General features: G+C 54.6%; 116 protein-coding genes, 2 tRNA genes and 1 pseudogene (2 of these 119 cut by a window edge). 49 read left to right on the top strand and 70 right to left on the bottom strand.

What is annotated here, in order from left to right:
- Both bamC and dapA read right to left on the bottom strand, forming a co-directional pair.
- A protein-coding gene (gene bamC / locus ACJAXR_RS08680; protein ID WP_415057857.1) for an outer membrane protein assembly factor BamC crosses the window boundary here: on the bottom strand, window positions 1–383 show its beginning. The gene continues 721 nt to the left of window position 1, outside the view; the window shows 383 of its 1104 coding nt (coding positions 1–383); its start codon is at window positions 381–383; the stop codon falls past the left edge of the window.
- 35 nt (window positions 384–418) lie between these two features.
- The gene (gene dapA, locus ACJAXR_RS08675; protein WP_415057856.1) at window positions 419–1294 is read right to left on the bottom strand and encodes a 4-hydroxy-tetrahydrodipicolinate synthase; all 876 of its coding nucleotides are present in this window, start codon (window positions 1292–1294) and stop codon (window positions 419–421) included.
- A 248-nt stretch (window positions 1295–1542) separates the two neighbouring features.
- Here dapA and ACJAXR_RS08670 point away from each other — a divergent pair, with 248 nt between their 5' ends.
- Window positions 1543–2100, top strand: a complete 558-nt coding sequence (locus ACJAXR_RS08670) for a glycine cleavage system protein R (RefSeq protein WP_415057855.1) — start codon at window positions 1543–1545, stop codon at window positions 2098–2100.
- A 19-nt stretch (window positions 2101–2119) separates the two neighbouring features.
- Window positions 2120–2590 (top strand): peroxiredoxin, encoded by a 471-nt coding sequence (locus ACJAXR_RS08665; RefSeq protein ID WP_415057854.1) that lies wholly within the window; start codon window positions 2120–2122, stop codon window positions 2588–2590.
- 14 nt (window positions 2591–2604) lie between these two features.
- Here ACJAXR_RS08665 and ACJAXR_RS08660 read toward each other — a convergent pair whose 3' ends face one another.
- Together ACJAXR_RS08660 and ACJAXR_RS08655 are read right to left on the bottom strand one after the other, a co-directional pair.
- Entirely contained in the window at window positions 2605–3687 is a 1083-nt protein-coding gene (locus tag ACJAXR_RS08660) for an AI-2E family transporter (RefSeq protein WP_415057853.1), read from the bottom strand.
- Complete coding sequence (locus ACJAXR_RS08655; protein ID WP_415057852.1) at window positions 3684–3947, bottom strand: sulfurtransferase TusA family protein; 264 nt, start codon at window positions 3945–3947, stop codon at window positions 3684–3686. The genes ACJAXR_RS08660 and ACJAXR_RS08655 overlap by 4 nt, the downstream gene beginning before the upstream one ends.
- 88 nt (window positions 3948–4035) lie before the next feature.
- Here ACJAXR_RS08655 and ACJAXR_RS08650 point away from each other — a divergent pair, with 88 nt between their 5' ends.
- Window positions 4036–5511, top strand: a complete 1476-nt coding sequence (locus ACJAXR_RS08650; protein WP_415057851.1) for a M48 family metalloprotease — start codon at window positions 4036–4038, stop codon at window positions 5509–5511.
- On the opposite strand, the gene nadA is transcribed toward ACJAXR_RS08650, so the two are convergent.
- The 16 genes from nadA to aspS form a co-directional block, all read right to left on the bottom strand.
- Window positions 5512–6570: a quinolinate synthase NadA gene (nadA, locus tag ACJAXR_RS08645; RefSeq protein ID WP_415057850.1), complete on the bottom strand. Its 1059-nt coding sequence runs from the start codon at window positions 6568–6570 to the stop codon at window positions 5512–5514. It abuts the gene before it with no gap.
- A 219-nt stretch (window positions 6571–6789) separates the two neighbouring features.
- Window positions 6790–6865: transfer RNA gene (locus tag ACJAXR_RS08640), tRNA-Lys, on the bottom strand.
- A 52-nt stretch (window positions 6866–6917) separates the two neighbouring features.
- Entirely contained in the window at window positions 6918–7616 is a 699-nt protein-coding gene (queC, locus tag ACJAXR_RS08635) for a 7-cyano-7-deazaguanine synthase QueC (protein ID WP_415057849.1), read from the bottom strand.
- A complete protein-coding gene (gene queE, locus ACJAXR_RS08630; protein WP_415057894.1) occupies window positions 7597–8244 on the bottom strand; it encodes a 7-carboxy-7-deazaguanine synthase QueE in 648 nt (215 codons plus the stop codon). The genes queC and queE overlap by 20 nt, the downstream gene beginning before the upstream one ends.
- 197 nt (window positions 8245–8441) lie before the next feature.
- Complete coding sequence (ybgF, locus tag ACJAXR_RS08625) at window positions 8442–9254, bottom strand: tol-pal system protein YbgF (RefSeq protein ID WP_415057848.1); 813 nt, start codon at window positions 9252–9254, stop codon at window positions 8442–8444.
- A gap of 8 nt (window positions 9255–9262) precedes the next feature.
- A complete protein-coding gene (gene pal, locus ACJAXR_RS08620) occupies window positions 9263–9760 on the bottom strand; it encodes a peptidoglycan-associated lipoprotein Pal (protein ID WP_415057847.1) in 498 nt (165 codons plus the stop codon).
- 45 nt (window positions 9761–9805) lie between these two features.
- The gene (gene tolB / locus ACJAXR_RS08615; protein WP_415057893.1) at window positions 9806–11065 is read right to left on the bottom strand and encodes a Tol-Pal system beta propeller repeat protein TolB; all 1260 of its coding nucleotides are present in this window, start codon (window positions 11063–11065) and stop codon (window positions 9806–9808) included.
- A gap of 44 nt (window positions 11066–11109) precedes the next feature.
- Entirely contained in the window at window positions 11110–12186 is a 1077-nt protein-coding gene (tolA, locus tag ACJAXR_RS08610) for a cell envelope integrity protein TolA (protein WP_415057846.1), read from the bottom strand.
- Complete coding sequence (gene tolR / locus ACJAXR_RS08605; RefSeq protein ID WP_415057845.1) at window positions 12183–12629, bottom strand: protein TolR; 447 nt, start codon at window positions 12627–12629, stop codon at window positions 12183–12185. The genes tolA and tolR overlap by 4 nt, the downstream gene beginning before the upstream one ends.
- Before the next feature lie 12 nt (window positions 12630–12641).
- Entirely contained in the window at window positions 12642–13316 is a 675-nt protein-coding gene (gene tolQ / locus ACJAXR_RS08600; protein WP_415057892.1) for a protein TolQ, read from the bottom strand.
- A gap of 4 nt (window positions 13317–13320) precedes the next feature.
- On the bottom strand, window positions 13321–13788 hold the full coding sequence (ybgC, locus tag ACJAXR_RS08595) for a tol-pal system-associated acyl-CoA thioesterase (protein ID WP_415057844.1): 468 nt from the start codon (window positions 13786–13788) through the stop codon (window positions 13321–13323).
- Between the two features lie 60 nt (window positions 13789–13848).
- Window positions 13849–14913, bottom strand: coding sequence for a Holliday junction branch migration DNA helicase RuvB (gene ruvB / locus ACJAXR_RS08590; protein ID WP_415057843.1), 1065 nt, complete (start codon window positions 14911–14913; stop codon window positions 13849–13851).
- Window positions 14914–14942: 29 nt separating this feature from the next.
- Window positions 14943–15548, bottom strand: a complete 606-nt coding sequence (gene ruvA, locus ACJAXR_RS08585) for a Holliday junction branch migration protein RuvA (RefSeq protein WP_415057842.1) — start codon at window positions 15546–15548, stop codon at window positions 14943–14945.
- Window positions 15549–15572: 24 nt separating this feature from the next.
- Window positions 15573–16100 (bottom strand): crossover junction endodeoxyribonuclease RuvC, encoded by a 528-nt coding sequence (gene ruvC / locus ACJAXR_RS08580; RefSeq protein ID WP_415057841.1) that lies wholly within the window; start codon window positions 16098–16100, stop codon window positions 15573–15575.
- Between the two features lie 121 nt (window positions 16101–16221).
- A complete protein-coding gene (locus ACJAXR_RS08575; RefSeq protein ID WP_415057840.1) occupies window positions 16222–16968 on the bottom strand; it encodes a YebC/PmpR family DNA-binding transcriptional regulator in 747 nt (248 codons plus the stop codon).
- Window positions 16969–16973: 5 nt separating this feature from the next.
- Window positions 16974–18749 carry an aspartate--tRNA ligase gene (aspS, locus tag ACJAXR_RS08570; RefSeq protein ID WP_415057839.1) on the bottom strand — a complete coding sequence of 592 codons (1776 nt, stop codon included), beginning with the start codon at window positions 18747–18749 and terminating at the stop codon, window positions 16974–16976.
- A 274-nt stretch (window positions 18750–19023) separates the two neighbouring features.
- Here aspS and ACJAXR_RS08565 point away from each other — a divergent pair, with 274 nt between their 5' ends.
- Entirely contained in the window at window positions 19024–19494 is a 471-nt protein-coding gene (locus tag ACJAXR_RS08565) for a Dps family protein (RefSeq protein ID WP_415057838.1), read from the top strand.
- Window positions 19495–19714: 220 nt separating this feature from the next.
- Entirely contained in the window at window positions 19715–20305 is a 591-nt protein-coding gene (locus ACJAXR_RS08560) for a cold-shock protein (protein ID WP_415057837.1), read from the top strand.
- A gap of 28 nt (window positions 20306–20333) precedes the next feature.
- Here the strand turns inward: ACJAXR_RS08560 and ACJAXR_RS08555 are convergent, their stop codons facing one another.
- Together ACJAXR_RS08555 and ACJAXR_RS08550 are read right to left on the bottom strand one after the other, a co-directional pair.
- Window positions 20334–20546: a SlyX family protein gene (locus tag ACJAXR_RS08555; RefSeq protein ID WP_415057836.1), complete on the bottom strand. Its 213-nt coding sequence runs from the start codon at window positions 20544–20546 to the stop codon at window positions 20334–20336.
- Window positions 20543–20974 carry an HIT domain-containing protein gene (locus tag ACJAXR_RS08550; RefSeq protein ID WP_415057835.1) on the bottom strand — a complete coding sequence of 144 codons (432 nt, stop codon included), beginning with the start codon at window positions 20972–20974 and terminating at the stop codon, window positions 20543–20545. The genes ACJAXR_RS08555 and ACJAXR_RS08550 overlap by 4 nt, the downstream gene beginning before the upstream one ends.
- A 300-nt stretch (window positions 20975–21274) precedes the next feature.
- Between ACJAXR_RS08550 and ACJAXR_RS08545 the strand changes: the two genes are divergently transcribed.
- The 4 genes from ACJAXR_RS08545 to ACJAXR_RS08530 all read left to right on the top strand — a co-directional run bounded on the left by ACJAXR_RS08545 (window position 21275) and on the right by ACJAXR_RS08530 (window position 25747).
- Window positions 21275–22531 (top strand): OprD family outer membrane porin, encoded by a 1257-nt coding sequence (locus ACJAXR_RS08545; RefSeq protein WP_415057834.1) that lies wholly within the window; start codon window positions 21275–21277, stop codon window positions 22529–22531.
- A 151-nt stretch (window positions 22532–22682) separates the two neighbouring features.
- Window positions 22683–24416 carry a proline--tRNA ligase gene (locus tag ACJAXR_RS08540; protein ID WP_415057833.1) on the top strand — a complete coding sequence of 578 codons (1734 nt, stop codon included), beginning with the start codon at window positions 22683–22685 and terminating at the stop codon, window positions 24414–24416.
- A 13-nt stretch (window positions 24417–24429) separates the two neighbouring features.
- Window positions 24430–25161 carry a hypothetical protein gene (locus tag ACJAXR_RS08535; RefSeq protein ID WP_415057832.1) on the top strand — a complete coding sequence of 244 codons (732 nt, stop codon included), beginning with the start codon at window positions 24430–24432 and terminating at the stop codon, window positions 25159–25161.
- Window position 25162: 1 nt separating this feature from the next.
- A complete protein-coding gene (locus tag ACJAXR_RS08530) occupies window positions 25163–25747 on the top strand; it encodes a lytic transglycosylase domain-containing protein (RefSeq protein WP_415057831.1) in 585 nt (194 codons plus the stop codon).
- Window positions 25748–25757: 10 nt separating this feature from the next.
- On the opposite strand, the gene ACJAXR_RS08525 is transcribed toward ACJAXR_RS08530, so the two are convergent.
- From ACJAXR_RS08525 to ACJAXR_RS08515, 3 genes are read right to left on the bottom strand one after another with little or no spacing between them, the layout of a single operon-like run.
- Window positions 25758–26030, bottom strand: a complete 273-nt coding sequence (locus ACJAXR_RS08525; protein WP_415057830.1) for an acylphosphatase — start codon at window positions 26028–26030, stop codon at window positions 25758–25760.
- Entirely contained in the window at window positions 26023–26475 is a 453-nt protein-coding gene (locus ACJAXR_RS08520) for a TlpA disulfide reductase family protein (protein WP_415057829.1), read from the bottom strand. Before ACJAXR_RS08520 ends, ACJAXR_RS08525 begins: the two co-directional genes overlap by 8 nt.
- On the bottom strand, window positions 26472–27749 hold the full coding sequence (locus ACJAXR_RS08515; RefSeq protein WP_415057828.1) for a YihY family inner membrane protein: 1278 nt from the start codon (window positions 27747–27749) through the stop codon (window positions 26472–26474). The genes ACJAXR_RS08520 and ACJAXR_RS08515 overlap by 4 nt, the downstream gene beginning before the upstream one ends.
- A 95-nt stretch (window positions 27750–27844) precedes the next feature.
- On the opposite strand from ACJAXR_RS08515, the gene arsC reads away from it, so the two are divergent.
- The 3 genes from arsC to ACJAXR_RS08500 are packed head-to-tail and all read left to right on the top strand — an operon-like array spanning window position 27845 to window position 29212.
- Window positions 27845–28198, top strand: coding sequence for an arsenate reductase (glutaredoxin) (gene arsC, locus ACJAXR_RS08510; protein WP_415057827.1), 354 nt, complete (start codon window positions 27845–27847; stop codon window positions 28196–28198).
- Window positions 28195–28818 carry an NAD(P)H:quinone oxidoreductase gene (wrbA, locus tag ACJAXR_RS08505; protein WP_415057826.1) on the top strand — a complete coding sequence of 208 codons (624 nt, stop codon included), beginning with the start codon at window positions 28195–28197 and terminating at the stop codon, window positions 28816–28818. The genes arsC and wrbA overlap by 4 nt, the downstream gene beginning before the upstream one ends.
- The gene (locus tag ACJAXR_RS08500; RefSeq protein WP_415057825.1) at window positions 28805–29212 is read left to right on the top strand and encodes a DUF2069 domain-containing protein; all 408 of its coding nucleotides are present in this window, start codon (window positions 28805–28807) and stop codon (window positions 29210–29212) included. Before wrbA ends, ACJAXR_RS08500 begins: the two co-directional genes overlap by 14 nt.
- Before the next feature lie 4 nt (window positions 29213–29216).
- Here ACJAXR_RS08500 and hda read toward each other — a convergent pair whose 3' ends face one another.
- Genes hda through ACJAXR_RS08485 form a run of 3 tightly spaced genes read right to left on the bottom strand, consistent with a single transcriptional unit; the run spans window position 29217 to window position 32220 of the window.
- Window positions 29217–29930 (bottom strand): DnaA regulatory inactivator Hda, encoded by a 714-nt coding sequence (hda, locus tag ACJAXR_RS08495; RefSeq protein ID WP_415057824.1) that lies wholly within the window; start codon window positions 29928–29930, stop codon window positions 29217–29219.
- Window positions 29930–31048 carry an AI-2E family transporter gene (locus ACJAXR_RS08490; RefSeq protein WP_415057823.1) on the bottom strand — a complete coding sequence of 373 codons (1119 nt, stop codon included), beginning with the start codon at window positions 31046–31048 and terminating at the stop codon, window positions 29930–29932. Before ACJAXR_RS08490 ends, hda begins: the two co-directional genes overlap by 1 nt.
- Before the next feature lie 35 nt (window positions 31049–31083).
- On the bottom strand, window positions 31084–32220 hold the full coding sequence (locus ACJAXR_RS08485) for a DUF2066 domain-containing protein (RefSeq protein ID WP_415057822.1): 1137 nt from the start codon (window positions 32218–32220) through the stop codon (window positions 31084–31086).
- Between the two features lie 208 nt (window positions 32221–32428).
- On the opposite strand from ACJAXR_RS08485, the gene purM reads away from it, so the two are divergent.
- The 3 genes from purM to ACJAXR_RS08470 are packed head-to-tail and all read left to right on the top strand — an operon-like array spanning window position 32429 to window position 34938.
- Window positions 32429–33496, top strand: a complete 1068-nt coding sequence (gene purM / locus ACJAXR_RS08480; RefSeq protein WP_415057821.1) for a phosphoribosylformylglycinamidine cyclo-ligase — start codon at window positions 32429–32431, stop codon at window positions 33494–33496.
- 4 nt (window positions 33497–33500) lie between these two features.
- On the top strand, window positions 33501–34181 hold the full coding sequence (gene purN, locus ACJAXR_RS08475; RefSeq protein WP_415057820.1) for a phosphoribosylglycinamide formyltransferase: 681 nt from the start codon (window positions 33501–33503) through the stop codon (window positions 34179–34181).
- A gap of 19 nt (window positions 34182–34200) precedes the next feature.
- The gene (locus ACJAXR_RS08470; RefSeq protein ID WP_415057891.1) at window positions 34201–34938 is read left to right on the top strand and encodes a DUF3108 domain-containing protein; all 738 of its coding nucleotides are present in this window, start codon (window positions 34201–34203) and stop codon (window positions 34936–34938) included.
- Window positions 34939–35023: 85 nt separating this feature from the next.
- Here the strand turns inward: ACJAXR_RS08470 and ACJAXR_RS08465 are convergent, their stop codons facing one another.
- A complete protein-coding gene (locus tag ACJAXR_RS08465; RefSeq protein WP_415057819.1) occupies window positions 35024–36247 on the bottom strand; it encodes a 3-hydroxyacyl-CoA dehydrogenase NAD-binding domain-containing protein in 1224 nt (407 codons plus the stop codon).
- 298 nt (window positions 36248–36545) lie between these two features.
- Here ACJAXR_RS08465 and ACJAXR_RS08460 point away from each other — a divergent pair, with 298 nt between their 5' ends.
- Complete coding sequence (locus tag ACJAXR_RS08460; RefSeq protein WP_415057818.1) at window positions 36546–36947, top strand: uracil-DNA glycosylase family protein; 402 nt, start codon at window positions 36546–36548, stop codon at window positions 36945–36947.
- 16 nt (window positions 36948–36963) lie between these two features.
- Here ACJAXR_RS08460 and ACJAXR_RS08455 read toward each other — a convergent pair whose 3' ends face one another.
- Window positions 36964–37854 carry a bile acid:sodium symporter family protein gene (locus ACJAXR_RS08455; protein ID WP_415057817.1) on the bottom strand — a complete coding sequence of 297 codons (891 nt, stop codon included), beginning with the start codon at window positions 37852–37854 and terminating at the stop codon, window positions 36964–36966.
- 165 nt (window positions 37855–38019) lie between these two features.
- Here ACJAXR_RS08455 and ACJAXR_RS08450 point away from each other — a divergent pair, with 165 nt between their 5' ends.
- The gene (locus ACJAXR_RS08450) at window positions 38020–38187 is read left to right on the top strand and encodes a helix-turn-helix domain-containing protein (protein WP_415057816.1); all 168 of its coding nucleotides are present in this window, start codon (window positions 38020–38022) and stop codon (window positions 38185–38187) included.
- Window positions 38188–38414: 227 nt separating this feature from the next.
- Window positions 38415–38789 carry a LysR substrate-binding domain-containing protein gene (locus ACJAXR_RS08445; protein ID WP_415057815.1) on the top strand — a complete coding sequence of 125 codons (375 nt, stop codon included), beginning with the start codon at window positions 38415–38417 and terminating at the stop codon, window positions 38787–38789.
- Here ACJAXR_RS08445 and ACJAXR_RS08440 read toward each other — a convergent pair.
- Both ACJAXR_RS08440 and ilvD read right to left on the bottom strand, forming a co-directional pair.
- Window positions 38786–39100, bottom strand: a complete 315-nt coding sequence (locus ACJAXR_RS08440; RefSeq protein ID WP_415057814.1) for an antibiotic biosynthesis monooxygenase family protein — start codon at window positions 39098–39100, stop codon at window positions 38786–38788. The genes ACJAXR_RS08445 and ACJAXR_RS08440 overlap by 4 nt on opposite strands.
- 32 nt (window positions 39101–39132) lie before the next feature.
- Window positions 39133–40809: a dihydroxy-acid dehydratase gene (ilvD, locus tag ACJAXR_RS08435; RefSeq protein ID WP_415057813.1), complete on the bottom strand. Its 1677-nt coding sequence runs from the start codon at window positions 40807–40809 to the stop codon at window positions 39133–39135.
- A 189-nt stretch (window positions 40810–40998) separates the two neighbouring features.
- Here ilvD and ACJAXR_RS08430 point away from each other — a divergent pair, with 189 nt between their 5' ends.
- Together ACJAXR_RS08430 and ACJAXR_RS08425 are read left to right on the top strand one after the other, a co-directional pair.
- Complete coding sequence (locus tag ACJAXR_RS08430) at window positions 40999–41703, top strand: tellurite resistance TerB family protein (RefSeq protein ID WP_415057812.1); 705 nt, start codon at window positions 40999–41001, stop codon at window positions 41701–41703.
- A gap of 31 nt (window positions 41704–41734) precedes the next feature.
- Window positions 41735–42484, top strand: coding sequence for an MBL fold metallo-hydrolase (locus ACJAXR_RS08425; protein WP_415057811.1), 750 nt, complete (start codon window positions 41735–41737; stop codon window positions 42482–42484).
- A gap of 150 nt (window positions 42485–42634) precedes the next feature.
- On the opposite strand, the gene ACJAXR_RS08420 is transcribed toward ACJAXR_RS08425, so the two are convergent.
- On the bottom strand, window positions 42635–44485 hold the full coding sequence (locus tag ACJAXR_RS08420) for a hypothetical protein (protein WP_415057810.1): 1851 nt from the start codon (window positions 44483–44485) through the stop codon (window positions 42635–42637).
- 56 nt (window positions 44486–44541) lie between these two features.
- Window positions 44542–45198 carry a Fe2+-dependent dioxygenase gene (locus tag ACJAXR_RS08415; protein WP_415057809.1) on the bottom strand — a complete coding sequence of 219 codons (657 nt, stop codon included), beginning with the start codon at window positions 45196–45198 and terminating at the stop codon, window positions 44542–44544.
- Window positions 45199–45283: 85 nt separating this feature from the next.
- On the opposite strand from ACJAXR_RS08415, the gene ACJAXR_RS08410 reads away from it, so the two are divergent.
- Window positions 45284–45934 carry a hypothetical protein gene (locus ACJAXR_RS08410; protein ID WP_415057808.1) on the top strand — a complete coding sequence of 217 codons (651 nt, stop codon included), beginning with the start codon at window positions 45284–45286 and terminating at the stop codon, window positions 45932–45934.
- Here the strand turns inward: ACJAXR_RS08410 and ACJAXR_RS08405 are convergent.
- A complete protein-coding gene (locus ACJAXR_RS08405; protein WP_415057807.1) occupies window positions 45927–47309 on the bottom strand; it encodes a phenylacetate--CoA ligase family protein in 1383 nt (460 codons plus the stop codon). The two genes, ACJAXR_RS08410 and ACJAXR_RS08405, sit on opposite strands and share 8 nt — an antisense overlap.
- A 650-nt stretch (window positions 47310–47959) precedes the next feature.
- On the opposite strand from ACJAXR_RS08405, the gene ACJAXR_RS08400 reads away from it, so the two are divergent.
- Window positions 47960–50005: an autotransporter domain-containing protein gene (locus ACJAXR_RS08400; protein WP_415057806.1), complete on the top strand. Its 2046-nt coding sequence runs from the start codon at window positions 47960–47962 to the stop codon at window positions 50003–50005.
- Between the two features lie 151 nt (window positions 50006–50156).
- Here ACJAXR_RS08400 and ACJAXR_RS08395 read toward each other — a convergent pair whose 3' ends face one another.
- Window positions 50157–50990 (bottom strand): alpha/beta fold hydrolase, encoded by an 834-nt coding sequence (locus ACJAXR_RS08395; RefSeq protein WP_415057805.1) that lies wholly within the window; start codon window positions 50988–50990, stop codon window positions 50157–50159.
- Between the two features lie 387 nt (window positions 50991–51377).
- Between ACJAXR_RS08395 and ACJAXR_RS08390 the strand changes: the two genes are divergently transcribed.
- Window positions 51378–51596, top strand: coding sequence for a hypothetical protein (locus ACJAXR_RS08390; RefSeq protein ID WP_415057804.1), 219 nt, complete (start codon window positions 51378–51380; stop codon window positions 51594–51596).
- A gap of 181 nt (window positions 51597–51777) precedes the next feature.
- On the opposite strand, the pseudogene ACJAXR_RS08385 reads toward ACJAXR_RS08390, so the two are convergent.
- Window positions 51778–52940: pseudogene (locus tag ACJAXR_RS08385) on the bottom strand (IS3 family transposase).
- Window positions 52941–53287: 347 nt separating this feature from the next.
- On the opposite strand from ACJAXR_RS08385, the gene ACJAXR_RS08380 reads away from it, so the two are divergent.
- Entirely contained in the window at window positions 53288–54523 is a 1236-nt protein-coding gene (locus ACJAXR_RS08380) for an HD-GYP domain-containing protein (protein ID WP_415057803.1), read from the top strand.
- Window positions 54524–54563: 40 nt separating this feature from the next.
- On the top strand, window positions 54564–54842 hold the full coding sequence (locus ACJAXR_RS08375) for a hypothetical protein (protein ID WP_415057802.1): 279 nt from the start codon (window positions 54564–54566) through the stop codon (window positions 54840–54842).
- A gap of 583 nt (window positions 54843–55425) precedes the next feature.
- Here ACJAXR_RS08375 and ACJAXR_RS08370 read toward each other — a convergent pair.
- A tRNA-Ser gene (locus ACJAXR_RS08370) sits at window positions 55426–55516 on the bottom strand.
- A gap of 197 nt (window positions 55517–55713) precedes the next feature.
- Between ACJAXR_RS08370 and ACJAXR_RS08365 the strand changes: the two genes are divergently transcribed.
- The 3 genes from ACJAXR_RS08365 (at window position 55714) to ACJAXR_RS08355 (ending at window position 58885) form a co-directional block, all read left to right on the top strand.
- The gene (locus ACJAXR_RS08365) at window positions 55714–56403 is read left to right on the top strand and encodes a crotonase/enoyl-CoA hydratase family protein (protein ID WP_415057801.1); all 690 of its coding nucleotides are present in this window, start codon (window positions 55714–55716) and stop codon (window positions 56401–56403) included.
- Between the two features lie 94 nt (window positions 56404–56497).
- Window positions 56498–57556, top strand: coding sequence for a metal-dependent hydrolase (locus ACJAXR_RS08360; RefSeq protein WP_415057800.1), 1059 nt, complete (start codon window positions 56498–56500; stop codon window positions 57554–57556).
- A gap of 102 nt (window positions 57557–57658) precedes the next feature.
- Complete coding sequence (locus ACJAXR_RS08355; RefSeq protein WP_415057799.1) at window positions 57659–58885, top strand: MFS transporter; 1227 nt, start codon at window positions 57659–57661, stop codon at window positions 58883–58885.
- Here ACJAXR_RS08355 and ACJAXR_RS08350 read toward each other — a convergent pair whose 3' ends face one another.
- From ACJAXR_RS08350 to ACJAXR_RS08330, 5 genes are all read right to left on the bottom strand, one after another.
- The gene (locus ACJAXR_RS08350; RefSeq protein ID WP_415057798.1) at window positions 58886–59212 is read right to left on the bottom strand and encodes an AzlD domain-containing protein; all 327 of its coding nucleotides are present in this window, start codon (window positions 59210–59212) and stop codon (window positions 58886–58888) included.
- Window positions 59199–59933, bottom strand: a complete 735-nt coding sequence (locus ACJAXR_RS08345; RefSeq protein WP_415057797.1) for an AzlC family ABC transporter permease — start codon at window positions 59931–59933, stop codon at window positions 59199–59201. Before ACJAXR_RS08345 ends, ACJAXR_RS08350 begins: the two co-directional genes overlap by 14 nt.
- Window positions 59934–60016: 83 nt before the next feature.
- Window positions 60017–63505: a NahK/ErcS family hybrid sensor histidine kinase/response regulator gene (locus ACJAXR_RS08340; RefSeq protein WP_415057796.1), complete on the bottom strand. Its 3489-nt coding sequence runs from the start codon at window positions 63503–63505 to the stop codon at window positions 60017–60019.
- A gap of 106 nt (window positions 63506–63611) precedes the next feature.
- Entirely contained in the window at window positions 63612–63986 is a 375-nt protein-coding gene (locus ACJAXR_RS08335) for a diacylglycerol kinase (RefSeq protein WP_415057795.1), read from the bottom strand.
- Window positions 63983–64645 carry a response regulator transcription factor gene (locus tag ACJAXR_RS08330; protein WP_415057794.1) on the bottom strand — a complete coding sequence of 221 codons (663 nt, stop codon included), beginning with the start codon at window positions 64643–64645 and terminating at the stop codon, window positions 63983–63985. The genes ACJAXR_RS08335 and ACJAXR_RS08330 overlap by 4 nt, the downstream gene beginning before the upstream one ends.
- Window positions 64646–64835: 190 nt before the next feature.
- Here ACJAXR_RS08330 and ACJAXR_RS08325 point away from each other — a divergent pair, with 190 nt between their 5' ends.
- A complete protein-coding gene (locus ACJAXR_RS08325; protein ID WP_415057793.1) occupies window positions 64836–65765 on the top strand; it encodes a DMT family transporter in 930 nt (309 codons plus the stop codon).
- On the opposite strand, the gene ACJAXR_RS08320 is transcribed toward ACJAXR_RS08325, so the two are convergent.
- A complete protein-coding gene (locus tag ACJAXR_RS08320; protein WP_415057792.1) occupies window positions 65683–66525 on the bottom strand; it encodes a tRNA-uridine aminocarboxypropyltransferase in 843 nt (280 codons plus the stop codon). The two genes, ACJAXR_RS08325 and ACJAXR_RS08320, sit on opposite strands and share 83 nt — an antisense overlap.
- Window positions 66526–66670: 145 nt before the next feature.
- Between ACJAXR_RS08320 and ACJAXR_RS08315 the strand changes: the two genes are divergently transcribed.
- The 3 genes from ACJAXR_RS08315 (at window position 66671) to ACJAXR_RS08305 (ending at window position 69671) form a co-directional block, all read left to right on the top strand.
- Window positions 66671–67081: a PA3611 family quorum-sensing-regulated virulence factor gene (locus ACJAXR_RS08315; RefSeq protein ID WP_415057791.1), complete on the top strand. Its 411-nt coding sequence runs from the start codon at window positions 66671–66673 to the stop codon at window positions 67079–67081.
- Window positions 67082–67150: 69 nt separating this feature from the next.
- Window positions 67151–68554: an MBL fold metallo-hydrolase RNA specificity domain-containing protein gene (locus ACJAXR_RS08310; RefSeq protein WP_415057790.1), complete on the top strand. Its 1404-nt coding sequence runs from the start codon at window positions 67151–67153 to the stop codon at window positions 68552–68554.
- A gap of 28 nt (window positions 68555–68582) precedes the next feature.
- Window positions 68583–69671 carry a TIGR00730 family Rossman fold protein gene (locus ACJAXR_RS08305; RefSeq protein ID WP_415057789.1) on the top strand — a complete coding sequence of 363 codons (1089 nt, stop codon included), beginning with the start codon at window positions 68583–68585 and terminating at the stop codon, window positions 69669–69671.
- Here ACJAXR_RS08305 and ACJAXR_RS08300 read toward each other — a convergent pair.
- From ACJAXR_RS08300 to ACJAXR_RS08290, 3 genes are all read right to left on the bottom strand, one after another.
- On the bottom strand, window positions 69631–70074 hold the full coding sequence (locus ACJAXR_RS08300; protein WP_415057788.1) for a regulatory protein RecX: 444 nt from the start codon (window positions 70072–70074) through the stop codon (window positions 69631–69633). The two genes, ACJAXR_RS08305 and ACJAXR_RS08300, sit on opposite strands and share 41 nt — an antisense overlap.
- A 14-nt stretch (window positions 70075–70088) precedes the next feature.
- Window positions 70089–71129, bottom strand: a complete 1041-nt coding sequence (gene recA, locus ACJAXR_RS08295; RefSeq protein WP_415057787.1) for a recombinase RecA — start codon at window positions 71127–71129, stop codon at window positions 70089–70091.
- 110 nt (window positions 71130–71239) lie between these two features.
- Entirely contained in the window at window positions 71240–71761 is a 522-nt protein-coding gene (locus ACJAXR_RS08290) for a CinA family protein (protein WP_415057786.1), read from the bottom strand.
- Window positions 71762–71849: 88 nt separating this feature from the next.
- Between ACJAXR_RS08290 and mutS the strand changes: the two genes are divergently transcribed.
- Together mutS and fdxA are read left to right on the top strand one after the other, a co-directional pair.
- Window positions 71850–74438, top strand: coding sequence for a DNA mismatch repair protein MutS (gene mutS, locus ACJAXR_RS08285; RefSeq protein ID WP_415057785.1), 2589 nt, complete (start codon window positions 71850–71852; stop codon window positions 74436–74438).
- A gap of 133 nt (window positions 74439–74571) precedes the next feature.
- Window positions 74572–74895, top strand: a complete 324-nt coding sequence (fdxA, locus tag ACJAXR_RS08280) for a ferredoxin FdxA (RefSeq protein WP_415057784.1) — start codon at window positions 74572–74574, stop codon at window positions 74893–74895.
- A gap of 503 nt (window positions 74896–75398) precedes the next feature.
- Here the strand turns inward: fdxA and groL are convergent.
- The 3 genes from groL to ACJAXR_RS08265 all read right to left on the bottom strand — a co-directional run bounded on the left by groL (window position 75399) and on the right by ACJAXR_RS08265 (window position 78021).
- Window positions 75399–77036 (bottom strand): chaperonin GroEL, encoded by a 1638-nt coding sequence (gene groL, locus ACJAXR_RS08275; protein ID WP_415057783.1) that lies wholly within the window; start codon window positions 77034–77036, stop codon window positions 75399–75401.
- 49 nt (window positions 77037–77085) lie between these two features.
- Window positions 77086–77379 carry a co-chaperone GroES gene (locus tag ACJAXR_RS08270; protein ID WP_150277683.1) on the bottom strand — a complete coding sequence of 98 codons (294 nt, stop codon included), beginning with the start codon at window positions 77377–77379 and terminating at the stop codon, window positions 77086–77088.
- A 192-nt stretch (window positions 77380–77571) separates the two neighbouring features.
- Complete coding sequence (locus tag ACJAXR_RS08265; protein ID WP_415057782.1) at window positions 77572–78021, bottom strand: FxsA family protein; 450 nt, start codon at window positions 78019–78021, stop codon at window positions 77572–77574.
- Between the two features lie 200 nt (window positions 78022–78221).
- On the opposite strand from ACJAXR_RS08265, the gene ACJAXR_RS08260 reads away from it, so the two are divergent.
- Window positions 78222–78980, top strand: coding sequence for an SDR family oxidoreductase (locus ACJAXR_RS08260; protein ID WP_415057781.1), 759 nt, complete (start codon window positions 78222–78224; stop codon window positions 78978–78980).
- Window positions 78981–79020: 40 nt separating this feature from the next.
- Here the strand turns inward: ACJAXR_RS08260 and ACJAXR_RS08255 are convergent, their stop codons facing one another.
- Together ACJAXR_RS08255 and ACJAXR_RS08250 are read right to left on the bottom strand one after the other, a co-directional pair.
- On the bottom strand, window positions 79021–79638 hold the full coding sequence (locus ACJAXR_RS08255; RefSeq protein ID WP_415057780.1) for a DUF481 domain-containing protein: 618 nt from the start codon (window positions 79636–79638) through the stop codon (window positions 79021–79023).
- Window positions 79599–80042, bottom strand: a complete 444-nt coding sequence (locus tag ACJAXR_RS08250; protein WP_415057779.1) for a hypothetical protein — start codon at window positions 80040–80042, stop codon at window positions 79599–79601. The genes ACJAXR_RS08255 and ACJAXR_RS08250 overlap by 40 nt, the downstream gene beginning before the upstream one ends.
- A gap of 42 nt (window positions 80043–80084) precedes the next feature.
- Between ACJAXR_RS08250 and ACJAXR_RS08245 the strand changes: the two genes are divergently transcribed.
- Both ACJAXR_RS08245 and ACJAXR_RS08240 read left to right on the top strand, forming a co-directional pair.
- A complete protein-coding gene (locus ACJAXR_RS08245; protein ID WP_415057778.1) occupies window positions 80085–80441 on the top strand; it encodes an MGMT family protein in 357 nt (118 codons plus the stop codon).
- A gap of 14 nt (window positions 80442–80455) precedes the next feature.
- Window positions 80456–81838 (top strand): AmpG family muropeptide MFS transporter, encoded by a 1383-nt coding sequence (locus ACJAXR_RS08240; RefSeq protein WP_415057777.1) that lies wholly within the window; start codon window positions 80456–80458, stop codon window positions 81836–81838.
- A 60-nt stretch (window positions 81839–81898) separates the two neighbouring features.
- On the opposite strand, the gene ACJAXR_RS08235 is transcribed toward ACJAXR_RS08240, so the two are convergent.
- On the bottom strand, window positions 81899–82738 hold the full coding sequence (locus ACJAXR_RS08235; protein ID WP_415057776.1) for a mechanosensitive ion channel family protein: 840 nt from the start codon (window positions 82736–82738) through the stop codon (window positions 81899–81901).
- Window positions 82739–82763: 25 nt separating this feature from the next.
- Entirely contained in the window at window positions 82764–83249 is a 486-nt protein-coding gene (locus tag ACJAXR_RS08230; protein ID WP_415057775.1) for a YajQ family cyclic di-GMP-binding protein, read from the bottom strand.
- A gap of 105 nt (window positions 83250–83354) precedes the next feature.
- Here ACJAXR_RS08230 and ACJAXR_RS08225 point away from each other — a divergent pair, with 105 nt between their 5' ends.
- The 3 genes from ACJAXR_RS08225 (at window position 83355) to ACJAXR_RS08215 (ending at window position 85903) form a co-directional block, all read left to right on the top strand.
- Entirely contained in the window at window positions 83355–84320 is a 966-nt protein-coding gene (locus ACJAXR_RS08225; RefSeq protein WP_415057774.1) for a response regulator, read from the top strand.
- Between the two features lie 5 nt (window positions 84321–84325).
- Window positions 84326–85243 (top strand): 2-dehydropantoate 2-reductase, encoded by a 918-nt coding sequence (locus ACJAXR_RS08220; RefSeq protein ID WP_415057773.1) that lies wholly within the window; start codon window positions 84326–84328, stop codon window positions 85241–85243.
- Window positions 85244–85336: 93 nt separating this feature from the next.
- Window positions 85337–85903, top strand: a complete 567-nt coding sequence (locus ACJAXR_RS08215; RefSeq protein WP_415057772.1) for a cob(I)yrinic acid a,c-diamide adenosyltransferase — start codon at window positions 85337–85339, stop codon at window positions 85901–85903.
- 48 nt (window positions 85904–85951) lie between these two features.
- On the opposite strand, the gene ACJAXR_RS08210 is transcribed toward ACJAXR_RS08215, so the two are convergent.
- The 4 genes from ACJAXR_RS08210 to ACJAXR_RS08195 form a co-directional block, all read right to left on the bottom strand.
- Window positions 85952–87970: a methyl-accepting chemotaxis protein gene (locus ACJAXR_RS08210; protein ID WP_415057771.1), complete on the bottom strand. Its 2019-nt coding sequence runs from the start codon at window positions 87968–87970 to the stop codon at window positions 85952–85954.
- A gap of 195 nt (window positions 87971–88165) precedes the next feature.
- Complete coding sequence (ampE, locus tag ACJAXR_RS08205; protein ID WP_415057770.1) at window positions 88166–88990, bottom strand: regulatory signaling modulator protein AmpE; 825 nt, start codon at window positions 88988–88990, stop codon at window positions 88166–88168.
- Window positions 88991–89006: 16 nt separating this feature from the next.
- Window positions 89007–89558, bottom strand: coding sequence for a 1,6-anhydro-N-acetylmuramyl-L-alanine amidase AmpD (gene ampD / locus ACJAXR_RS08200; RefSeq protein WP_415057769.1), 552 nt, complete (start codon window positions 89556–89558; stop codon window positions 89007–89009).
- A 63-nt stretch (window positions 89559–89621) separates the two neighbouring features.
- Window positions 89622–91991, bottom strand: a complete 2370-nt coding sequence (locus tag ACJAXR_RS08195; RefSeq protein WP_415057768.1) for a DUF1631 domain-containing protein — start codon at window positions 91989–91991, stop codon at window positions 89622–89624.
- A gap of 322 nt (window positions 91992–92313) precedes the next feature.
- Between ACJAXR_RS08195 and ACJAXR_RS08190 the strand changes: the two genes are divergently transcribed.
- Entirely contained in the window at window positions 92314–93681 is a 1368-nt protein-coding gene (locus ACJAXR_RS08190; RefSeq protein ID WP_415057767.1) for an alanine/glycine:cation symporter family protein, read from the top strand.
- 93 nt (window positions 93682–93774) lie between these two features.
- Window positions 93775–94623 (top strand): carboxylating nicotinate-nucleotide diphosphorylase, encoded by an 849-nt coding sequence (gene nadC / locus ACJAXR_RS08185; RefSeq protein ID WP_415057766.1) that lies wholly within the window; start codon window positions 93775–93777, stop codon window positions 94621–94623.
- A gap of 40 nt (window positions 94624–94663) precedes the next feature.
- On the opposite strand, the gene ACJAXR_RS08180 is transcribed toward nadC, so the two are convergent.
- The 4 genes from ACJAXR_RS08180 to tesB form a co-directional block, all read right to left on the bottom strand.
- Complete coding sequence (locus ACJAXR_RS08180; protein ID WP_415057765.1) at window positions 94664–96700, bottom strand: LTA synthase family protein; 2037 nt, start codon at window positions 96698–96700, stop codon at window positions 94664–94666.
- Between the two features lie 45 nt (window positions 96701–96745).
- A complete protein-coding gene (locus ACJAXR_RS08175) occupies window positions 96746–97762 on the bottom strand; it encodes an HDOD domain-containing protein (RefSeq protein ID WP_415057764.1) in 1017 nt (338 codons plus the stop codon).
- Window positions 97763–97862: 100 nt separating this feature from the next.
- Window positions 97863–98462 (bottom strand): HAD family hydrolase, encoded by a 600-nt coding sequence (locus tag ACJAXR_RS08170; protein ID WP_415057763.1) that lies wholly within the window; start codon window positions 98460–98462, stop codon window positions 97863–97865.
- 3 nt (window positions 98463–98465) lie between these two features.
- Window positions 98466–99329, bottom strand: coding sequence for an acyl-CoA thioesterase II (gene tesB, locus ACJAXR_RS08165; protein ID WP_415057762.1), 864 nt, complete (start codon window positions 99327–99329; stop codon window positions 98466–98468).
- A 183-nt stretch (window positions 99330–99512) separates the two neighbouring features.
- On the opposite strand from tesB, the gene ACJAXR_RS08160 reads away from it, so the two are divergent.
- Window positions 99513–100433, top strand: a complete 921-nt coding sequence (locus ACJAXR_RS08160; protein WP_415057761.1) for a histone deacetylase — start codon at window positions 99513–99515, stop codon at window positions 100431–100433.
- Window positions 100434–100480: 47 nt separating this feature from the next.
- Window positions 100481–101728: a TIGR03862 family flavoprotein gene (locus tag ACJAXR_RS08155; RefSeq protein ID WP_415057760.1), complete on the top strand. Its 1248-nt coding sequence runs from the start codon at window positions 100481–100483 to the stop codon at window positions 101726–101728.
- On the opposite strand, the gene ACJAXR_RS08150 is transcribed toward ACJAXR_RS08155, so the two are convergent.
- The 4 genes from ACJAXR_RS08150 to dinG all read right to left on the bottom strand — a co-directional run bounded on the left by ACJAXR_RS08150 (window position 101712) and on the right by dinG (window position 106700).
- Window positions 101712–102530, bottom strand: coding sequence for an SDR family oxidoreductase (locus tag ACJAXR_RS08150; RefSeq protein ID WP_415057759.1), 819 nt, complete (start codon window positions 102528–102530; stop codon window positions 101712–101714). The genes ACJAXR_RS08155 and ACJAXR_RS08150 overlap by 17 nt on opposite strands.
- A 67-nt stretch (window positions 102531–102597) precedes the next feature.
- Complete coding sequence (gene pdxH / locus ACJAXR_RS08145; RefSeq protein WP_415057758.1) at window positions 102598–103239, bottom strand: pyridoxamine 5'-phosphate oxidase; 642 nt, start codon at window positions 103237–103239, stop codon at window positions 102598–102600.
- A gap of 77 nt (window positions 103240–103316) precedes the next feature.
- Window positions 103317–104489, bottom strand: a complete 1173-nt coding sequence (locus tag ACJAXR_RS08140; protein ID WP_415057757.1) for a serine hydrolase domain-containing protein — start codon at window positions 104487–104489, stop codon at window positions 103317–103319.
- A gap of 78 nt (window positions 104490–104567) precedes the next feature.
- Window positions 104568–106700, bottom strand: a complete 2133-nt coding sequence (dinG, locus tag ACJAXR_RS08135) for an ATP-dependent DNA helicase DinG (protein WP_415057756.1) — start codon at window positions 106698–106700, stop codon at window positions 104568–104570.
- Window positions 106701–106856: 156 nt separating this feature from the next.
- On the opposite strand from dinG, the gene ACJAXR_RS08130 reads away from it, so the two are divergent.
- The gene (locus ACJAXR_RS08130; RefSeq protein ID WP_415057755.1) at window positions 106857–107342 is read left to right on the top strand and encodes a DUF6231 family protein; all 486 of its coding nucleotides are present in this window, start codon (window positions 106857–106859) and stop codon (window positions 107340–107342) included.
- Window positions 107343–107353: 11 nt separating this feature from the next.
- Window positions 107354–107818: a YchJ family protein gene (locus ACJAXR_RS08125; protein WP_415057890.1), complete on the top strand. Its 465-nt coding sequence runs from the start codon at window positions 107354–107356 to the stop codon at window positions 107816–107818.
- A 37-nt stretch (window positions 107819–107855) separates the two neighbouring features.
- Here the strand turns inward: ACJAXR_RS08125 and ACJAXR_RS08120 are convergent, their stop codons facing one another.
- The gene (locus tag ACJAXR_RS08120; RefSeq protein ID WP_415057754.1) at window positions 107856–108410 is read right to left on the bottom strand and encodes a hypothetical protein; all 555 of its coding nucleotides are present in this window, start codon (window positions 108408–108410) and stop codon (window positions 107856–107858) included.
- Between the two features lie 119 nt (window positions 108411–108529).
- On the opposite strand from ACJAXR_RS08120, the gene ACJAXR_RS08115 reads away from it, so the two are divergent.
- Together ACJAXR_RS08115 and ACJAXR_RS08110 are read left to right on the top strand one after the other, a co-directional pair.
- Window positions 108530–109000, top strand: a complete 471-nt coding sequence (locus ACJAXR_RS08115; protein WP_415057753.1) for an LEA type 2 family protein — start codon at window positions 108530–108532, stop codon at window positions 108998–109000.
- A 3-nt stretch (window positions 109001–109003) separates the two neighbouring features.
- On the top strand, window positions 109004–109471 hold the full coding sequence (locus ACJAXR_RS08110) for a DUF2489 domain-containing protein (RefSeq protein WP_415057752.1): 468 nt from the start codon (window positions 109004–109006) through the stop codon (window positions 109469–109471).
- A gap of 58 nt (window positions 109472–109529) precedes the next feature.
- Here ACJAXR_RS08110 and ACJAXR_RS08105 read toward each other — a convergent pair whose 3' ends face one another.
- Complete coding sequence (locus tag ACJAXR_RS08105) at window positions 109530–110312, bottom strand: SDR family oxidoreductase (protein ID WP_415057751.1); 783 nt, start codon at window positions 110310–110312, stop codon at window positions 109530–109532.
- 146 nt (window positions 110313–110458) lie between these two features.
- Here ACJAXR_RS08105 and ACJAXR_RS08100 point away from each other — a divergent pair, with 146 nt between their 5' ends.
- Window positions 110459–110896, top strand: coding sequence for a hypothetical protein (locus ACJAXR_RS08100; protein WP_415057750.1), 438 nt, complete (start codon window positions 110459–110461; stop codon window positions 110894–110896).
- 6 nt (window positions 110897–110902) lie between these two features.
- Here ACJAXR_RS08100 and dinB read toward each other — a convergent pair whose 3' ends face one another.
- A complete protein-coding gene (gene dinB, locus ACJAXR_RS08095) occupies window positions 110903–111955 on the bottom strand; it encodes a DNA polymerase IV (protein WP_415057749.1) in 1053 nt (350 codons plus the stop codon).
- A gap of 104 nt (window positions 111956–112059) precedes the next feature.
- Window positions 112060–112999, bottom strand: the 3' portion of a protein-coding gene (locus tag ACJAXR_RS08090; protein ID WP_415057748.1) for a GGDEF domain-containing protein. 242 nt of this gene lie beyond the right edge of the window; 940 of the gene's 1182 nt are visible here — the last part of the coding sequence; its start codon lies off the right edge, out of view — the gene reads right to left on this strand; it ends in the stop codon at window positions 112060–112062.

Here is a 112999-nt window from a genome sequence, read left to right as displayed (position 1 = left end):
GCTATCGCAATATTGTAGTCATTCCAGAAATTGCGTACCAACGGCCATACTTCTGTTGGGCTGCGTTGGGCCTGAACCCAGCGTACGGAGCCATTCTGCTGCAGCGAATACTCCGCCGCATCGGCACTGACGATCATCGGTTGCGGACGCGGCAATTCGAACTTCTCATTGCTGGATCCTGTTTCAAATTGGCCAGGAACAGGCAACAGATCACCCATGGGCTTGCTCTCGATACCAGCGGGCACTGAAATTCGAGGATCAACCTGAACCTCCTGGTAATCCGATCCACGATCACGGAAATAGCCATCATTGCCTCCGAGATAACCACAGCCGCTCAGAACCGCGAGCAACACTACCGTTACAACACCCAGAACAGGCTTCATAAACATTTCCTTGGTATACATGGTTCGAGAGGGGCTCACAGAATGCCGCATTCGCGGAGCGCTGCGCGGACCGTCTCGTGGCATCGGGCGCTGAGTGGCGTCAAGGGCAAGCGTAATGCGTCGGCCATCATGCCCATCTCGTGCAGCGCCCACTTGACCGGGATCGGGTTAGATTCAATAAAGAGCGCTTTGTGCAACGGCATGAGCGCATCATTCATCTGTCTGGCAAGATCAGCGTCACCGGCCAAGGCCGCTGCGCAGAGCTCGTGCATGGCCTGCGGAGCGACGTTGGCGGTTACTGAGACATTCCCCTTGCCTCCCATCAAAATAAGTTCGACGGCGGTGGGGTCATCACCCGAGTAAACAGCCATACGATCAGCTACCCGGTCGATCAGCTCGCGGGCTCGCTGCAAATCGCCAGTCGCTTCCTTGATACCAATAATATTACTGATATCAGCCAGGCGCTCGACCGTTTCCGGTAGCATGTCGCAGGCTGTGCGGCCGGGAACGTTATACAAGATCTGCGGTATGGCGACCGCTTGCGCAATGAAGCGAAAATGCTGATACAAGCCTTCCTGGGTAGGCTTGTTGTAATAGGGCGTCACCAGCAAGCAAGCATCGGCGCCGACACTGCGTGCAGCCTCAGTCAGCTCTACCGCTTCACGCGTGGAGTTGGCGCCGGTGCCGGCAATGACTGGAATCCGGCCCGCTACCTGATCTACGACACGACGAATGGCTTGCTTGTGCTCAGACATGTCCAGTGTGGCTGATTCACCCGTAGTGCCCACCGCAACGATGCCGTCAGTGCCCTTTTCGAGATGAAAATCGATCAGGCGCTCCAAAGCTTGCCAGTCCAGCCCGCCCCGTGAGTCCATTGGTGTTGCCAGCGCCACCAGGCTGCCTGAAATCATGCAACTGCTCCAGTTGAAACATTGACCGGCAATGGTACTTTCGCCGTGCTGCCAGCACAAGGGAAGCCATGCACAAATCGCCGCTTAACCTTGCCGTGCAACGGCGCAATGCAGTGCGTATTGCGCAGCGAGACCGCACCCGACAAAGGGAAGTTGAACACTAAGCCCGACGGGGCGACAATACGGCCCCCTGTCGGTCTGCCGCTGCCCTGCGCGGCTGGTCGCGAACTTGCTCTCCGAGGAACATCATGTCGACCCCAGCTCCACAGAAAGAACAGTTTCTGGTTATCAGTGCCCTGGGCGGCCAGACCACAACGCTGGTCACCACATTTACCCGGCTGTGCATGGAGCAGCGCTGCCTGATCGTCAGCAGCAGAATGAGCCGGCACGGTACCTGCTCTGCGTTGCTACTACAGGTCAGCGGAAACTGGGATGCCCTGGCGCGTCTTGAGACACTGCTTCTTACTGTCGCCAGGCGCGAACATTTCACACTGTCAATGAGCCGCAGCTCCACACTGGACGAACGCCCACAGGCGCTGCCCTACAACGTCTTCGTAACAGCCGCACAGCGTCCAGAATTATGCGGAGAGCTTTGTGCTTTCTTTCAGCAGCTGGAAATAGACATTGAGGAGCTATTCAGCTTCACTTATCTTGCCCAGCATACTGGCACCGCTATGCTTAACATGACGTTGACTATTGCGATCCCGGCGAAAACCCAGCTGAGCTGGCTGCGCGAGCAGTTTTTGGATTTCTGTGACGAATTGAACCTGGACGCTGTCATCGAACCCTGGCGCCCAATACATTGACCGAAAAGGACCTCCCGGCATGAGTGCTCAATTGGATCACCCCATCCCCACCTTCACTGCCAAGGCCACGAGCGACTTGACCGTCGACTCCGAAGCGCTTCATGGCCAACAGTTTGTTGTGTATTTCTATCCCAAGGACAACACGCCCGGCTGTACCATCGAAGGTCAGGATTTCAGGGACCAGTACGATGGTTTTTCTGCCGCCAACACGCACATTTTTGGCGTTTCACGTGACAGTCTGCGAACCCATGAGAACTTTCGGAGCAAGCAGGGGTTTCCCTTCGAACTGATCAGCGATCAGGACGAGGCACTGTGCAAGCTATTCGATGTGATCAAACTGAAAAAGCTCTACGGCAAGGAATATGAAGGCATTGAGCGCAGTACATTCCTGGTGGATGCCCAGGGCGTACTGCGCGCAGAGTGGCGCAAAGTGAAGGTCAAGGGACATGTTGCAGAGGTACTGGACGCGGCCCGAAGTCTAGCTGGCTAACAATCGGACGGCGACTAGGGAGTGGCAACCGCCACTTCCGGCTCCGGCTCATGGCCACCCGGCCAGGCGTTTAATACCGCCTTGCACAGCGTTGCCAGAGGAATGGCGAAGAAAATCCCCCAGAACCCCCACAACCCACCAAAAATAACGACTGCCGCAATAATGGCTACCGGATGCAAGTTGACCGCTTCAGAAAACAGGATCGGCACCAGCACATTGCCATCGAGCGCCTGAATCACCGCGTACACGATCATTAACACCATGAACTCATTGCCTAAACCCCATTGGAACAGGCCAATCAACGCAATTGGTAGCGTGGCAATAGTTGCACCTATATAGGGTACCAACACTGACAGTCCCACCATGACCGCGAGCAACGCTGCGTAGTTGACGCCAAGAACCGCAAAGCATAGGTAGCTGATGCCGCCAACAATGAGAATCTCTACCGCCTTGCCGCGGATATAATTGGCAATCTGCTGATTCAGCTCAGTCCAGACTTCGTTCATCATGCGCCGCTCACGGGGCAGGCGACCAACCAGCCAGGCTATGATCTTGTCGCTGTCCATCAGAAAGAAAAAAACCAGAATTGGCACAAGCACCAGATAGACCAGAATCGTCAACAGCACAGGCAAGCCGGCCAGCGACTGAGACAGGAGCCATTGACCAAACTGGCCAAGCTCACCGTTGACTGAAGCAACAATACGGTCGATTTGCCCCGAAGAGACCAAAGCTGGGTACTGCTCGGGCAAATGAACCAGCTGAGCCTGCCATTGCACCAGCATACCCGGCAGCTCATTGAGCAGATTAGTCACCTGACGCCATACTAGCGGCACAACGATCCCAAACAAGGCTCCCAGCGCGCCAAGAAAAAGCAAAAAAACCATCCATACCGCGACTGCCTTGGGTACGCCCCACCTTTGCAGGCGGGTAACCATGCCTTGGAGCAAATAAGCGAATACAACGCCTGTGAGCAGGGGCGCCAGCTTGCCGCCAAAGCCGATAACGATGGCAAACCCCAGGGCAAGCAACACCGCCAAAACCACAGCCTGTTCATCGGAGAAATAGCGTTGTACCCAGCTACGGAATACCGTGATCATGCCTGTTGATCTCGCTTCTTACGCAGCCAATAATGAAATTCCGAATCTAGACAGGTCGATGCCATCAAAGCATGACCAGACAGCTCACTAAAACGTTCGAAATCCCGCTGCGAACCGGCATCAGTGGCCAACACATAGAGTATTTGCCCAGCCTCCATACTGTTCAGGGCCAGCTTGGCCTTGAGCAGCGGCAACGGACAACTCAAACCGCGGGCATCGAGCGTCTCGTCAGCGTTCAGCTCCGGTATATCAACAGACATGCATTGGCTCCTGAGTGGCAAGTGCTACAGTATAACCCCTGAGGGGTCGATGGCAGACAACCTTGTCCAACTGGATACACAGGCAATCATGCAATCTAATAAAACACTACCCGAAAAGCGTATCAAGGCCACGGTCAGACGTCTGACGTTATGCCTGGTTGTAAGCCTAGCCGTCCCACAACTAGCCAACGCAGAATACAACCTACCATCGCTGGGAGACACCAGTTCGTCGATCATGTCGCCGGAGCAGGAACATCAGCTAGGCCGGGCCTGGCTGTCCATGCTGCGGGGTGCAGTACCCACCCTGGATGACCCGCTTCTGAAGAATTTTGTTGAGAGCCACGTTTACAGCCTGGCCGAGACCAGTCAGCTGGACGACAGACGCCTCTCGTTTGTGCTGATCGATAGCCCTCAGCTCAATGCATTCGCGGCTCCCGGCGGTGTGATTGGCGTAAACGGCGGGCTCTTCCTAAACGCTTACACCGAAGCGGAATTCGCCTCAGTCATGGCCCATGAACTGGCACATCTGTCACAACGCCACTTCGCCCGCAACCTCCAGCAACAGGAACGCATGCGCATACCTATGATGACCGCCATGCTGGCCGGCGTTATTCTGGCGGCCGCAGGCGGCGGCGACGCTGGAATTGCGGCGCTGGCGTCCACTCAGGCGGCGGTCATTCAGGAGCAGCGGCGGTTTTCCCGACAAAATGAACAGGAGGCAGATCGCATAGGTCTGACCAACCTTGAACGTGCCGGATATGATCCTGAAGCCATGCCCGACATGTTCGAGCGCCTGGCGCAGAAAAGCCGTTTCAGTCGCAAACCGCCAGAGTTTTTGCTCACCCACCCGGTCACCCAGTCTCGTATCGCCGACTCCAGAAACCGGGCCGATCAGCTGAAAAGCGGAGGGCAAAAAGACAGCGTCGAATATCAGATGATGCGCGCGCGCGTGCAACTGCATCACGAACAGAGCCCGGGGCTGGCTGCACAGCGCTTTCGCATATTACTTGACGAGCATGACGGTGATCATGCAGCTGCCCGCTACGGACTCGTACTGGCGCTTACGCGCAGTGGTCAGTATGCCGAAGCGGCCGAGGTGCTTGAGCCACTCCTCGCATCACAGGGTAACAATGTCACAGTCAATCTGGCCGCAGTTGAACTGGATATATACCGCGGGGAGCTTGAACAGGCGCTTACTCGGGTTGATCGTCTACTGCAGATCAACCCCGATAATTACCCGCTGCAGGAAGCCAAGGCTGACATCCTGTTGCGCGCGCGTCACTATACCGAGGCGGAAAAAGTGATTAACCGTCTCGCCGCCCAGCGCGATAGCGATCCTGACGTTTGGTATCTGACGGCCGAAATACGCGGATTGGCCGGTAACATCATCGGCGTACATACTGCCAGGGCCGAATACTTCATGCTGGCCGGCGACCTTGATCAGGCATCCGAACAACTCGGACTTGCTGCCACTCGGGCCGCCGATGACTACGTGCAAAGCGCGCGCATTCAAGCAAGACAACAATACCTCGCCGAGCAACGCGCTATTATCGAAAATCTTTGATCAGGCGTTGCCGGGCGAGCTGAGGCGCGCCTGACGGGTGAACTTAAGCATGCGTTCAAGCGGCTGCACCGCACGAGGGACAAGTTGCGGATCCACGTGAATCTCGTTACTACCCTGCTCCAGACTCTGCAATAGCGCCGGCAGTGTATTCATGGCCATCCAAGGGCAATGGGCACAGCTGCGGCAGGTTGCCCCACTCCCGGCAGTAGGCGCCTCAATCAACAGTTTACCCGGCGCACCTTGCTGCATCTTGTAGAAAATGCCACGGTCAGTAGCTACGATGAACGTCTCATTGGGCAACGTTTGAGTCGCCTTGATCAACTGACTGGTCGAACCCACCACATCAGCAAGCTCGATAACAGGCATGGGCGATTCAGGATGAACGAGAATGGCCGCATCAGGATAAACCGCTTTAAGGTCCAGCAAGGCCTTGGCCTTGAATTCCTCATGGACAATGCACGACCCTTCCCACAGCAGCATGTCGGCGCCCGTCTCGCGCTGAATGTAGTTACCCAAGTGCTGATCAGGTGCCCACAGAATTTTCTCACCCTTGTCCATAAGATGACTGACAATCTCCAGAGCGCAGCTGGACGTCACTACCCAGTCCGCCCGCGCCTTGACCGCTGCGGATGTGTTGGCATAGACAACAACTGTGCGATCGGGATGCTGGTCGCAAAACGCAGAGAACTCATCAATCGGGCAACCGATGTCCAAAGAGCATGTCGCATCAAGCGTCGGCATAAGCACCCGCTTCTCGGGGCTGAGAATCTTGGAGGTTTCGCCCATGAAACGCACACCTGCAACGACCAACGTCTGGGCTGAATGCTCCTTACCGAACCGCGCCATCTCCAGCGAGTCCGACACGCAACCACCGGTTTCCTCGGCCAGGGCCTGGATAATCGGATCCGTGTAATAGTGTGCGACGAGAACCGCATCCCGCGCTTTGAGAGCGGCGCGGATGCGAGTTTGGAAGTCAGCCTCTTCGGCCGAAGTGAGCGGAGCGACCTGCTTAGCAGCTAAATGTGCCTGAACCAGCACTCGCTCGGGAATCTGTGACATGAGGAAAACCCTATGGCCGTATTGATGGGAGGCATCATACCACGATGGCTTTTACCTGATGCTTAGCCTCAACCTACAACCAGCTGCTTGATTTTAGATTGTGCCGGATGGGGAACTTCAGGGAATTTTTAATCATGACCGCGTGACTGATAATAAACAGAAAAAGGAATCGGGAGACTGAAGGGGAATACGATATAAAGAGAGGATATTAAGTAAAAATGGTGGGTCGTGTGGGATTCGAACCTACGACCAATTGGTTAAAAGCCAACTGCTCTACCAACTGAGCTAACGACCCGAGCGAGCGCTATAGTACTGATTTTTCAGACGAACTCAAGTTTTTTTTACGCTTAAGTGTAGCGAGTCGGGTCCTCGACGCCGGCGGCGGCAAAACCAGAGGCCCGAAGTCTGCAGCTATCACATCTGCCGCACGCCCGTCCTTGGACGTCCGCCTGATAGCACGAAACCGTCAAACTGTAATCGACTCCAAGCCGCAAACCCGCCTGGATAATCTGGGCCTTGGTCGAATTCTGCAACGGAGCACGGATTTGGAAACCGGCACCTTCCACACCCGCCCGGGTTGCCAGATTGGCTACGCGCTCGAATGCTTCAATAAAAGCAGGCCTGCAATCCGGATAACCCGAGTAATCAACCGCATTAACGCCGATAAAAATATCACCTGCCTCTAACACTTCCGCCCAGCCAAGGGCCAGAGACAGAAACACTGTATTGCGAGCTGGAACATAGGTCACCGGGATGCCCTGCTGAGGCGCCTCAGGCACCGCTATTGCGGTATCGGTTAATGCCGACCCGCCTATTCCATCCAGATCCAGTGTGATTGTCTTGTGTGCAGCTACGCAGGCGACCAGTGCCAGCCGATGTGCCGCGTCAAGTTCGGCACGGTGACGCTGGCCGTAATCAAAACTCAATGTATGACACTGATAGCCATCGGCTTGAGCCATCGCTAACACCGTAGCCGAATCCAGTCCTCCTGAAAGCAACACAACCGCTTTTTTTACATTGCTCATATCAGTGCCCCGGCTCATCATTCCAGAGGTATTTGTGCAGCTGCATTTGAAAGCGTACTGGCAGATTGTCCGCAATAATCCATTCTGCAAGTTCCCGCGGCTCAAGCTCGCCATGGCTTGGCGAAAACAAAACCTCGCAGGCTGACTTGCTAAATGTGTACTCATCAAGCTTGAAACGCGCCCAATCGTAATCTTCTCTGTTACAGAGAACGAACTTCACTTGGTCGCCCGCGCCAAGCATCTGCATATTGGAATATAGATTGCGGCTAACCTCACCCGATCCCGGCGTCTTTAAATCGATTACTTTACTGACGCGGGGGTCAACGCCACTCACGTCGAGCGCACCACTGGTTTCAAGCGAAACCTGATAGCCGGAGTTACATAACGCGTTGAGCAGTGGCAAGCAATTGGGCTGTGCTAGGGGTTCACCTCCAGTCACGCAGATGTAGCGCGCCGCGTACTGTGCAACATCAGCAAGTATGTGCTCCAGCGTATGCAGCTCACCACCCGTAAAAGCGTAGGCAGTATCACAGTACTGGCAGCGCAATGGACAACCCGTCAATCGCACAAAAACCGTTGGCAAACCCACAGTGCGGCTCTCGCCCTGGAGTGAGTAAAAGATTTCAGTTATTCGCAGCGTCGAACTCAGATCAATTGACATAGGATATCCAGGGCTCGACTGCTAGACAGGCAGAGACCCGCATGGGCGGCCTTCATTCCAGGGAATTCTGGATACGAGCATAACCGCCAATTGCAAAGCGCATAGTCTAAACCAACAAGAGAGGATTTTCAGGCGTTTGGCTAGAGCCGTTGGGCCGAAGCTACAAAGCGATGCCTGAGAGAAAACTAGTTCAGGTTGTCCATGTCACGCCGGGACAATTGGGCCGCAGAGGAATTAGGATGCCTGGACAGGACCTCCTGATAAAGCTGTACCGCCTTGTCACGATTACCCAGACGGCGCTCGACATCAGCGAGCTTGTACAGAGCATCCGCTTCCTTGCGGTGGCCTGGATAATCGCTGACGACCTTTGCAAAGGCACGTCCAGCAGAATCCAGATCAGATTCGACTAGGTGAATCTCACCCAGCCAATATTGAGCGTTCCCGGCATATTCGCTGTCCGGAAACCGCCTGACGAAGGCGCTAAACGCCAGTATCGCCTTTTCGAAATCTCGCGCTTTGACCAAATCAAAAGCCGCATCGTACATCAGTTTTTCACGCTCCGGATCGACCTCGGCCGTACCGGTACTGCTTTCTGGCATCGATGGAGCACTTGCTGTGGGTTCACTCGGCCTGCTGGCTGAGGGAACGCTCTGCGCATCGATTGGTGCCTGTTGATTGGCTGAAGCCTGCCCATCACCGCTAGACAATCTACGATCGATATCTTGATATCGATCCAGCTGGTCCTGCTCCATTTGCTTTACCAAATACTCCTGCTCTTCCAGCCTGCCGCGCAACATCGCGACTTCCTGCTGCAGCTGATAGAGCTGCTGCATAAGCTGGCCCTCGATAGAGGAACCAGCCTGGGTCTGTTGGGTAACAGGGGTAGACGACTGACTACCACGGACACCGCCCGCACTGCCGTCAATAACGGGAACCTGAGCCAGTACCGCGCACGGCACTAAAGCGAAGGCTGCTGCTAAACCCCTGAACCTTTTCATATGACCTCTTACTTACGCAGTTCTACGCGACGGTTCTGAGCGTAAGCTTCTTCGCTCGAACCCATGACTGCTGCCTTCTCTTCACCGTAGGAGACCAGCTCCAACTGCGAAGGAGAAACGCCCTGACCTGCCAGATAACGCTGAACAGCAGCGGCACGACGCTCACCCAGAGCCATGTTGTACTCACGCGAACCGCGCTCGTCAGTGTGGCCTTCCAGTACTACGCGGTTACCTGCAGCACGCAGGTCCTTGGCATGTACGTCCAAGGAGCGCGTTGCTTCGGGCTTCAGCTCGGCACTGTCGAGTTCGAAGTAGAAGGTAGTAACCGCGCGCAGGGCAGCTTCTTCGCTGGACATGCTGTCGTCGGTAGCAACCGGAGAGGTGTAACCGGCGTTCGGATCAACCGCGCCAGTACCGCCGGTGTCACCACCTTTGGAGGAACAACCAACGATAACGCCAAAAGCTACAACCAGCGCTGCGAACTTGCCAAATTTAATTGCTTGCATCATAAGACTCCTGGAAAACCCCATATGGTTTAGTGTTGTTACACCCTAGGGCAGGTATGGGGACCATGATGGCACGCGCAGGTCAGTGAATTGAGTCGGAATGACCGACCTAGCACGACCGTTGGTAGATACCAGCATGAGAACGCCCCGTCCCTGTTGACGGGTGGCATAAATTAACATGACTCCGTTGGGAGCGACAGTAGGCGACTCATCCAACGACGTTTCTGTTAAAACCCTCAAATTGCCGCGCTCCAGATCCTGGATGGCAATTTGAAAATTACGGTTACCCTCTTGGCGGTGCACCATAACCATGGTACGACCGTCCACCGAGAGCTTGGCATTGGCATTATAGTTGCCCACATAGGACAACCGCTCAGTATTTCCGTTATTAATATTCTGTTTGTATATCTGCGGACGCCCGCCACGATCGGAAGTAAAGACAAGGGTGTCATCATTCAACCAATCCGGCTCGGTATCAATCGCAAAATGATTGGTAATCCTGCGTAACTGTTTACTGGCCAACTCCATTACATAAATTTCTGGATTACCGTCCCGCGACAACACAAAAGCAAGGCGTTGGCCGTTAGGCGACCAAGATGGCGCTCCATTCAGCCCCTCGAAACTGGTAATACGCTCGCGCCGACCTGTCTGAATATAATGAACAAATATTTCAGGACGGCCAGATTCAAAAGAAACATACGCAATCCGCTGTCCATCTGGCGCGTAAGAAGGCGTCAGGATGGGTTCGCGCGACTGCAATAGCGTCATAGCGCGAGCACCGTCATAATCGGAACGTTGCAGCGTAAATCGGGTGTTATCCGCAGAGAATCGCTCAGCAGCAACATACAGAAGCTTAGTATTGAACGCGCCTTTGATGCCTGTAATTTCTTCGAAAACCAGATCACTCAAATGATGCGACATGTCCCGTAGCTGGCTGCTTGTTCCGCTGACAGTTCGAGTCATCAGCACTTCTTCGCGGATCACGCTGTAGAGGCTGAACTGCAAGCGATATTGATCCACCGCCGGGTCCACAATGACCTGGCCCGCGATCACATACTCGACACCCAATATTCGCCAATCACGTGGGAATATCTCACTGGCTTGGGTAGGGGTACTTAGCATGTTACGTCGATCAAAAGGCGTAAACATACCACTGCTGCGCAAATCGTTAGCGACCACCTCCGCCATATCCTCGGGAAGGGGTGTACTGCCCTGCCAGCCAAACGGAACGACGGCTATCGGCGCGGCCTTGTCAGACCCGCGGGTAATTTCGATTGCACCTTGTGCAAACAGGTTTTGCGCCATGATTAACAAGGCTATGGCGGTTAGCCAGATTTTCAACATTTTCATCAGAATGACAGGTCCTCTGGTTTGAAGCGCAATGTACGTTTGCGGTACAGGCTATCAAAAGTCGCCGGTTTTTCACGTGACAACTGCTGCATTTCGGGAATACGTCCTACATTTCGCACGGCCTGAACTGCAGACTGATCAAAGCCAGGGTCGCCACTCGTGCGAACGATAACGACATCCGTAATCTGCCCGGTAGGCAGCATGCTGATCACTACATCAACCACCATACCATTTCGCGCTGTGGGCGGACGTCTCCATTGCTCGCTGACATAGCGACGAATCAGATCATCGTAACTTGCTGCCACCTCATCACCGGACAAGTCAGCCTGGGCTTGCTGATACTGCGTTTCGTCCGCCAGCAAATCTGCAAGCGCCTTGGCCCGAGCTTCTTCCTGCGCGCTCTTTTGCTGCGCTACTTTTTCAGCTTCCGCTTTCTTGCGGGCTTCATCTGCGCGTGCGGCCTCAGCTTTACGCTTGGCCTCTTCCGCGGACTTGTTCTTTGCCTGCTCGGCTGCTTTCTGCTTGGCTGCTTCCTCAGCCGCTTTTTTCTTTGCTGCTTCTGCAGCCGCTTTCTTTGCATCTTCTGCTGCAGCCAGCTTGCGAGCCGCATCGGCCTTGCGCTGGGCTTCAGCCTCAGCTTGCTTGGCAGCTTCAACCTGCTTCGCGGCTGCCGCTTTTTGTTCAGATGTTGCTGCAGCCGCTTCCTTCTGTTGCTGTTCACGCTGCTGCTCTTCGCGCTTGGCAGCAGCTTGCTCACTCGCTTTTGCAGCCGCGGCAGCCGCTTCCTGCTGCTTTTGCTTCTGCTGATCACGCTTAAGCTCTTCGGCCTCATGGCGCTGGGCGGCGGTACGCGCAGCCTCACCCGCTATGCGCTGATCTGTCTGAGTCTGCGCCGGACTCTTGGAGTTCAATTGCACCAGGGTGGCCTGCACAATCGGTTTAGCCGGCTCAAATACAGGTGCACTACTAAAAGAGACGAAGAGCAGAAGCACCACAGCCAGATGAACCGCAAGCGCCTTGAGCACTGAGGGTGCATAACTGCCGGCTTCCGCCTCACGCGGTTCGCGAGTATTCACGGCGCCTCGGTGATCAGTCCGACATTAGGTACACCCGCTTGCTGCAACGCACCCATCGCAGCCACAACAAGACCATAATTGGCCTCGCGGTCACCGCGGATGTACACCAGCGTATCGGAACGTGCACTAATGATCTTGGTCACCCCTGCGGACATCTCTTCAAGAGAAATAGCGCTGTCCGTCTGATTTTCAGTATCGACAGTGTCGCCGAGATTCCAGTAATAGGTCCCGTCGGCCAACACCGACAACGTAAGCACTTGCTGATTGCTGTCCGAAGGCAGCACCTCACTCGATACCTGCGGCAAGTCGACCTTCACGCCCTGATTGAGCATGGGCGCGGTCACCATGAAAATCACCAGTAGTACGAGCATGACGTCGATATACGGCACAACGTTCATCTCTGCAACGGGTTTGCGTTTCCGGCGTCTACCTTGCACCTGCATGATGACTCCCGTTTACTCTTCGTTACTGGCGTGGACACGACGATGCAAAATGCTCGAAAACTCGTCGGCAAAAGTGTAGTACCGACTGATCAGTGTTTCTGATCGGGCCGAAAAGCGGTTATAGGCAATAACCGCTGGAATAGCTGCAAACAGACCAATGGCAGTTGCAATCAGCGCCTCTGCGATTCCCGGAGCTACAGTTGCCAATGTCGCCTGCTGTGCCGTGGCCAACCCGCGAAAAGAATTCATGATGCCCCATACAGTACCAAACAGGCCTATATAGGGACTAGTCGACCCTACCGTAGCGAGGAACGGGAGATGCTGGTCCAGCTTCTCTTCTTCTTTGGATATGGCAACACGCATCGAGCGCTGCACTGCGTCCATTACTGCGTCCGGATCGACACCCGGCTGCTGGCGCATACGGGAGAACTCCTTGAAGCCGGCGCGAAAGATCTGCTCCAGGCCGGAATTATTATCTGGATTACCGGTGACCTGCCGGTATAGCTTCGAGAGATCAATACCCGACCAGAAGCGATCTTCGAAATCATCCAATGCCGATTTCGCTGAGCGAATGAACGTGCTGCGCTGGAAAATCATGATCCATGACGCAATGGACGCAGCCACCAGGATCAGCATTACCAGCTGTACCAATACGCTGGCGGTAGAAATCAGGTGCCACATCGACATTTGATCAGCTTGCACGCGTTACCTCTCCTCGCTCGGTCTTGCTATCTGTTACCTGCCGAGCCTTGAACGCTTCTTTCAAGACCGACGGAATCCCTCTGGGCTTGTACTGGTCGGCACTGACACACGCGACCAACACTTCGCCTTCACACAACACTTTCCCGGAAACCAACCTGACCTGCTGACGGAAGCGAATGCTGGCTCGTTTCAACTCCAACACTTCAACACTGACTTCTAGCTCATCATCAAGACGCGCAGGCGCGTGATATCTGGCTGAAACCGAGTGCACAACAAAAATAATGTTTTCATCCTGCAGGACACTTTGGTCAAACCCCAGAGTACGGACCAGTTCAGTTCGCGAACGTTCCATAAACTTGAGGTAATTGACGTAATAAACGATGCCACCAGCATCGGTATCTTCAAAGTAGACTCGGACTCTTAGCACGAACGGCAGTCCGGAATAGTCAGCGCGCATAATGTAGAGCCAACCGTGAGTTTTGCATAGTCTTTCCCTGCCAATATCGATAATATTTTTCTATGGTGAGTCAGGATCATCGCCAGATACAAAAGAATCTCCGCTGGGTTGCATCATCCGTCCAGGCAGATCAAGACCAAAATGCTCGTAGGCGTGCCGAGTCACCATCCGACCACGGGGCGTTCGGGTAATAAAGCCCTGTTGAATCAAAAAGGGTTCCAGCACATCTTCTATGGTATGGCGCTCTTCACTGATCGCTGCTGCCAGACTATCGACGCCCACCGGTCCGCCGTCGAATTTGTCGATCATGGCCAATAGCAAGCGACGATCCATATGGTCAAAGCCCTTGGCATCAATATCCAGCAAGTTCAACGCCTGATCCGCCACATCCAGGGTGATATGACCGCTGCCACGCACTTCAGCAAAATCACGAACCCGCCGCAACAGTCGGTTGGCAATCCTCGGCGTACCGCGTGAGCGCCTGGCGATTTCATGGGCGCCACGGGGGTCGATTTCCAGCTTGAGGATACTTGCCGAGCGCTTAACGATGGTGGCTAGATCATCCACGCCATAGAACTCCAGCCGCTGGGTGATGCCGAAACGGTCGCGTAACGGATTTGTCAGCATGCCAGCACGGGTGGTTGCGCCCACCAGCGTAAAAGGCGGCAACTCGAGCTTGATCGAGCGGGCCGCTGGGCCTTCGCCGATCATAATGTCGAGCTGATAATCTTCCATCGCCGGGTAAAGAATCTCTTCGACCACCGGTGACAAGCGATGTATTTCGTCGACAAATAACACATCCCCGGCTTCCAGGCTGGTCAGCATCGCAGCCAGGTCGCCCGCTCGCTCGAGTACCGGGCCGGAGGTGCTCTTGATCTTCACGCCCATTTCCTGGGCGATGATATTAGCCAGCGTGGTCTTGCCCAAGCCCGGCGGACCAAAGATCAACACATGGTCGAGCGCTTCGCCGCGTCCCTTGGCTGCCTTTATGAACAGTTCCATTTGGGCGCGCACACTCGGCTGGCCGATGTAATCTGCCAACCGATAGGGGCGGATAGCCCGGTCGATAACATCTTCCTGCTGCTGCCGCGGCGCAGCAGCAATCAAGCGATCTTCTTCCAGCATGGATATCCTGTGCGTTATATGAAAAGCGGTTAAACGATGCCCTTGAGCGCGCGGCGAATCAACTCTTCGCTGCTCATGCCATCTTCTTCTACTGCAGCAACAGCGCGGCTCGCTTCCTGGGGCTTATATCCCAGAGACATAAGTGCACTGACAGCGTCACTGCTTTGCGAGGCTGGCGTCTGAGCACCTCCTTCTGAAGCCAACGGCTTGAATGTACCCGGCAAAGCCTCCCACGCCTTGAACCTATCACGCAGCTCTATCAGTAAGCGCTCGGCGGTTTTCTTGCCAACACCCGGCACGCGGACCAGCGCGCTTGTATCCTGCGCCTGCACAGCGCGAACTAATTCGTCGACGTCCAGACCTGACATCAAGGCCAGTGCCAGTTTCGGCCCCACGCCATTGAGCCTGATCAACTCACGAAAAATGTCACGCTCACGTTTTTCTGCAAAGGCATAAAGCAATTGGGCGTCTTCGCGCACGACCATGTGCGTATGCAAAGTGACCGATTGGCCCAGTGCAGGGAACTTGTAGAATGTACTCATGGGTGCATCGAGCTCGTAGCCTACGCCCTGTACGTCCAGCAATAGGTGCGGCGGCTGTTTTTCCAGCAGAATGCCTGTCAATCGTCCAATCATTGCAACTGCTCTCTCAAAATGCGTCTATCGATGGCGTACGCGCCCACTGCGCAAACCCAGCAAACCGCCCCCCAATTGCTGATTCAGTGCAACCGAATGAGCATGGCATAGCGCCGCCGCCAAGGCGTCAGCGGCGTCAGCCTGGGGTGTGCCAGAGAGTCCGAGCAGCTGAGTGACCATATGCTGAACTTGCGTCTTGTCCGCGGCGCCAGTACCTACCACCGACTGTTTTATCTGTCGCGCGGTGTACTCATGCACCTCCATTCCCGTATGCACTGCCGCGACTATCGCCGCGCCGCGGGCTTGGCCCAGCTTAAGTGCGGAGTCCGGGTTGCGAGCCAGAAACACCTGCTCGATGCTGAGTATGTGCGGTTCGAATCTGCCGATCAGTTCACTCAAACCCTCGAAGATGAGTTTGAGGCGACCCGGCAGTGGTCCGTCGCCAAGACGGATACATCCCGAGGTGATGTACTCGCACTTGCCGGCGTGCTCACGGACGATACCGTAGCCGGTGGTGCGCGAACCTGGGTCTATCCCCAATATCAGGGCCATGCGTTGTTATTTCCGCTGAGTGTATGAAGTCTAGTGTGCCATATCTGCTGCGCCTTTCGACAAAAGATCACAGATGTAAAAAAGGGAGGCCTGGGCCTCCCTTTGTTGCATCAGCGTGGATTTAACCAAGCTGCTCCATGACGTCGTCGGGTATATCAGCATTGCTGTACACGTTCTGCACGTCATCAAGATCTTCGAGCATATCGACCAGACGAATAACACTCTCCGCGCCGCCCAGATCAAGGGACACAATCGTCGCAGGAATCATGCTGATATCCGCAGCCTCACGGATGAAACCAGACCCATCGAGGTGATCACGCACCACGCCGAAGTCCTCAAAGGCGGTAAAGACATCAACTGAACCATCGCTGTTGGCGATGATATCCTCAGCGCCCGCCTCCAAAGCCTCTTCAATCAGTGCATTTTCATCCGTTCCCGGACCGTAGCTGATCTGACCACGGCGCGCGAATAAATAAGCTACCGAACCATCAGTACCCAGGTTACCGCCACATTTGTTGAAGGCATGTCGCACCTCGCTGACCGTGCGGTTGCGATTATCGGTCATTACCTCGACCAGTACCGCCACACCACCGGGGCCGTAGCCTTCGTAGGTAAGCTCTTCCACAGTGTCGGCATCTGTACTACCTAAACCGCGAGCAATGGCCCGGTCAATCGTATCTCGGGTCATATTGGCAGTCAGTGATTTATCTACTGCTGCACGCAATCGCGGATTGTCAGCCGGCTCCGGGCCGCCGAGTTTTGCCGCCACCGTCAGCTCGCGAATAAGCTTATTGAAGACTTTCCCCCGCTTGGCGTCCTGGGCCGCCTTGCGGTGCTTTATATTGGCCCATTTGGAATGTCCTGCCATACGGCTTACTCGACCTTGGGCTGTTCACGCAGACGAATGTGCAGCTCGCGCAGAGCCTTGTTATCTACAACGCCGGGAGCCTGGGTCATGACGCAGGCGGCGCTCTGGGTTTTCGGGAATGCAATGACCTCACGGATCGACTGCGCGCCGGTGACCAGCATAACCAGACGATCCAGACCAAATGCCAGACCACCGTGCGGCGGCGCACCATATTTAAGGGCATCCAGCAGGAAGCCAAACTTTTCCTGCTGCTCCTCGGCACTGATGCCCAGAATATCGAAAACCGTCTGCTGCATCTCTTTGCGGTGAATACGAATCGAACCGCCACCCAGTTCGGTACCATTAAGGACCATGTCATAGGCGCGCGACAATGCCGTAGCCGGATTGGCCTGAAGTTCCTCAGGGCTGCATTTGGGTGCGGTGAAAGGATGATGCAGAGCGCTCAGACTGCCGTCTTCGCTTTCTTCGAACATTGGGAAGTCGATCACCCACAATGGCGCCCACTCACAGGTCATCAGATTCAGATCCTGACCCAGCTTGATACGCAGGGCGCCCAGAGCTTCGGAAACGATCTTTGCCTTGTCGGCGCCAAAAAACACGATGTCGCCGTCTACAGCTCCAACCCGATCCAGAATCACCTGAAGATTGGCTTCGGGAATGAACTTGACGATCGGCGACTGCAGACCCTCAACGCCCTTGGCGCGCTCGTTGACCTTGATATACGCCAGGCCTTTAGCACCATAGATGCCGACAAACTTGGTGTAATCATCAATTTGCTTGCGCGGCATGCTCGCGCCACCCGGCACGCGCAATGCGGCAACCCGACCCTTGGGGTCGGTGGCAGGACCACTGAAAACCTTGAAATCCACTTCGGCCAATTGGTCGGCTACATCCACCAGCTCAAGCGGGATGCGTAGATCCGGCTTGTCCGAGCCGTAGCGGCGCATGGCCTCCTCAAAGGTCATATGCGGGAAGTCGCCCAGATCAACATCGAGCACTTCCTTGAACAGCTGACGGATCATGCCTTCGGTCAGACCGATAATGTCCTGCTCGTTCATGAAACTGGTTTCAATATCGATCTGAGTAAATTCAGGCTGACGATCAGCCCGCAAATCTTCGTCGCGAAAGCATTTGGCAATCTGGTAATAACGATCAAAGCCAGCCACCATCAACAACTGTTTAAAGAGCTGTGGCGATTGCGGTAACGCGAAAAAGCTACCCGGATGGGTGCGACTGGGAACCAGATAATCCCGCGCGCCTTCCGGGGTGGCGCGAGTAAGAATCGGCGTTTCAACATCCAGAAAATCATTCTCGTCGAGAAAGCGCCGCACACTACTGGTAATACGCGAACGTAATTTAAGCTTGGCCGCCATCTCCGGGCGACGCAGATCGATGAAGCGATAGCGCAAACGCGTTTCTTCACCCACATCAGAATGCTCGTTCAAGGGAAACGGCGGGGTCTCGGCTTGGTTCAGCACTTCCAGTTCATAGCCAAGAACCTCAATCGCCCCGGATGCCATATTCGGGTTTACAGCGCCAGCCGGACGAGTCCGCACTTTACCCGTGATCTTCACCACATACTCACTGCGCACTCGGTCGGCCAGGGCAAAGGTCTCTTGCCGATCCGGGTCGAACACTACCTGAGCCAGACCCTCTCGATCACGGATATCCAGAAATATTACACCACCATGATCGCGGCGGCGGTGAACCCAGCCGCAAAGGGTAACTTCCTGATCCGCCAGCGATTCATTCAACTGGCCGCAATAGTGGGTACGCATCATGTTGTGGTGTTCCTATCATAGAGATCGGGCAACTCGCGCCACCGCTCTGAACGGCGAGCGCAGAGTAGCGCGGAGAAAAGCGCCATAATATACCCGAAAGAGGGCTATGTCGGCGAGAACCTCTGGCTACAAATGTGCTGCACATGAAAGGCCGCTCTCCCAAGTGGACGCGCAATATCCCGTTTCGACAAAATCAGAGCAGCTAATGCACCTCACGTCAGAGTAGCTATACTATGTAGCTGAGAATACCAACGACCATCCAAAAGGAGCCATGATGAAAATAGATATAGGCATTAAAGAAAAGGATCGGGAAAAAATAGCTAAGGGTTTATCGCACCTGCTGGCCGACACCTACACGCTCTACCTGAAGACGCATAATTTTCACTGGAACGTTAAGGGCCCCATGTTTCAGACACTGCACATGATGTTTGAAGGCCATTACATGGAACTGGCACTAGCGGTCGACGATATTGCCGAACGCATCCGCACTCTGGGATTTCCGGCACCTGGTACATATAAGCAGTTTGTCGAAATGAGCAGCATCAAGGAAGAACAGGGTGTGCCAGAAGCCAAAGACATGATTCGTCTGTTGGTTGAAGGTCACGAATCCTGCGTGCGCACAGCGCGCGGCATATTTCCAGTTTGTGACGAAACCCATGACGAACCTACAGCTGACCTCTTGACCCAGCGCATGCAGGCTCACGAAAAAACCGCATGGATGTTGCGTAGCATGCTCGAGAGCTAAGTACGGCTACCGAGCAAACCCGGCACTGACTAGTCGCGTATTTATCAGTGCCGTGGATCTCTTTTTTGTACAGTCTCCAGTCATCCTGGCATCGACCGAAAATCCCCACTTTGAGCCACTGACAATTTCAGGTTACAGTGCGCGCCCCGACTAATAACGTCTGAACGTCGGGCGTAACTCTATTCCCATTAGTATTGTCATAGCATCCAAGGTGAATTTCTTGAATACGTTTCGTTATCTGCATCTTTTTATCGGCCTGGCCGCACTCATTACAGGGCTAATCTTTACGCTGCCCCTCTTCTCGCAAAACGTGTCGAACGACTATATAGGCATGCTCGCGCTTTTTACCGGCTTGCTCAACCTTCAACAGTTCACAGGACGCCAACGCGCGGACACTCCAGCAAGACGCGCTATTAACATTCTCGTCGCTGTTGCATTGATGCTTACCGCCGTTCTTCCGCTGCTGGCAATCTGGTTGATCCCAACGCTCGTTGCTTTCGGAGTTTATGCAGCTGGACTAGCCGTTGGAGCCGTTTGCCTGACAACAGTTATGGCTTTGGTGAGCCAGTTGCAGCAACTATCTTTCAGTCTCCCGGGCCGTAAATCGGATCGAGAGGCCGGAACGGTGAAATGGTTCAATACCAACAAGGGCTTTGGATTCATTTCCCGCGACCAAGGCGATGATGTATTCGTGCATTTTCGCGCCATTCGCGGCGAAGGTCACAGAGCACTTGAAGAGGGCCAGCGGGTCGAATTTGTAGTCGCTCGGCGTGAGAAAGGCCTGCAAGCCGAAGACGTGGTCATTCTCTAACCCGTCAAAATGCCTATTGAGTAGGTGTTCAATAATGCGGCGGCGGCTGATTATCGTCGTCGCTGCTGGGTAGAGAGCTAGCCAAATCAGCCTGTCTTCTGGCCAGAACTTCGACAGCTCTCCGTAACTTTTCCATTTCCATCTGCTGTAACGCCACAGTCTCGCTAAGAGACTGTATGGTGTCGTCCTGAAATACCAGTCGCACCTCCAGATCCGCTATCCTGTCTTCTACATCGCTCATCCAAACGTCTCCGAAAAGTCAAAATCATCAGTTAATACATCGCATAATAGCGCAAGTCGTTGTTGTATCTCCGCTTCAGAACAGGGCCTGACCGGCAATTTTCCCCATATCGGCGCGGGCCAGGCAACATCATTCCGGTAGCGGACCACATGGTGGACATGCAGCTGACTAACTACGTTACCCAGTGCCGCGACATTCATCTTGTCAGCAACAAAAACCTCGCTTAGCAAGCGACTAATCAAAGCCGACTCGCGCGAGAGGCGTTGCTGATCTGCCTCGCCCAACTGAAATACCTCGGTGATACCCTCGACTCGTGGCACCAGAACAAACCAAGGGTACTGCACATCATTCATCATCAGTAACTTACTCAAAGGAAAGTCACCTATATCGATACAGTCTGTTGCCAGCTGGGGATGGAGCTTGAACATAATCCGTTCTCTCGTGGGTGAAATATTGCGCCGGCAGCACGTCAAATGTCTCGACCTGAGGCATTTGCGACTCAAATCATTTAAAGCCGATCTTTTAGTCTACTATGCCCGGGTCAAGCACCACGGCGGAGACTAAGTCATGAAACTGCAGTATAGATTAAAGCCTCAAGAGCATGTTTTTGCAGCATAAAGTTTCGCAATTCATCTTTTGATGCTTTAATCTGTGATGATAATAAAAAAGATGATTGGTTGCGGCTCATACGCGACCACGGATAGTCTATAAAACTGAAGGAATTAAAAATGAAAAATGCTATCAAATGGAGCTCTATCGCTCTCGCAGTTGCAGTAGGCAATGGATTGATCGTGTCACAAGCCGCTGCTATCGATGGTAACGAAGGCTTCATTGAAAGCTCTTCTGCTACCCTCAGCAACCGTACGATGAATTTCAACCGCGATTTCCGTAGCCCTGGCGTAGCCCAGAGCAAGGTTGACGAAACCGCAACAGGCTTTGTACTCAACTTCGAGTCCGGCTATTCCCGCGGCCCCATCGGCCTGGGTTTTGATACCATTTCCATGCTCGGCATCAAGCTCGACAGCACCTCTGATGACGCTGGCACCCTCCTTTTACCCAGCACTCAGGGTGACACTGGTCCGAGCAATTACTCCGAAATCCGTGGCGCTGTAAAAGCCCACATCGTTGAAGACACAGTCCTGCGTTACGGCGTACACCTGCCATCCAACCCAGTCATCGCCTACGACGACATCCGTCTGCTGCCTAATCACTATAACGGTTACAGTATTACCAACACTTCTATAGACGGACTGTTCGTTGAAGCCGGTCGCATGACTGATCGCGGCGAGATGAATGATTCTTCCGAAGTCGACGGCGCGTTTACTTTAGACGAAGATGTCACCTACCTAGGTGGTACTTATGCCTTCTCTGACGATCTGAGCAGCAGCTTGTATACCTCCAAAGCTGACGAACTGTGGAAGCGGCATTTTTTGGGTCTGACTTACAACATGGCGCTGGCTAACGACATGTCGTTGGTAACCGACCTGGCTCATTACCAGACCTCGGATGACAGCCCGGCTGGTTCAAATTTTGACAACAAAGCAAGCTCTCTTGCGCTGACCCTGGGTGCAGGCAACCATGCATTCGGCGTGGCTTATCAGCGCATGGGAGGCGACAACGGTTACGAGTATTTTGACGGCGCTGTCTTCTTGGCCAACTCGATTCAGTACCTTGACTTCAATGCCAAGGACGAGCGCTCCTATCAGGCCCGTTACGATTATGATTTCGCCGGCCTAGGCATTCCTGGTCTTACGTTTATGACTCGTTACATCACCAGCGACAACATTGATACCGCTTTTGAAGGCGGTAATCGTGACAGCCGTTGGGAGCGTAACACCAACATCAGCTACACCGTGCAGAGCGGTGCTATTGAAGGTGTCAACGTATTGTTGCGCAACGCGACTGTCCGTCAAGACGACACTCTTGATGGTGGTGATGTTGATGAGAACCGCCTGATCGTTTCCTACACCTGGGATCTGCTCTAAGCAGCCCGGTTGTAAGAAACAGAAAACCCGGCTTCGGCCGGGTTTTTTATTGCCCGCCATACGGCCGCCAGCCTTTGGCCGGGCTATACGCCAACTGGTCACAACCGTACAATGTGTTCATCGCTTAAACTGCCTCAGGATCCACTGCCCCATGCGCACCAGCCAATATCTGATCTCTACGCTCAAGGAAACCCCAGCCGACGCTACGGTGATCAGCCACCAATTGATGCTGCGCGCCGGGATGATTCGCAAGATTGCTTCGGGTCTCTATACCTGGTTGCCCATGGGATTACGCGTTCTGCGCAAAGTCGAAGCCATTGTTCGCGATGAAATGAACAAAGCCGGGGCAATGGAAATATTGATGCCAGCCATTCAGCCTGCTGAACTTTGGCAGGAGTCGGGCCGCTGGGAAGAGTACGGTCCCGAGTTGCTTAGATTAAAAGATCGCCATGCTCGTGAATTCTGTGTAGGCCCAACCCATGAGGAAGTGGTCACCGACCTGGCCCGCAGCGAGATAAGCAGCTACAAGCAATTGCCACTTAACCTGTATCAGATTCAGACCAAGTTTCGGGACGAAATCCGTCCGCGCTTCGGTTTGATGCGCGCACGTGAGTTTGTGATGAAAGATGCCTATTCCTTTCACCTCGACCAGGCCTCGCTAGAACAAACCTACCAGGGTATGTACCAGGCCTACTCGAATATTTTCACCCGGCTGGGCCTCGACTTCCGGCCTGTGGTTGCAGATAACGGTTCTATCGGTGGCGAAGGGTCCCACGAATTTCATGTACTGGCAGACTCGGGGGAGGATGCGATTGTCTTCTCTGATACGGGCAGCTACGCCGCTAATATGGAAAAGGCCACCGCACTAGCACCACAGGGTGAGCGGCCTACCGCCAGCGCGCCAAAAACCCTGGTTGAGACGCCCAATCAGTTCACAATTGAAGCCGTATGCGATTTCCTCGACGCGCCCGCACAACACACAATTAAAACGTTGATCGTCCTGGGTGAAGCTGGCGAGAGCAAACAGCAGCCCATGATTGCCTTGATCCTGCGCGGAGATCATGAACTGAACACTATCAAGGCTGAAAGACATCCCGCCGTCCACTCACCGCTGACCTTCGCCAGTGAAGCCCAGATCCAGCAGGCTGTCGGCTGCAAACCCGGCTCAATAGGCCCAGTCGGTCTGGCAATCAAGGTCATTGCTGACCATGAAGCAGCTCACCTGGCAGACTTCATTTGTGGCGCTAACCAAGATGGCAGCCATTTCACTGGGGTCAACTGGGAGCGAGACGCTCAATATGATGAGGCAGCCGATCTGCGCAATGTAGTCGCGGGCGATGCCAGTCCCGATGGCCAGGGCACGCTGGAGATCAAACGCGGCATTGAAGTGGGTCATATATTCCAGCTCGGTCGCAAGTATAGCGAGGCAATGAAATGCACCGTACTCAACGAGCAGGGTAAAGCCAGCACCTTAAGCATGGGTTGCTATGGCATCGGCGTTTCGCGCGTTGTAGCCGCCGCTATAGAACAGAACAATGATCCTCGCGGCATTATTTGGCCCGCTGCACTGGCGCCCTTCCAAGTGGCTCTGATACCCCTGAAAATGGAAAGCTCCGAGGCCGTAAAGGTAGAAACTGACCGACTCTACAAAGCACTGCTTGCAGCAGGAATTGAGGTATTGCTGGATGATCGGGACAAGAAAGTCAGCCCAGGTGTGAAGTTTGCTGACATGGATCTTATCGGCATCCCGCACCGGGTAGTGATAGGCGACCGCGGGTTGGACGAAGGCCATGTCGAGTACAAGTATCGACGGGACACTGAAATCAGCAATATCAAGGTTGGCGGTATTCTTGAGTTTCTGCTGCAAAAAATCGACACGGCCTGAGATAACAAACGGCATGCACACTTCAGTATTACAGCGTCAGGCATCACACCAGGTCAGCATTCGTAAGAAAGTGAATTTCTGTCTGCTTTCAGCGATCACTGGCCTGCTTCTGATCGGCTGCTCCACACCGAACGAGCAAGCCGATCAGAATCGAGACCGGGTAGAACGCGCACTGGTCAGCCATAGTGTCCATATTGACATCGGCGAGCCCGCGGTCATGTCTCTGCCCCAGCGTAACGTGCGCGTCACCGAACAGCTGCTATATCACGTCCGCCTATTTGATGTGCGAGGCAACCAACTTGACGAGCGCGATGAGTACCAAAACCTGCCATGGTCAGAAAAGACGGTAACCGTCGTCGCCGGTAATTTTCAGACTACCCTGCAAACGGATCAGGACGGTCTCTTGCAGCTGAATCTGTTGAATGATGGTTTTCTCGATCTTGACTACCAGAACTTGCGGGTGATCCAGCTGAGTGCCCAGGTGGATCAATCATCGCGAAGAGAAGAAAACATCCTGATCGGTCGCGACCTGCGCAGCAAACTGCATGAAGCGGTAGCGCTGATATATGACAACCTGGAAGAAGACGACGTGGAGCAGTGGGCCTATCGCGTTCAGCGCCTAGCTGAGCTGGAGCTCGAGGTTGAATCAAACCAGTTGGAAAATATGCTAATTCTGCTGACAACGGGCGATCCGGTGCTGCAGGGTGAGTTCATTCAGGCTCTGGACGTCAACAAACGGCCCTGACATGGCAAACCGCGCAAGAATCGTGACCGCAATACTCCTTACCTGGCTGGCAGCCACGCACATCGCACAGGCACAGACTGCCGTAGAAGTCGATCAACAGCTCAAAGCCCTGCTATTGGAAACGGTGGCTCGCTCAGACAGTTTCGACGACCGCTTCGACGCCGAGGTCTGGCTGGTCGACATGTCGACCCGTATGCAACCCTACCTCCCGGAGCAACAGGAGCGCTTGGAATTTCTGCGGCTGGTTCATCAGGCTTCCAGCACAGCGGGTCTCAAGCCTGACCTGGTGCTGGCGCTTATCCACGCAGAAAGTCTGTTTGATCGGTATGCACTCTCCAGAGCCGGCGCTCAGGGGATCATGCAAGTAATGCCTTTCTGGAAACACGAGCTCGGCCGTCCGGAAGACAATCTGATAGATCTGGCTACGAATCTGCGCTACGGCTGCACTATCCTCAAATATTATCTCGACAAGGAAAACGGCAATCTACGGCGTGGTCTGGCCCGCTATAACGGCAGCTTGGGCAGCCAGAAGTATCCTGACAGGGTGCTCGACTATTGGTACAGCTACTGGTACGTCAATGAATAAGAGTCGCCACTCAGAGCTGCACAAACCCGGCAATGTCCTGCCAGATACAGGCTTCAAGATCGACTGAGTCAACTCTCGCCGCCTTTGGCCCCTCTTGCAGCCAGTGAGCCATCGCTTCAACGCCATCGTGCGTTCCACACAGCATGATTTCTACAGTGCCATCCGGGCTGTTTCTGACCCATCCATCCAACCCTAGCTTGTTAGCCTGCCGCACTGTTGCCTGACGAAAACCCACACCCTGGACATCGCCGTGTATAAAGCCTTGTACGCTGAGTCTAGTCATTATCTGCTCCTTCAATTGGCAACAAGGCCAGCAGATCCCGCTCGGTTTGGGGCCCCTGCAGGCTGTGAGCAACCTTCCCTTGCGGATTGATTATATAGGTCGTTGGCAAAACCTGAGGCAGATTCAAACCGTACGCCTCGGCAAAGTCATGTCCTACGACGGCAAAACGGATACCCATCTGATCGCTCAGGGCGCGTAATTCCTCACCTTCATAGGCGTCAAAATGGATACCGAGCACAATCACTTGATCCGACACCTCGGCCAACGCATTGAGCTCGGGTAGCTCTTCACGGCAGGGCGCACACCACTCAGCCCAGTAATTGACTACCATCCAGCGGCCCTGCAAATCAGTTTCTTGCACCTGCCCGCCCCGTTGGTCTGTCCACTGTTGGCCGCAACCCGCTAAAACGATGCATAAAAGCGATAATAGAATTCGATCAATCATGTTTGCAGGGCCTCCTTCTCAGCCGCTTGCGTCGCTGCACCATCGGCTGTTCCGGCAGTGTTCAGCCATTCCTTGACACTGCCACCCAAGGTGTCACGCCGCTGTTCCTCAAGCCGTGCCAATGCTGCAAGCAGTGGCGGATACCATGGGGCGTCAGGCTGCAGACGCGAGGGCAATTCACTTGTATTCGGGAGCCTATCAGGTAATCGGCCAAGCAAGTCTACCAGCTGCATCTGATCGAGATCGCGACTGAGTACGTAGCCCCCTGCCTGAGCGCGAATGATTATTTGTTCAGTCTCTAACCACCCTGTCTGTTCCAGCCAGAGCTCTTCGTGCATGATCCAGCCTGCATTATTAACGCGTCCAAGATCGACCACGTCACCCTGTTTGTGTGCACGCAAAAAGACCTGTAACAGACCCAGCATACTCAGCAGGCCAGGGAGCATGGGGCGTTTCCAGGCATTACTGTTACCCAAGTTAGCCACCAGTTCAGCGCCAAAAAGGATAATCATCCAACTGACATAGATCCACAGCAGAAAAAGCGGAAAGGCAGCGAAGGCGCCGTAGATCAATTGATATCCCGGGAACAAAGCTACATACAACGCAAAAGAAGCTTTAGCCCCCTCAAACAAAAGCGCCACCAGCACACCGCCGGCTAAACCGTGGCGCAGGGGCACCCGAGTGTTAGGCACAGCAACATAGACCAATGTAAAGGCAGCCACGCTGAGTAACAGCGGAATCCAGCCCAGCAGCAGGCGTGTCAGAGTATCTAGCGTTGCCCCGGTGCCAAAAAAATTAAGCGACGTTAGGTAGGTGCTGACCACGAACCCCGCCCCCAGAAGCAAAGGACCCAGGCTCAACACAGCCCAGTAGAGCAGGAAGCTGGAAATACCTCGCCGAGGCTGGCGGATACGCCAAATCGCGTTGAATGCGCGTTCGATATTCAGCAGCATTAGTAGGGCGGTAATCAACAGCAAAGCTACGCCCACACCGGTAAGCTGGCGGGCCTGATCGGAAAACTCAATCAGGTACTGACGCAATGTGTCGCCAGTGGATGGCACAAAATTGCTGAAAATAAAGTCTTCTACCTGACTGCCTACCTGGTCAAAGGCCGGGATAGCAGCCAGCATCGCATAACTGACAGTCATGACTGGCACGACCGCAAAGAGCGTTGTGTAGGTGAGCGCAGCCGCGTTCTTGACACAATTATCTTCACTGAACCGGCTAAACAGATAACGGCAAAAATGCAGTAACAGGTTGAGTCTTTGCGGCATCCATATACCCTGACAGCCAGAATGATTAGGGCTTAGAATAAACCTCACGCCCGGTATTAGCCACCCGGCACCCGATTACAGGAACGGAGACTCCCATGTCCGCGGCACGCATCTATCACAACCCCCGGTGCTCAAAATCCCGCCAGGCGCTGGCTCTGCTCGAAGAGCAAGGCGAAGCGCTGGAAATTATCGATTACATCAAAACGCCACTGGATAACGCATCGATAAGCGAACTTCTGACAATGCTCGACCTGAGCGCCCGCGAGCTGATGCGCAAGAGTGAGGACACCTACAAAGAACTGAATCTGGACAACCCCGAACTCAGTGAAGCGCAGCTTGTACAGGCGCTGGCTGACTATCCCAGGCTGATCGAACGTCCTATTGTGGTTCGCCACGGCAAAGCGGTTCTGGCGCGTCCCCCGGAACGGGCATTGGAGCTCTTTGCATGAGCCAGCCGACACCCTACGTTCTGGTCCTCTATTACAGCCGCCATGGTGCCACTGCCAAAATGGCCCGTCTGATCGCTGAAGGTATCGAGCGCAGTGGCCTGGAGGCTCGCATCAGGACCGTACCTGAAGTATCTCCAGAGAACCGAGCCAGTAGTCCCTCCGTTCCAGCCAGCGGGGCAGTGTATTGCACCGAGGACGACTTGAGGCAATGCGCAGCACTGGTATTGGGTAGTCCAACGCGCTTCGGCAACATGGCTGCCCCGTTGAAGTATTTCATTGATGGTACCAGCAGCCTCTGGCTCGCCGGGAGCCTGGTAGACAAACCTGCCGCAGTGTTCACATCCACGGCAAGCCTGCACGGGGGCCAGGAAAGTACGTTGTTATCGATGCAATTGCCTTTGATGCACCATGGCATGGTGCTGGTTGGGCTGCCATACACGAACAGTGAACTGACTGAAACCCGTGGCGGTGGGACACCCTATGGTGCAAGCCATCATGCCGGGGTAGATGGCGCCCGCGCGCTCGATAATCATGAATCTGCGCTTTGCCGTTCTCTCGGACAGCGGATCGCAATGCTCACCCGCAAGCTGCATGCTGGAGCCGCCCATGTCAAAAGCTGATAAACCATTACCGTCACTGGATTACCTCAAACCGCGTCTGTTGGTCTGCCGGATACTTTCGCTGCTTGGTTATCTCGGTGTGATCTTCGTGCTGCTGACCTACAACGCTCTGTTTGCTGACCTGCATGGTGCCAGTCCGTTGGTCATCATCGGCACCCTGCTGGTACCCCTGCTGATATTCCTGCCAGGCATGCTAATGGGTAACGTGCGCACCCACGCGTGGCTCTGCTTCGCCATAAATCTGTACTTTATCTACGGAGTTCTGGTGTGCTTCCAACCAGGAAGACTGCTTTACGGTGCTTTACTGGTCGGCTTCAGCGTGCTGTATTTCATTCCCGCCATGGGTTACGTACGCTGGGGTTTTCAAGCTAAGCGCGTGCAAGAAGAACAATAGCCGATCACCAATGCATGATGCGTTTGACAAAGGGAATGGTCAAACGATGCTGGGCTTGCAGGGATGCGTGATCCAGCTTCTCAAGTACCGCAAAGAGCTCACCCATACCGCGAGCACCGCGGCTGAGCATGAAGCGCGCCACTTCGTCGGGAAGCTGTAATCCGCGGCGCTCTGCACGCAGCTTCAGGGCTTCCTGCTTGTTCTGATCATCCAGAGGCTGCAGCTGGAAAACCAGGCCCCAGCCCAAACGCGAGATCAGGTCTGGGAGACTGAAACCCATATTTCGCGGTGATGCACTGGCTGCCATCAGCAAGCGTCCACCCTGCTCGCGTAGTCGGTTATACACATGAAACAGAGCTTCTTCCCACACTGCATCGCCTACCAGTACGTCCAGCCCATCCAAGCACAGCAGATCAAGATGCTCCATTCCTTCAAGCAAACCAGGACCGTGCTCAGCTACGTCAGTTAAAGGCAGGTACATACTCAGACCCCCGGTTTCAGCCATGCGATGACAGGCGGCCTGTAACAGATGTGATCGTCCGGTGCCCGCTGATCCCCAGAGATACAAAGAGAAGTCAACCGGACCTATATGCGGATCCGCCAGAGTTTCGACCGCCGTGACTGCCTGCCCGTTGGGTCCAATGAAAAAGTTATTCAGGGTTGCCTCATCATTCAGCTTAACGCTCAGCGGCAACTGTACGGGTATGCCTTTGGACATCAGGGGGCGGGGGTCTCCAAGTCGAGGACTGCTTGCATCTCGGCATCATCGGATTTCCCTGCCTGGCGCTCTCGATAGATCTCAGATTCCTTGTACCTGTGCAACATGTAGCGCACAAGCACCATCAATACTGCGGCTACCGGCAACGCCAGCAAGACACCGACAAAGCCGAACAACTGGCCACCGGCCAATACAGCGAAAATAACCGCCACTGGGTGTAAACCAATGCGGTCACCGACCAAAAGAGGGACCAGAACAGTACTCTCGATCACCTGCCCAATGCCAAAAACGACCACCACAGCTACAAGATAGAAGACGTCGCCGAATTGAAATATCGCCGCTATAAGCGCAGCGCCAACACCTACGACAAAACCCAGATAAGGGACGATACTCGCCAGTCCGGCAATCATGCCAATCAACAATGCCAGCTCCAGTCCCACAAACCACAATCCCACCGAATAGATAACGCCCAGGCACAGCATCACGAGTAATTGACCCCGGATGAAGGAACTGAGCACTTCATCACAGTCCCGAACCAAGCCAATAGCCAGCTCCTCGTGCTGTCTGGGCAGCAAACCGCGAATGCGTTGCATTATGTCTTTCCAGTCGCGCATCAGATAGAACGCCACAACCGGAATCATCGCCAGATTGACCAGCCAGGTCAGCAGAGCCATTGTCGAGCGGGTCGCCTGCTGCAAAATCGCACCGACAACACCGCCGGTCTTGGCCAGATTCTCACGGATGGTCTCTGTCACGCTCTCCAGTCGAAAGCTGCTAACGTCCACGTTCAGCCGGGACTGGAACCAGGGCAAAGCCGTCTGGTTAAACCAGGTCACCATGGACGGAATGCGGTCACGCAGGATTCCAATCTCGTTCATCAGCAGCGGTATCAGAATCAGTAACAGCATGGCAAAAACACTCGTAACTGCTGCAAAAACCAGCACCACGCCAGCCATACGCGGCACCCCGCGGCGCTCAAGTCTGCCCACGGCAGGGTCGCCCAGGTAGGCGAGCAAAATGCCAATCAGAAACGGTGGCAATATGGGTTGCAGCAAATAGACCATCAGCAACAGCGCGACCAATCCTGCCGCCCAATACCAGCGCGAATCTGTAATCATGTTCATTTCCTTGAATTGAAAAGCCGATACGAGGCTTAGCGCCAGCGAAAATACATTCTATTTTGCGGCGGTAGCGGCTCCGGCAAAGACTCGGTCTCAGACTCTCCCGTGGTGGCGTTCAAATCTGCGTCGCCTGACTCTTCAGCTGTCTCAGTAATAACTGGCTGCACAACATCTGCAAGCTCAGCCTTGGGAGCCGACATACGCCGCATGCGCTGATCCAGAGCCAACAACCTTTCCAGTTGCGCTTCAGTGCCGGGGAAATCGAGGGCCAGTCTGACCTGATCACCCTGGACGCTCAAAACCTGTGGCGCATTTTTGCTGCCCAGTTGCTGCAAGGTGCGCTGCAAGCCGGCGAACTCATCCACACTATTGATGCCATCAACTACCACTTCCCAGTCGGACCCCTCAGCAGTATCAGACGGTGCGACTGCGTATTGCTCAAACACCCTGTCAGCCACCGCGAGCATTAGCTCATCGGCCGCCGCGGCTGCGGATTGTGCGGTAATCTGCCCACTGTCAGCCTGATCATTCAGCCACCAATGCCAACTGAGTACTGCCGCATCAGCCTCTCCTTCGATCGTCAGCGCCAGCACTGCACTCGCATCATATCGTTTGCTAGCCTGCTTCAGAATGTCCCCGTTTGCTTGCGACACATTGTCCACGGCGACCAGACTGCGATCCTCCAGATCGGCCAAAGGCAAACTCAAGGCTACAGCGCGGCGCCTCGCGGCATCGTTGAGAACGGTAATCCATTCGCTACCATGACTCAGGTGATCGGTACCGAGCACACGACTCTCGACGGCCCAGAGCATGACGGTCGGCCGATTGGGTCCAAGCATTGGCAGGCCAGCACTTACCAGCAGACTGCGCAAAGCGGTTGACTCGAACTCGACACTGACCCCACCAGATTCCGTACCGGCAATGCGGCGCATATAAGCTTTGGGATCTTGGCGAGCGGCTGCCAGCGCTTGACTCTCAGCAGCAGCACTGCCCACCTGGCGCACCAACATTAGCTCGAACGCCTCAGTCAACGCCTGATCACGGGTCTGTTCCGTCCCTCCGCCTGCATCAACCCGATAGAAGTCCTCGAGTACAGCCGCCTGCAGCGCCGTGGGCATGAGCACGACAGCCAATAACAGTAGATTGATCTTTCTGCACAACTGGTACATGAAGGAATTCCCGAGGCCGGAACGACATGAATAATGCGCATACATTAAACGTGCGCCGCCACCGCGGCAACCAAGGGAACCAACTACCAGCGGGTATCGAGCGGCGAGCATGGTTCTCAGCCCGGCATGTTGCTAAACTAGCGCGCTATAGTGCAGCCGCCCGGAGCAAGTAGGCTGTTATTCCCTTTTCCGTCGTCGAGATCCCAGCATGAGCAGCCAAACCCCTCCCAAGCCTTCCATCAGCTACAAGGACGCTGGCGTCGATATCGATGCTGGCAATGCGCTGATCGACCGTATCAAGCATGTTGCCAAACGCACCAGCCGTCCTGAAGTCATGGGCGGACTAGGTGGCTTTGGTGCATTGTGCGAAATACCTCCGGGATATCGCCAACCGGTACTGGTATCGGGCACGGATGGCGTCGGTACTAAGCTGCGACTGGCAATGGATCTTGGCAAGCACGACACCATCGGTATCGACCTCGTTGCCATGTGCGTGAACGACCTGGTGGTGTGTGGTGCAGAGCCGCTGTTCTTTCTCGATTACTACGCTACTGGCAAGCTCAATATTGATATTGCCGCGGAGGTAGTAACCGGTATCGGTGCTGGTTGCGAGTTGGCCGGCTGCGCCCTGGTGGGTGGAGAAACAGCAGAAATGCCCGGCATGTACGAGGGCGAAGATTACGACCTGGCCGGCTTCTGTGTCGGCGTCGTCGAAAAATCGGAGATCATCGATGGCAGTCGCGTTCAAGCGGGAGATGTACTGCTCGCTCTCCCCTCCTCCGGGCCCCATTCCAATGGCTACTCACTGGTACGCAAGATCATTGAAGTGGCAGGTGTCGACATCAGTCAGGTACAACTTGAAGGTCAGCCCGTTACCGATTTGTTGATGGCGCCAACACGTATCTACGTGAAAGCATTGCTGAAATTGATCAGCGAGACCGGCGCAGTGAAAGCCATGGCCCATATTACCGGCGGTGGTCTTCTTGAGAATATTCCTCGCGTCTTGCCGACTGACGCGGTTGCCCGCATCAACTTAGACAGCTGGAAGCGCCCAGCCGTATTCAATTGGCTTCAAGAGCTAGGTAACGTAAATGAAACCGAGATGTACCGTGTCTTGAACTGCGGCGTCGGCATGATCATCTGTGTTGGCTCTGAAGAGGCTGCTCGTGCCTTGAAAGTGCTCGAGGATGCCGGTGAACAACCCTGGATAATTGGCAGCATTGAGCGGGCAGACGAAGGAGCCGAACCGGTAGCCTTGTATCGCGGGAGTCGCTGAAGTAGTGACCTTTCGCATTCTGGTACTTATTTCCGGATCCGGAACCAATCTGCAGGCGCTCATTGACAGCCTGCAGGCGCGCCCCGACGAGGGCCAAATAGTCGCGGTCATATCCAATCGCCCCGAAGCCAAGGGTCTTGAGCGTGCGCGACAGGCTGGCATTCCGACTCTGGCCCTGGACAATCGCGATTATCTCGACCGCGAACACTACGACCAGGCTGTGATTGAGCACATCGATCAACTCAAGCCGGACCTGGTGTTGCTAGCCGGATTCATGCGCATCCTTACTCCCACGTTCGTCGAGCATTACCGCGGATTGCTATTGAACATTCACCCCTCTTTGTTGCCCAAATACAAGGGGTTACATACACACCAGCGCGCATTGGACGCAGGTGATGGCGAGCACGGCAGCACAGTGCATTTCGTTACCCCTGAGCTGGACGGCGGTCCATTGATCCTTCAGGCCACAGTGGCCATCGCACCCGATGACACGCCAGCTTCACTTGCGGCCCGGGTGCAACAACAAGAACATCAACTCTATCCGCTGGTGATGGACTGGTTCATTCAGGGTCGCTTGAGACTCATTGATGGACAGGCCCAACTGGATGGGCATGCACTACCGTCCGGCGGATTGAAACTTCAAGATCATAATCACGACCTGCGAGAACATCACTATGCCTCATAGCACGTCACAATACCTGGCGATCAGACGTCCCTTACGCTGGCTGGCAGCCCTCGGCCTGAGTCTGTGTGCCGGCGCTCTGACAGCAGCAGAACTAACGCCCTTCACAGCCAGCTACGCCGCTGACATGAAGAAAATTCCGGTCAACGGCGAAGCCATCCATACCCTTACACAAAATACCGATGGTACCTGGAACCTCAGCTTCACCGCCGGCATGTTCGTCGCTCGTCTTTCCGAGGAAAGCACCCTGCGGTTTGAAGAGGGCAATGTAGTACCGCTCAGTTATAAGTACGAACGCCGTGGCCTGGGTCGAGGCCGCGAAACAACCCAGATTTTCGACTGGGCCAACAAACAGGTCACCGGTGAGTACAAGGGCGAGGCATTCACCCTGTCGGCCGAACCGGGACTGCTCGACAAGACAACCTACCAGTTGGCTTTACAAAGGGACCTGATGGCTGGCCTGATGGAGATGAGCTACCAGGTCGTAGACGGCGACGAAATCGACCAGTACAACTTTAAAGTGGTTGGCGAGGATCGCGTCACAACGCGTGCTGGCCAGTTTGACGCAGTGAAGGTGGAGCGCGTGCGAGACGCCGACTCCAAACGCCAGACCACCCTGTGGTTTGCCAAAGACTGGAACTACTTGCTGGTCAGACTCAGCCAGGTGGAAACCGACGGCCAACACTATCGAATCATGCTCAAGGAAGCGACGGTCGGCGGCGAGCCAGTCGTGGGTTCAGTCGTCTCTGATCAGCAGTAAAAGCATGCCCTGGTGGCTCAAGCCGTCAGCCAAAAAAAACCGCAGAGCTGAAAAGCCCCTGCGGTTTTTTTGTATCAGACCAAACTCAACTTTTGCTAAACCGCTCACCTAACTCCGCACGGCGAACCAACCCTTCAGCAGGCTTCCAGAACTCACCCTTACTGGCTTCAAGCTCACGAAGCTGTTTGAGGACTTCGTTCAGACCCAGGCTGTCGGCGTAGCTCATAGGCCCGCCACGCTCCGCAGGAAAGCCGTAACCGTAAAGATAGACACGATCAATATCCTCAGCTGACTCGGCGAAGCCTTCGTCCAGAATCCGTGCGCCTTCATTAACCAGCGCCAGAATGCAACGCTCGACGATCTCATCGGCGCCCACATCACGCGGGGTGTAACCAGCTTCTTCCGCGACTTCACGGGCAAGCATGTCGGTTTCCGGATCATGCATGGCCTGACGGCTACCCTTCTCATACTTATAAAAACCGTGACCACTTTTCTGCCCAAAGCGATCCATCTCACACAATTTATTGTCCAGCCAGACGATAGGCTCACCACGACCGACGCCGGCCAGTTGGCGGGAGCGCCAGCCCAGATCCACACCGACTACGTCATACATACGGTACGGGCCCATGGCCATGCCAAAGCCTTGAAGCGCCTGATCGACTTCCCACGGAGTGGAGCCTTCCAGCACTACCTCACGGGATTGACGGGAATACTTCTCAAGCATGCGGTTACCGATAAAGCCGTGGCAATTACCCGCCAACACCGCCTGCTTGCCGATCTTTGTGCCAACAGCCAGACAGGCATCCATGACGTCCTGCGCCGTCGCTTTTCCGCGGACCACTTCGAGTAGCTTCATGATGTGCGCCGGGCTGAAGAAGTGCAGACCGAGAACCTGTGACTTGCGATCTGTGGCGGAAGCGATTTCGTCAATATCCAGATACGAGGTGTTTGTAGCCAGAATAGCTGACGACTTAACGGCCTTGTCCAACTCGGCGAAGATTTTTTTCTTCAGGTCCATATTTTCATAAACGGCCTCTACGACCAGATCCATATCATGCAGATCGACGTAATTCTGGGTAGTAGTAATACGACCCAGGCGTGCCTGCGCCTCTGCTTCATCAAAGCGCTCCTGCGCCACCGAGCGCTTATAAACACTCGCGATGTCAGTCAGACCCGTTTCCAGCATCTCGCCGTTAACGTCCAGCCAGGTGACAGGATATCCGGCGTTAACGAAATTCATGACGATACCGCGGCCCATGGTGCCGGCACCTATTACACCTACCTTCCTGATTTCTTCAAAAGAAGCCATCGCAGCGTACCTCCAGATCGATTGGGATTAGCCAGAACCGGGCCACCAATCACGGTGGCCACAGAGTCCGTAAAACAAGGACCGACACAGTACGCAAATCCGCGCCAGATTTGAAACGAATAACCCTGATTAATACCATTCACGATGTGAATAAATCAGAAATCTGCGTTAGCCATCGGGCCTGAGCCTTTGGCTGGCTGGCGCATGCTCAGTGAGTATTGTCGGCCATGACAATGTTGGTATGCCCTTTTTGGCTAATATGGATACTTAACACGCACTCAAGCAAAGATTAATTTTCATGGCTGCTTTCAACACATTGCTCGCGCAGGTCAGAGCATGCATTCTCTGTCAGGCTCATCTGCCGCTGGGTCCACGTGCAGACATTCTGATCGTGGGTCAGGCGCCGGGACGCAAGGTGCACGAAAGTGGCATACCCTTTGATGACGCGAGCGGCGATCGTTTACTTGAGTGGCTGGGAGTCAGCCGAGAGCAGTTCTATGACCCTGCGCAGCTTGCCATTGTACCCATGGGCCTGTGTTATCCCGGTACCGGCAAATCAGGAGACAATCCGCCCCGGCAGATACCCATGCCCCATCCCAGCCCTCGCAAAAATGTATGGCTACGCAGCAATCCCTGGTTTGAGGAGCGAGTGATACCGCTACTGCACCAGAGAGTTGCCGAAGTGCTCGCACAAACATAACAAACACAATCGGTACCTACCCGCCTTGCTCTGCCGCGGTACGAGCGACGCGCGCACTACGACGACGCATGATCACCACCAACGTTGCTGTCATATACATCACCAGAGAATAGAGAGCCGCAGGCACCGCCAATTCGTCATCCTGCAAAAAGCTGGTAGCGATCAGCATTGCCAGCGTACTGTTCTGGATGCCGGTTTCCAATGTAATCGACGTCGTCTGCGCGGCGTCTAAGCGTAACAACAGGGCCGAAGCGAACCCCAACGCCATCATGATGATGTTGAGCGCCAACACCGCCAGTCCACTGGTCAGCAGCCCAACCATGAGCTGATCACCCTGGCGGATCAACACACCTAGAATCAACGCGCCTAAAAACAGCATGCCGAATAGGCTGATCTTCGGTTCTAACCAGCGAGCCAGTTTCTCGCTGCGTGAGCGCACCCACATACCCAGTCCGATCGGCAGCAGCGTCATCAACATCAGGCTGATCATCATCTGCGCGGCAGGCACACTAATACTCTGGTAACCCCCACCGAACACCTGGAACGCCAAACCAACCAACAGCGGAATACTGATCACCGCCAGTAGGCTGCTGACCGCGGTCAACGTCACCGACAACGCTAGGTCACCACGGGCCATATAGGTCACCATATTCGAAGTCACCCCGCCTGGGCAGGCCGCCAGCAAAACCAGCCCGATAGCCAGCGCTGGGGTTGGCATCAGCCAGGCCGCTAGGGCAAAACCGACTAAGGGCAACAACAGCATTTGCCCACCCAGACCGGCCAGCGCCGGACGCAGAACACGAAATATACGGGTGAAATCGCCGAGTGCCAGTGTCAACCCCATGCCGAGCATGATGATGAACAAACACAGGGGGAGCACAAGCTGATACAACAGACCGCCTGACATGACTTATCCTTGCTAAGGCAGATAACCCCGCCTCGGCGCTTTATTGTGATGGTATAGGAGCAGTGCAAAAGCTTCAGGCCGTGCCAACCGGTCAGCCTGATTGCAGTCTGGGCACATTAACGCAGCTATATCGATGTGTGTAATGAGGTTTTTTCAGGCCATCCCATGAGTCAAATTCATTCAAAAGGCGATCTTAACCTGTTTCGAGTGCTGCTGGCCGTTGCCGATACCGGCAGCATCATTGATGCAGGCGTGCAGCTCAATCTATCGCAATCGGCCGTATCCCATGCTTTGCGGCGCACTGGTGGACCTGTCCAGCACCACCCTGCATAGCACTCCATTCGACCCCTCCCGCTCGGCCATGACCTTCCAATGTGGACTGCGCGACGCTCTGGAGTATTTAATTATGCCAGCGCTGATGCAACGCGCATTCCCTCAGGTGCGTTGGATATGGCGGTCAGCATGGAGTACCCGGCAGGGGAGCAGATCGCCAGCCGCGAGTTACTCCGCGAAGAGCTCAGCGTGATGGTTGGCCCGAGCCATCCCGCGGCCAACTTAGCTTGCAGGACTATGTCGATAGCGCGCACGTGCTGGTAACCCTGACCGAGCGCGAGCGCGAGCGCGATTTGGTTGATCAGGACCTGCTAGGCTCCGGAGTCAACCAGCGCCAAGTGGCGCTGCACTGCGAGCATTACCACGCCGCCGCCCAGGTCGTTGCCGAGACGGATCTACTGCTGACCATGCCACGGAGCTACGCGCGCAGCTTGGCCCAGCTCAATGGCAATCGACTGCTGCCGGTGCCCTTTCCCTGCAGGACCATCGCGGTGCGCCTGTTCTGGCGCAAATCACTCAGCCAGGAGCCCTACATGATCTGGCTGATGACTGAGCTGGAAAACTTGCTGCGACAAATGCAAACCCAGAGCCGCCAGTTTTAGCTCTGCCCGGGCAAAACCACCCACTCAGGCTCATCAAATTCGCCAAGCAAAGTGATTTCGCAGTTGCGGGCATGCTTTTCCAGAATACCCTTGACCATCTGATCGCGGTTATCGTCCTTGGCGTCCCGAGCAGCCTTGGATTCCCAACTGGCAACCGCCAGCAACACATCCGGCTCGCCGATCTTGCGATGCAGGCGGGTGCCCAGGGCTCCAGGTGTCTGCTGGATCACCTCGCTCGCCTGCATCCAGGCATCGGCGTACTCCTCTACGCTATAGCCCGGCTTCACGCGAACTTCAAAAACGAACTTCATAAGAGTACCTCCTGTTTCTGGCCGAACGGGACTCAGGGCAGATCTGTCACCGCGCCTCTGGATGCACTGATAACCGAGCGCGCATATTTAGCCAGTACGCCGCGCGTGTAACGGGGTTCAGGCGCCTGCCAACGCAACCTGCGCTCCTGCAGTTGCTCATCGCTCACCTGCAGGTCAATCGTATTGGCTACGGCATCAATAACGATCCGATCACCGTCTTCCACGAGTGCGATAGGGCCGCCCTCAGCCGCTTCCGGCGCGACATGCCCAACCACAAAACCATGGCTACCTCCGGAAAAGCGACCATCGGTAATCAATGCCACATCGCTGCCCAGTCCCCTGCCCATAATGGCCGAGGTAGGCGACAGCATTTCTCGCATACCGGGGCCGCCCTTGGGACCTTCATAGCGGATTACCACCACATCGCCGGCCACCACGGAGCAGTCGATAATACTGGCTTGCGCGTCTTCCTCGGAATGGAAAACACGGGCTCGACCGCTAAAACGGGTCCCTTCCTTGCCGGTAATCTTGGCGACCGCACCCTCGGGTGCAAGATTGCCGTAGAGAATACGCAGATGACTGTCACTTTTGATCGGATTGTCGAGTGCGCGAATGATGTCCTGGTCTAGGGAGTAAGGAGCTACATCACGAAGGTTATCCGCCAGGGTTGCGCCGGTCACTGTCATGCAGTCACCATGCAAGAGCCCGGCATCGAGCAGCAGTTTCATCAACGGCAAAATACCGCCAATCGCAACCAGCTCCGACATCATGTATTGACCGCTGGGCCTGAGATCAGCCAGAACGGGCACACGCTCGCCAATCCGCGCAAAATCCTGCAGCGTCAACTCCACGTCGACCGTGCTCGCCATCGCCAACAGGTGCAACACCGCATTGGTCGAACCGCCCAGCGCGATCACCACAGTGATAGCATTCTCGAACGCTTCGCGGGTCATGATGTCCCGGGGCTTTATGTCCTTATCCAGCAGATTCAACACGGCTGCGCCGGCGGCGCGGCAATCTTCCAGCTTGCTGTCGGACGTGGCGTTTTGCGCCGAACTGCCAGGCAAACTCATACCCATGGCTTCGATAGCAGAAGCCATGGTATTAGCGGTATACATGCCGCCGCAGGAGCCAGGGCCGGGAATCGCCGTTTCTTCTATCTGCTTGAGCTCAATCAGGTCCATGTCGCCCTTGGCAACCGCCCCCACCGCTTCGAATACCGAAATGATATCCGTATGCCCCGCACCGGGCAGAATAGTGCCGCCATAAACGAAGACCGAAGGCCGGTTCAGTCGCGCCATACCCATCACACAACCGGGCATATTCTTGTCGCAGCCACCAATGGTCACCAGACCGTCGAAACCCTGGCAACCGGCTACAGTCTCGATCGAGTCGGCAATCACCTCACGGGATACCAGCGAGTACTTCATACCCTCGGTCCCGTTGGCGATACCATCGGATATCGTGATGGTATTAAATATCACGCTCTTGCCACCGGCAGCGTCAACGCCCTGCCCTGCTTCATCAGCTAAACGATTGATGTGCATGTTACACGGCGTGACCATACTCCAGGTAGAAGCTATGCCGACCTGCGGCTTTTCAAAGTCAGCGCTTTCAAAGCCCACCGCCCGCAACATCGACCGGCCAGGCGCCTTGCCCGTGCCGTCGACCACCTGTGCGGAATATCGACGTCTTTTGTCTTCGGTCATGCTGCTCTCCTGATGCCACGTTCAATGGATACTTGATAATGACAGACTATCACTCCTAGAGGTCATAAGGCAGAAGCAGTCGGCCCAAGACCAAGCCTCTCGACTGGTAACCGACTAGTCGATACTCTGTCGGAATTGATTTGAACCCACATACGCATTCACACAATCAGTCGTCAATCAGAGGTTTCAATGAACACTCGTAGCCTGCTGGACCAATTGCTCAATGCCGGTAAGGATATGATGCAAAATCAAAACACCGGTCAAACCAACTCGCAAAGCCGTTCCGGCGGTAGCTCACCACTGGGCGGATTACTCGGCAGCGTCGGCGGCGGCGCGCTCGGTGGCGGCGCAATGAGCCTGCTGATGGGCAGCAAAAAAGCGCGCAAAATGGGTGGCAAGGTAGCCGTGTATGGCGGCTTGGCCGCGCTCGGCGTCGTAGCGTTCAAGGCCTACAGCAACTGGCAGAGCCAGAATCAGACCCAAGCCGGCGCAGTATCTGGTCAGCCACAAACCGTCGATCGCGTCCCCACGGCGCAAATAGAACAACACAGCCAGGCAATTCTGCGCGCCGTCATCGGTGCGGCCAAAGCCGACGGACATATCGATGAGCGCGAGCGGGTGCTGATTGACGGCGAAGTCGAACGAATCACCGACGACTCCGAACTCAAGCGCTGGTTCGATCAGGAACTGGGCAAGCCACTCGATCCCGCCGATATTGCACGCTCAGCGGCCACACCGGAGATCGCTGCGGAAATGTATCTGGCCAGCCTGGTCATGGTCGACAAGCAAAACTTTATGGAACGTGCTTATCTTGATGAACTGGCGCGGCAACTCAAACTGGATCCAGCACTAAAAGTCGAACTCGAAGCCCAGGCAGCGAATAGTCTAGGCTGAGTTCATCGACATCACGCTAGTGCGAGGCCCTATGATATTTCGACAGCTGTTCGAGCCTATTTCCAGTACGTACACCTATCTTCTGGGCTGTGAAAAGACCGGTGAAGCAGTCCTGATTGATCCGGTCATCGCCAGCATCGATCGAGACCTGAAAGAAGTAAGTCGTTTAGGCCTGAAACTGGCCTACAGTCTGGATACTCATATCCATGCCGACCACATCACTGCCGCGCTGGAACTCAAGAAACGTGTTGGTAGCCGCATTGCAGCGCCCGCATTCGATCACTTGGCCTGCGCCGACATCGGCATCGAAGAAGGTCGCCCTTTTCAGGTCGGCAGTCTGGAACTCACACCACTGCACACCCCTGGCCATACCGACGGACACTTCGCCTACCTGCTCGGCGATCGGCTGTTTACTGGCGATGCGCTGTTAATTGACGGCTGCGGGCGTACTGATTTCCAGAACGGTGACGCCGAGACGCTGTACAAGAGTGTCCGGGAGAAGCTATTTGTGCTGCCTGACGATTATCTGGTCTACCCGGCCCACGACTACCATGACCGCCGCGTCACCACCATTGCCCAGGAGAAGAAGCGGAACCAGCGGCTAGGCATGGACAAGAGCCTGGAAGAGTTCAAAACCATTATGGCCAACCTGAACCTGCCCTATCCCAAGTTCATCGACCATGCCGTTCCCGGTAACAAACAATGTGGCGTTTGCCCCACAGACCTACCGGAGAATCTGCTGCAGTATTGCGAGCAGATTGCAGAAACGCCGCAGGGCTGAAGCGAGCTGTTTTTATTTGATGTTTACCGTCTCCGGATCCACCGACGCACCAGAGCCAAGTTCGGCAACACGTCTTGGGTCAGCGCCAGAGGTGCTAGGTAATCGACTTCAATCGGCTGCCGATACCAGCGGGGTCAAAAGGTGGGGGAATCAACTAAAATCTAGCATGTGAATTGACGAAAAGCGCTTCAAAAAGACCATCATCTGGTCTGCGCCAACTGCTGGGGCAGCCTTCTCAACATCATCATACAATGCGAGCGGCTCGCCACTGGTCACAACACGTGTCAGGGTATCCACAGGAAGGCCCAAATGTAATAGTTCGTCTGTCTGGATCACTATCACCAGAAACTGCACAGCCTTATCTTCCAGAAGTGACAAACATCGCGCGAAAAGCCCATCGTGGGCAATCACCATCAAGGCCCCCGAAGGATCCAGCGTTGTTGTGTGGCTTGTTACATAACAAGCCACACCCTGCGATTGCAATATCTGTTGGCGGTTTTGTGCCATGCTCATCGCTTTATCAGCCCCGACGTAGGCCTCGATGCAGATGCGGCCCCGACAAGGAAGCAGGCAATTTAATACCCGTGGCAATGTGCGCCTGGAGCTATCACCCTGACCGAGTACAGGCGCAGCATTCACTTCATTGATGACAGCACCATTTTCATACCACGGACGAGAGATATCCGGCGAAATAATATCAATACCTGCCATATCCAGACCAAAAAGCGCCGCAGCACGGCAGGCAATGGCTGCGTTATCGGGATGCAACGTAGTTGAAACATCTTCGTCCAGCCCACCCCACTGGGTTGACTCGAAAGGCCTCAACTTTACCCAAACACCAGCCGCCGGCACACTGGCAAAATCTTGATCAGCCCGATGCAAACAGGCCTTTGTCAAATCGTCAATTGGATAAAGTGGTGCCCGAGCCCAGCTAGGAATATCCATTTGAGCTATATTAGTCGAGGTTATCAGCTCGTCCACTCTGTGTTTGCCATCACCGCATACAGCAACGGGCAGCCTTTTTACTGCATAAATCAGCTGACCTCGTACCACTAGCAAACGATGGCACACGCCAACAACTTGGCGCTCCACTAATATCAGGGAGCTCAGTGCTGCGGCTTGCTGAAAAGCAATGACTAACTGTGATTCGTTAGTGATGTCCACGGACACTCCTTCACCGCGATCACGATCAGCTGGCTTTACCACTAACGGCCAGCCCAGCACTGCTTGTACAGCCCGCGCCTCCTTCTCGTTAACGGCCAAGCGATGCTGTGGCACTGGTAAGCCGGCGCGCCTCATCCATTCGGTAGCTACCCATTTGTTCTGTGCCACGGCGACGCCCAAAGCAGAGTCTGAACCAACTTTACTGTTATGCATGCGCAGACTCTCACTACCCCAGCCCAGCTGGAACATACCAGCGCCCAGATGACGCCAAGGGATGCCTCGCTCATAAGCACAAGCCAACAACGGTAAGGTTGATTTACCTACCGTCATTATAGAGCGCAACGGCTGCAGTACTTTGATATCTAACTGTTGGTAAAGCGCCTCTAAATTTGCAAACTGATTCGGGGCCGTGGCTACTCCCACTATTAAAAGCGTGGCCCCTTCATATACCAAGCGCGTCATTGACTTTGGCACATGGTCAATCTGCACAACACTTATGCTTGCAAACCAGCTACCGGGCCGTGTTTCATCTGCCTGCCATGAGAGTAATTTTCCTGGCTCGAATACCGGAATACTGGCCGCACGCTGAAGGAACGCAGCCAATAGCATAATCCGCCAGCACAACTTGCCCATATTATCGGCAAGGCTGTGGGCTACAACGTTTTCCACCTTTAGAGCGGGAGACTGCGGTACCAGCTGGAACTTCTCATGCAGCCAATTATCCAGTGCGGGCCAATCGATAGACTCTGGGCAAGTGGTCAAGCGCAAGCATAAAATCTGCTCTGGTTGACCCAACCGACCGTTAAAGCCAGCAACGGGAAAGACAGCCTGTGTCATAAGCGCAATAGTCCTGGTAAGCAAAACAAAAAAAGACAAACTGCAAAGCCAGGTGCTTAATCACCCCACATACGCATAAGTTCTTGGACGCACTGGCCTGTTTGAGTCGCCAGATCTGTGTATTTGGCATCTTTGCTTAATGTGCGGGGTACAAGGCTCAGCTTGGCGATAATCTCACGCTGACGAGCATCACGTATGTGGCTCTGTATCCAACCCACCACAGCGTGACGCACACCGCCAGTTACGACTGATACCCGATGAAGCTCACCCGCAGGATAAAGCACCATGCTGCCCGCAGGTAATTTAAAACTAAACGTCTGGGCGGTTGTCGCGACAACCAGCTCGCCACCTTGATATGTGGCTGGATCATCGAGAAACAAAGTGAATGCGACATCGGTCCGAACGTCGTGAATATAGGCGCCATCAGAATGCATTCCGTACGCCATACCTGACTCATAACGATTAACGATCGGTCTCCCGACAAAACGCGGTATCGCAAACGCCTGAACAACGGAATGTGATTGAATCATGGCAGCGATCGTATCGAGCAACTGAGCATGAGAAGCGCTGGATATCTGCAAATTACTTTTTGCCGCCTGCGCCATTCCCCGTGCAGTCAGTTTGCCACTATCGAAGGGGCCGCTCTGAATAGATGCTGCAATCGCGCCAAGAAGATCAGCTGACAAAGCGTTTTCAATGATAATGTAGTTCAAAGCGACGGCCTTTAGATAGATTTCATGACGTCAGGATTTTAGTCGATCGCACGAGGTTTTGTTGTACTCTTAAAAAGGATCAACCGTGTTCTCCATAAGATCTGCCAGTCTAGAAGACCTTCCGTCTATTCTTCGCGTTGAAAACAGCTGGCCTGAGGAAGCACGCGCCGGCGCGGATAAATTTCTTGCCCGACTTGAGACGTTTCCTCAAGGTGTTTTTTTAGCCTGCAACAGCGCGTCTAACGAGGATGTAGTGGCAACGATCACCGCTATGCCGACGCAATATCAAGCAGATGACATTAGCCACTTTAATAACTGGGACCAAGTAACCGGTAATGGTTATTTAAAACCTTTTCATCTTGAAGCGTGCAACTCACTTTATATCGTATCGGGCGTTATCGACCAGCGCTATCGCGGCCAGGATATTTTTGCACCCATGGTATTGCGCGAAGTGGCCTTGGCCCAGCAACTGGGCTTGCGTTATATACTGGCTGGCGCGGTGTTGCCAGGCTATGCTAAACATTGCCTAAAAAAGGGCGAATGCTCGGCTCATGACTACTGCAGCAGCCGACGCGGTCGTCATTTGCTCGACCCTTTACTATCGCTGTATGAGGCGCTTCACTTCAGGGTGCCTGATGCCCGGCACGTTATTCCTGAATACTTTCCGGATGACGCCAGTCGCAACTATGCAGGGCTGGTTGTACGCGATATGCATAGCCACCCTTTGCTCAACTAATAAGACTTAGAAACTCCTCGTATTTGCCAGACGGGCCGCGCGCAATATTATCGGGGAAACTGAAACGCACACGGAAAGGATGACCCAGATTGCGTTGCATCAAAGCGCGAACCTTAGCCTGCTCATCTGCATTTAATGGACGTTCCAACACCAGCTTCAACTCAATCTCTTCGACACTATGTTGCACGCACTGAAACTGATGCATCTTGACCCCAGTCAGCTGGGGAATATCTTCGTGTTCACCCAGATAAGGAAACAAGCTTTCACCCGATGGCAATTGTAGACGGCTGCGTTTGCGCCCATGGATACGGCGAATCACCGGCAGCCCACGCCCACACGCGCAGGGATCGCCAAACTCAGCCATATCACCCAGCTCATAGCGAATCAAGGGTGTGGCAAAGTTATGCAAACTGGTGATCAGCACCTGACCGATCTTGCCGGGCTGACAGGGAGCACCCTGTTCATCAACAATTTCCAGAATAACGTTTTCGGACTGGACGTGATAGTCACCGCTAACCGGGCACTGCAGTGCAAGATAGCCGGCTTCCTCACAGGTATAAATATCCACGACACGGGTCTTCCAGGCCGATTCGATTTGCTGACGCTGGGTATTGCTCAGCGACTCACCGATGCTACGTATCTCGAGCAAAGCCGGTAATGTGACGCCCATTTTTGAGGCATAGCGGACCAGTGCTATCAAGTTAGAAGGAAACGACACCAAATAATCCGGCTGTTCATCGCGCAGCCACTTCAGCTGTTCTGACAACGTCGCAGCTACGTTCAATGAGCAAGCAGGACCAGTGGCGAATAACGGTGCAACAATTACGCCCCAATGCGCCTCCGGTGCGCCTAAAGGGGGCTCGGCTACACCGCGAGGATACCAACGAATTGCACTTAGCTTGCCAGCGAAATGTCGCTCATGCCAAAAGTGATCACGCAAGGCAAAAGCAAACCAAAAGGTGCGTGTGACCGAAGTCCGGGCGAAACGAATCGGACGCCCAGTCGAGCCAGAAGTTGTATCATATTCCTTTGCGCCGTGCGCTGAAGGCAAAGCGGTACTGTCAAGCGCTTGCCCGGCCTGCTGGATGGCCAAACGGCCAGAAACGGGAATCGTCTGAAAGAACTTCGCATCTATTCGGTCCGGAACCTGTACTTCGTTCTCGGCAAATAGCCGCTGGTAATAGGGTACCGTGGCGTTAGCGTGAAGCAGCAAAAGACGTAACTGCTCGAACTGTTTAGCTAGCAGCTGATCGGCTGACCACCATTGAGAAGCATCCAGCTGATATTGCAAGGCGAGCTGCATTGCGCCGTGGCCATCTGCAATGGCCGGAAAGCTAATGCCCTGCATGTACGAGAGAGGAGAGTATTTCAGCATGCCATGTCTCCCTTTTTGATGGCGTGAAGCAGAGCAGACCGATAATAGCAACGTCCGGAGCATAAATTCATCAGCAGCAATGACCGTAGCAAAAAATATCTCTTTATTGTGGAGCTATTTTTATAGTAAATAAATTGCAAAGCGTTATTATTTCACCGCTACAAAACGGTCAAATTTTTCATTAATCAGGAAGTCGTTCGATGACACGCTCAACATCAGCTCGGCCTAATTGGAAAAAAACTGCACTGCATAGCGCCATTGCAGCTTTTTGTGCCAACGGCTTACTTACCACACAGGTACATGCAGACGTCATCTGTGCATCACCTATCAGCACCGATCAAGGGCAGTGTATACCTGAGAGCTCTGCTGACATTGTGATCCAAAAGGGTGTAACTGTCAGCGCATCCCCAAGGCCTGCTGTCCTGTATTTAGGCAATCTAGGCTCCTATGATGAGGGTGTTATCATCGGCAGCCTGACCAACAACGGCAATATTTTGGCGACTTCCAGTGACAGTGAGGGCGGAGAAGCGACAGGGGTACAAATTAACGAAGAACTATTAGGTAGGCTGACGAATAACGGACTTATTAATGGTACATCCGAGGGAGCATTCGCCAGCGCGTACGGTGTGCGGGTGGGGGGTGGGCCGTTCATGGAAGGTTCATTAATCAATAGCGGCACCATCAGCGCCAACAGCACTGCAGTGCCTGGCAATGGGGCCAGTGCAATAGCGATAAGTATAGGGTACGGAGTTAGTGGGAAGGCACTCATCGACAACCTAAGCAGTGGCGTGATAACCGCAACGGCTACTGGCAGTGGCTCCCTCGATGTAATTGGTATTCTTACCAATAATTCTTTTTACGGCACACTGAACAACGACGGCACTATCAGTGCGACAGGCAACGGCACAAACGAAACCAACGGTGATGGGAAACGAGTGACCGGCGTACTTGCCGGCCAGCTTTCAGGCACCCTGAATAATTATGGAACAATCAGAGCAACGCTTGTCGATGGCGGCGAGGGCCAAGCAGCTGGGGTCTTAATTGGTGACATGAGCGATAGCACCCTGAACAACTTTGGCACTATTGCTGGGGTTGCAACCGATGGAGGTGAAGGCTATTCGATACTAAATTACGGATCAGAGGGCTCCAGTAACATCAATAACATGCAGGCCGGCGCACTGCGCGGCCAATTGGTCATATACGGTCGCGATGTGAACGTAAATAACTCAGGCCTAGTTGACCTGCCCATGCTCCAAGATGCAGGGTTTGTGGGAGGTAAATTTACCCAAACTGAAACCGGTACCTTGCGGATAATGGCGTCAGGTAATAGGTCCGGAGAGTACAGCCAGCTCTACGTCAACAATACCGCCAACATTGCCGGCAAGGCTTTCGTTGATGTAAAACAAATCAACACATTGGTAATCGGCCAGACTTTGAATGCCGTCGTTGCGGCAAACTTACTCAGTGGTAACTTTACCTCCGTTCAAGATAATAGTGCACTTTTCAACTTTCAAAGCATCTCCACCCTAGGCGAAGACGGTCAAATCGACTTCAAGATTATCAAAGGTTTGACCACAGTGGATTCAGTTAATGCCCAGAACAACCCAAGTTCACTGGGTGTGGCGGGTGCTCTTGACAAAATCATTGACGGCGGTACCAGCAATCCTGCTTTTCAAGATCTCATTGATAAATTGGGTCAGCTCGAAACTGAAGAAGACGTGGCAAACGCAGCCGAACAGAGCGCCGGCCTGTTAGCCGGTAATATCAGGATAGCGACTCAGGCGGGTACTGATGGCATTCGCAGTGTTATAGAGCAGCGTCAACAGATGAACACTGGCAGTGGTGCTGCCGGGGGGGACGAATTCTACGGTGATCAAAAAGTATGGTTAATGCCTTTTGGCTCCTGGACTGACCTGGATGATCGCAATGGCGTGTCTGGTTTTGATGCCGACACCGCTGGTGTCGTACTCGGTGCTGACGCAACAATATCCGACTTGACCCGTATCGGTGTGGCTTTGGCCTACGCCAATACCGATATCGATAGTAACTCTAACACCGCGCCCAATAATGCTGATGTGGATATGTACCAAGTGCTCGGATACGGCAGTCATAGCCTTGATCAGACAACGGAGTTAACTTTCCAGGCTGGTGCAGGCCAAATGAAGACTGACAGCGAGCGTGACATTCTATTTCTGAATGAAACCGCCAAAGGCGATTACAACAGTCTTTTTGCCACAGCAGGCGTGGGCTTAGCGCGCACACTCACATTGGATAATAAAACCAGCTTCACACCCTCCGTACGATCTGACTACACATGGATCAAGGACGAAAGCTATACCGAGAAGGGCTCAAGTGCCAACCTCAAGGTGGATTCGCAAAGCAATGATCAACTGGTTTTTGCTATCGATGGCGAGCTGAGTCGTGAGTTGATGCCGGGTACTCGCATTGCCGGTAATTTAGGCTTGGGTTATGACGCGCTGAATAGTCAATCTACTATTAACGCTGCATTTGCTTCGCAGCCGGGTATCGGTTTCACCACCCGCGGCCAGAATCCTAGTGCATGGCGCCAAAGTGCTGGCTTAGGGCTAACCCATAGCACCGCAAGCGGCATGGACGTGTCTCTGCGCTATGATGCCGAGGATCGGCAGGGGCTGACCAACCAGACCGCCTCAGTTAAAGCGCGCTGGAACTTCTAAGAGTATTGGCATTAAACAATCCCCGGCTTGAGAATTCAGGTCGGGGATTTTTTTATAATGACCACACCGAAAAGACTTTTACGATTGATCCAAAAATAGATCATGTCGAATCACTGCTATGCCCTATCCTCTGCTAGCTGAACATTCATGTTCAACGAGCAACTTCCTCTAGCAACTGCGGCCAGTGCTCAACCCAACAGCAATGATGGTCAAAAGCAGGCAAAGTTTTTATGGTCAATGGCGCCGCCAACGGAAAATGTGCAGCGTAAGCACGGGCTACCGATATACTGACAATTGCATCCTGAGCGCCTACAAAATGAGTTTGCGGCAAGAATTGCAACCGCTCCCAGGCATCAGATGGATTCAGCGAACCTTCCAGAGGAGATAAATCAAGCTCTTGAGTCCAGGTTGGATGATCAAGGGTACCGGCTAATGTTATCAGTTGTACGACATCTCGACGCTGCGCAGCGACCAAACTGGCAACAGCCGCCCCCCCAGAATAGCCAACCAGCACCAAACGATCCGCTCCCGCACGCCGCTTCAGCTGTTCAACTGCATTGACGCTGGCCGCTACGACTTCAGGAGCAAATCGTTGATGAGTCCAGTACTTGCGCTGACAGCTGCGCTTATCGTCATTGGCGACAAATTGACAAGGACGGGCCAGGTAAGCAACAGCGTCAGAGGGGTCGCGCAATGCCAATTTCAACCCTACAGGATTTAAAGGCGTGGGATCGAGCGACGGCGTGGATCTACTGAGCCAGGCCAATCCATCACCTTCTATATAGATGGTCAGCGTGCTGGCCTGTTTTAGCTTTACCGGCGGCACAAAAGCGGTTAGAACAAAATCCCCCGTATCCAACTTGATGGGCTGCCAACCAGCATCTGTACCAACCAATGCTGAAGCCGCACGCCGCTCATCTAGAGCAGTTGCGCTACAGGCACTCAACAGTAAGCTGAGCGTGAGCGAAGTGACCAAACGACTCATGTGTTCTAAGTACGTAATCTGCATGAAAAAGGTCACATTTAAGGAGCCTATAAATAATATCAGGAGCTGTGAGTAGCCGTTTAATTTGTCAACAAGCGATAGTGCCAGATCATTTTACGCTCTTTCCTTGCTTAACTAATTATCCATTTCATTATCCGAAATGAGTACACCACTACAAAGACACATAGCCGCTTTCATGAATAACTAGAAACGCACGTCAGGTCGACAGCTCATTTGGAAAAACGCGTTAAATGCTACTCCAACGACGGGGCAGACGTGTTCGGTCAAGCCATCGACGGTAATACACTGGGTCAATGAATGCCTTGATTATCCGTATGCTACCCTTTGGGTATTCGCTACCTGATCCTGTGAGATGTGGAGAGTAAAATGGAAGACCCAAAAACAGTGGTAAAACATGAGCCCCGTAAAAGCCTGATTGTTCTGATCATAATGAGTATTGTCAGCATCGTACTTGGCACCATCATCTTGCTTGGCCCGAGCAGTGGCCCATCCGGTATGGGAGGTGGAGCCGGCTGGGTGATGATCATTGGCGGGGTGCTCGCAATGGGTATTTACTTTTACGGCCGCAAGTCCCGCCGACCCTGAACCGGGCTAGATCAGATCCGAGTCATACCCTGAAAAAAGAGCTGCGGCCCTTCGCTAATCGGGGAACAATCTAGAAGAGAAGCTCTTCTATGACATTTTCAAAACGATGATCGAAGGCAAGCTGTCCACCAAGAACAACAGAAACAAAAAAGCCCTGAATAATCAGGGCTTTTTGTAGTGGTCAACTAATCCCGGAAACGACGTTAAGTTTTTCTTCAGCCCGAGCCGGCGCCAACCCATCGTTGAATTGATGGGGACGTATCCAGTTGTACCGATGCATCAAAAAATGACTGATGTCGCGCTTGGCCTCTTGAGCAGTTCTGTAGCCCAGACTCGGTATCCATTCGGTTTTTAAACTGCGGAACACGCGCTCCATTGGCGCGTTATCCCAGCAACTTCGCCGGCGACCCATGCTCTGGCGTATCCGATAACGCCACAACCGCTGGCGAAATAAACGAATCGCATACTGCGACTCTTGATCCGAGTGAAACAGCAGGCCCTGAGGCCTTCCACGTTGTTCGTAGGCCATATCCAGCGCCTTAATAACCAGGTCGGCGTCTGGCTATTCAGACAGCGCCCAACCCACTACCCGGCGTGTGCATAAATCAAGAACGACAGCCAGGTAATGCCATTTCCCCTGGGCCCAGATGTAAGTAATGTCGCCGCACCAAACCTGGTTCGGTACTGGGACGTCGAACTCTCGATTCAAAATATTCGGAATATCCAATCGCTCAACCGTCGCTCGTTTATAGGCATGAGAGCCTGGCTGCTTGCTGACGAGATCAAGCTTACGCATCAAATTGCGCACTTTGAACCGGCCGAGTTGCTCACCATCCTCACGCATCAACGAGAGGATGCTACGGCTGCCGGCGGCACTGCGACTTTGCGAAAACAATTCACTCACCCGGCTGCGCAGTCGAAGTCGCTCAATATCCGGAGTCCGGCGTCTGAGACGCCGGGTGTAGTAACACGAGCGGGTGACTTCAAACATCTTGCACAGCCAATCAACCGGCTCGTGGACGCTCAATTGGTCAATTAATGCGAACGCTTGTGATCTTCCGACATCAAGAGCGCGGTAGCCTTTTTTAGTATGGATTTCTCTCGCTCAAGACGAGCGATCCGAGCTTCCAACTCCTGAATTTTCTGCTGCTCCGGCGTCAGCGCTTTGCTCTGCGGAGTAACGCCTGTGCGCTCTCGCTGAAGCTGATCGACCCAGCGACGCAGTGCCGACTCACCGACGCCGAGTGAACGACAGGCTTCGATGAAGCTGTAGTTTTGCTTGAGCACGAGGTCAGCAGCCTCGCGTTTGAATTCAACGGAAAAGATACGGCGTTGCTTAGTCATCTGACACCTCGATCTGGCGAGCATTCTCGCCTAAATGGGTGTCCGGTTTCATTAGACCACTACACGTTAACGCCGGGCTGGGGAATGAAGCGGTAGTTGAAGATTCACAGCTAAACGACTAAGTGGTCAGAATTATGGGAAGTGGGGTGTCAATGATTTGTTCAACTCCAAAGAACTAAATGAACGAAAAAAGACAATTCAGAAAAATATAGTCAGTCTGCGGTATCGCGAAGATTGCACGCCTGTCCGTGGATTTAAATGAGTTGAGCTAGTCGCGCGTATATAAATTCATAATAAATACGGCAGTAATGGCATAATGCCACTAATCATTTTCTTTAGAGATTTTCATGGCCAATCAATCCCGACCGGGCAGCGTCAAGATCGAGGTGACCCAGCTGACCATTGGCATGTATGTGGTAGAACTGGATCGCCCATGGACGGACACAAACTTTCTCTTCCAAGGCTTTCGTATTCGCCAGCAGCGGGAAATTCTCCTGCTGCATGAAGTATGTAATTACGTGTGGGTTGATGCTCGGAGCTCGACTGGCAAGCACGAACCGGGCCCAGAAAATCTCGTTGGGCCCGCCAGTCTGCAACCGATTGTCGGTAAGGTCGATTTCAATCTGGAAATGGAGCAGGCGACGCCCACCTGGCACGCTGCACGGGAGGAATCACTGCGAATTCTCCAAGCGGTGAAGATGGGCCAAGATTTAGATATTCATGCCGTTAAAATGGTTATCAGGGAATGTGTCGATAGCATCCTTCGTAACGCAGCCGCCATGCTTTGGTTGGCGCGGATCAAGAATAGCGATGAATACACGGCCGAACACTCCTTGCGGGTGGCCATTCTCGGTATTGCCCTGGGCAAAGAGCTTGGCCTACCGGTCTACCAACTGGAGCAGATTGGTATTTGTGGCATGCTGCATGATGTCGGAAAAATTAAAGTGCCTAGCGAGATACTTAATAAGCCCGGGGCACTCACAGTAGAAGAAATGCGCGTAATGCAGAGCCATGCTGCAGAGGGACGCAGACTACTCATGAGTAACCAGCAAATCACCCACGCCGCGGTCGATGTCGCTTACTCGCACCATGAGCGTCTGGATGGTAAAGGCTATCCGCGTGGTTTGGACGCCAGCAAAATCCCATACTTTGCCAAGATCATTGCCGTGGTCGATAGTTACGACGCTATCAATAGCGATCGGGTGTACAGCAAGGGCAAGTCCAGTCTGGAGTCACTGCGCATCCTGTATGACTCTGCCAATAGCCACTTTGATGAAAATATGGTCGGATGTTTCATCCGTCTAATTGGCATTTGCCCACCAGGCGAAATTGTTGAATTAAACAGTGGCGAGATCGGCATCATCATTGGCTGTTCACCTGGCAATAAACTCAAACCCAAGGTGTTACGCGTTCTAAATGCCGACAAAAAAATCTGCAAAGAAATTGTTATTGACCTAGCCAAAATGACCAACAACGCCAGTGGCTCGCGATATAGAGTTCATCAAGTACATAGCAGTGGGGCTTTTGGTATCGATATCGAAGCTTATCGCCGCAAGGGGCTGCTGATCCCGCCTGACCTCTAGCGCGCTGCCAGCAACCTCGGCTCCCGCTTGGACACGGCCATTGACTTTGAGCATAGCGTCGTACTCTATCCGTCGACTCATACTTGCTGAACTCATCAATTCGAAAACGACGGTATCGACACCACAGCAGCCCTTTATAGGCGGCAGTGGCAGCTTCGTCAGAACCGGCCAGAAGCTGGCTGAAGACAGCTACATTATCGGTGTCGGCCTCACCCTGCAGCAAGCCAACGGCAGCTCAGTCAGCCTACAACTGGACACTGAACAAGCCACTGTTCGCAGCGGCTTTAATGGTCAAGTTGCCACACAGCGGTTGCTCTAAGAGTCTGGTCACGCTCTTTGAGCGGGAGTACAAGTACGACTCAGGGCGCATCGCTCAATGGGCGCTGGGCCTTCTGACCCGCAACTAGTTTCATAAAAAGGCCATGACCACTCAAAGACCACCACCCCGGCAATCGCCAGATGATCCTGATGCTGGCGTGCAGCCTTCGCAAAGCAGGCCAGTAACGCGTCCTCAACGACCTGATGGCACTTTGGCTACCATGGGCGCCTGACGATATCGACCTGCTAAAGCGGTGGGCGGGAGGGGTGTGTAAAAACTTCAACCTTCACGAGCAGGAAACCGCATCCGTAATTCGCGCCCCACTAACCGCAACAATTTAGCGCAAACAGGTAGCGTAAAAGTTGAAGGCGAGAACGGAGTGGGAGTGTAGATCTTCCAGTAATGGCAGACCTGAACGACGGGGGGAGCTACATTTTACTACCGCAAAATTCATGTTTTGGGCTATTGAAGAAAAATCCCATGCATGAAGCATTCAAAAATCGGTCACGCGACAGCGAAGTGGGGGATCATCAAGGCCTGAAAACAACAAAACCCCTATTTACGGGGCTTTGCGCTACATATCTGGCGGAGAGAGAGGGATTCGAACCCTCGATACGCTATTAACGTATACACACTTTCCAGGCGTGCTCCTTAAGCCACTCGGACACCTCTCCGCAATTCTTGTCTCCGGCAGAGCCGGTTCCAAGGCGCATTAATCTACCGAAAACAGTGCTGTTTGGCAAACCCTTTCTCCCGTGACAGGCTCTTGCGCCGGACGCTGGCACCGAAACTGGCCGGTCAGTTTTATTTTGGTACACTGCATCCCATACGCGGCCATCCCGAGCCGTCTCCAGGCAAGAAGGAATCTTTCATGAGCGAGCTGGTTTCCTACCAATTCTCCGATGGCATCGCGCGACTTACCCTGAGTAACGGCAAGGTCAACGCCGTATCGCCGGCAGTGGTCGAGGCATTTAACAAGGCGCTTGATCAAGCTGAGCAGGACAAAGCGGTCGTTGTCATAACCGGTCAGCCCGGCATTCTATCTGGCGGCTACGACCTGAAGGTAATGACGTCCAGCGTTGAGGCCGCGAAGGATCTGGTAGCTGCCGGCTCAACACTGGCACGCCGGATGCTGTCGCATCCCTTCCCGGTCATCGTCGCCTGCTCTGGCCATGCTGTAGCCAAAGGCGCATTCATTCTTCTTTCGGCCGATTACCGGATCGGCATTGAAGGGCCGTTCAAGATCGGTCTGAACGAAGTTGCCATCGGCATGACGATGCACCATGTCGGCATCGAGCTGGCCCGCGCCCGCCTGACCAACAGCGCGTTTAACCGCTCGGTGATCAACGCTGAGATGTTCGATCCCAACGAGGCTGTCATCGCTGGATTCCTCGACAAGGTGGTCCCGGCTGAGGAGCTCGAAAACAAAGCGATGGAGATGGCGGCACAACTGACCAAACTGAATATGACAGCCCATCGCAATACCAAGCTGAAAACGCGTAAAGCCCTGTTGGAGTTGCTCGATAGCTCCATAACGATTGACAAGCAACACGCGCTTTAACGCGCAGGCGCGTAGCGACTGGAATCGATTTGCCGGCACTGCGCCTCTGGGCTTGGCTTATCCTGTGGTCTTTTATTCAGGAAACCACTAGATAATGGATTCGATCAGTCAGGCGGTACTGGGCGCCTCAATCGGAGGTGCCATGCTGGGGCGCTGGCATGGCCGCAAGGCCCTGCTGATTGGCGCCGCCCTGGGCACGCTGCCCGATATGGACGTCGTCCTGGACTTTGGCGATGCGGTCGCCGACATGACCTATCACCGGGGCTTTAGCCATTCCTTGTTCTTCCTAACCGGTCTGAGCCTGATGTTTGCCTGGTTCGTCCGGCGATGGCGACCTCATCCAGACTATTCAGCAATGCGGCTTTGGCTGTCGATCTGGCTGATTCTTGTCACCCATGTTCTGCTCGACGCCTTCACCAGCTATGGCACACAACTGTTCTGGCCACTAACCTCTGCGCCGGTGGCGATCTCGAGCATTTTCATTATTGATCCACTATATACACTGCCGCTTCTGATAGCGGTTATCGTCGCCCTGAGTATCGGCCTGGGTCGCACAGGATTGCGCTGGCAGCTTGCCGCGCTCACCATCAGCACGCTCTATCTACTCAGCAGCCTGGCCGGCAAGCAGATGGCTGATTATCGACTAGACCAAGCACTGGCCCGAGGCGAAATCGAGACGACGCGCCGATTCAGTTCTCCTACGCCATTCAACACGCTGCTCTGGCGTGTGGTGGCGGTCGATGGGGATGATTACTATGAAGGGCTGACTGGTTGGCTCGACAGCGATTTACCCGAACTCGAAAAGCTGCCACGCGGTTACAGCCATGCCGCGCCCGCACTTGAGGGCTCGGTTCAGCATCAGCGTTTGCGTTGGTTCACCCGCGACATCCTGCGTTACGACCTCATCGAGGGTCAGTGGGTGGTCACAGATCTGCGCCTGGGTATGTCCGGCTATCATCCGTTTCGCTTTGCACTCGCGACTATTACGGAGCCACAAGGCAAAAGCGAACTAATACAAGAGGTCGAGCAGTGGCCCACGCCGCGTGCCGATTTTTCCCGTATCGAGAATCTGTTCCGTCGTGCCGTGGATAGCAGCTACCGACTATCGCTCCGGGATCTGGCAAGTACGCTCGGTGACCCTCCGTTGCGTTAGCGATAATCCTGAGTGCTGTATAAACGCTGATGATGCCGGCTAACAGCGCAACGGCAGCCGCTCTCTGCGATAATGTGCGGATAAACGCAACGGACACACAGCATGACAGTTGAAGTGATCGCAATCGGCGGCGAAAATCGCCGAGGACTGGCTATGGTTGCCGCATTACTGGCGATCTTCACTACGATCTTCGCCAGCAACCTGCCCACCCCCCTGTATTCCTACTGGCAGGACAAATGGGGATTCTCTTCTACTGCGCTGACATCGGTATTTTCCATCTATGTGCTTGGCGTGGTGGCGACCCTGCTGACCTTGGGATCGCTCTCCGACAAGCTCGGTCGGCGTCAGATGATGGTGCCGGGACTGATATTCATTATCAGCGGGGCGACCAGCTTCCTGCTGGCTGAGGGGATCTATGGTCTGGGGCTGGCCCGTCTGCTCATGGGTATTGGCACGGGCCTGGTTACCGGGGCCGCTTCCGCTGCCCTAGTGGAGCTTGAGCCGAACGAAAACTGGACACGCGCAGCCACGCTGTCGGCGCTGTTTTTTACCCTCGGCGCTTTTGCTGGCCCCACGGTCAGCTCATTGGCGTTGTTCTTTGGAACCGGGGCTACTTTCTGGCCCTTTCTGGTTGTTATCGCTCTGTCGCTGGGCTCTATCGTTATGCTGCTGACGGCCCCCTGGCCGGAACATCTGGGCCAGCGCCAGCAGAACTTTCGCCTGCGCGCCTGGCGTCCCACTACTATCAAAGTCCCACGCGAGCTACTGGGCGCTTTCATCTTTGCCGCCGCAGCCATTTGCCTGGCCTGGTCGACAGGCAGCCTGTACGCCTCTCTGGGCCCTTCGCTCGCAATGAATCTGACCGGCATCGGTGACCGCGCGGTGGCCGGCCTGTTCGCCGCAGCCTGGCAGTTAATGGCCGGTTTGAGTCAGTTTGCCTGTCAGCGCCAGCCTCTGAACCGGCTGCTGATTGTTGGCCCCATTACCCTGATCACCGGCCTAATCATTATGGCCAGCTCGGTGCTGCTTAGCTCCTCGGTGCTATTCGCTCTGGCCACACTCGCTACCGCAACCGGTGCCGGGGCGACAGGTGTCGTCGCCATTGCCTCGATCAGCCAGGTGGCACCCCCAGCGGAACGCGGCGGCATCATCTCTGCGTTCTACCTGATGGCTTATCTGACCATGGCCTCGGTTGTACTTGGAGTCGGTTTGATCAGCGATATGATAGGCTTTGGTCCGACGGTACTGGGCTTCACCACGTTGATTTCGATCGCCGCGTTGGCCTTGATGATCACGGCCGTGCGCAGCGGCCGCGCTACTTTCTGGTGATCAGCCCAGCCACCAACGCCAAACAAAGAAACAGAGCATTGCACCGATAATGGTCACCATCAGATTGTGCCAGCGCGCGGCCAGCATGATGGCGACAGCGCCCCCTATCAGATAGGCGTTATCCACCGCCAGATTCAGGCGCTCACCATCGGGCATAAGCATTGCAGGGGCGACTATTGCGGTCAGCACAGCCACCGGCACGTAGTTCAATGCCTGTGTCACCCAGGGACTGAAACGTACCCGGTGTCCTGCGGCAAAAAGGGTGTAACGAATAGCGAACGTTATCGCAGCCATACCAGCGATCAAAATGACTTCATAGGGCGTCATCGATGATCTCCTCGCGCGTATTGCTTCTGTTATACAGCCGCTCAGCGAATATCCCTGCTGCAACTCCGCCCAATGCGGCCAGCATTAAACCCAGCTTATAGGGTAAGCCATGGGCGAATGCTGCTATCGCTGCCGCGACCAGCGCAGCAACCAGCATCGGGCGGGTGCGCAGCAGTGGTACCACAATTCCGATGAACGTGGCGACCATAGCAAAATCCAGCCCCCAGTCGGCTAACCCTGGTAGCGAGCGGCCAAGCATCACCCCAATCAGCGTGCAAACGACCCAGTTGCTGTACATCGCTATACAGGATCCGAGGAAGTACCAGTGTTTGTCTGCCACGGGTATGCGCGTATCCAGATAATGACGGTGAGCCACGGCGAAACTCTCGTCAGTTAACCAGAAAGCCAAGGGCACCCTCCAGCGTTGCGATAACTGGCGCACGTACGGCAGCAGGCTGGCGCTGTAAAGTAAGTGACGCAGGTTGACTATCAGGGTGGTGAGCAGAATGACCAGCAAACCCGCACCCGAAGCGATCAGGCCTATGGCGATGAACTGCGATGCACCAGCGAAAACCAGGATGGACATGGCCATGGTAGCGCTAGCAGAAAGCCCGGACGAAACGGCAAGCGTACCAAAAATAATACCGAACGGCAGTGCGCCGACCAGCATAGGAATAGTATCTCTGGCCCCAAGCAGCAAGGCTTTGCTACGCGGTGACATACCGTGATTCCTGACAATCGAGGCTGCTCAAACTACCCCCTGCACCCGCCATGCACAAGGTACAGTTGGACGGCAACAGCGCACTATTGCAAGGTCACATAGCGACTAATCAATGCCCGCAGCGCAGCCGGTTTGATGGGTTTGGGTAGAAAGTCCAGCCCGGCGGCACGCACCTCTGCAACCAGCTCACTGCGGCCGTCCGCACTAATGACCACACCCGGTAGATTTAGCCCTAGCCGACCACGCAACCAGTGCGCCAGTGCTGTGCCTGTATCCCCCCCGTCAAGATGGTAATCCACGAGCATCAATTGCGGCTCAAAGCCATCGCGCAACAGCTGCTCTATTTCGGACCGGTCACGTGCCACTGCGACATTGCATTGCCAGCGGCTAAGCAGGCTTTGCATACCCGTCAGTATCTTCTCCTCATTGTCGACACAGAGTACTTGGGCGCCGGATACAGTGGGGCTGACCTGAACAGCAGTCGGCACCAAGCGAGGTACAGGATCGTCAACCAAAGGTAGCGTGACGGTAAACACGCTACCTCGACCGGGCCAGGAGCGCACTGCCAGTTGATGACCGAGGACCCGGCAAATGCCGTCAGCGATAGCCAATCCCAGCCCCAGACCCTTCTCGGCCTGAGTACGGTGGTTGTCCAGTCGCTGGAATTCTTCGAATATGACCTGCAACTTGTCGCCGGGTATACCGGGGCCGCGGTCCCATACTTCGATACGCACCTGATGACTACCGCAGCGGCGGGCTCCCATGACAACCCGTGAGCGTCCCGCGTAGCGAAAAGCGTTGGTTAAGAAGTTCTGTAGCACTCTGCGTAATAGTCGCATGTCGCTGCGAACTCGCAGGCGACTGTCATGTATACGCAAATCCACACCCTGCTCTAAGGCTAGCGCACCCAGTTCAATGCGGAGCGGTTCAAGCAGCTCGACGAGGGCAAAATCATTCCATTCCGGAGTGATACGACCCGACTCGAGACGGGAAATATCAAGCAGATCAGAGATCAGATCTTCCGCAGAGCGCAATGAGATATCCAGATGATTGACCAGCTCTTCGGCCTCAGCTGGCATGTTGGGCTGATGGGACAGGGAGGCGGAAAATAACCGTGCCGCGTTCATCGGCTGCATCAGATCATGACTCACAGCCGTCAAAAAACGGCTTTGAGACTGGCTGGCACGTTCTGTCTGGGCCTTTGCCAGCGTCAGCGCCAAATTCAGTTGTGATAGCTCGCTGGTGCGTTCAGCAACCCTCTGTTCAAGCCGCTCGTTGTATTCCTTGAGGGCCTGTTCGGCGCGGCGGAACTCGGAAATATCAGTAAAACTCATGACGAAGCCCCCGCCGGGCATCGGATTGCCAATGATCTCGATCACCTGCCCGCTGGGAAATTCGCGCTCGGCGCGATGAGCGTTGCCTTGCCGCATCCAGTTGATGCGTTTAGTAACATGGTCTCGCGGGTCACCGCGCCCGCAGAGACCACGACCAGCGTTATACAGAATCAACTCGGCGATGGGCCGGCCAATCGCAATCAAACCATCAGGATATTGAAAGATGTCCAGGTAGCGGCGATTCCAGGCGACTAACCGCAAGTCGCGATCAACCACGCTGATGCCTTGGCTTATATTCTCGATCGCTCCCTGCAGCAAACCCCGATTAAACTGCAGTACCTCTGACGCTTCGTCGACAATACGCAGTACATCGTCGAACTGCATATCGCGCCCTTCGATGGCCGTTTTGACCACTGCACGTGCGGATGAGGCGCCCAAAACACCAGCCAAGAGTCGCTCGCTATGGGCAATCCAAGCGCTACCGGCCACCTGGGATACAGACAACGCACTGCCCTGGGTCAGCGCAAACCGTGCGAAGCTGCGCTCGGCTCGCTCCTCGCCGACAAACCGGCCAGCCAGCATCAACAGATCATCAATGGTCACTCTCAGTAGCGCGCGGCTTGGGCCTTCCTGCCAGGGTGGCGAATCGGGGCTGACAAAACGGCTAGCTTGCCAATGCTCGAGCACACGGGTGCGGCTGAACCCGGATACTAAAATAAACGTCAGCGCGTTGCCCACCAGCGCAATAAGACTCGCTAGCGTCAAATTATCAATAGGCAGGTCAACAGGTCCGCCGTAAAGCGTACCGAGTAGTGGCCAGCCATCCAGTTGCCAGCCAAGTAGCGGCAAGACCAATGTATAAAACCAGAGGCTGGCACCGACTGCCAGGCCGGCAAAAACGCCGGTCCGGTTGGCTTGCTTCCAGAACAAAGCGCCAAACATCGCTGGGGCCAGCTGAGCTATAGCCGCAAACGCAATCTGACCAATACTCGCCAGCGAGCCTGCCGAGCCGATCAGCCGATACACCACGTAGGCAAGCAAGAGAATAACCAGAATACTGGTACGTCGCACATTCAGCTGTAGGCCACGAAACTCCTCATAAGTGCGCTCGGGGCGACCCTTGTTGCGTAACAGTAGAGGCAGGACCACATCGTTCGACACCATAGTGCTCAAGGCACTGGCTGCGACAATCACCATGCCGGTAGCAGCAGAGGCCCCACCAATAAAGGCCAATAACGCCAACACGGGGTTACCTTGCAGTAACGGCAGACTGATGACGTATGAGTCGGCCGAAACGGATGGACCCAGCGTCATCTGACCCGCAAGACTGATCGGCAGCACGAACAGCCCGGCAAGAATCAAGTACGCGGGAAAGATCCAACGGGCCATGCGCAGATCACCCGGCTCTATATTCTCCACCACAGCCACCTGGAATTGTCGGGGCAGGCACAGAAACGCGAGGATGGCGATGAATGACTGAAAAAGCAGGTTAGTGAACAAAGTATCGCGCTGCCAGTAAGCCTGTAATTCGGTATGGGTCGCGGCTCTCCCGAGCAGATCATCTACGCCGTTAAACAGACTGAACGTGACGAAAACGCCCACGGCAGTAAATGCTAGCAACTTGACCAGTGACTCAAAGGCAATCGCCAGCATCATACCGCGGTGATGCTCCGTGGCGTCCAGGCTGCGCGTACCGAACAGCACCGTGAACAACGCCAGTACCAGCGTGATGACGAGAGCCGTATCCTCGGCACCACTGGTTCCGGCAGACGTCGCACCTTGAGTCACGGACGAGCCGCTAAGCAGGTTGTACCCCAACACGATGCCCTTGAGCTGAAGCGCGATATAAGGCAAAACACTGACTAGACACAGCAGACTTACCGCCACGGCTAGACCACGGGATTTGCCGTAGCGCGAAGCGATGAAGTCGGCAATGGAGGTAATGTTTTCCTGTTTGCTGATCGCAATCATGCGGGCGTAAAGGCGCCAGCCAAACAGAAACAGCACAACCGGTCCGATATAGATTGGCAGAAAACCCCACATCTGTTCGGAGGCCATGCCAACCGCACCGAAGAACGTCCAGCTGGTGCACCAGACCGCCAGCGATAGGCTATATACCCATACCCGCAGTCGTGGATTGAACTCACTTGTCTGACGGTCACCCCAGAACGCAATGGCGAATAGCAGCGCCATATACAAGAGAAAGATAGAGGCAACCAACAAGCCGGAAAGCATCACGTGTCTGAGCCTTTGGACGGTATAAGGAGTGTGTCAGGCCCCTGTGGATTTGCCCAGTCAGCCCGACTACTACTTAGGTCTGAGACCTGAGTTCAGAACAGGCGTCCTAGAAGCGGTCCAGCAACACCAGTAACCAGACCATGGATAGCATGATCAGACCAAGCATTTGCGCCGCACTGCCCATGTCTTTTGAGGCTTTCGACAAGGGATGCGTCTCGAGCGAAATACGGTCGATGGCCGCTTCTATCGCTGAGTTAAGCAGCTCGATTATCAGCGATAGAAGCACGCTGCCAATCAACAGCGCCCTAGAAATCAAGCCCACCGGCAGTATCAGCGCAACGGGAATTAACACAGCTGCCATCCACACCAGTTGTCGAAACGCCGCTTCGCCACGATAGGCGATAACCAATCCGTCGATCGAGTACCCGCACGCATTCCAGATACGTCTTAGCCCGGTCGCACCCTTGTAAGGATTAGTCATGCAGTCTTGCCCGGCCAACTCAATTCCATTTGCTGCAACACCAGAGCCGCTTGAGTCCGGGTGCGCACCCCAAGCTTGCGGAAAATAGCCGTGACATGTGCTTTCACAGTCGCTTCGGAAACGCTGAGTTCGTAAGCGATCTGCTTGTTCAACAGGCCGTCACACACCATCGTCAGGACACGAAACTGCTGGGGGGTGAGACTGGCAAGCTGCGCGCTGACCGTTGTTTCCTGATCGGAAAGCGGACCGGCATTGCCGGATAATGCCGGCCAACAGACGCCGCCTTCAAGCACCGTGCGTACCGAACCCTGAATGACTTGTAATGACGAGGATTTGGGAATGAAGCCGCTAGCACCAAAATCACGTGCGCGATTGACCACCGAGGCCTCCTCCTGGGCAGAAATAACCACAACCGGGATGTGTGGGTACTGGCCGCGCAGCAATACAAGACCGGAAAAGCCGTAGGCACCCGGCATATTTAGATCCAGCAGGACCAGATCCCAGTCAGTGCGTAACTCCAGACTGCTCTGTAGTTCGGCAATGCTGCCTACTTCAGTAAGCGCAACAGGTGCCTCTGCGCCAGCGAGCAGTGCCTGGCGCAAAGCACTGCGAAAAAGCGGATGATCATCTGCGATCAGGATATTGTAAGTAGTGCCCATACCTGGCGCTCTCAAAAATAATGTTGTTTTTATTGGCTGTGATGCCGCAAAGCCTGCCACCCGTCAAACATACAATTAACTGGGGAGCGCAAGCCTCGTTGGCAACCTGCAAATCCTGCGCAACTGTATCTGTTTTTGCACAAAAGCTGTAGGCATACTCCCCGGCTGATTAATTCAAGCGGAGCCATGCATGAAATCCAGCGCTTACCGGGCCGATGTGCTGATGCTGATTACAGCCGTGATCTGGGGCTCGACATTCGTCGCCCAAAGCATGGGCATGGAACATGTAGGGCCCTTCCTCTACACCGGCCTGCGGTTTCTGCTGGGCGCACTCGCGATCCTGCCGCTAGTACTACTGGTCAGACCTCGTGGGGGCTCCACTGGGCATCATTTTACCTGGCCCATGGTTCTTGGCAGCCTAGTACTGGGCCTGGTACTGACGCTGGGCATCAATCTGCAGCAAGTCGGCCTTATGTTCACAACCGTGACCAATTCCGGCTTTATTACCGGCTTGTACGTCATACTGGTACCCGTATTTGGACTTTTCATCGGTATGCGAACGGGCGTGGGGACCTGGGCGGGCGCTGGTCTGGCGCTGATTGGCATGCTACTGCTCAGTGTCACTGCCGACTACACGATCGCTCGGGGCGACTGGCTTCAGCTTACCGGAGCTGCATGCTGGGCAGTCCATGTGCTACTGGTTAGCGCCCTAGCCAGCCGCTATGACCCAGTGCGAGTAGCCTTCTGCCAATTTGTCGTCTGTGCCATTATCAGTCTGGCGCTGGCGATCATCTTTGAGCCTATTGTCTGGACTTCAATCGTATCGGCCGGCCCAGCCATCCTCTATGGCGGGTTACTGGCGGTTGGCGTCGGTTTTACTCTTCAAGTGGTCGCCCAACGCAATGCCATTGCCTCACATGCCGCTGTCATTCTGAGCCTGGAAGCTGTTTTTGCTGCCCTGGCTGGCTGGCTCATACTCAACGAGACGCTCAGCCTGCGCGGCTTCATCGGCTGCTGCTTGATGCTCGCCGGTATGCTTATTGCCCAGTTGGTGCCTTTGTACTTAGAACGCCGTCGGACCCTGGTACCTGTCCAGCATGAGCCTGCTGGACATCACTGAGTGCAGCAGAGGACGTTCCCAGATGATCCGCCAAGCGCTGATGGGCTAATGTACCCATCACCATGGCCCGATTGGCGCGCGATGCCAAATAGGCTTCAGTGAAGAGATCGAAGTAGTCCCCCAGCAGTTGCGCATCAACGTCATGACCCGCCAATGCCAGGCAGGCGGCTGCGACTTCCACGGTACATAAATGCTCTTCACGGCAGGATCGACGCAGGCGATAGCGTGACAACTGCTCGGTACGCAAGCTCAGAATCGGTAGGCCAGCTAGGCAGGGACTTTTGCGAAACATCTTGCGCGCCTGGGTCCAGGTACCATCGAGAATAATCAACAGAGGTTTTGTACCCTCTCTCTCGAATACATCCCTATGTGGGAGATCTGCAACGACCGGCTGACCTGGCTGGCCGTACTCCTCAGGAAAGACGACATAGGCCTGCCATTGAGGATCTGCAAGTAATTGCTCCAGCTGCGGATCCGTTTGCATACGTGACCATACATAGGCGTACGTGGCCTCCACACAGTCGGCAATCAGCCGCCCGGTGTTGGTAGGCTTGAGAGGCTCGAGTGGGTGCATGAGCAGTGCAAACCCGACCGGCGTTGCGAGTTGTGGTTGCCAGCCGCACAGGCAGACACGCAGCGCCAGGAGACAATTATCGCAACGCTTGAGATTGGAGCCTCTGGCCATGAACGGCCGAGTCGACCGCTCACTCATCTGTTTTCTCAGTCGGTGTACGGCATGTTCACGGCTGTTAAACGTCATTGGCGCATCCTGACAATGGGAGTTGGGTGAAAGGCGGGCATTCTGCCACAATTGCCTTACCGGCCAACATGGTAGCGAACCCTTGTACGTCAACGCTGTCCAAACCGTGTGTTCATCGATAACCCCCTTAAATGGAGAAACATATATGCGCTGGTTAACCTTGGCGACAACCCTGGTTCTCGCTTCATTCACTATCCTACCCACCCAAGCTGAATCACTCCGAGAGATGCGTCTGCAGGAAACCCTCAATGACGTTGCCAAGGAAAGCAGTGCCGGTACGCCGCGTCGCCTCAACGACGACATCGTCGATGAGGGCTTCAGGGCGCAGGATGGTCAATTGATCAATTTTCTGTCAGTCAATGAAGCGTATGCTTCACAACTGCAATCCGAGCCGCTGGTAGTACGTAGTCAACTGCAGGCGAGCGTGTGCTCCAACCAGCAATTTCGTCGTCTGATGGATATGGGCGCCACCTTGACGTATCACTTCGTACTTACCGATTCCACTCAGCCAGTTCTCACTCAGAGCTTTGTTGCCGAGCATTGCCAATCACTCTAATTTGTCACAGATCAATATTCACTCCTTCGGCAACCGGCACACTGTGAGTTCTCAGGCGGAGGATAATATATGGCTCTACTAACTTTCAAAGGTGCGATTCGTCAGGTTACTGGCTCATGTTATTTACTCGAGGCCAACGGTTGCCGGGTCCTGCTTGAATGCGGCATGACCCAAGGTTACCGCCGCGACGAGGCGCAAAATCGCAATCACTTCGACTTCATGCCAGAGGATCTTGACGCTGTTGTCATTTCCCATGCCCATCTCGATCATTCAGGGCTTTTGCCCAAGTTGGTAGCAGAAGGTTATACCGGCCCAATTTACATGACGCCCGGCACTGCGGCGCTGCTGGAACTCATGCTCAGCGATGCGGCCTCATTGCAGGAGCGTGACAGCGACTGGGAAAACAAGTGGCGCAAGCGGGCAGGCAAACCACTCGTCGAACCGCTATATACTCAGGCGGATACCGATGCAGCACTGGCATTACGCAAACCCAGCGACTATGGCCAAGAGACTATCGTCGCCGAAGGTATCAGTGTCATCTTTCATGAAGCGGGTCATATTCTGGGATCGGCAATCGTTGAGATCATCCTCCACGAAGCGCACGATCTCACTCGCAAGCTAGTCTTTTCCGGTGACCTGGGCAACAGCTGTTCGCCCTTTTTAAGGCCGCCTGCTTATCGGGAAGAAGCAGATCTGCTCCTGCTGGAGTCCACTTACGGAGACCGCGATCACCGTAATCTCGATGAGACCCTAGCTGAGTTCCAGGAGATACTCGATGCCGCCTGGGCAAGTGGCGGCAACGTCCTGATCCCCTCTTTTGCGGTAGGTCGAACTCAGGATCTTCTGTATTACCTGGGTCAGTTCTATCAGGCCGGCACTTTGAAGCAACAAGCCGTGTTTCTCGACAGCCCCATGGCCATCGCTGCGACAGAAATATACGATCGTTTTCACCAGGATTTTAAGCCGTCTGAAAAGTCACTCATCGAAGGCCAGCACAAAGGAGATCTTAAGCACTGGTTGCCGATCCTCAAATGCACACCGACAACAGAGGAATCAATCGCGATTAACCGGATAGCCGGCGGCGCAATCATCATTGCAGGCTCGGGTATGTGCAACGGTGGCCGTATTGTGCATCACTTCAAGCACAACCTGTGGCGCGACGATTGCCATGTCATACTTCCTGGCTTCCAGGCCAAGGGCACCCTGGGTCGTCGGCTGGTAGATGGCGAAAAAAATATTCGCGTTGTCCACCAAAGCCTGGCCGTCAAGGCACACCTGCACACACTGGGCGGATTTTCCGCACACGCCGGGCAATCCCAGTTGATTGAATGGCTCGGCCATTTCAAGCGTAGCCCCGAAATCTATCTGATCCACGGTGAACTGGAAAAAAGTCAGACTCTGGCACAGGCAATCAAAGATCAGTTGGGCTGGAACGCAACTATCCCTGAGCTGAATGAACAAATTGCGTTCTGAAGTATGAACCCAAGTGCAAGGAGGCAGAATGATCGATGATAAAGACCCGGCTGATTTTCTGATCCGGCATCTACATACAGGTGGTTCAGGACTCCAGCAGAAAATCGACGAACTGGTCGCAGTCAGTGCCGGGCAAAGCAAGAATTCATCGCTCTACCGCGAAATGATTCTTAACGTCGTGCGCATGGCCCAGGCGGATCGGGACCACTGGGATGCCAAGATCATGCTGCAAACCATTGCGGAGTTGGAACAGGCATTTGCCCGACTTGAACAGTTCAAGAGACGTCGTAAGGTCACTGTCTTTGGTTCCGCTCGAACGCCCATAGATCATCAGATGTACGCACTGGCTCGTGACATGGGAAGAGCTCTTGCTGACTACGATTTCATGACCATTACCGGTGCGGGCAATGGGATTATGGGAGCTGCTCATGAGGGCGCTGGCCTGGACAATAGTCTGGGATTCAACATCACACTGCCCTTCGAACAGCGATCTAATGCTATCGTTCATAACACTGATCATGACCTGAGTTTCAGATTCTTTTTTCTGCGCAAACTGTTTTTTGTCAAGGAAGCCGATGCACTGGTGCTATGCCCCGGCGGATTTGGCACATTGGATGAGACGCTGGAAGTGTTAACACTTATCCAGACAGGCAAAAGCCCCGTGGTACCGGTTATCTTGCTTGACCTACCGGACGGCAGCTACTGGGATGGGCTCCTGGCTTTCTTCAAGGGTCAGATGTGTGATGAAGGCTACATTCTGGAGGCTGACTTCAACCTGATGACACTCGCACGTTCGCCGGATCAGGCAATGCGAGAAATTCTAAATTTCTATAGCAATTACCATTCATCCCGATGGATGAATGGTAGGTACTTGCTACGCATGTACAGGCCACTGACCGCTCAAGCGCTTGAGCAGATTAATGATACGTTTGGGGATATATGCAAGGAAGGTTCATTTCGAAAAAGCCCGCCCACTGACATTGATCCAGACGAACCTGAGCTAAAGAGCATGCACTGCCTAGAGTTCAACTTTAACGGACGGCATCAGGGTCGACTTCGAGCACTTATAGATTTTATCAATCAAACTGAAAATCTGGAAAGCCCCGATATTGCATGAATCGTAGCTGACGAGCTCGTTCTTTTGCATCCTGGCCCGGACCTTGCGGAAAACGTTTGGCGAAAGTGGTGCTGGCCGTTTCAGCCCAGCGCCAGTCCAACTTCAGCACTGAGCTGATCAGGGCGTCGTTCACTCCCCGCTCACGCAACTCTTCACCCACCCGCTGTGGCCCGAAGCCACGCTGGACACGAGCGTGCACGTAGGCCTCACAGAAACGCGAATCACTGATCAGCCCATCTTCCTGCAACTGATCAATCACCGCTTCGCATTGGTCTGTTGCTGCACCTCGCAGCCTCAGCTTACGCAGCATTTCAAATCGGCTATGCTCACGCCGCGCCAGGAGATCCAACGCGGTACGCCGAATTGCCTGGGGTGTTTCGAGCTGTTGCTGGCGACCGAACATGACTCCGTACCGGATCAGCTATCGGCGTCGGCACTGACTTCCGCAGGCTCTGCCTTGGCATTACTGGGTTTGGGCAACAACTTGTCGCGAATAGCTTTTTCTATTTCGTCTGCGATAGCCGGATTCTCCGACATGTACTTGGCAGCATTAGCCTTGCCCTGACCGATCTTGTTGCCTTTATAGGCATACCAAGCACCGGACTTCTCCACCAGGCCAATTTGTACGCCCAGATCAATGATCTCAGCATTGTGATAGATACCCGAGCCGTAGAGTATCTGGAATTCAGCTTGTCGGAACGGTGGAGCTACCTTGTTCTTGACCACCTTGACACGGGTTTCACTGCCGACTACTTCGTCCCCTTCCTTTACCGCACCGGTGCGGCGAATGTCCAGTCGGACAGACGAATAGAACTTCAGTGCGTTACCACCCGTAGTGGTTTCCGGGTTACCGAACATCACACCGATCTTCATACGGATCTGGTTAATAAAGATAACCAGGCAATTAGCATTCTTGATATTGCCGGTAATTTTACGCAACGCTTGGGACATCAACCGGGCCTGAAGGCCGACGTGGTGATCGCCCATCTCGCCTTCGATCTCTGCCTTGGGCACCAGCGCTGCTACCGAGTCGATCACGATCACATCCACTGCGTTGGAACGCACCAGCATGTCGGTTATTTCAAGCGCCTGCTCACCAGTATCCGGCTGTGACACCAGCAGATCGTCGACATGGACTCCCAGCTTACCAGCATATTCGGGATCCAATGCGTGCTCTGCGTCTACAAAAGCACAGGTCGCACCCTGCTTCTGCGCCTGAGCAATGACCGAGAGGCTTAGCGTGGTTTTACCCGAGGACTCCGGGCCGTAGATCTCGACGACCCGACCCCGCGGCAAACCGCCCAGGCCGAGCGCGATATCCAGACCCAGCGAACCAGTGGAAATCGACGGTATGGCCATGCGTTCGTGATCGCCCATGCGCATCACCGCACCCTTGCCAAACTGACGTTCAATCTGACTCAAGGCAGCCGTAAGCGCCTTTTTCTTGTTGTCGTCCATTGTGCATCCTCTTGGAGTGGTGGGTACGCAAGTGCCCTGAAAACTTAAACTACTGTATATATGGTCAGTATTATTCCACAGAAGTTTGTCGCCGCCTACCCCCTGCGTGATCAGGTTGAGGACTGGCTCACAGCCAGACGCTCTGCGGCCTTGATCAGGCCTTCTAGCGCATGCAGCACCGTTTGTGCCCGGACCTCCCGACGATTGCCCTGCAAACGTCGACATCCGGTACTGACAGTACCGTCGCCCATGGCCCAGGCAAACCATACGGTACCCACCGGCTTCTCCAGACTGCCTCCATCCGGGCCGGCGACCCCGCTAACCGCCACGGCGATATCAGCGCCTGCCGCCTGTAACGCGCCACTGGCCATGGCACGCACCACCGGCTCACTCACTGCGCCATGGGTCGCCAGATCTCTTTCATCCACTCCCAGCCAACGACTTTTGCTCTGGTTGGCATACGTTACAAAGCCGGTCTGAAACCAGGCCGAGCTTCCACCTATGCGGGTAATGGCTTCGCAGATACCGCCTGCCGTGCAGGATTCTGCAGCTGTTACCTGATAACCCTGGCGGCGCAAAACGCTACCAAGACGCGCTGCCGCAGAATCAATCAGGGGGTCATACTGGGACATATTACCTGCCTCTTAAAATTGCGCTTAAAAGCTGAGAGTGCATTGCGTAGACTAAGCGCGGCCAACCATTTATACATCAGGGATCTGCATGAGCCGCGCCGATAAATCCGTTAGCCACACGCCGATGATGCAACAATATTTCGCCATCAAACAGCACCATCCGAACGAACTGCTGTTTTACCGCATGGGTGATTTCTACGAGCTATTTTTTGACGATGCAAAAAAGGCTGCGCGCCTGCTGGACATCACTCTTACCGCCCGCGGACAATCGGGCGGACAACCAATTCCGATGGCTGGCCTTCCCTACCACGCGGCGGAGGGCTACCTTGCCAGATTAGTAAAACTGGGCGAATCAGTTGTCATCTGTGAACAGATCGGAGACCCCGCCGCCAGTAAGGGACCGGTAGAAAGACAAGTCGTTCGCATCCTCACGCCCGGTACAGTCAGTGACGAGGCGCTGCTTGATGAGAGGCGCGACAATTTGCTGGCGGCGCTGGTTGGCAGTGAGCGCGCCTTCGGACTTGCCACGCTGGATATCAACAGTGGCCGGTTCTGCGTAATGGAACTTCAAGGTTGGGAGACCCTGCTCGGCGAGCTCGAACGCCTGGCCCCTGCGGAACTGCTTATTCCAGACGATTGGGAGACCAGCACACCGATTGAGCGGCGCCGCGCCGTGCGCCGTCGCGCACCCTGGGAGTTTGATCGCGACAGCGCTTTCAAGTCTCTCACTCAGCAGTTCGGCACCAAGGATCTCGTCGGCTTTGGCTGCAATGATTTGACGCTGGGGCTGGGCGCAGCCGGCGCGCTGATGTGCTATGCCAAGGAAACCCAACGCACAGCACTGCCGCACATCCGCAGCATCCTGCTGGAACGTTTCGAGGACAGCGTCATTATCGACAGCGCAAGCCGGCGCAATCTCGAGATCGACAGCAACCTCTCCGGTGGGAGGGACAACACGTTGCTCGACGTACTCGACCATACCGCAACCGCCATGGGCGGACGCCTGCTGGCCCGCTGGCTGAACCGGCCGTTGCGTGACGGGCTGATTTTGCAAGCCCGTCAGGACAGCATTAGCACGCTGCTTCAACAGCATTATCATGAAGAGCTGCAGCCGGCTCTCAAGGGCATAGGTGACATCGAACGTATTCTCGCGCGCATTGCGCTGCGCTCCGCCAGACCCAGGGACCTGGCCCGTCTGCGCGACTCTCTGGCTGCACTGCCTGCCCTGCAAAAAGCTCTAGAGCCTCTCGAAACGCCCCATTTGCGACATCTGGCCAGCGAAGTCGGGGTCTATCCGTCACTGACCGAATTGCTCCAGCGAGCAGTCATCGAGAATCCACCAGCGGTGCTGCGTGACGGTGGTGTGATCAAGCCCGGCTATGACGTCGATCTCGATGAGCTGCAAAATATCAGCGAAAACGCCGGACAATACTTGATCGACCTGGAAAATCGGGAGCGTGAGCGTACCGGACTCTCCACCCTCAAGGTCGGCTACAACCGGGTTCATGGCTACTTCATTGAACTGTCCCGCGGCCAGTCGGCCCAGGCGCCTGCTGACTACATTCGTCGCCAGACTCTCAAGGGCGCCGAGCGCTTTATTACCCCTGAACTGAAAACCTTTGAAGATAAAGCTCTCTCGGCCCGCAGCCGCGCCCTAGCCCGGGAAAAGCAGCTTTATGAAGAATTGCTGAATCGCCTCAACGAGGATCTTGCACATCTGCAAGACAGTGCGGCCGGCCTCGCCGAGCTGGACGTACTGGCAACCCTCAGTGAGCGAGCCAGCACGCTTGACTACCAGCGCCCTACCTTCGTTGAGGGCAGTCAACTATACATCGAACAAGGCCGGCATCCCGTCGTAGAGCAAGTACTTGATGGTCCCTTTGTCGCAAATGACCTACGACTGGACAACGATACCCGTATGCTGATCATCACCGGCCCGAACATGGGTGGTAAGTCGACCTACATGCGGCAAACCGCGCTCATCGTGCTGCTAGCGCATATCGGCAGCTTCGTCCCCGCACGGGTCGTGGAGATGTCGATGGTTGACCGCATCTTCACCCGTATCGGTTCCAGCGACGATCTGGCCGGCGGTCGCTCTACGTTCATGGTGGAAATGAGCGAGACGGCGAATATCCTGCACAATGCAACCGACGCAAGTCTGGTACTGATGGACGAGGTAGGTCGCGGCACCAGCACCTTTGACGGCTTGTCACTAGCTTGGTCGGCAGCAGAGTACCTTGCCCGGATACGCGCCTTCACTTTGTTCGCAACACATTACTTTGAGCTGACCGGCCTGGTCGATACGGATAAGGTCGTCGCCAACGTTCATCTCAATGCCACAGAGCATAATGAGCGAATCGTCTTCCTGCACAGCGTTCTTCCGGGCCCCGCGAGCCAAAGCTACGGCCTCCAAGTAGCTCAGCTTGCCGGTGTTCCGCGTCAGGTAATTGACCGCGCGCGCGAGCATCTGACTGCGCTGGAACACCAAAGTCTCAGCCAGCAATCGCGGCCGACTGCTAAAGCCGGCAAGGCGCCGCAGCAGGATGATCTTTTTGCCATGGCGCCCCACCCACTGATCGAACAGCTACAACAGCTCAATCCAGATGAACTGACCCCCAAACAAGCGCTAGAACTTCTGTATAAATGGAGAGCAGAACATCGACTAGAACGTAAATGAGATATATTTGCATTAAGGCGCAGCGAACATGATGCCAACTTCTGCAAATGTCTCTCACAGTCTGTACCCTGAATGAAAAAATGCTAGACTACGCGCCATTAATCAAGACCGCCTGATACCGGAGACTCCCACCATGACCTTTGTTGTTGTTGACAACTGCATCAAGTGCAAATACACCGATTGCGTTGAGGTCTGCCCCGTCGACTGTTTCTACGAAGGACCTAACTTCCTCGTTATTCACCCCGACGAATGTATCGACTGCGCACTATGTGAACCTGAGTGTCCGGCCAACGCCATTTTCTCTGAAGACGAAGTGCCGGAGGACATGCAGGAATTCACCGAACTGAACGCCGAACTGGCGGAAATATGGCCTAACATTACTGAAAAGAAAGAAGGCCTCACCGATGCCGAAGAGTGGGATGGCGTGCCGGACAAGCTGCAATATCTTGAGCGCTGAAAGCACCCAAAGATAAATCGAAAAGTCGGCCTTGCGCCGGCTTTTTCATACCTGGTCAAATTTCAGACAAAAAAAGGGGCGGGATAACCCGCCCACTCTTTCATTCCCTATGTGAAATCCTTATCCAGTCGTCCTGACTCCATCACCCTGATGATCCTTGCCTGGCTTCCTGCCTGACTGCGTGATCCGTCACACATGTGTACATAATACTGCTCGGAAAAATGTAAGCAAGTACGATGCAAGACGACCAACGTAAGCCACCTTAAATAATAATTGTTTAAAAACAGCTATTTATATTTTTTCCTAGAGGAATTCGACCCGCTACTGACAGCACATGACAGCTATCACTTACAGACCTTGTAGGTAAAAGCTTACGTAAGAACTCTAATCTGATGGGAACAACCCACTTTTTTAGCAGTCATGCACGACGTACGGAAGAAAGTACGAGCAAAAAAAACCCGGCGCCTCACGGCGCCGGGTTAGGGTTTCGAGGGTCAGTCGACTTACATCATACCGCCCATACCACCCATACCGCCCATATCAGGCATAGACGGCTTGTCGTCTTCAGGCAACTCAGCAATCATCGCTTCGGTGGTAATCATCAGACTGGCTACGGACGCTGCAGCCTGCAGCGCGCTGCGGGTTACTTTAGCCGGGTCCAGAATGCCCATCGCGATCATGTCGCCATATTCGCCAGTAGCTGCGTTATAACCGTAGTTACCTGTACCAGCCTTGACGTTGTTCAGGACGACTGAAGCTTCATCACCGGCATTCATCACGATCTGACGGAAAGGAGCTTCTACTGCGCGACGCAGCAGGTTAATGCCGACAGTCTGGTCGTCATTGTCGCCAACCATGCCTTCGATAGCTTGCAGGGCACGTACCAGGGCAACACCGCCGCCAGGTACCACGCCTTCTTCGACAGCTGCACGGGTTGCGTGCAATGCGTCTTCAACGCGGTGCTTCTTCTCTTTCATTTCGACTTCAGTTGCAGCGCCGACCTTGATCACCGCAACGCCACCAGCCAACTTGGCCAGACGCTCCTGCAGCTTTTCCTTGTCGTAGTCAGATGTGGTGTCTTCAACCTGCTTGCGCAGCTGACCCACACGGGCTTCGATATCCACCTTGGAACCGGCACCATCGATGACAGTCGTATTGTCCTTGTTGATCTGGACGCTCTTGGCCTGACCAAGATGTTCCAGTGCAGCATTTTCCAGACTCAGGCCCACTTCTTCGCTGATCACGGTACCGCCAGTAAGAATAGCAATATCCTGCAGCATGGCCTTGCGACGATCACCGAAGCCAGGCGCCTTGACGGCTGCTACCTTGACAATACCGCGCATGTTGTTGACTACCAAAGTAGCCAGCGCTTCGCCTTCAACATCTTCGGCGACGATCATCAATGGACGACCGGATTTGGCAACAGCTTCCAGAGTCGGCAGCATCTCGCGGATGTTCGAGATTTTCTTGTCAACCAGCAGGATATATGGGTTATCAAGCTCGGCAGACATGGTTTCTGGCTTGTTGACGAAGTAAGGCGACAAGTAACCACGGTCAAATTGCATGCCTTCTACAACAGACAATTCGTTATCCAGACCTGAACCTTCTTCTACAGTGATAACACCTTCCTTGCCTACACGATCCATGGCTTCAGCAATAATCTTGCCGATGGATTCGTCGGAGTTGGCGGAGATGGTGCCCACCTGAGCAATGGCTTTGGAATCGGCACAGGGCTTGGCCAGATTCTTCAGCTCGGCAACAATAGCAATAGTTGCCTTGTCGATGCCGCGCTTGAGATCCATCGGATTCATGCCGGCAGCAACCGACTTCAGACCTTCAGTAACGATCGCCTGAGCCAAAACAGTCGCGGTAGTGGTGCCATCACCTGCGTCGTCGTTAGCGCGTGAGGCAACGTCTTTGACCAGCTGGGCGCCCATATTCTCAAACTTGTCTTTCAGCTCGATTTCCTTGGCAACGGTGACGCCGTCCTTGGTGATGATCGGCGCGCCGTAGCTACGCTCGATCAGGACATTGCGGCCCTTTGGCCCCAGTGTTGCCTTGACCGCGTCCGCCAGGATGTTTACGCCAGCCAGCATCTTGTTGCGGCCGGAAATACCAAATTTAACTTCTTTAGCAGCCATTTTCGCTTTCCTTAATAATGTCTTTCAGAGAATGCCGGAACGGTTTAACTCAGCTTTCCAACACGCCGTAGATTTCTGACTCGCTCATGATCAACAGATCTTCACCGTCGATCTTGATGGTGTTACTACCTGAGTAAGGGCCGAAGACAACCTTGTCACCTTCTTTGAGAGCTGGAGCGCGGACATCGCCGTTATCCAGAATACGGCCAGTTCCTACGGCCAGCACGACGCCTGTGTTCGGCTTTTCTGCAGCAGAACCTGGCAGCACGATACCACCAGCGGTCTTGGTTTCTTCTTCGCTGCGACGGACCACTACGCGATCATGTAACGGACGAATCTTCATCGTTGTATCTCTCCCAATATTGATGTCAATTGCCGGCGAACCGGCCTCTCAAGTTAATCAGGCCTCACGGCCCGAAGGACGCGCCAACGGCAACGTCACTGTTTCGTACGGCTCCACTACCCGAGCCATTCAAACTGGTGATGCGTTAATGGGGCCCGGCCAGTCGATTTCAAGTGCACTGAGCAACTTTTTTCACTCGTGATCAACCCGCTTGCCAGGCTCCAGTGGCTCTTCACGGCTCTGCTCCCACTCGCCTTCGATGATATTGTGATCATCACCGCGCCAGACTCCCGGCTCACCCGGATCACCTGGCTGCGGACGGCCCCGATGACGCCAGGCAAGTATCAGGCAAGGCAGCGCAGCAGCATCGGTCAGAACACCAGGAAAGACGAGCAATAGCCCTGCCAGAACGCCCCACATACCTGATTTGAGAACACCAAAAGGGGAGCTTTCATTAGCCATGCGGACCTGCAATTGTTGCAGCATGGTCCAACCCTGCGTCTGGATAACAGCCACACCAAGAATGCCGCTAACTAAAACCCACAGCAGTGTAAGACCAACCCCAATGGATTGGCCCAGTACAATTAGACCGGCCAGTTCGATCAATGGAATAGCCAAAAACAATAAACGCAAGAAGGGCATTCGAAACCTCGAACAATTGTCCTATTAACTTTCTATATGGGTGCACCTACCTCTGCTTTCAACCCGGCATTGCATCTCGTCTTCGACACAATACGAGGTCAAAAAGTGACCAATGTGCTACTTCGGGTATTCTAAAGTCCATTGGACTCAGGCATGCTTGCCACCGTTAATTTTTCCCTTTTGGCTGTAAGGAGTGCCCTATGCAAGTGAAAGACAGCGTGATCATCATTACGGGTGGCGGACAGGGTCTGGGCCGCTCCATGGGCGAATACTTGGCCGCGCGCGGCGCGCGCCTGGCGCTTGTCGACCTGAACCAGGAGCGCCTGGACGAGGCAGCAACAGCCTGCGCGAAGGTAGGCGGAGAAGCCCGTACCTATATTTGTAACGTGGCAGACGAAACCCAGGTAGGTAACATGGTCAGTCAGGTTGTAGCTGATTACGGGCAAATCAATGGTCTGATCAACAACGCCGGTATTTTACGTGATGGGCTGCTGATCAAGTCACGGGACGGCGAGATTCAGAAAATGAGCCTGGCGCAGTGGCAGTCAGTGATTGATGTCAACCTGACCGGCGTGTTTCTTGGTACACGGGAAGTCGCCGCGAAGATGATCGAGCTCGGCAATAAAGGATTGATAATCAATATTTCGTCTATTTCGCGCGCAGGCAACATCGGCCAGTCAAACTATTCAGCAGCCAAAGCGGGTGTGGCAGCACTGACCGTTACCTGGGCAAAGGAACTGGCGCGTTATGGCATCCGTGTTGCTGGCATCGCTCCCGGCTTCATCGAAACCGATATGACCGCGGGCATGAAACCCGAAGCGTTGGAGAAGATGACCTCAGGCATCCCCCTCAAACGTATGGGCAAGCCTGCTGAAATAGCACACTCAGCGGCTTACCTGTTCGAAAACGATTACTATACCGGCCGTATTCTGGAGCTGGACGGCGGCATCCGGCTCTGACAACCGGCGGCAGGGCTAACATCAGTCAACCCTGCCCATTCTACCAACCTATCCCGAATGCCAGCCGGTAACGCGTATCATTAATACTGTTATTGGCTTCACCGTTTATATAGTCCCACTCCGCGAGCAGACTGAGTGAAGCCCAATTATTAACCAGGTAACGCAGGCCCGCCTCAGTATCCAGCGCAAAATTGATCGCCGGGTCACCGGTGACTAGCGCCTCGGCGTTATGAACCGCCTCGAATCGCTTGCCTAACAGATAACGACGCAACTCCCATTGCAAGCCCAGAGCATTGAAGCTGTCGGTACTCCCATCGCGATTTTCGAGTTCAACTCGATCCAGGCGCGTTGATGTCTCAAACCGGCCCAGCGCGTTATTCCACCACTCATAGCCCGGCCCCATACCAAATTGTTTACGCCGGGCTATATCGCTGAGATGGTCTCGCTGATAACTAGCTGCGGTTTGCCAGAACCATTGTTCATCGAAGAACCAGCTCAAGTCATAATCAGCCTGCCAGAGGTGTCGGTTTTTTACATCATCCCGGTAATCCCGTTCGAACTCACCGCCCAGAACATGGCGCCAGTCCCCATGACGGGCCCGTGTATCGAATGCCAGATCTAGGTCGCGTTGACTCGTTTCCGAGTTTTTGATGTCCAAAGCCGCTGCTGCGTCTCCCGTCCACGTCCAGTCCAGTCCTCAATGATAGGCTTGGGCTCAAGCATTTGCTGAATCTGATCTATCTTCAGTTCAGTTATGGCAGGCCCTCCGTTGACGACATTGATTGTTCCGGCCGTTTTCGAAGCAGATACAGACAAGGCGCGCTCAGCCTCACCACCGGCTTTAATCAACATAGCGTTGACTACATCAAAGGTGCCAACATCCTCTACATCGATGCGCACGCGGCCTGCCAGCTCCGTCTTCATGACCAGTTTACCGCCCTCCAGCAGCTCGATTGTGCCGCTGATACGGTCACCATTATTCAACCACAACGTGTCGCCCAAGGCGGGAACCGACAGAATCAGCAGCGGAATAAGGATCAAGACAAGGCGGCTACTGGACATGGAAAACCTATATGATGGGCAAATAAAGAGGCGACATTATCCATGTCTATAACGCTAAAGCCAGTAATGCCCGGTGATGCGAGCCAATTTGCCAAAGTCAGTGTTCGCGAGACCTTCTGGCAGGTGCTGGCGAGCATCCCCTCTGGGCGGGTCACCAGTTATGGCCGCCTTGCCAGGCTTGCAGGCATGGGCCGTGGCGCTCGCCTTGCCGGGCGATGGTTAGGTCAGCTTCCTGAGGACACCACCCTGCCATGGCACCGCGTAGTCAACAGTCTAGGGCAACTATCCCTGCCACCGGATACGCCGGCCGATATCCAGCAATATGAACGCCTGCTTGCCGAGGGTATTATCGTCACCCATCGCCGAGTCGACATGAAACGCCACGGCTGGCCGGACTGACTGACAGGAGCAGCATGAATACACCCGAAACGATCCAAAACGACCCGCCGGAGACGCATGAACGCGAGGGTCTGCGGGTCTATCTCAAGCCACGCGTTATCGGCATGCTTTTTCTGGGCTTCTCTGCCGGCCTGCCACTTCTGTTGGTTGGCGGTACGTTCAGTGCCTGGCTGCGTGATCTGGGCGTAGAACTGACTGCTATCGGCTTTCTCAGCTGGGTCGGCATGGCCCATTCGATCAAAGTGCTATGGGCGCCGCTAGTAGATCGTGCGCCCCTTCCGTTATTGAGTCGTTGGCTGGGCCGGCGTCGGGCCTGGATGCTGCTGGCTCAGCTGGTTATCGCTGTGGCACTGCTGGGCATGGCGTTCACCGACCCCAGGGAAAACCTCACCCTGGTTGCCCTTTGGGCTGTATTGGCAGCATTTGGCTCGGCAACACAGGACGTCGCAATCGATGCCTACCGGGTAGAGGCGGAGGCCAAGCACCGGCAAGGTGCCATGGCAGCTACTTACGTAACAGGCTACCGAGTAGCCATTCTTGCTGCGGGTGCCGGCGCACTGCATCTAGCCTCCCTGGATAGCTGGAGCATCGCCTACGTGGCGATGGCGGTGTTGATGGCCATAGGGGTGATTACAACACTGATGATTGCCGAGCCCACTGTACATGTAACTCAATCTACTCAACGCCTGGAACAACGGGTCAGCGATTACCTGGCGCACACCCTGCATGCCGGATGGCGGCGGCGTTTGACAGCCTGGTTCATTGGCGCGCTGATTTGCCCCTTTGCTGAATTCTTCCAGCGTTATGGCAAGGCTGCACTGTTAATACTGGCGTTCATCGCCACCTTCCGTATCAGCGATATATTCATGGGCGTGATGGCCAATCCGTTTTATCTGGACCTGGGGTTCAGCAAGGCCGAAATTGCCAACATAGCTGCAGCATTCGGTTTGGGCATGACATTGCTGGGCGCCGCACTCGGCGGGTTACTGGTAGCTCGCTTCGGTATTGCACCCATTCTGCTACTCACCGCGTTCATGGCTCCGGCCACCAACCTCACCTTTGCCTGGCTCGCGCACATTGGCCCCGAGCAATCGGGGCTGATTCTTGCAATCATTGCGGACAATATCACTGGAGGTCTAGCCATCTCCGTATTTATAGCCTATCTGTCGAGTCTTACCAACACGGCGTATACCGCCACGCAGTATGCGTTATTCAGTTCGATCATGACCTTACCCGGCCAGTTTGCTGCCGGCTTTACCGGCATGCTGGCAGCCAATACCGGATGGGTCACTTTTTTTACGTTGACCGCACTGACCGGACTGCCGGCGATCGTTCTCGCTTTCATGCTGTTACGCATAGCCCATCCGGATCGCCTTAAGCGGCCAGGGATGGACTGAACTGCAGATGAGCTGAAAAAAAGCCCGGCTAAGGCCGGGCTTTGGTCGTCCAATGTATTCTTATTCTGCCGCAGCTTGGGACACCATGTGAACCGTGCGCTGAGGAAAGGGAATGGAAATTCCTTCACGGTCAAAGTGCTCTTTGGCCAATTCCTGAATACCCCAGAACACGCCCCAGTAATCATCAGTCTTGGTCCACATGCGCAGCGACAGATTAACCGAGCTGTCACCCAGTGATACCAACCAGACGACCGCTTCCGGATCCTTAAATACGCGCTCGTCGGCGTTAGCCAGTCCAAGCAGAATCTCCCGTGCTTTCTTTACACTATCGCCATAATCAATACCAATATTGACGTCCACACGACGGGTCGGCTGGCGGGAATAGTTAATGATATTGCCATTGGACAAGCTGCCATTGGGAATAGTGATAGTCTTGTTATCCGGAGTCTTAAGGATGGTGTTGAATATCTGGATACTTTCGACGGTTCCGCCCACGCCCTGAGCTTCGATATATTCACCAGCACGTATTGGTCGAATTATGAGTATCAGCATGCCCCCGGCGAAGTTTGACAGACTGCCTTGCAGGGCCAGACCAACAGCGAGGCCAGCTGCACCAATCAGCGCGATAAAAGAAGTGGTTTCAACACCGATCATTCCCGCCACACTCACCAGCAGGATAACCTTGAAGCCTATCCCGACCAGAGCACCGATGAATCCGTGCAGGGTTTTATCAATGTGACGCTTTTCCATCAACACGTGAGTCGCAGCGACCATCCGGCCGATAATCCACCAACCAATCAGCAGTGTCAAAATGGCCAGCAACACCTGGCTACCGTACTCAACAACCATTGGTAACCAGGCTTCCTGGAGATCCGCCAGCTGAGTCATTACTTCTTCCATCCGTTATACCTCTCTGCTGTCCGCTTCAATCGCGGAAATTATTGAATTGCAGGGGCATTTCCACATCGGCTCCCCGCAGCAACGCCATTACTTCCTGAAGATCATCGCGCTTCTTGCCGGTAATACGCACCTGCTCACCCTGAATAGCTGCCTGTACCTTGGCCTTTGACTCCTTGATCATAGCGACAATCTTTTTCGCCAATTCCTTGTCTATGCCTTCCCTGAGCTGGACATCCTGCTTGACCTGCTTGCCTGATGCAAAGGCGGTCTTGATCTCCAGACACTGCACATCGATCTTGCGCTTGGCCAGATTGACCTTGAGAATCTCTAGCATCTGTTCGAGCTGAAACTCGGCATCACCGGTCATATGTACCAATGATTCCTTGTCCTTGAATTCGAAGTTACCCTTGCCACGCAAGTCATAACGGCGCTCAAGGTCCTTCATTGCGTTTTCCACGGCGTTGGTGACTTCGTGCTTGTCCAATTCAGAGACAACATCAAAAGAAGGCATACATTTACCTCAACTAAACTTGATTTTTATGACATACATTGTAAAACAACAGTATATGCTCGTGGCATTATAGCGCGATCAGTACATTAGACTCGGAGTTCCCTCATGCCCAACCCGCAACTCAGTATCATGGTGGTCGATGACACCAAGTTCAGTAGTGCGGTCATCGGCCACAACCTGACACGCGCAGGTTATGCCGATATCCGATTTGCCAGTTCCGCGATGGACGCCCTAGCAATGCACGAAGAGCGCCCAGCCAGCGTCATGGTTGCTGATTGGTTAATGCCGGAAATGGACGGCCTGGAGTTGACTACCCGGATTCGCCAGACCGATGAGCAGACCGACCATTACACTTACGTGGTATTGCTCACCGCGCGCGAAGGGGACAACGTCCTCAGCGAAGCATTCGACCGCGGTGTAGATGATTTCATCAGCAAATCCTCAATGAACGAGCAATTGTTGCCACGTATTTATGCTGCCGACCGTACGTCTCAACTGATCAATCGCCTTCTCGATGAGAATCAACTGCTGGCCAGTAACAACAGCCAGCTGGAAAAGCATAATCTGGTAGACAACCTGACCTCGCTAGGTAACCGACGTTACACGCTGCAGCGCTTGAACGACATGTTGCGCACTGTCGAATCGCGCGGCGGGATTTGCTGCACGCTCGTACTCGGGGTTCAGAATCTGGATGAACTGACAGGGCGTCTGGGCGAAGGTGTGCAACATGAGTTGCTCAAAGGGATTGCCCGTCGGCTGCAGCAACTTGTCCGCCCTACGGATGTGATAGCACGGGTGGGGAACAATACCTTCGCTATCGTGACCCTCGCGGACGATCCTGCTGATTGCAAACCGGCAAGTTTCAAACGTCTTCACGACGGATTGAACCTCAAGGCGTTCAAGACCAGCGAGGGCTATCTGACTTTGCGCGCCGGAATGGCATTATGTTCAGTGAATAACAAACAGGCCTTGCCCACGGCGGCAGAGTTACTTGATCGTGTTGAGAAGCACTTGAGTAAAGCCTACGAGACGAGTCTGATTACCGAAGTGCGCTGGACTGCGACGAGCTGAGCGCAATGAAGTTCGATATTCTCGGTGCCGGCAGTCTTGGGCTTCTCTGGGCAGGCCGTCTGGCGCGCGCTGGCTACGACGTTCGCTTATTACTGCGTAACAAAGACGCCCTGAGAGCCTGGGAGTCAATTGGCAACCGTCTTACTCTGGAACAGGATGGTGTGGCGCAGCAACTGCAGATAAATGCCATATTGTGCAGCGCCGAGGAACCGCTGAATCATCTGATCGTTGCGACCAAGGCCTATGCCGTCCCCGCGGCGCTAACATCCTTGGCTAATCGTCTAGATCCGCAGAACACTGTTGTCATGCTGCAAAACGGTCTCGGAAGCCAGCAATATGCGACCGATCTTTGCCCAAATCAGCAGGTGCTGTGGGCCAGCGTAACCGATGGCGCCTGGATGGCTGCCCCTGGCCATGTGGTCTGGGCGGGCAAAGGCATCACCCGCATTGGCGACGACAGCGGAGGCGAACGCCCGACATGGCTGCAAATGCTAACGCCGGATGCGCTCGAATGGCAGTGGGAGCCACGTATTTCACGTGTGCTGTGGCAAAAGCTAGCTATCAACTGCGCAATCAATCCTTTCACCGCTATATTCGATTGTCCCAACGGCCAGGTACCCGCAAGAGCAGGCGCCGACCTCACCGCGCTAATCACCGAACTACAGATGCTGCTGCGCAGCCAGGGTTGCCTGATTGAAGCAACGGAACTGCCCAACACACTGGTGCAGGTTATCCACAAAACTGCGGCAAATAGTTCTTCAATGCGTCAGGACCTGCATGCCCGTCGCCGCACCGAGATAGATTTTATACTCGGGCATGCCTGCCGCACGGCGGCCAGGCAAGGTCTTGAAGTGCCTGCGATGCAGCGCCTCTATGCGGCGCTAAAGACACATCTGGCAATGCATGGACTGCCGACTAACTGAGCGTAGCCTTTAACCGGTCAGACATACGGGCTAGGCTTTGCAATTGAAAATCATGCACAAAATCAACCCTACTTCGCACAGGATATCCGCATCATGGGCTTTCGTTTGAGCAAACTCTATACCCGTACCGGCGACGAGGGAAAAACCGGTCTGGCCGATGGCAGACGGATTGATAAGGACCATCCGCGCATTGAGGCGATGGGCACTGTCGACGAGCTGAACAGCGTACTCGGCGTATTAATAGCTGACCTGCAGATTCAGCACCTATCAGCACTTTGCGCAGTCCTGGCACCGATTCAACATCGATTATTCGATCTCGGAGGCGAATTGGCGGTACCGGGATACGACATCATTGGAGAGTCAGACGTGACCCATCTGGAAGAGATGATAGATGGTTACAACGCCGACCTCGAACCGCTCAAGAACTTCATCCTTCCCGGCGGCTCACGCTGTATTGCTAGTGCCCATCTTGCCCGCAGCGTCTGTCGACGCGCGGAACGCCGCTACTTGACGCTAGCCAACGAAGAAACCGTGAACACTCAGGCAAGAATCTATCTCAACAGGTTATCGGACTTACTTTTCGTGCTGGCTAGGACCATTGCCAGGCAGGAACAAACGCCTGAAGTACTCTGGCAATCGAAGCCACGGCCTCAGGAGTAAGGGAGATACCAGGCAGTAGCGCTTGAAAACGCTTCTGCCTGGCCAGAATCAGACGCGAAACGCGCTGATGATCAGCTGCAGCTCTTTGACGAGCTGCCCCATGCGATTACTTGACTCTTCAGTCTGACGCGCACCTTCAGCAGTACGGTCGCTGACCTGATTGATCTCGACAATATTCTTGTCGATATCGTGACTGACTGCTGTCTGCTCTTCGGCCGCCGCGGCTATCTGTTCGCTCTGATCGACGATCTGGTTGACTGCCCTGAGAATATTGGCCAGGGCGTCCTGCACCTTCAGCGATGAATCCACTGTAGCACCGGTCATCCCGTGGCTGGCACCCATCGCTTTAACCGCACCACTGACGCCACTCTGCAGTCGCGCAATCATCTGTTCAATCTCTTCAGTCGATTGCTGCGTGCGCCGCGCCAACGTGCGTACCTCGTCGGCGACAACCGCAAAACCGCGACCTTGCTCGCCCGCTCTGGCGGCTTCAATGGCTGCGTTAAGCGCCAACAAATTGGTCTGCTCGGCAACCCCCTTGATGACCTCCAGTACACGGCTGATGGAAGAGCTGTCATCGGCCAACTGATTAATAGCTTTGACCGAGTTCTCGATCTCGCTCGCCAGCTTTTCGATGCCATCCACAGAGGATTCAACGAGCTGTCGGCCAGCCAGCGTCTCTTTGTTAACCAAACCAGCACTGGTCACTGCATTCGCCGCGCTGCGGGCAACTTCCTGAGAGGTTGCCGACATTTCGTTCATCGCGGTGGCTACCTGCTCGATCTGCGACCGTTGTGAGGCGACAGCCTTACTGCTTTCGCCGGAGATTATTTCCACTTGACGCGACTGTTGATCCACTTGGCCCGCGGTCTGACTAACCTGAGTAATCAGGTCTCGAATGCGCCGCACGGTGTCATTAAAATCGTTCGCCAGAGCACCTAGCTCATCACGGCTGTCCACCTCGACATGCACCGTCATGTCGCCATCTGCTACTTGACCCATCAAGGTAGACAGGCGTTTCAGCGTGCGACGCGTAGCCATGTAAAAACCGGCGTACAAGTAGATGATCAGCAAACCAACGGCCGACAACGATATAATCAGAACTGTCATAGCTCGAATATTTTCCCCTAGCCGCTGGGTTAGTACCTGAGTCAGGGTTTCCAGTACGTTCTGATTGAACGCATAGGTCTTGTCAATCTCGGTGGTAAGCTGGCTGAAGTAATCCAACCAGCTTCCAGGCAACGTACTGGCCAAAATGATGTCGTCCTCAAAGATACGCGCAGCGGTATCAAGACTCTCAAGACTGACCTGACCTGCGCCGCGCAAGCCACTCACTTCATCCCCTGCGAGCACCATTCCCAAGGTTTGCTCGTAGTCACCGCGCAACTTCTGCATGCTCTCGAACAGATCATCCATGTCGCGGCTGGCATCCGAATTGAGATAGCCCAGGCCAATGGAATAGGCGCCAACCGAGCGGCCGCTGCCTAGTGCCTGGGTAATAGGAGGAGTAACGTTGATCAACAGATCGGAGAGTTGTCGAATATTGCGATCATAATCCTGCGGCAGTCCCGCGTAGGCCGCACTGAAACTCAGCAGCGAAGACAGCTCACCCAAAGCCAGACTCGTCAATGCACCCCGGTTGCGAACAGACTCCTTGGCCGCCTGCTGGTAGGCCTGCACCAACCCATCGCGTTTAGTGCGCAGATCACTCGCCTGAGGGTCATCCGGATCTAGGTCCAGCCCCTCAAGTGCAGCGATCACTCGGCCACGCAGGACCTCGGTACGTTTTTCCAGATCAGCTGCGTACTCGCCCTGGCCCAACTGATTAAGGACCATATCCAGATCGCGCAGCATTTCGGCATCACGCATGAGCGTCAGGTTCTGCTCAACCAGTGTCATGCCGTCAAGCGCCCGCTGGGTGATCTGAACGCGATCATAAGCTTGCTGGACAAGCATGCTACTGACGATGCCGAGGGGTACAAAAAACAGAACACTGATCAAGCAGAATTTCATGCCGTAGCTCAAACGGTTCATCAACGCTATGGCTGGGGCCATCAGACTATTCACGCATGCTTCTCCTCAACTACACTTTTCCCGCCAATCGCGAGAGGAAACGACCCTGTGACAAATCCAAGTCGGGCCAATTTTTTATTCTATCTGAAGCTCAAGTGCTTTCTTTTCTTTCCATGCAAGCGGTGGACGCACCATTAAGGGTCGCGCCTGCTGTCTCTTACTGAGCTATCGGCGCTAGCGCTGACATCTTTAGCCAAGCAAACTAATGAAAGCAATACAGACAGCCCAAACCGCCAAACTACGCACCATCAGCGTACGCACCGGTTTCAGGATTGCCATTAAAGCACAGTCGTTGTGCTGGTCATCGCCCAGGGCACTTGAGGTGCAGCTTGCAACCACCGCGTCCGCACTGGAGTCCCAACGCAATAAGCCTATTCTGAGAGAACCCAGCGTGCGATCAAAATCACCTACCAATGCCATACTAACAACGAACAATCGCGCCGGGAGCCATTCAAGAGCGTGGGTGATTCGCCTTACGGAGGCCAGCGCCGGATGCTCACCCAGCGATTCAAACCTTTCCAAAAAGCGATAGCCCAGCGGTCCTAGCGGCCCCAGCAGGAGATACCAGAATACGGGCGTGACGTAGTCTCTGAAAGTAGCACGGGCAATGCAGGCATCGACACTGTGCAGCAGTGCTTCAGGACCATCGCTGGCCAATTGCATATCTCGAAGGGCGATGTGGTTGGCCGCTTCTTTATCGCCACGCTGCCAGGCTTCCTCGAAAGCGCTTGCCATCGTTCGCAGGGGGTCCCTGCGGCCCACCGTGACCAATACCAGAACCACATGAGCCAACAATGTCAGCAAGCCATAAGCATGCCCCTGCAAGACCCAAAGCAGCCAGCCCGCCACAAACAACGGCAGAGCCATCATTACCAACACCTGCCATACAGGTCTCAGCTGACAACGGTCCCGTGCAAAACGCACCCAGCGCTCGACCAGGTCGGTCGGAAAACCATGGCGCCACGGAGTGAACCGCAGGATCAATACCACCAACAATAGAACCAGAAAACTCATCAGACTTGCTCCCATGTCACCCTGCCAAAGCGGCCAGATAACGACGCCAATCAAAAGAAGGACCCGGATCAGTCTTGCGCTGAGGCGCTATGAACTCATGGCCGGTTATACGATAAGGACTAATGGCAGGGAACGCCTCGCGAAGCCCTCGAGTGAGCTGCAGCAAGCTGTGATACTGCGCATCGGTGTAAGGTTGAGTATCGGTACCTTCAAGTTCGATCCCAATGGAGTAGTCATTACAATCGGGGCGTCCGTTATACAAAGACGTACCAGCATGCCAGGCTCGTTCGAGACACGAAACGAATTGAGTAATGTCGCCGTGACGCTCGATAAGGAAATGCGCGGACACCCGAAGAGAGGCTATCTGGGCAAAATAGGGATGTTGCTCTGAATCGATTGAACCTAAGAAAAACGCCTGCACAAAACCACCACCGAATTCACCCGGAGGGAGACTGATATTGTGGATGACCAGTAAAGAAATTAGCTCGGCTGGCAGACGACTATTGCAATGAGGCGAAGGGCATATCTGCACTCCGCTCGCCCAGCCGTCCTCGATGCGTATGTGCATAGCGTAGGGTGTCCGACAAAACCCCTATGCTAGCAGGCTGCTCGTCGGATAGCACAGCCCGTATCACGGATTTTTGCCAGCCTGCAATTGGCGTAAATTGCCAATAACCGACTCCAAGGCGCGATCGAAAAGCTGGTTGTCGTTCAATAAACGGATAAGACTCTGGGTGTGATGCCTGGCAAGCTCCACTGCAGAATACTCAGCCACCTTCATGCCTCCCCGATTAACAAAGATATACTTGCCACTGAAACTGATAATAGCGGCCAGCTTACAACGCTGCGGTAAAGCTTGCGTATTGATCTGTAACTCGAACCAGCTACCTGTGTGCAACTGTTCTACCCAAGCACTCGCATGCGCGTCGGGAGCGGCAGAGGATTGCTCAGCAAACGCATTGCCTTCGCGCAATATGGGTTCACGAATCTCGACTACGGGCATCGGGACGCCTTCGGCAGGCTTGAGAGTCGGACCCATTTCCTTGGAACTGACACTGGCATCTGATATTGGCATTTTGGCCTGAGTCCACTCCAGCGCTTCTCCCGCCTCAACTGACGGCAATTCCTGGCGCTCATCGGCCTGAGACTCGGCTTGCAAACTCACAGACTTGTCTATGTCAGCGACCGGTTCAACACCTTGCAACATGACCTGTTGTAGCTGCTTGAGTCTCACCAGCAGTGGGGCTCCCTGCTGTGCGTGCATACCCAGTAGGCTAAAGCCGTCAGCCAGGGCCTCACGTACAGCCAGATTCAAGGCTTCACGCTGGACTGCATCACCCTGACCCAGTTGCTCAACACTGTCGAGCAACTGCTGCGCAGTGTTTTCAGCTGCCAGCACAGCGGGAGAGTCCGGCCCCTCGCGCAAGCAGGTCATCTGCATCACCTGGCTCCAGGTGTCGCGCAACAAGTCCACGACAAATACCGGGAGCGTCCTGCCCATAAGCATACGATTGAGGGAAGTGGCCACCTGAACTCTCGCTGCGTCGATCCGTGCCTTACCTTCTTCGGCGTCACGGGTGCGCTGCTCCAGGAGATCGGAGCGGCGCCTCTCGACTTTGACGAAACTGGTCAACTCCCCATGCATGACCGAGAAAAGCTCTGGCTGAGGATCAGCTTCGGCAAGCAACCGCTGAACGATACTCTCAAGCAATACGTGCAGCTGATCGCGACGCAGGTCGTCCTGATCATTCCAGCCCATGGTGGCGCGCGCCAGTTCATTCAACAATCTGCGCGCGGGATGACTTGACTGACCGAAGAAACGCTTGTCAGCAATGGCCAGTCGCAGAATCGGGAGCTGCAACCGGCCGATCATCGCTTTCAGCGCAGCAGGCAATTGCGGATCATCCAGAATAAAATCAAACAGCATAGACACCAGACTGATAACGTCTTCATCAATCCGGTCCAGTGAGCGTTGATGGCCTTGATGATCACGCCGGGCACGCAGCAACTGATTAATGTGGATACGTAGATCCTGACGTATTGACCCGTTTCCGCTCATTTCTTCCACGGGTAATTGCGCCAAAACATCCAGCAGTTCGTTACTGTGTAGCGGCGCAAGGGATGAGCCCGATACCCTCGATAATGCAGAGTCACCACTCGCGTGCCGCCAATTGCCTATCAGCTCGCTGAACAGTGAGAGCACACGTTGTTGGTCATCGCTTTCATGGCCAGAAGGCGTACTCTCAGCGGAGCGGCCTAAGAACCCAGAAGTCGGTTGCTGCCGTCGCACAGGACTGCTAGCTTTTAAATCGGGGAGTACACCTGCATTAATCAACTGTGTGTTGGCCGCTTCAATGAACGAGTCAACCGAATTGAATACATAACGTTCGAAGAGTTTGAGGACAATCAACCGGACTTTGATGTCTAGGGTCATATCGCTCAGGGCATCAACAAATATCTGTGCCAGCATTGCTGGCCCTAAGGGGTTGTTTTGCTCGTCGACCGGCGCTTTCACCAAACTGTTCAATCTGATGGCAAGATAGGTCAAAGCCTGCTTATTGCGGCCAATCACCCGCCCCACCATGCTATCCAGCGCGACCGTTTCTTCCAGCTCATCGGGCTGAACCAGAGCCAGAGAATCCACTGCGAAGTTCAGCTCCGGCCTTACTGGCGGGACCGCAGCCAAGCCATTGAGCGCTTCCATTTCCCGCACAAAATGCTGGCAGCAACGGGTAGTAATTCCGTGGCGCTGCAAACGCAAGGCTCGCATGGCCTCAAAGAAAAGAGTCTGGTCAGTATTATTGCCAGCACGATCGGCCATCTCAAACAGGCTATCGTCAGCATTATCAAAAAGCGCTGTCAAGCGCGCCTTGATAAATTCTACAGCGTCCTTGCGTAGCGCTATCAGCGAAGCCGGGAGCGTTGAGAAACGCTCAGGATTCACCTTATTGGTCGACCCTGGGGCGGACAAAAAGTTGATGATTTTTGGATCGCGCACCATACCCATTCTCCAGACGATCTGAGACCGTCATGACCAACGCCAGCGGAGCTCTCATAAACCGCGATGATCCATCTCGCACTGCTTTCCGTATGTCATATAGTTGGCGTCAAATTAAAAATTAGTATACATACTTTTAAAGAATCATCAGGCCCGTGTTCTATTTCCTTGAACAGGTTCACATTTCCTACCCTGTAGACCGAACACCACCCGACGCATTGGTGACACAAATAGACGCCAGCCCGCAGGCCCCAGCAGCCGACACAGGTTATTCTGTGCCAGCACGTAAAAATAAAACATAGCAGACTTCTGGAGCAGTATTTCAATGGATGCAATAGTTGCGTACATCGGCACTATCAATGGCGTTGTCTGGGGACCGGCTATGCTGGCGTTGCTGGCAGGCACCGGCCTGTATCTGACCCTCGGCCTCAAGTTGATTCCCCAGCGCAGACTGGGTTTCGGCTTCAAAATGCTGTGGCGTGGACGTAAAAGCACCGCTGAAGGTGACATAAGCCCCTTCAACGCGCTGATGACTGCTCTGTCTGCCACCGTTGGCACGGGTAATATTGCCGGTGTCGCGACTGCTTTGTTCTTCGGCGGCCCCGGCGCTCTTTTCTGGATGTGGGCTATCGCCATAGTTGGCATGGCGACCAAGTTCTGTGAAGCGGCGCTGGCAGTGCATTTTCGCGAAAAAGACGCCCTCGGCAACCACGTCGGCGGTCCGATGTACTACATCAAAAACGGATTGGGCAAGAAATGGAAGTGGCTGGGCGTGCTCTTTGCCATCTTTGGCATGCTTGCCGGCTTCGGCATCGGCAACACCATCCAATCCAATTCGGTTGCCGATGCGCTGGAGAGTACCTTCGGCATTGCGCCGTTGATGACCGGAATAGTCATCGCTGTACTTGTCGCTCTAGTCCTGATAGGGGGAATTAAACGCATCGGTGATGTGGCTGGCAAACTGGTGCCGATCATGGCGTTATTTTATGTCGGCGGAGGTCTGATCATATTGATAATGCACGCATCAGAACTGCCCGAAGCCTTTGGACTGATTTTCTACCATGCATTCAACCCCGCCGCAGCCGCTGGCGGTTTTGCCGGTGCGACCATCTGGGCAGCGATGCGTTTCGGCATAGCCCGTGGCGTATTCTCTAACGAAGCAGGCCTGGGCAGCGCCCCGATTGCCCACGCAGCCGCTAAAACCAGCAACCCGGTTCGTCAAGGTACGGTAGCGATGCTTGGAACCTTTATCGACACCATCGTTATCTGCTCGATTACCGGCCTGGTTATCATGGTTACCGGTGCATGGCAGAGCGGTGAAAATGGCGCATCCATGTCCGCACATGCCTTCAATATCGGGCTGCCGGGTGGCTGGGGGCAATATATCGTGAGCATAGGTCTGGCCATCTTCGCCTTTACCACCATTATCGGCTGGAGCTTCTACGGCGAAAAATGCACTCAGTTCCTGTTTGGTGAAAAGTCGAATATCCCGTTTCGAATACTCTGGGTGCTGGCGATACCATTGGGCACGCTACCCATTGTTGATCTGGGTAGCCTGTGGCTGGTTGCCGATACACTCAACGCGATGATGGCCATTCCGAATTTGATTGCTTTGCTCCTGCTTAGCCCGGTGGTATTCAAGCTGACTCGGGACTATTTCAACGATCCAATCAACCGGCTCGAGGACAAATAGGTCCGCCGTATACACCCGCCCTCCCCGGGCGGGTCTTTTGCGCTTGATAAGGTATACTCGCCAGCTGACGCCAACCGCGACGGAGCCCCGCCCATGCCCAATCTGACCCTAGACAGCCTGCACCATGTCATCGAAAACGACGTACGTCGCGCACTGGCTGAAGACGTCGGCTCCGGTGACATCACCGCGGAGCTGATCCCCGCCGATCGCCATGCCAGCGCCCGCATTCTCACCCGTGAGGCGGCTGTTTTCTGTGGATCCGCCTGGGCTAGCGAGGTATTCCGCCAGGTAGACCCACAGATCAGTTGTCAGTGGCTGGTTAAGGACGGCGACGCCATGAAAGCGGATCAGGTGTTTTGCGTTCTCAATGGTCCGGCACGAGGCTTGCTGACTGCCGAGCGCAGTGCGATGAACTTTATCCAAACACTCTCGGCTACAGCCACACGCAGCCGTCATTTTGCAGACCTTGTAACCGGTACCGGGGTGCAGCTGCTCGATACCCGCAAAACGCTTCCCGGCCTGCGCATGGCACAAAAGTACGCGGTGACCTGTGGTGGTTGTCACAATCATCGTATTGGTCTATTCGATGCTTTCCTCATCAAAGAAAACCACATAGCTGCTTGCGGCGGCATTCCTGAAGCAGTCCAGCAAGCACGTAGTCTGTCTCCAGGCAAACTGGTAGAAGTCGAAGTCGAAAACCTTGATGAGCTGCAACAGGCGCTTACTGCCGGGGCTGACATCATCATGCTCGACGAACTCAGCCTCGACGAAATGCGCGAAGCGGTCAGACTGACTGGCGGCCGAGCGGCTCTGGAAGCCTCCGGAGGTATTACAGAGGCAACACTGAGAGCCGTGGCGCAAACCGGGGTAGACTTTATTTCGATCGGCAGCCTGACCAAGGACGTCAAGGCAGTGGACTTATCCATGCGCCTGAGCATGTGATGAAAAAACCGGCCTGGGCCGGTTTTTTCATGCCTTTCGATCAGTCACGAACGTTCTCGTAAAGCATGTAGCGTGAGGTTTCATAAAGTCCGCGTGTCAGCGGTAAGAAACGCAGGTATTCCTCCGGATAACGCTCAGCCACATTGTCCAGCGGTGTGTCCGAATGCAGATCATGCAGACTGGGTTCGCTACCGTCATAATTCATCTGTAGCAGGAAATCCTTGCTGACAGCGCCAATCAACGGAAAAGTACCTTCACGCAGTACGAGTGGCACCACCCGCTCACCCTCCGGGGCAGGCTGCAATAGATCGCGCCCCAGCGTACGGTTGTCATATTCGTAACCAACCAGGCTCGCGATGGTAGGGAGCAGGTCAGTCAGGCCAACAGCTTCATCGAACTCCCGCGGCGCCAGCAACTTGGGTGCGTAGATCAGCAGCGGCGTATTGTTGCTTTCCAATCCCAACTGGGCAAAGGCGGGTTTCATATAATCAATATTGGCGATACGCGTATTGTGGTCACCAAACATCACGAAGATAGTGTTATCGAAATATCCACTTTCCCTCGCCATGTCCATCAGCCGGCCCAGATTAAAGTCCAGCAGGCGCGCCGCATTGTACTGCTCCACACTCCGCGAACCCGCTGCCTGCACTTCCTCCAGACTTGGCTCGAGCACTTCAAAACCATCATTATCGGGCGGAATAGTAAAGGGTCGGTGATTACCCGCTGTCTGGATATAAGCGAAGAAGGGCTGATCACTGGGTAACTGGCGGAGTAATTTGTCAGTCTCCTTGAACAGATCCAAATCGGAGATACCCCAGACGTCTGCATTCCTTGCTTGCCAGAAACCTTCCTCATACAGAGTCACGCCATCAATGCTCTGGCGGATCAGCCCGTTCATATTCGCCCAACCGGAGCTGCCGCCGATGGTGTAGATCTTGTTGTACCCCTCCAGCGCATTGATCAGCGTGTGCTGATTGGTTATCAGTGGATTGCGCGTTGCGGTTTCGGAACGAGACACGTCAGGAATACCGGTGATACTTGCCCATACCGTTTTAGCTGTACCGGTTACCGGCACATAAAAATGTCGGAAGAACCAGCTTTCGGAGGCCATCCGATCCAGGTTCGGCGTCGGGTTAATAGGATTCCCATAGGCGCCTACTGCGGTGGTACCCAGAGACTCAAGCATGATGAACACCACGTTAGGACGCTGGGGCGTATCCAGACGATGCGGCTGCATAGTCACTTGCCGATCTAACGTCAGTTTTTTCGCATCTGGTTCGGCCACGCCCAGGTAAGCACTTACCGCGGAGTAATGCGCACGAACTTGTGCCAGGTCGTAACGCTCCTGGGGGATGAAAATAGTGTCATAGAAAAAGATAACCGGGTTGATGCCAAGGGCGCCTACCTGACTGTCGCCCGAGAAAAATGCATCGCTCCAGCGTAACGGCACCGGGTTTTCCAGATTGATGTTGCTGAAACGTCCAAGAATCGCCAAAAAGACGATAACCACCATAAGACAGCTGCCCCAGATCCGCGATCCCAGCCCGATACGGGTATCCGACCGGTCCAGGGTTGCACGTTCTAACCGGACTAGTGCCCAGAAACTGCCCAGTAACATCACCAGCCAGGCCAGCGTAATCCAGATCACTGGATAGCTCTCCCAGACCATCTGCTGGGAAATACCCGCATCTTCGATAAATTTGAGGGCTGACGCATTCAGGCGTACACCAAGATAGGCGTAGTGCCCGAAATCAATGATGTACATGAAAAGCACCACTGCCAGCGCGATCAGCAAATAGACGCGACTAACCCAGCGCAGCGAGCTGACTCGCATGCTATTCCATATTGGTAACCAGGCCAGCAACATGGCGGGCAGCAACAGCAAAATAGCCAGCCTGAGGTCAAAGCGGACGCCTATGCCCAGCGTCTCCAACACCACCGCCCAGGATTGGCCTGCTCCTGGACTAACTGATGAAAATCCAAATAGAAATACCCCCCGCAAGGCCAGCAACAGAGACCATAAAATGGCCACGCCACCCAAAAAGTAATGCAGGCGGCGAGATCGTAACCAACCCATAACACACTCCTGATAAAAGTTTTTTTGATGCGATAACGGCTGTCTTTAGTTCTTGCGACCCTCAAGACGAGCCAGGACCTTCATTGCCAATACGAAAGCGCTGTCTCCGGCTGCAGCAGTTTCAGACTGCGTGTCGGGCACGGGCAGACGATCTCTGGTTTGCAGGCAATGAAACTGACTCAAATGCTGCGCCCGATTCAGCCGCAGGGTATCGGGCGCAAGCTTTGGCACAGAGGACTCGCAGAGTTGCTCCAGCATGACACAGGCCGCATCAGGGAAATCCCAGACTCTAACAACCCGTGAAGTCAGTTGTCGGGCGATTTTCAGCCAACGGGTCCGAAACAATAGACTGCTTGGCAACTGAGTGCCGTCATACGCGTTATCCAATATACGGCATCCGATCACCAGACCAAGATTGCTGGAGATACCCGCCAGATAAGCACTGAACTCGTCGGCTTTGCATCGACCGGCAAGCGCTGCAGCGACCACTGCGGTCTTCTCTGACTGCTCCCACAGGAGTGCGCCAGCGATCGCGCTGAAATGCCCCTGACGCTCGCTGAAAATAGGCCTGACAAGCAAATTGGCAACCATCTGCTGCAAGCCTATACGGCCGATCACATTGACTGCCTGTTCGACGCTACGGGTTTCAATGGCTCGTCGATAGAAGGGACTATTGGCGAGCCGAATGACCTCGCTGAGCGTCATAATATCTCGCCCGATCAAATCTGCCATTTCTTTGGAGGTGGTGGTGGGGTCGCGAAAGGCGCTCATCAGCCGAGGTAGCACCGTAGGCAAACGCGGAACCAGTTGATTATCCGAAAGGTTAGCATCCAATACCGCAGCAAACGCTTTAAGTGCCTTGCGTTCAAAACCATTGAGTGGCGCATCTTGCGCAGGGCTTATGCCAAACAGCATGTCCATGAACACCTGCTCGATGCGCTCGTCTGCGTCCAACGCCACGCCCTCGTCCAAAACGACAGGCAACTCGATAGCAGTCGCTACAGACGATCGGGGCGCTCGGCGCTGACCGGGAAGAAAAAACGTCTTTATTTTGATCCACATTCAGAGCACTTCCGCAAAGCTGGATCGGTGAATCTTTAACCGCACATGATAGCGTCTCATATAGGCATACCGAGAAACATCGATAGCGGCCAGGGCAGGCTCAATTGCTACGGGATGAATCTTGCAAGCGGCCGAGTAAATTCTCACAATTGTCAAAATGCCAGTCGGCCAGGTCAGGCCAACTATTGTCTGCATGGAGCAGACAGGTTCGACAGCCAGCCGCACGACCAGCCTCAAGATCAAAGCGAAAATCGCCGACCATTATGGCGTGGTCTGGCGAAACCGACCAAAGATCGAGCAAATGATGAATGCCTGCTGGATCCGGTTTCGGTGAGGCCTCGTCTCGCCCGAGAATACTCTGCGGGGTAAAGCAGTCGGCAATACCCAACACCTCTAGGGACGATACCGCTACCGCGTGCAGATTACGAGTAAGAATACCGACATGCTTACCACTGCTGCGCAAGTGGCGAATCAACGATGCAGCGCCGGGAGCGGGCGCCACATCTCGGGCTAGGCGCAACTCGATAGCGTCGAGCTGTTTATTCAGGACCTGGGCCTGCGCTTCGGGCAAACCTTTCAGATAAGTCAGGATATCGTCTTGCGCGGGTATGCCGAGCTCTCGGCGTATGGCTGGAAAATCGTGTTGAGCCAGCGTCAGCGTGCCATCGAGATCGAATATCCATGCTTTTATATCATTCATAGGTTAACGCTCGACCTTACGCATCAGCGATTCCTGAGTCACCGAAGCGACCAATACACCCTCACGGGTAAATATCTGGCCGCGCGACAGACCTCGGGAGCCACTCGCCGAGGGACTGTCCATTGCGTAGAGCAACCAGTCATCCATACGCAGCGGCTGGTGAAACCACAGTGAATGATCCAGGCTCGCCACTTGCATGTCACGCGACCATGAGGATATGCCGTGGGGCAGCATGGCGGTGCCAAGCAAATGAAAATCAGAAGCATACGCCAGCAGGTAACGGTGTAACTGAGGGTCATCCGGTAGACGACCATCGGCGCGGAACCAAACATGGCGCACCGGCTCCGTTGGCTGGGGATCAAACGGATTGAAAACACCAACCGGACGGATTTCGATTGGTTTTTCGACCAGAACCTTGTCTCGCACTTTCTCATTAAGCAGATGCTGATTATCGCGAGTTAACTGGGTTTCGCTGCGCAAGGTTTCCGGTGCAGGGACATCCGGCATCTGGGACTGATGGGTAAAACCTTCCTCATCTCCCTGAAAAGAGGAGATCATCGTGAAGATCGGCTTGCCTTTCTGGATCGCCTGCACCCGCCGGGTGGTGAAGCTGCCTCCGTCGCGCAAAGGATCCACTTGATACACGATCGGTAGAGTGGGATCACCGGCACGAAGGAAATACCCATGCACCGAATGCACATGACGTTCGGCGTCAACCGTCTGGCTAGCCGCAGACAGCGATTGGCCCAATACCTGACCGCCAAATAGTTGCTTGAAGCCCAGGTCCTGACTTCTCCCGCGAAACAGGTTTTCCTCGATCTTCTCCAGCGCCAGGAGGCTAACCAGGTCATCCAGCATTTTGGTCATGATAATCGGTTCCTCGACAACAGCCGCCCAAACGGACGGCAAACCTATTGAGCATGCGACAGTGTGTCGCAAAGCGGGTCATTCTAACCATTAACCTGCAGTTTTTGGTAATGCTTGTACGCTTGTTGCGGCGTACCCGACGCATCCATAATGGGATTGTATTTAGTAACAGGCCTCAGATTCATGGATTTGCCTCTCGTCTATCATCCCGATTACAGCTTCGTCTTTCCTGCTGCACACCGTTTCCCGATGGATAAATTCGTGAGGCTACACGACCATCTGCGCGCCGCCGGCATATTACATGAAGGCAACCTGCATCAACCCGACGCAGCTGACTGCCATATGCTCGCTTTGGCCCACGACGCGGGCTACGTCAATCGCTTCTGCGCCAATGCTCAGGCACCGGCAGAATTGCGACGCATGGGACTGCCATGGAGCGAAGCATTGCTGCAGCGCACGACTCGCGCCGTTGGGGGTTCCTTGCTGACCGCCGACCTAGCGCTGCGACACGGACTCGCCTGCCATCTAGCCGGGGGAACCCATCATGCCCATCACGATTTCGCCTCAGGCTTCTGCATATTCAATGACCTGGCTATCATCAGCCGTTATCTGCTGGCCAGTGGCAAGGCCGGAAGGGTACTGATCTTCGACTGTGATGTGCATCAGGGCGACGGCACAGCGCGAATTCTAGAGAACGATACCGACGCTATTACGGTTTCGTTGCATTGCGAAAACAACTTCCCCGCACGCAAGGCCGCCAGCGACTGGGACATCCCGCTGCCGCGTAATACAGATGATCATGCCTATCTGAAGGTAGTCGACGACGTACTCAGTTATCTTCTGCCCCTATATCAGCCTGACATCGTCCTGTACGACGCCGGCGTTGACGTGCACAAGGATGATGCTCTGGGCTATCTGGCGCTAACCGATGCCGGCATTGCCAATCGAGATCGAATGGTGATTGATCACTGTCTGGCTCGGGACATTCCCGTATGCGCTGTGATAGGAGGCGGCTACAGCAATGATCGCGAAGCGCTTGCCCGTCGTCATGGCTTATTGCATCACAGTGCCGCGCAGATTTGGCGTGAGCGCGGTTTGGGTTAAACTGGCTAGCCGCCGTCAGCGCCCCATTAGACCCAACCGGATCATTCATGTCAGCCAGCCCTAATTACTCCTCTCGTGTTGCCATCATCGGCGCCGGCCCAAGCGGACTGATGGCCGCCGAGACGCTGATTAATCGCGGTCTAGAAGTCGACATCTACGATGCCATGCCATCTCCGGGACGCAAGTTTCTGCTGGCCGGCATTGGCGGTATGAATATCACCCACTCGGAATCCGCTGATTGCTTTTCCGCCCGGTATCAGGAAGCCAGTCCATGGGTGAGCGCATGGTTGCATCAACTCGATGCGAGCGCCCTGCGTCAGTGGGTGCATGGTCTAGGAGTAGACACCTTTGTCGGCTCCTCGGGCCGGGTTTTCCCGGTCGAAATGAAAGCAGCCCCGCTGTTACGCGCCTGGTTGCGCCGCTTGCGCGAGACAGGCTTACACCTGCACACCCGTCACCGCTGGACGGGTTGGGATAATGAGCAACAGCTGCAGTTTGATACGCCAGGCGGTGCAGTGCGCAAACAGCATGCTGCAACCATACTGGCGTTGGGCGGCGGCAGCTGGGCACGGCTGGGATCGGATGGCGCCTGGGTTGATACGCTCCTCGAACGGGGTATTGATGTAACGCAACTGATACCCGCCAACTGTGGATTTATTAGTCATTGGAGCCCCCACCTGAGCGAGCGCTTTGCCGGTAAGCCACTAAAACAGGTGATCGCGACGGTCACTCGGCCGGATGGCACCGAGCTGAGCCGGCGCGGCGAGTGCGTCGTTACCTCTGACGGCCTAGAGGGTAGCCTGATTTATTCATTATCTGCACCGCTACGTGAGCAGCTAATGAATACCGGAAAAGCCCATTTTTTTCTGGATCTGGCTCCCGATCGCAGCCAGTGCGAACTCTTCAAGACGCTGTCCATACCGCGCAAGGGGCAATCGCTGGCGTCGGTGCTGCGTAAGCGCGCCGGACTCGATCCGCTCAAAATAGCGCTACTGCACGAATGCCTGACGCCGGACATTCTGGCCGACCCGCAAAAGCTCGCGCAGGGTATAAAAACAGTGCCTGTATTACTACAGGGTACCCGCCCGCTGGACGAGGCGATCAGCAGTGCCGGCGGGGTAACCCGTGTCGCAACGGATGACCGTTTGATGCTGAACGGCATGCCTGGCGTATTTTGCGCGGGTGAAATGCTCGACTGGGAAGCGCCCACTGGCGGCTATCTCCTGACGGCCTGCTTCGCCAGTGGGCGGGTGGCCGGCAACGGTGCCGCAGACTGGCTCAGCGCTGGAGCTTGACGCCGGAGAGCCTTGGCAGCATCCAGCGTTCGAACAGGCGAGGGAAAAAGCGCGAGAGGAACCGCGCGCGCCAATCCACGTTGGACAGCACCAACAGCCGCTTGCGCTTTACTGCTCCAAGATAAATATCATCGGCAACATCGTTGGGCGAAGCCACCTTGAAAGGGGTAACGATACTCGCCTGATTGATTGATCCGTCGCCTACCAGCGCATTCTTGCGAATATCCGTAGCGGTATAGCCCGGGCTGACGAGCATTACGTTAACACCCCGCTCGCGCACTTCCAGCCTCAGGGTCTCAAAGAGACCATGCAAGGCATGTTTGCTGGCGTTGTAGGCGCTTCGATACAGCAACGGCGCAAAGCCAGAGATCGAACTGAGAACGATAATCTGACCCTTGCGCTCGATTAGGCTATCCAGCGCGTGCCGCGTGCAATGCAGTGCGCCGAAATAATTCACCGCCATGATGCGCTGGAAGACCTCCAGATCCGTATCGGCAAACTCGCTGCGATGGGTAATACCTGCATTGTTGATCAACACATCGACACCGCCAAAATGCTCGATCACCTGACCAATCGCCTGCTGACAGGCGCTATCATCAGCCACGTCGCAATGAATAGCGAGCACCTCGGCGTTGATCTTGGTCATCAACTGTTCGCGAAACGCGACCAGCGGCTCGTCCTGCACATCAAGGATCGCAATGCGCGCGCCGGCTTGGGCAAAGCGCAAGGCCAATGCCCGCCCGATGCCAGCACAGCCGCCGGTCACAACTACCACTTTCTGTTGAAACGCACCTCTGGACATCAAGCTTCCCTCCCTCTGCCGTTATTTCAAAGAGTGGGCCAAAACTGTCTGGGCCGCAAGAAGTCCCCTAGGGCGCCAGGCGCTCGCGAATCCATTGCCCATCAACCAGTCGGTAGTTCAATCGATCATGCAGACGGCTGGGCCGGCCTTGCCAGAACTCGATCAGTTGCGGTTTAAGCCGCATACCGCCCCAGTGCTCCGGGCGCGGCGGAGATTGATCACTGTACTTCGCTTGCAGTGCGGCCAGATTGTCTTCCAGTACCTGACGACTGGCGATCACTTCGCTTTGCGGTGACGCCCAGGCTCCCAGTCGGCTACCGACGGGTCGGCTGTGATAATAGGCATCGGACTCCTCGTCACTAATACGCTCCACCTCGCCTTCGATCCGAACCTGACGTTCTAAATCATGCCACCAAAAAGTCATTGCGGCCTTGGGCTGAACCACCAGTTGTCTGCCCTTGGCGCTCTGGTAGTTAGTAAAAAATACAAACCCACGCTCATCGGCACCCTTGAGCAGCACAGTTCGCACGTGCGGCTGGTTCTCGGCATCGACACTGGCCAGCATCATTGCATTGGCCTCACTAGACTCAATTTCCACTGCCTGCTCAAACCAGCTCGCGAACAAGCTCAGCGGGTCGTCCGGAGTCTTTTCTTCAAGCAGACCATCGCGGGTGTAATTACGGCGCAAATCAGCAATATCAGACTTCATCTAGCACTCTCCCTGGAATCATGTATCAATCCTAGCATCGCCAACCCGGCCTGCATTGATCCCGGACAAGGCTTGTTTCAATCGCTAGCCTGCAGGCACTTGTAGACTTCACGGCTCAATGCAAGTGCGCGAGGGTCCATCAGTACGTAGGGGCCCATTGCATTGGTGACATAGCCGAACCCGACCTGTGCGGCCGGGTCGCAGAAACCCAGTGCACCGCCTGCACCCGGATGACCATAGGCCTGCGGACCCATGCCAAAGCTGCCACCCGCATAGTCCTGTTCAAGCATAACGCCCAGGCCGAAACGCGTTGGCGCCAGCAGTGTGCGATCCATACCCTGCGAATGCTCCCGGCGCACCTGGGCGACCAACTCAGCATCCAGCAAGCGTACATCACCCAGACTGCCGTCGTGTGCCATTAACTGCCAGAAACGCGCCAGTGATCTGGCGTTGCCTGTACCGTTCGCCGAGAGTATTTCCGCTTGCTGCCACTGTCGCTCATTAGTGCTCACCATCATGCTCGAAGGATTGCCAAAGGCCTTGAAGCCAAGTCCTTCTGGCTGACCCATGGAGGCAAACAATGCGCGGGCATACTCGTCGCCAGCCTGATTACGCAGACGCGACACATGAGCAACTCGCAACAACGCGTCATCCGGCACGCCCACAAAGAAATCCATCCCCGCGGGCTGACAGATGTACTCCTGTATATAGTCCCCCGGCCGTACGCCACTGACCCGCCGCAACGGCTCGCCGACCAGCCAGGCGTAGGTTACCGGTGCATAACCGTGAATCTCGTCGGGGGTCCACCAGGGGCGCTGCGCAGCCAAGGCATGGCACATTGCATCCCAATCAAACAGGGCTTCGGGCGGCAACGTTGCGCTGATTGCTGACAGTCCAGACTGATGACTCAGAACCTGGCGCAACGTGATGTCTTCTTTGCCCGCCTGTCGGAACTCCGGCCAGACATCAGCCAAGGGGCCATCCAGCTCAATCTTTCCTGCTTCTACCTGCTGCAGAATCGCTACTGCGCCCAGCGGCTTGGTGCAGGAAAACACATTAACCAAGGTATCCTGCTCCCAGGGCTGTTGATTTTCCTTGTCGACAACCCCTTGCCACAGATCCAGCACGGTGTCTCCACCGATCATTACGCACAAAGCACTGCCACGTGCCTGGGCATCCTGTTGCTGCTCAGCAAAGATGGTGCGCACAGACTCGAATCGCGGGTCAAAATAGCCCTGGACATTGCTCATGAAAACTCCTTTTTTGTGTTTATTGATGGCCTATATTTAATCGCAGATTCAAGAGCGCTGCAGCCCGCAAAGAGGGGGCTAATCAATGTCGCGGCGGAAGGGTGGCAACGCATTCAGGATCGCCTTGCCATAACGCTGGGTTACCAGACGGCGATCGAGCAACGTTACTGTGCCGCTGTCTTCTTCATTGCGTAGCAGGCGGCCGCAGGCCTGAATCAAGCGCAGGCAGGCATCAGGAACTGCAATCTCCATGAAGGGATTGCCACCATTGCGCTCTATCCACTCCGACAGCGCCGCTTCCACCGGGTCATCTGGCACCGCAAAGGGAATTTTTGCAATAACCACATGTTCACAATAGTGGCCGGGCAGATCGACGCCCTCGGCGAAACTGGCGAGGCCAAAAATAATGCTTTGTTGCTTGTCGTCAACGCGCGAGCGATGCTGGCGGATCAGTTCCTGCTTGGATAGATCCCCCTGTACGAAGATACGCTGGCGAAAAGCCCCACCCAGGCCGGCGTAGACTTCGAGCATCTGTCGCCGCGATGAAAACAGCACCAGACTGCCCAGCGCCTGCTCAAGGATGGCCGGCAAATGCACGATAATAGCGGCGCTGTGGCCAGCACTGTCACGTGGATCCGCCCCGAGGTCGGGAATACGCAACACGCCCTTTTCCGCATACTTGAATGGGCTTGGCGCCATAGTGCAGACCGCGCTTCGGGGTAAGCCGGCACGCTGACTGAAGCGGTCAAAACGTCCCAGTGCTGTCAGCGTAGCGGATGTGACCAGGCAACCGAAGGCGCTATGCCAGAGAAACTGACGCAGGGTGTCCGCTGCCAGAATCGGACTTACATGTACTTCGATATCATTTTGCTCAGTGAGCGTCAGCCAGCGCGCAGTCGGCGGTTTTTCAGGCGGATCTATCAGGCAAAACTGTGTCCACAACGTCCAGTTACCTTCAGATCGTGCCAACAGCGCACCGAATAGGGGGTACCACTCTTCAGCTTGATGCGAGGTGACGCCAACGGCCTCGCCATCCATCGCCTCCTTGAGTTGATCCACAAGACGCTGCAACATGTCAGTAATACGTCCGAATCCTGCTTTAAGCTCCACACCCATATCGCATAGGTGCTCCGGAATGACGCCGTCCTTGAAGCGATGCTGCGGTCGCACCTGTCCGCTGGGATCCTCGACATTGGCAAAATCCGACACCTCGGTCAGAGCCTGGGCCATAAACTGCTGGTGGGGCTTGAGATCACGGGCGACCTGCGGTACCTGCTCGAGGGTGCGACCAAAATCGCCCGGGAGTGGATTCTGCGCCAGCAACTTGCTCAGATTCTTATCCAGTTGCTCGAGCCAGTCGGCAGTTGCCGCCATGCGCGTATGGTGAGCAAAATGGGCGATCGCCTTGTCCGGAAGATGATGACCCTCATCGAAGATATACAGGCAGTCACGCGGGTCAGGTAGTATCGCTCCGCCGCCCAATGCCAGATCTGCGAGTACCAGATCGTGGTTGGTCACGATCACATCGACTTTCTGCACACCTTCGCGCGCCTTGTAGAACACGCACTGATTAAAGTGACCGCAACGGCGGTTGGTACACTGGATATGATCAGTGGTCAGTCGCGACCAGTCTTGATCAGCCAATGCCGTAGGCCAGGAGTCGCGTTCACCATCCCATTTGCTGGTGGCCAGGGACTCAACCATGCTGGTGTAGAGCTTCAACCCCGCCTCGTCCACCTCGAGGTTGAATCCCTCGTCGGCGAAGCCCTGCTGGCGACTGGCCAACGACTGGTTATCACTCAGTAACTGGTCGAGCTTGGACAGGCAAACGTAACGCCCCCGACCCTTGGCAAGCGAGAACTGGAAATTCAGCCCTGCGTTACGCTGAATATCCGGCAGGTCCTTGAGGACAATCTGCTCCTGCAATGCAACGGTAGCCGTCGAGATCACCAGCGGCTTGCCTAGATAGCGGGCAATCGGAATCGCTGCCAGGCAATAAGCCACCGTTTTGCCCGTGCCTGTACCAGCCTCGACCACAGCCACTGCCGGCTCGCCATCACGCCGACCCTCGTCATCCAGCTTGATACCGCCAAACAGCTTGGCCACCTCGGCAATCATCACGCGCTGGCCATAGCGCGGCTTCAGCGACTTGTTTTCGAGGAAGGTACGGTAGGCCGTCTGGATCTGGCTTTTCAGTTCATCATTCAGCATGCGGGCTCCAGGCAAGGGCGGCATCATATCACTTCGCGCCATCACGGGCTTGCTGTGGCAAGGGACTCACAGGTAACCTCTGGTTGCAGTTTTCGCTTGCGATAACCCGCTCCAGGCCGGACTCTGATTAATTAACCACTGCTATTCGGAAACCTCATGTCCACCACCCCGACCCACGCACTGCTCGGCATACTCGATCAATACCAGCCCAAACGACTGCTGTGCATCAGCCGTGGCTCAGTCCCCGCCGTAACAGCCTATGTAACAAAACATCCGGATTGCGAGCTGATTACGACCAGTGAAGCACCCTTGCCGGATGACTTGGCCAATCAGCGCTACGATCTGGCAATCGTTGCCGACCAATTGGAGCAGTTGAGCAAACGAGAAGGGACCGAATTGCTGGCCGGTCTGCGCAATCTGTCAGTTAGCAGAATGGCGGTGCTTGTGGAACTTGCAGAAGCCCCACAATGGGAGACCAGCGACTTCTACGGGTTGGCCATGCAGCGTGAGGCCCATTTCGAAAGGGACGAGCGCTGTCTTACCCTGTTTACCTATGACTTGGCGGAATATAAAACAGTACCCGACTGGCTGAACTCCAAATACTGGGCCAATCCGGAAAACTTTGATAAGTACTGGTGGTAACTGTGCGTCCAATTGGGCCTACCACCCTCTGCCCCTGTGGTAGCGACCAACCCTATGATGCATGCTGCGGCCTTGCTCATGGAGGGCAGCCGGCGGCAACCGCCCAAGCGCTGATGCGCTCTCGCTACACTGCATACACCCTGGGGTTGATCGACTATCTGGTGGCGACGACACTACCGACCCAGCAGACGCAGTTGGACGTGCTTGCAATGAATAAATGGAGCCAGGAAAGTCACTGGCTCGGTCTTGAGCTGGAAGCTGTGACCAAATCCAAAGCAGATCGCGCTCAAGTCACCTTTACCGCACACTGGGCCGATCCAGACGGGACTCGGCACCATCACAGAGAGCGGTCCGACTTTCTCCGTCATGCAGGCCAATGGTACTTTATCGATCCCAATCACCAGCCTGACATTAGCCGCAACACTCCCTGCCCCTGTGGTTCCGGCAAGAAATTCAAACGTTGCTGCGCAACCTAAGCACTTGCGATGGCACTTGCACCTTAATGCTGAAGCTTCAGTCCTGCAGCTTCAAATGATCGGTATTGGGCACCACTGCGTCGGCTGAACGTTTCAACTCGTCAAGGTCGGCACCGGGCGGGGCCAGACTGAATGCAGAGAGATCGATCGGCAACGCAGTGAATTCAACATAGTCGTCCTGCATATCACTGCCAACTGGGGCTATAGCAAAATCCGGGGCCTCGACATCCTTGAATGCAGCCACGTATGCGTCGCGAGGTTCCGCCTCGGAGGCCCTGTGTGGGTTAGGGCCTGGCTGCGGAGCATTACTTGATAGTAATTTCGATGGAGATGTAGGGGGCACTTGGGCATCATTCGTTTCAGGCTCCACCGCATCAATATTGCACAACGCACCAGCGCGTTCGATAGCTTGCCGGTATTTTTCCGCCGCAGGCTGATCCAGACCCTGTTTGATGACTACCCGGCGCCCGGAAAAGAGTACATCGAGCTGTTCGCCGCCCACCTGAAACAGCTGACCAATCCGCGCTCGCGCCTGCTCCTGGGTCACCCCGGATCGCAGCTGTCCTTGAAAAGCAATCTCGAAAAGAGGCATCTTGTCTCTCCCTGGTAATGAATAGTCCTGCACTGGAGGCAGTATTTGATTAGTATGGACAGACGTAGGCGGTCCCACAACTCTATAAATAGACAGCTTGCGGCATACAGGAGGAATACGTGCTCAGATTCACTTTGGCTACTGCACTGCTGATCAGCCTGCTCCTGTCGACCGGCTGCGCCATGTTCGGGTCATCCTATGTCAAGCCTGAGGTATCACTGGCCAATGTCGAGATGCTCAAGGCCAATCTGTGGGAACAGTCCTTCCGTCTTCGATTGCGCGTGGACAATCCCAACGACCGCAGCCTTCCTATACGCGGCATGCATTACGAAATCTACCTGAACAATGCTCACCTGGCGACGGGAGTAAGCGATCAATCATTCAACGTACCGGCCTACGGCTCGGAATATTTTGAATTGAATGTGCGCTCCAACCTGTGGCGCCACCTACGCGACATGACCAAACTGGTAGAAACCCAAAAGCCGGTCGATTATCGGATTGAAGGTCACATCCGAACCGGCTTGTTGTTCTCGCCGACCCTTACGTTGCGCGAGAAGGGCACACTGAATCCCGCTGACCTGAGTTTCTGAACTATGACAATATTGAACGTACTTGCCCTCGCGGGCCTGGCCATTATCGTTGGTCTAGCAACCTATGCTACTGTTCTGTGGCGCAGGGTAAACTACAAGACACAAGCCGATAAAATGTCGCAAATCGAGCTGGAGCGACGCTTGGCCGTCGATATAGAGTTCCTGGCACAGAGTCTTGCAACCGGACAGATTCAGCCGATTGAAGGGGCCATCCGCATCAAGGTGCTGCTGGATAATTATGCGGGGCCGCGGCGAGAGCTGCTAGATCTGACCGTATTTGAAACGGTCTATGATGAAACGGCCCACATTCCGACTCACCAGGCCTGGAAAGACCTTCCGCGCGAACAACGTATTGCGCTTGAACGGGAAATGAAGGCTATTGAACAGACTCACAAACAGCGCCTCGAAAGGGCTGCCGCTGAGTTGAGCAAAGGCCTAGCCAATCTGCGTAATATGTCGCACCCGGCTTAGCTGTAAACAGTGTCAGGGTTCTACTGGACTGAATCCGGCAGCCCTGACACATCTCGCTTCAAACGACCGAATTGCCACCATCTACTGCGATCGCCTGACCGGTGACGTGTCGCGACGCTTCGGATGCCAAAAATACTGCCGGGCCCTTGATGTCTTCTTCACCGCCAATCCTACCCAGGGGTGTGCCTTCCTTGATCAACTCTGTCACCTTCTCCAGGCCTTTGGCCATCTTGGTAGGGAAGTAGCCAGGGCAAATAGCGTTTACATTGATATTGTAGGTGCCCCACTCGCCTGCCAGGGCGCGAGTCAAGTTGATCGCTGCTGCCTTGCTGGTGTTGTACGCCACGGTGTGGATGCCAGAGTTAGCGCGGTTACCCTTGAAGCCAGCAATGGAAGCAATGTTGATGATCTTGCCTGAGCGACGCGGGATCATAAAACGGCGAGCTACTTCCTGGGCCATCAGGAAACAGACGTCAACGTTCAACGTCATTACTTTCTGCCATCCCTCGTAACTATGCTCTTCCGCTGGCTGTCCCCAGGTGGTGCCGGCGTTGTTAACTAAAATATCGATGGTACCGAATTTGGCTTCGACCGCATCAACCAGTGTTTTGACCGGATGAGCGTCAAGTTTGCCCAGGTCACAGGCAATCCCACCCGCCTCCACGCCCTGGGCGTTGAGCTGAGCGACGACCTCGTCGACTTCGGCTGCGTTGCGGGCGCTGATAAACACCTTGGCGCCCTGCTCACCCAGTGCTTCGGCCATTTGTAAACCCAGGCCCTTGGTACCACCGGTGATCAGCGCAACCTTACCAGTCAGATCGAACAGTTGTTTAACGCTCATGAGATATCCTTCTTTTTAGTGTGACGTAGTACATGTGTGAGGACATCATAGCCGCTCCCAGCCAACCTACCGACCATCAGTGATCCGGGTGATATACAGCCACACTCCGGTGTTATCATGGCGCCTTCATTATCTGGTGACTATCCATGGCTCAACACGACTTCAGACACAGCTTATTTAAGCCGACTCATACCCTAATAGAGTGCCGCACACTGTCTGCAGGCCTCTATCAGGTTACCGGTCAGGGAGGCGGAATAAAGCCTGGAGACACGCTGATCTGCACGATAAAAGGCAGCCGTGATCTGCCAATGCCTCTGCTGGTGGACAAGGTACGCTACCTGATCAATCCACCAGGACAATGGACCGCTACCGCGAAAGGCCCTGACCTGCGCGGTCATGCAGTACTCGGCTGGTCGATTCAATGCGACCAATGTGCCAGAGAGCAGGCTTTTGAGTTTCTGGTTCTGGATGCGGACAATCTGACGACACGCACAACCAAAGCGGTCGAGCGGATCAGTGAGCTGGGCTGGGTTCCCCAGGGCGAGAATCATCTGTGCCCGGCCTGCGCAAAAAAACAGGCCTGAGACAAGTCAGAACAGGCTCATTTGCTCGCCGAGCACACTGTGCGCGTGATCCAGGCGTACCCCCACACCGATCAAACGCACAGGACGACCACCCCGCGCAAACGCCTGGATGCAAAGGTCGCGATAGCCTTCGGGCGTCACCGGCGCGCCTACCTGCTCAAGGGTGGTCTGAGTAAAGTCATGAAACTTCAATTTGATAAAAGGCTTGTTTATGCGGTACTCACCGTCCAGCCTACCCAGCCTCTGAGCCAGCTTCTCAAGCAATGGCGCCAGCGCATGCAGGCAAGCCTCAAGATCGGGGAGATCATGATCGTAGGTATTCTCCACGCTCACTGACTGACGCTTGCTTTCCACTTCAAGCGGTCGATCATCTATCCCCCGAGCCAACTGCCACAAGCGTTCACCAAAACTGCCGAATTCCTTGGCTAGATCCTGTTTGCGCCACGGTAAAAGCTCTCCGCACACATCGATGCCCAATCCTTTCATCCGCGCCGCGGTGACTTTACCCACACCGTGCAACCGCTCGATTGGTAACGTTTTAATAAACGCCTCAACCTCGTCCGGCAGTATCACCTTGAGGCCATCCGGCTTGTTCCAATCGCTGGCGATCTTGGCTAGAAACTTGTTCGGCGCAACCCCGGCTGACACTGTTATACCTTGGCTGGCGAAAGCTTTGCGGCGAATTTCCTGTGCCATTAATGTCGCACTGCCACGACAGGCGTCACTGTTACTTACATCGAGGAATGCTTCGTCCAGCGATAGAGGCTGAATGAGATCAGTGTAGTCACTGAAAATGGCCTGAATCGCCTGCGACGCCTCGCGATATACCGCCATACGCGGCGGAACAATCAGCAGATCGGGGCATAGCTTGCGGGCGTAGGCGGATGCCATTGCCGACCGAACACCATAGGCACGGGCTTCGTAATTGCAGGTAGCCACGACCCCGCGCTTACCCGGATCGCCTCCTACCGCCAGCGGTCTACCCCGCAGTCGCGGATCATCACGCATCTCAATCGCTGCGTAAAAGCAATCACAATCTATATGGATAATTTTGCGCACTACTTCGGAGTCCGTTGCTACCAACCGCACCAGTGTAACCGATCAGGACTTAACCTTACGTTTGCGACCAGCCAGCATGCTTTCATACCTGAATCTTGAATAAGTCAGACAGCCATTACCCGATTCCGACCTGCAGCCTTGCCCTCGTATAGGCCTTTGTCTGCACGACGTATGACATCTTCAATAGCGGCATCGTCGTTGCTGACCTCAGTGACGGCGAAGGTCGCGGTAATGCTGACCTTCTCATCCTCCGACTCGACCACCTCCTCCTGGAGTCGTGTGCGCAGGCGTTCAACGACCAGAAGTGCACTTTCAATCCCGGTGTCAGGTAACAACAGAATGAATTCTTCACCACCAAAACGTCCGGCGATGTCCGAGTGGCGCAGAGTATCAATAAATAGCTGGGCCACCTGCTTGAGTACCTGGTCGCCCACATCATGGCCGTATTGGTCATTGATCCGCTTGAAATAATCCAGATCCACTACGCAGAGTGATAACTCACTGCCATGCCGACGGACACGCTCCAGTTCGCGGCGAAACAGCATTTCGTAATGACGTCGATTGAATAATCCGGTAAGGGGGTCAGTGGTGGCCTGCAGCTTGAGCTCGACCTCCAGCTCTTCGCGTCGCTTGATTTCCAACTGTAGCGACTGGTTGATCTGAACCGTTTCGATGAACAGTGCATATTGCTGGCGCTGGCCCAGGTTAAGTCGCAGGGCAGCAAAGTAACCGATGATAGTTGGCAGGCAGAGAATAAAAAAGGTACCCACCAGTGTCGCTGAGCTCGCATCGCGCAACCAAATGCAGTAGAGCGTGCCGATAATGCCGAAAATCGCGACAAGGCTGGAATTGACGACCCGATTGGGTATAAAAATAAAGATACTGATAAGCAGTATTAAGCTGACACCGATATTCCAAGTCACAATGTCGGGACGTACGAAATAAATAAGGAAGAACAGCAGGAAACCTGTCGCTTCGATAAGGGTGACAACACCCCCATCACTAGCTAACCGAGGCAGACGGCGGACAACAACTGAAAAAGAC

Origin of the sequence: Halopseudomonas sp. (genome assembly GCF_047631575.1) — a bacterium.
Taxonomy (GTDB): Bacteria; Pseudomonadota; Gammaproteobacteria; order Pseudomonadales; family Pseudomonadaceae; genus Halopseudomonas.
Note: the sequence above shows the minus strand (reverse complement) of the source record. Positions and strands in the feature narration are given on the sequence as shown.

Coding starts and splice junctions, on each gene's coding strand:
- dapA (WP_415057856.1), bottom strand. CDS start 1,294: ATGATTTCAGGCAGCCTGGTGGCGCTGGCAACACCAATGGACTCACGG.
- ACJAXR_RS08670 (WP_415057855.1), top strand. CDS start 1,543: ATGTCGACCCCAGCTCCACAGAAAGAACAGTTTCTGGTTATCAGTGCC.
- ACJAXR_RS08665 (WP_415057854.1), top strand. CDS start 2,120: ATGAGTGCTCAATTGGATCACCCCATCCCCACCTTCACTGCCAAGGCC.
- ACJAXR_RS08660 (WP_415057853.1), bottom strand. CDS start 3,687: ATGATCACGGTATTCCGTAGCTGGGTACAACGCTATTTCTCCGATGAA.
- ACJAXR_RS08655 (WP_415057852.1), bottom strand. CDS start 3,947: ATGTCTGTTGATATACCGGAGCTGAACGCTGACGAGACGCTCGATGCC.
- ACJAXR_RS08650 (WP_415057851.1), top strand. CDS start 4,036: ATGCAATCTAATAAAACACTACCCGAAAAGCGTATCAAGGCCACGGTC.
- nadA (WP_415057850.1), bottom strand. CDS start 6,570: ATGTCACAGATTCCCGAGCGAGTGCTGGTTCAGGCACATTTAGCTGCT.
- queC (WP_415057849.1), bottom strand. CDS start 7,616: ATGATGAGCCGGGGCACTGATATGAGCAATGTAAAAAAAGCGGTTGTG.
- ybgF (WP_415057848.1), bottom strand. CDS start 9,254: ATGAAAAGGTTCAGGGGTTTAGCAGCAGCCTTCGCTTTAGTGCCGTGC.
- pal (WP_415057847.1), bottom strand. CDS start 9,760: ATGCAAGCAATTAAATTTGGCAAGTTCGCAGCGCTGGTTGTAGCTTTT.
- tolB (WP_415057893.1), bottom strand. CDS start 11,065: ATGGCGCAAAACCTGTTTGCACAAGGTGCAATCGAAATTACCCGCGGG.
- tolR (WP_415057845.1), bottom strand. CDS start 12,629: ATGCAGGTGCAAGGTAGACGCCGGAAACGCAAACCCGTTGCAGAGATG.
- tolQ (WP_415057892.1), bottom strand. CDS start 13,316: ATGTCGATGTGGCACCTGATTTCTACCGCCAGCGTATTGGTACAGCTG.
- ybgC (WP_415057844.1), bottom strand. CDS start 13,788: ATGCGCGCTGACTATTCCGGACTGCCGTTCGTGCTAAGAGTCCGAGTC.
- ruvB (WP_415057843.1), bottom strand. CDS start 14,913: ATGCTGGAAGAAGATCGCTTGATTGCTGCTGCGCCGCGGCAGCAGCAG.
- ruvA (WP_415057842.1), bottom strand. CDS start 15,548: ATGATTGGACGATTGACAGGCATTCTGCTGGAAAAACAGCCGCCGCAC.
- ruvC (WP_415057841.1), bottom strand. CDS start 16,100: ATGGCCCTGATATTGGGGATAGACCCAGGTTCGCGCACCACCGGCTAC.
- ACJAXR_RS08575 (WP_415057840.1), bottom strand. CDS start 16,968: ATGGCAGGACATTCCAAATGGGCCAATATAAAGCACCGCAAGGCGGCC.
- aspS (WP_415057839.1), bottom strand. CDS start 18,749: ATGATGCGTACCCACTATTGCGGCCAGTTGAATGAATCGCTGGCGGAT.
- ACJAXR_RS08565 (WP_415057838.1), top strand. CDS start 19,024: ATGAAAATAGATATAGGCATTAAAGAAAAGGATCGGGAAAAAATAGCT.
- ACJAXR_RS08555 (WP_415057836.1), bottom strand. CDS start 20,546: ATGAGCGATGTAGAAGACAGGATAGCGGATCTGGAGGTGCGACTGGTA.
- ACJAXR_RS08550 (WP_415057835.1), bottom strand. CDS start 20,974: ATGTTCAAGCTCCATCCCCAGCTGGCAACAGACTGTATCGATATAGGT.
- ACJAXR_RS08545 (WP_415057834.1), top strand. CDS start 21,275: ATGAAAAATGCTATCAAATGGAGCTCTATCGCTCTCGCAGTTGCAGTA.
- ACJAXR_RS08540 (WP_415057833.1), top strand. CDS start 22,683: ATGCGCACCAGCCAATATCTGATCTCTACGCTCAAGGAAACCCCAGCC.
- ACJAXR_RS08535 (WP_415057832.1), top strand. CDS start 24,430: ATGCACACTTCAGTATTACAGCGTCAGGCATCACACCAGGTCAGCATT.
- ACJAXR_RS08530 (WP_415057831.1), top strand. CDS start 25,163: ATGGCAAACCGCGCAAGAATCGTGACCGCAATACTCCTTACCTGGCTG.
- ACJAXR_RS08525 (WP_415057830.1), bottom strand. CDS start 26,030: ATGACTAGACTCAGCGTACAAGGCTTTATACACGGCGATGTCCAGGGT.
- ACJAXR_RS08520 (WP_415057829.1), bottom strand. CDS start 26,475: ATGATTGATCGAATTCTATTATCGCTTTTATGCATCGTTTTAGCGGGT.
- ACJAXR_RS08515 (WP_415057828.1), bottom strand. CDS start 27,749: ATGCCGCAAAGACTCAACCTGTTACTGCATTTTTGCCGTTATCTGTTT.
- arsC (WP_415057827.1), top strand. CDS start 27,845: ATGTCCGCGGCACGCATCTATCACAACCCCCGGTGCTCAAAATCCCGC.
- wrbA (WP_415057826.1), top strand. CDS start 28,195: ATGAGCCAGCCGACACCCTACGTTCTGGTCCTCTATTACAGCCGCCAT.
- ACJAXR_RS08500 (WP_415057825.1), top strand. CDS start 28,805: ATGTCAAAAGCTGATAAACCATTACCGTCACTGGATTACCTCAAACCG.
- hda (WP_415057824.1), bottom strand. CDS start 29,930: ATGTCCAAAGGCATACCCGTACAGTTGCCGCTGAGCGTTAAGCTGAAT.
- ACJAXR_RS08490 (WP_415057823.1), bottom strand. CDS start 31,048: ATGATTACAGATTCGCGCTGGTATTGGGCGGCAGGATTGGTCGCGCTG.
- ACJAXR_RS08485 (WP_415057822.1), bottom strand. CDS start 32,220: ATGTACCAGTTGTGCAGAAAGATCAATCTACTGTTATTGGCTGTCGTG.
- purM (WP_415057821.1), top strand. CDS start 32,429: ATGAGCAGCCAAACCCCTCCCAAGCCTTCCATCAGCTACAAGGACGCT.
- ACJAXR_RS08465 (WP_415057819.1), bottom strand. CDS start 36,247: ATGGCTTCTTTTGAAGAAATCAGGAAGGTAGGTGTAATAGGTGCCGGC.
- ACJAXR_RS08460 (WP_415057818.1), top strand. CDS start 36,546: ATGGCTGCTTTCAACACATTGCTCGCGCAGGTCAGAGCATGCATTCTC.
- ACJAXR_RS08455 (WP_415057817.1), bottom strand. CDS start 37,854: ATGTCAGGCGGTCTGTTGTATCAGCTTGTGCTCCCCCTGTGTTTGTTC.
- ACJAXR_RS08450 (WP_415057816.1), top strand. CDS start 38,020: ATGAGTCAAATTCATTCAAAAGGCGATCTTAACCTGTTTCGAGTGCTG.
- ACJAXR_RS08440 (WP_415057814.1), bottom strand. CDS start 39,100: ATGAAGTTCGTTTTTGAAGTTCGCGTGAAGCCGGGCTATAGCGTAGAG.
- ilvD (WP_415057813.1), bottom strand. CDS start 40,809: ATGACCGAAGACAAAAGACGTCGATATTCCGCACAGGTGGTCGACGGC.
- ACJAXR_RS08430 (WP_415057812.1), top strand. CDS start 40,999: ATGAACACTCGTAGCCTGCTGGACCAATTGCTCAATGCCGGTAAGGAT.
- ACJAXR_RS08425 (WP_415057811.1), top strand. CDS start 41,735: ATGATATTTCGACAGCTGTTCGAGCCTATTTCCAGTACGTACACCTAT.
- ACJAXR_RS08420 (WP_415057810.1), bottom strand. CDS start 44,485: ATGACACAGGCTGTCTTTCCCGTTGCTGGCTTTAACGGTCGGTTGGGT.
- ACJAXR_RS08405 (WP_415057807.1), bottom strand. CDS start 47,309: ATGCTGAAATACTCTCCTCTCTCGTACATGCAGGGCATTAGCTTTCCG.
- ACJAXR_RS08400 (WP_415057806.1), top strand. CDS start 47,960: ATGGAAGGTTCATTAATCAATAGCGGCACCATCAGCGCCAACAGCACT.
- ACJAXR_RS08395 (WP_415057805.1), bottom strand. CDS start 50,990: ATGAGTCGTTTGGTCACTTCGCTCACGCTCAGCTTACTGTTGAGTGCC.
- ACJAXR_RS08390 (WP_415057804.1), top strand. CDS start 51,378: ATGGAAGACCCAAAAACAGTGGTAAAACATGAGCCCCGTAAAAGCCTG.
- ACJAXR_RS08380 (WP_415057803.1), top strand. CDS start 53,288: ATGGCCAATCAATCCCGACCGGGCAGCGTCAAGATCGAGGTGACCCAG.
- ACJAXR_RS08365 (WP_415057801.1), top strand. CDS start 55,714: ATGAGCGAGCTGGTTTCCTACCAATTCTCCGATGGCATCGCGCGACTT.
- ACJAXR_RS08360 (WP_415057800.1), top strand. CDS start 56,498: ATGGATTCGATCAGTCAGGCGGTACTGGGCGCCTCAATCGGAGGTGCC.
- ACJAXR_RS08355 (WP_415057799.1), top strand. CDS start 57,659: ATGACAGTTGAAGTGATCGCAATCGGCGGCGAAAATCGCCGAGGACTG.
- ACJAXR_RS08350 (WP_415057798.1), bottom strand. CDS start 59,212: ATGACGCCCTATGAAGTCATTTTGATCGCTGGTATGGCTGCGATAACG.
- ACJAXR_RS08345 (WP_415057797.1), bottom strand. CDS start 59,933: ATGTCACCGCGTAGCAAAGCCTTGCTGCTTGGGGCCAGAGATACTATT.
- ACJAXR_RS08335 (WP_415057795.1), bottom strand. CDS start 63,986: ATGACTAATCCTTACAAGGGTGCGACCGGGCTAAGACGTATCTGGAAT.
- ACJAXR_RS08330 (WP_415057794.1), bottom strand. CDS start 64,645: ATGGGCACTACTTACAATATCCTGATCGCAGATGATCATCCGCTTTTT.
- ACJAXR_RS08325 (WP_415057793.1), top strand. CDS start 64,836: ATGAAATCCAGCGCTTACCGGGCCGATGTGCTGATGCTGATTACAGCC.
- ACJAXR_RS08320 (WP_415057792.1), bottom strand. CDS start 66,525: ATGACGTTTAACAGCCGTGAACATGCCGTACACCGACTGAGAAAACAG.
- ACJAXR_RS08315 (WP_415057791.1), top strand. CDS start 66,671: ATGCGCTGGTTAACCTTGGCGACAACCCTGGTTCTCGCTTCATTCACT.
- ACJAXR_RS08310 (WP_415057790.1), top strand. CDS start 67,151: ATGGCTCTACTAACTTTCAAAGGTGCGATTCGTCAGGTTACTGGCTCA.
- ACJAXR_RS08305 (WP_415057789.1), top strand. CDS start 68,583: ATGATCGATGATAAAGACCCGGCTGATTTTCTGATCCGGCATCTACAT.
- ACJAXR_RS08300 (WP_415057788.1), bottom strand. CDS start 70,074: ATGTTCGGTCGCCAGCAACAGCTCGAAACACCCCAGGCAATTCGGCGT.
- recA (WP_415057787.1), bottom strand. CDS start 71,129: ATGGACGACAACAAGAAAAAGGCGCTTACGGCTGCCTTGAGTCAGATT.
- ACJAXR_RS08290 (WP_415057786.1), bottom strand. CDS start 71,761: ATGTCCCAGTATGACCCCCTGATTGATTCTGCGGCAGCGCGTCTTGGT.
- mutS (WP_415057785.1), top strand. CDS start 71,850: ATGAGCCGCGCCGATAAATCCGTTAGCCACACGCCGATGATGCAACAA.
- fdxA (WP_415057784.1), top strand. CDS start 74,572: ATGACCTTTGTTGTTGTTGACAACTGCATCAAGTGCAAATACACCGAT.
- groL (WP_415057783.1), bottom strand. CDS start 77,036: ATGGCTGCTAAAGAAGTTAAATTTGGTATTTCCGGCCGCAACAAGATG.
- ACJAXR_RS08270 (WP_150277683.1), bottom strand. CDS start 77,379: ATGAAGATTCGTCCGTTACATGATCGCGTAGTGGTCCGTCGCAGCGAA.
- ACJAXR_RS08265 (WP_415057782.1), bottom strand. CDS start 78,021: ATGCCCTTCTTGCGTTTATTGTTTTTGGCTATTCCATTGATCGAACTG.
- ACJAXR_RS08260 (WP_415057781.1), top strand. CDS start 78,222: ATGCAAGTGAAAGACAGCGTGATCATCATTACGGGTGGCGGACAGGGT.
- ACJAXR_RS08250 (WP_415057779.1), bottom strand. CDS start 80,042: ATGTCCAGTAGCCGCCTTGTCTTGATCCTTATTCCGCTGCTGATTCTG.
- ACJAXR_RS08245 (WP_415057778.1), top strand. CDS start 80,085: ATGTCTATAACGCTAAAGCCAGTAATGCCCGGTGATGCGAGCCAATTT.
- ACJAXR_RS08240 (WP_415057777.1), top strand. CDS start 80,456: ATGAATACACCCGAAACGATCCAAAACGACCCGCCGGAGACGCATGAA.
- ACJAXR_RS08235 (WP_415057776.1), bottom strand. CDS start 82,738: ATGGAAGAAGTAATGACTCAGCTGGCGGATCTCCAGGAAGCCTGGTTA.
- ACJAXR_RS08230 (WP_415057775.1), bottom strand. CDS start 83,249: ATGCCTTCTTTTGATGTTGTCTCTGAATTGGACAAGCACGAAGTCACC.
- ACJAXR_RS08225 (WP_415057774.1), top strand. CDS start 83,355: ATGCCCAACCCGCAACTCAGTATCATGGTGGTCGATGACACCAAGTTC.
- ACJAXR_RS08220 (WP_415057773.1), top strand. CDS start 84,326: ATGAAGTTCGATATTCTCGGTGCCGGCAGTCTTGGGCTTCTCTGGGCA.
- ACJAXR_RS08215 (WP_415057772.1), top strand. CDS start 85,337: ATGGGCTTTCGTTTGAGCAAACTCTATACCCGTACCGGCGACGAGGGA.
- ampE (WP_415057770.1), bottom strand. CDS start 88,990: ATGAGTTTTCTGGTTCTATTGTTGGTGGTATTGATCCTGCGGTTCACT.
- ampD (WP_415057769.1), bottom strand. CDS start 89,558: ATGCACATACGCATCGAGGACGGCTGGGCGAGCGGAGTGCAGATATGC.
- ACJAXR_RS08195 (WP_415057768.1), bottom strand. CDS start 91,991: ATGGTGCGCGATCCAAAAATCATCAACTTTTTGTCCGCCCCAGGGTCG.
- ACJAXR_RS08190 (WP_415057767.1), top strand. CDS start 92,314: ATGGATGCAATAGTTGCGTACATCGGCACTATCAATGGCGTTGTCTGG.
- nadC (WP_415057766.1), top strand. CDS start 93,775: ATGCCCAATCTGACCCTAGACAGCCTGCACCATGTCATCGAAAACGAC.
- ACJAXR_RS08180 (WP_415057765.1), bottom strand. CDS start 96,700: ATGGGTTGGTTACGATCTCGCCGCCTGCATTACTTTTTGGGTGGCGTG.
- ACJAXR_RS08175 (WP_415057764.1), bottom strand. CDS start 97,762: ATGTGGATCAAAATAAAGACGTTTTTTCTTCCCGGTCAGCGCCGAGCG.
- ACJAXR_RS08170 (WP_415057763.1), bottom strand. CDS start 98,462: ATGAATGATATAAAAGCATGGATATTCGATCTCGATGGCACGCTGACG.
- tesB (WP_415057762.1), bottom strand. CDS start 99,329: ATGACCAAAATGCTGGATGACCTGGTTAGCCTCCTGGCGCTGGAGAAG.
- ACJAXR_RS08160 (WP_415057761.1), top strand. CDS start 99,513: ATGGATTTGCCTCTCGTCTATCATCCCGATTACAGCTTCGTCTTTCCT.
- ACJAXR_RS08155 (WP_415057760.1), top strand. CDS start 100,481: ATGTCAGCCAGCCCTAATTACTCCTCTCGTGTTGCCATCATCGGCGCC.
- ACJAXR_RS08150 (WP_415057759.1), bottom strand. CDS start 102,530: ATGTCCAGAGGTGCGTTTCAACAGAAAGTGGTAGTTGTGACCGGCGGC.
- pdxH (WP_415057758.1), bottom strand. CDS start 103,239: ATGAAGTCTGATATTGCTGATTTGCGCCGTAATTACACCCGCGATGGT.
- ACJAXR_RS08140 (WP_415057757.1), bottom strand. CDS start 104,489: ATGAGCAATGTCCAGGGCTATTTTGACCCGCGATTCGAGTCTGTGCGC.
- dinG (WP_415057756.1), bottom strand. CDS start 106,700: ATGCTGAATGATGAACTGAAAAGCCAGATCCAGACGGCCTACCGTACC.
- ACJAXR_RS08130 (WP_415057755.1), top strand. CDS start 106,857: ATGTCCACCACCCCGACCCACGCACTGCTCGGCATACTCGATCAATAC.
- ACJAXR_RS08120 (WP_415057754.1), bottom strand. CDS start 108,410: ATGCCTCTTTTCGAGATTGCTTTTCAAGGACAGCTGCGATCCGGGGTG.
- ACJAXR_RS08110 (WP_415057752.1), top strand. CDS start 109,004: ATGACAATATTGAACGTACTTGCCCTCGCGGGCCTGGCCATTATCGTT.
- ACJAXR_RS08105 (WP_415057751.1), bottom strand. CDS start 110,312: ATGAGCGTTAAACAACTGTTCGATCTGACTGGTAAGGTTGCGCTGATC.
- ACJAXR_RS08100 (WP_415057750.1), top strand. CDS start 110,459: ATGGCTCAACACGACTTCAGACACAGCTTATTTAAGCCGACTCATACC.